Here is a 104,674-nt window from a genome sequence, read left to right as displayed (position 1 = left end):
GAACGGGCGGAGATGCAGAAGGCACCATTTTAGCGAATATCGAAACCGTCATAGGTTCTGCCTTCAACGACGTGCTCTCCTCTGGCCCGTACACCGTAATCCCAACAGTACGGCTGGAAGGGGGGGCTGGCGATGACATCTACAACATCAATCTGGGGCTGACCCCCTACATCATCGAACAGGCCGGTGGCGGCAACGATGAAGTCCGCGTGTCGGTGATCAATGCCAGTGGCACGGTCCTGGCGGCAAACGTCGAGCGCCTGACCTACGTCGGCACTGGCGCATTCACCGGTTATGGCAACGACAGCGACAACATCATTACCGGCGGCTCGGGCAGCGACACACTGTACGGTGGCGCGGGCGCGGATCAGCTCATCGGCGGTTCGGGTAACGACACATTGTACGGAGGCGCGGGAGCGGATCAGTTTATCGGCGGTGTTGGCTATGACATAGCGAGCTATCTCGACAGCCAAGAAGCCATGACCTTCAACCTCAAGACGAGTGTGTATTCCGGGACCGCGGCAGGCGATACCTATACCGGTATCGAGGTGATCAGGGGATCGAATTTTAACGACGTTTTCTATGGTGGTAGTTCGTCCATGATGGAGGATGGAGCGGGTGGCGTGGATCTAGTCACTTATGAACAGTCTGACAGCGGGGTGACGATCGACCTGACCAACGGCACCGACATAGGGGAGGCTGCTGGCCACACCTACGCCAACATTGAGTTTTTTCAAGGCAGCAATTTTAACGATACGCTATCAGGCTCTGGTCTGAAGGAGATCTTCATTGGTGGAGCCGGGGCAGATGTAATCGATGGTCGCGCAGGTTTCGACAGTGCTTTTTACATTACAAGCACAACAGGCGTCTCGATCAACTTGCAGACTCAAACCAATCAAGGTGGCGATGCCGAAGGTGATGTATTGCTTAACATCGAACATGTGTTGGGCAGTCATTTCAACGATGTCCTGGTTGGAAACACGGGTGTTAATTATCTGGAGGGTGGATTGGGCAATGACGTCATCGACGGCGGGGACGGCGATGATTTCCTCTATGGTGGGCTGACTTCGTGGATAGAACCTTTCAAAGTCGATAGCTCGGCGAATGGGCCGCAGGCAGACATCTTGTACGGTGGTGGCGGTAACGACACCATCGTCACGGCTGCCAGCGACGAGGGTACTCAGGCCTACGGTGAGGCCGGAAGTGACACGATCACTGTGATACATGGCATGGCTGATGGTGGGGAAGGCAACGACCTGCTGACCGGTAGAGGCGTGGGCTTTTCACTGTCAGGAGGTCAGGGGGATGACAGACTGATATTGCAGACCGGCGGTTTTGCTAACGGTGGTGAGGGTGACGATATCTACACCATCGATACTCCTAAGTTAGTGACGATTCAGGACAACGGCATCAGCGGCGGCGACAAATTGATTTTGTCCTATATCGGCAGCTCTGAACTCTTGGCTGATCGCATCGGTGATGACCTCTATCTGCACCGATCAAGTTTCACTCCAGGACAGACACCGCAAGAAGGTGTGCGCCTCAAGGATTGGTATGCAGGTTACGACACCATCGAACAGATCCAGACAGCTGATATGCAACTCGTCAGTCTGTCGGGCATCAAGGGGTTTGCCGATGATCTGTTTGCCTGAACAGTTGAGTCGGCGTTTCTTGCCGTTTCATACTGGTCACGGTAGGAAAATGCATTCAATGGCGAACACGCTTTCATAACGAGTCTTGAATGTGTCGCTTTTGCCCGGTATTGCTTGAGCCGGGCAAAAGTTTTCAACCCTCCACCCTGGAGAGAAACGTCGCCCGAATTGACTACAGCGGTGAAGACACACGTTTGAAGACAGGCTGCGGCAGGAAACCAGATGACCTTCCTGACCCCAATACCAAAGGCGATGGTCTAATAGTGGGGTAAGACACAAGCGGGCAAGCTCGCTCCCACAAAGGCTTCAGCGCCCTTGCTGCAATACCTTGAGAGCGGCAGAAGCGAGGAACCCTGACCGGCTTTTTTCTTCAGGGTGGTGCAACACATACTCATCAATGCGATTCAGCAAATAGCCAGGCAACGTGATGTTGAGCTTCTGGGCCTTGCCCAGGTACTTGGTGACATCAATGTCCACCAGCGCCCAAGTGCAGCCGGCATACTTTGGATTAGCCGCATGCAGGGTGACAGTGTTGGCTGGCGGAATTGCCGAACCGTCCTCGGCCAGAATCTCGAAGTGCCCCTCAATGGCCTCGCGGGCCATCGCCATGGCGTCGTCCAGATCGTCGCCTGCGGAGAAGCAACCGGGAATATCAGGCACTTCAACACCCCAGGCGTGCTTGTCATCGCCCATGGAAATCGCAATCGGGTAAAGCATATTCATCGTCCTCCGGGAACGCAGGGCAACGGGCCGGCTGGAGCAGCGCCTGTTGCAAGATACTGATGGCCGTTTTCTTGAGCAGGTCCTTCTTCGGATGAGGAACCGTGACCAATCCCGGTTTGGTCGGGTGCTTGAAGTGATGATGACTGCCCCGAACCCGCACCAGATACCAACCGTCTGCAATGATTTGGCTTATCAAGAATCGGCTATTCACAACACCTCCGTGTGGTGTGCTTGGTGGGTACTATACCTACTGAATTTTAATGATCAACACTATAACCACCAGGAGCGACACTGGTGGGTAGGTGAGCTGATTGGACAGAAGTGTAGAAGCCGCGCCCGGCAAGGGGAGCGGCTAGGTGAGTGGGGTTATTTCGGGATGTGAGGAAGGGTAAAAAATATGACCGTGGAGAGGGGGGCTTGCTCCCGCTGGGCTGCGTAGCAGCCCAAGTTTCAGCCCAGTTCGCTTCGCTCCAGGTCCCGTCCGACCAGCTTATCCACAGGCACTAGGCCTGCTGCACAAACGTCAGTCGCACCGCAAATCCAATCAAAAGACTCCCAAACAACCATTGCTGAACACGCTGGGCCGAAGGCGAGCGTTGAAGCCAGCGCCCAAGCGCGACACCTACCAGCGCGTAGGCGCTATCAAACAACAAACCCACGCTGACCAACACCACGCCCAGGGTCGCAAACTGCTCCAGCACCGGTCCGCCCTGTGGATCGATGAACTGCGGCAACAACACCGAGCAAAACAGCAATGCCTTCGGGTTGAGCAAATTGGTCAGCAGCCCACGCCGAATCGCCTGATACCAACGCCGCTTTCCGGCCTCGATACCGGCTCCTTCAAAACTCGGCAACAACGTGGTCCTCAGGCATTGAAACCCGATCCATAACAGATAGGCAGCCCCGGCCAGGCGTACCGCGTCAAAGGTCCAGGGCGCAGTCTTGAACAATGCCGAAAGCCCCAATGCGGCCAGCGCGACATGACATCCCCGGGCGACGCCCAGGCCCACCGCCGTCGCCAGTGCCGTGCCCTTGCCCTGACGGGCACCGGTTTGCAGCAGCAGGATCATGTCCGGCCCAGGCAGCACATACACCACCATCAAGGCCATCAGGAACAACCAGAGCTCTGCCATGCCACATCCCCCTTCATCGACGATTCGGTAGCGTCAGTCTAGGGCCGAGGGGCAGGGCAGGTGGTTGCGAAGTCAGCTTCTAAAGCTTTGGAAATTGGCATAACCTGCCATGTAATCGCGTCATTCCATCGGGAAATGCCAATTCATGAAACTGGATGCCTTCGACCGCAAAATCCTCGCCGCGCTGCAGCGCGATGGTCGCCTGAGCAACGTGCAACTGGCCGAAGAAATCGGCCTGTCCGCCTCCCCATGCCTGCGCCGCGTGCGGATGCTTGAAGAAGCCGGAGTGATTCGCGGCTATCAAGCCGTCCTCGACCGCGACGAAGTGGGCCTTGGGCTGACGATTTTTGTCGGGGTCAAGGTTGAACGGCATAACGACGAACAAGCCGAAGCGTTTCGCCAGGCGGTCACGGCATTGCCGGAGGTGATCTCGGCGTTCCTGGTCTCAGGCGAATCGGATTTCCTGTTGCAAGTGGTGGTGCCGGATCTGCGGGCCTACGACCGATTCCTCACCGGGCGCTTGCTGAAGTTGCCGGGGGTGAGTGACATCCGGAGCAACTTTGCGATTCATACGGTGAAGACGCCGGGGGCGTTGCCGTTGGGGCATTTGCCTGGCGGCTGAGCAATGAACGACACAAGTAGGTAGCCAAGATACAAAAAGCCCCGCTGCGAAAAACGCCGGGGCTTTTTGGTTTGTCGTTAGGTGGGAGTCTGCGGCTCCCATTCTCAAACGTACGGTCTATCTATTGTTTCTCGGCTTTTTTTCTAACTTCAACTTCCGATCTAGGCGTAATGACTTTCACAACGTCATCGATCACCGCCTTGCTCATCTCCAACAAAAAATGCGCAGCCCAGGCGTAGCGGTCGGTGCTCTTCTCAAACGCCGCGTCTTCGGCAAGCCGGTGAGCGAGATGCAAAAGATCCGACGCCCGTTCCAATGCCTCTTGGATAGGGACGCCGCCGTTGACTCGGAACAGTGCTCGATCAGCGGAATAGTTGAAGGGGGTGTAGCCGATGGTTTTTAGCTCAGTGTTTTCGTTCATGGTCTGCCTCCGAAGATCGGAAGGTCGTTGGCCCGAAGCTGAAGCTTGGTTTGGTAAGTATGGAAATAGGATGGAATTACGTTTCGCATAGTTTCACTCCTTGACTTGAGAAACCGCCGCCATCCTTTCCTAGATTCGGGTGGCGGCCGTACGTGGGCTAGGAACCGGGAATCAAGGCACCCGGCACACCCGAGGGTGTCCCACGCACAGCCGCCATAAAACATCATCGCAAACACAAAAAGCGCCTGCAATTTTCATGGGGCGCTGTGCGCCTTGAATTCAACGGGTTCCTAGGCCCGGTCGCTGAATTTGCAGCGACGTCTGGAGAGTAGCCATCGAAGAACAAGGGCAACAAGGCGAAAACTCGCCGAAAAGCAAAGTAAGCGCACCCCCTACGCAGTTTTCGGATTCTGCCTACAAATCTTCCGGGCCATGCGATATGTGGCGAGGGAGCTTGCTCCCGCTGGGCTGCGCAGCAGCCCCCCTCTCATGAGCGCTTCGCACTCAAGCGGGAGCAAGCTCCCTCGCCACGGGACTCATTTTTCTCATTACTATGTCCGTGGAAATGGGGACGTATTTATTTTTGACGTATGACGTAGACGGGAAGCCATCTATCTACGCTCGGAGATCACCTCACACTTTCCCGAATATCAGCCATAAAAAAACCGGCCACCATGGGCCGGTTTTTTAATCCCCCCGTCAAAAAACATACGACAGGGGGACCAGAATTCGATTGGAGCGGGTGAAGGGAATCGAACCCTCGTTATCAGCTTGGGAAGCTGGAGTAATGCCATTATACGACACCCGCTCAGAGCGGCTGACTTTGTACCAGATGTGGCCACGGATTTGAAGTTTTTCTTTACGTACGGCGAGGTCACTCGTCTATGCAAGGCTCAAACCAGAGCGGTCGTTGGCGGGCAAGCCCCTGTGCTGATGGGGGAAGGGGCTTGCTCGCCAGGACTCGGTTTCAGATAGCCAGTGCATGGTAGTCCTGCACGTAGCTGTAGCGCGGTCGGCTTTCGTGGTGTTCCGGTGTGAGGAAACCCAGCAAGGCGTTGCGGCTGTCGCGGCAGGCGGCTTTGTGTTCCATGTCCAGGAAGTGCCCGGTGGCTTGCAGCGTGCTGAAGGTGCTGTGCTCGACGTGGTTGGCGAACAGCCTGGCGTCGACGGCCGAGGTGTACTCGTCCCATTCGCCGTTCAGGAACAGCACCGGCACGTTGATTTTCCTGGCCGCGTTGACGTAGCACTGCTGGTCGCTGTGGAGCACGTCGGTGATGTGGAAGTGCATCTGCCCGTACTCATGCTCGGCCAGGCTGCTGACGTGGCGATAGTTGAAGCGCTTGAACAGCGGCGGCAAGTGCTTGCCGATGGTGCTGTTGACCAAGTGCCCGACACGGTCGCCGTCCAGGCTGCCGAGGTAATCCACACCGCGTTCCAGGTAGTCACGCATCGGCGCATTGAGCACCGGTGAGAACGAGCTGATCACTGCTTTTTCGATGCGCCGTGGGCGCTGGGCCAGGGCGCTCAGCGTGGCGGCGCCGCCCCAGGAAAACGACAGCACGTGCTCGGCGGCGAAGTGGTCGATCAGCTCCAGGAGGATCTGCCCTTCGATCTCCTTCGTCAGCATTTTCTCGTGGCGATTGTGGGCCTTGGACTTGCCCGCATAGGGCTGGTCGTACAGCACGACATTGAATTGCGGGTAGAGGTTTTTGGCGGTCTGTGCAAACGACGCAGTGGTGGCCATTGAGCCGTTGACCAGAATGATGGTCTTTTGTGCGGCGTCTGCGCGATAGAACTCCGTGTAAACCCGATACTGACCCTGTATATCCAGCACAGCGATTTCTGGCCTCATGTCATAAGACTCCTGGCAAGCGGGTATGCGCGCAATGAGATTGCACGGGCAATGTGACAGGTAGGCATACGCCTGGAATATAAGGCCCATGTCGATCCAAGGAAGACGGTCGACGGGTGTTGTTATAGGCGGGCAGTTTGCCGGGCGGACAAGGCGGAACCTGAGGGTTCCCGCCGGCAAAAAGTTTCTTGGAAGTATGTGGTGACTCATCGGTCACATTTCGGCCGACGGTTTGATTCAAGCAGGGGGGCGACCGTTGCGCAAGTACCTGTCGGAAAATTGTTCGACACTTCTGCCCGACGGTCATCGACTCAGATCAGGCTGACCTCCTCAGGCGTCAAGGCGCGGTACTGACCGGGCTCAAGGTTGGCGTCCAGCAGCAGTGGCCCCATGCATTCACGGTGCAGGCGCAGCACCTTGTTGTCGAAGTGGCCGAACATGCGTTTGACCTGGTGGTAGCGCCCTTCAACGATGCTCAAGCGCGCCGATTTTTCCCCCAGCAGCGTCAGTTCTGCCGGCTGGGTGGTGAGGTCTTCGAAGGCGAAATACAGGCCTCGGGCGAAGGTGTCGGCATATTCGGCCGTGATGGTTCGCTCGGTTTCGACGTAGTAGACCTTGGGCAGCTTGGTCTGCGGTTGGGTCAGGCGCCGCGACCAGCTGCCGTCATTGGTGATCAGCATCAGCCCGGTGGTGTTGAAATCCAGGCGCCCGGCGATGTGCAGGTCGTCCTTGTCCGGTTCGTCCAGCCAGTCGAGGACGGTGGGGTGTTGCGGATCGCGAGTGGCACTGACGCAGCCGGGCGGCTTGTGCAGCATGAAGTAGCGCGCCGGTCGGCCGGTTTGCAGCACTTCGTCGTCGACTTCGACGCGACTGAATTCTCGTACCGGTGCATGGGGATCGTTGACGGTCTGGCCGTCGATTCGCACCCGACGCTCTACCAGCAACAGGCGCACTTGTTGGCGATTGAATCGCGGCAGATTACTGAGGAAACGGTCGACGCGCATGGGCAGTTCAGGCAGGGCAGCGGAGGGTGGGTATCTTACGCGATCGGTTGGGGCTTGGCGCGCAACTGGGCTTGGACCTGGGCGCAGCGTGGGCACAGGCAGGACTGATCACGCAGTTCGGCCGGCAATGCTTCAAGCACGGCCGGGTCGATGCTCACGCCATAACACCAGCAGGCCCGGTCGGCGGTTCGTGGGTCGGCCAGGGTGCAGTCGTTGGTGCCGCCGCAGGCCGGGCAAAGGTCGGGTTTATTCATAACTGGAGTGAGGCATGTCCACGCAGGTTCGGTTGCCCCCGGTCTGCCGGGCGCGTTGCAACGCATGATCGGTCCGCGACAGCAAGCTGTGCAAGGTATCTTCGTCCTGCAAGGTGGTGAGGCCGAGGCTGACGGTGACCAGCAATTGTTTACCGCTGCAGAAATAGCGCTGCTTTTCGATGTGCTGACGAATTTTCTCCGCGATTTTCAGACCGGTCTGGCCGTCGGTGTCCTTGAGCAGGACGACAAAGGCTTCGGCGCTCCAGCGACAGACGATGTCCGAATGCCGCAGGCTCTCAGTCAGGCTGCGGGCGAACCCGGTCAACAGTTGATCGGTGGCGATATGACCGTGGGTGGTGTCCAGCCGCTTGAAGTCGTCCAGTTCCACCAGCAGCGCCGTCAAGGGTCTGGGCTCGCGCTGGGCTTCGTGAAGGGCTTGCACGGCCAGCAGGTCGAAGCCACGGCGGTTCGGCAATTCGGTCAGGCTGTCGAGGGTGGCCTGGGCGTCGATGCGTTGCTGGTAGTTGTTGATCAGCCGACAAAGAATGGCCAGGACCGCCAGCGTCACGAGCAGGCCGACCAGCAGGTTCACGTACAGCGTCTTGAGAATGTGATCGCGTATCGAGGTATGGGCGGCGTAATAGCCCAACAATGAAATGATCAGGAAGCTTGTACCAAGCAACGCCACCACGACCAGCAGCGGCTTGCGCTGGGAATACAACGGCGAACGAAGCGACATGGCGATTCCCTTGGCTAGGACCCAATGGAGTCAGTTTAGTGGCCTTGTGGGAAAAGACAGTCGAATTTGCAGGTTTGCAAGATTGTGGCGAGGGGATTTATCCCCGTTGGGCCGCGAAGCGGCCCCAATGCACTCTGCCTGATACACCACGCTGACAGGTTTTGGGGCTGCTGCGCAGCCCAGCGGGGATAAATCCCCTCGCCACAGGTACTGTTTACTCAAGGGTAATTAGATAAGCCCGCCATCCCCCCAGATGGCTGATGTCCTGAGCGCCCTCCAAACCATACGAATCACAGATGAATCCGCTCTCCCAGCGCCCATCGGCCAGTTGCACCTTGCCCAGCCCCAACGGTGCTGGAATGCCCGTCAGGAATGAGCCCAGTTCACTGCTCGGCAGCTCCCAGACTTCGACCTCGATCGCCACGCCGCCTTCACGAACCCGAACCATGCCGGGACGCAAGGGTGGGCCGCCGGCCAAGGCATGGAGGCGGTAGTCCGGCGAGCTTTGGGTGGCCTCGATCAGCCGGGCGCCGCGTTGCTTGAGCTGCCAGTTCAGTGCCAACCCGTCCAGGTGTGCGCCGCACACGACCAGCCGCGCCCGGTCGTGGCGCGCCGGGTGGGCGGGCACGGGCAAGGTCTTGTCCTGTTGACGCTGCAAGGCATCGGCCAGGCTCAAGAGGTATTGATCGGTGAAGGCTCGACCGAACAGCGTCACGCCCCAGGGCAAGCCGTTGGTCATGAGCGCGCTGGGAACGGCGACGGCGGCGTAGTCCAGCAGGTTCATGAAATTGGTGTAGTAACCCAGTTCCGAGTTGCGTAGCACCGGTTCGGCGGCCAGTTCGGCGAGGGTCACTGGCCGGCCGATGGTCGGTGTGAGTACGCAGTCAAGCGCGTCCATGGCCCGGTCGCATTGAGCTTTGAGCGCTTGCAAACGGTAGCGGGCGCGGAAGGTTTGTACGCCATCTACCGTAGGCGCTTTCGCCAATACGGCGCGGATGACGGGCAGTACGGCGTCGGGCTCGCGCTCCATCAATGGGCCGGCAACGCTGTAGCGTTCGGCCACCCACGGGCCTTCATAAAGCAGCCGTGCGGCTTCCAGGAACGGCGACAGGTCCAGTTCCACGGCTTCGCCGCCCAGACGTTCGAGTCGCTCGATGGCATCCAGAAACAGGTGCGGACCTTCAGGGCAGCCGAAAAACGCCAGGTCCTGCTGGCGCGGTACGCCGAAGCGAAAGCGCCGAGGCGCGCCGAACGCAGAGCCGTCGTTCCACTGCGGGTTGTGGCGGCTGTAGTCGTCACGAGGGTCTGGACGGGCCGTCAGCGCCAATAGCTGGCTGGCTTCCTTGGCCGTTGCCGTGAAGGTCGTGACGCAGTCCAGCGTGCGACAGGCCGGGACCACGCCTGCCGTGGAGATCAACCCCAGGGTGGCCTTCATGCCCACCATATTATTCAGTGCAGCGGGCACCCGGCCGGATCCGGCGGTATCGGTGCCCAAGGCAAAACTCGCCACGCCCAAGGCCACGGCCAGCGACGAGCCGGCGCTCGAACCGCCTGCCGGATAGTCCGGCAACACGCTGTTGCGGCAGGCGCCGTAGGGCGAGCGAGTGCCATTGAGCCCGGTGGCGAACTGGTCGAGGTTGGTCTTGCCCAGGGGGATCGCGCCCAGTGCCAGCAACTGCTCGACGATGGTCGCCGAGCGTGGCGGCACATAGGCAAACGCCGGGCAGGCTGCAGTGGTCGGAATGCCGGCCAGGTCGATGTTGTCCTTGATGGCGAAAGGTACGCCGTACAAGGGGAGGCTCTCCAGGTCGCGGCCTTCCAACGCGGCCAGGTAGGGCTCCAGTTCCTCGACCGTCAGCAGGTGGATGAACAGGTGATAGTCCGGGTTCAGCGCCGCGGCTTTTTCCCGCAGCTCCAACAGCAATGTCCGAGGCGTCAGTTCGCCGCTGCGGTAGGCATTGCGCAGGTCGTCCAAGCGAAGCGAAAGGTTCATGGTGTTAATCCTTTGATTGAGTTCAGTCACGTTCCAGCACCACGACGCGTTGTCCGGCGCGCACCGCCGAACCGGCCTGGACGCGCACCTCGCGCACCACGCCGGCCACGGGTGCCAGCAGCGGAATTTCCATCTTCATCGACTCCAGGATGACCAGCACATCACCGGCGGCCACCCGCGTGCCAACGTCGACCTGGACTTGCCAGAGGTTGCCAGCGATGTGGCTGTCGACGCTCAGTTGACCTTCGGTCAGCAGCGAATCTTCGCTCGGCGCGATGGCCGGTTCTTCACTGTCGAAATGTGCCTGGCCACTGGCGATCCAACGCTCGCGCTCGGCCTCGAAGGCACTTTGTTGCTGGCGGCGGAACGCGGCGATGCTGTTCGCTTCCTGCACCAGGAAACGCTGGTAGTCAGCGAGGTTGAGCTGGCTATGCTCGATCTCCAGGTCGAAGCGGCCCAGGGGGAATTCGCGGCGGATGTGCAGCAACTCATCGGCGCTGACCGGGTAGAAGCGGATCTGATCGAAGAACCGCAGCAACCAGGGTTTGCCGTCGAATGCGGCGACCTCCCGATAACGGTTCCACATCTGCAATGTGCGCCCGACGAACTGATAGCCGCCAGGCCCTTCCATGCCGTACACGCACATGTAGGCGCCGCCGATGCCCACCGAGTTTTCCGCGGTCCAGGTCCGGGCCGGGTTGTATTTGGTGGTCACCAGTCGATGGCGAGGGTCGAGCGGTGTGGCGACCGGCGCGCCGAGGTAGACGTCCCCCAGGCCCATGACCAGGTAGCTGGCGTCAAACACCGTGCGTTGCACCTCGTCGAGGTTGGGCAGGTCGTTGATGCGTCGAATGAACTCCAGGTTGCTCGGGCACCAGGGCGCGTCCTTGCGCACGGTGGTCATGTATTTTTCAATGGCCAGCTGACAGGCCGGGTCATCCCAGGACAGCGGCAGGTGGACGATGCGCGACGGTACTTGCAGGTCCTGGGCGGCGCACACGGCGTCCCACTCGCCGGCGACGATGCTCAGTAGATCGGCCAGGGGCAGTTGTTCGGGTTGATAGTGCACTTGCAGCGAGCGAATGCCCGGCGTCAGGTCGATCACACCGTGCAATTGTTTGTGTTCCAAAGCCTGCATCAAGGCATGGGCGCGAAAGCGCAGCACCAAGTCCAGTTCGGGGGCGCCGATTTCCAGCAGCAGGTGGGTGTCGCCGGCTAATCTCGCCACCATCCGGGTATCGTCCTGGCCGATATCCAATACCACAGGCGACACCATCCCCTGTGGGAGCGGGCTTGCTCGCGAAAGCGATGGCACATTCAGCATTGATGTATCAGACAGACCGCTTTCGCGAGCAAGCCCGCTCCCACAGTTAGCGTATTCCAAGGCAAGTGAGCGGGCTGTCTTCAGGTCCACCGGCACAAACCGCACCTTGTCCCCAGCCTTGAGTTGCCCCAACTGCCAGAGATCCGCTTCGATCACCGTCACCGGGCAGACGAAACCGCCCAGGCTCGGGCCGTCGGGGCCGAGGATGACGGGCATGTCGCCGGTGAAGTCCACGGCGCCGATGGCGTAGGGGTTGTCATGGATGTTGGAAGGATGCAGCCCGGCCTCGCCACCGTCGGCGCGAACCCATTCAGGTTTCGGCCCGATCAGTCGGACGCCGGTGCGGCTGGAGTTGAAGTGCACTTCCCAGGCGGTGTCGAAGAACGTCTGGATGTAGCGCTCGGTGAAGTATTCGGGCGCGCCGTGGGGGCCGTAGATCACGCGGATCAGGCGCACGCTCGGCAGTTCCAGGATCGGTGCGCTCGTTGGCGGCAGCGTCGTGTGCTCATCCAGCGGCACCAGATGCAACACGTCGCCGGTACACAATGCCCGTCCGCCATGGCCGCCGAACTGACCGAGGGTAAACGTGCTTTTGCTGCCCAGGTAATCCGGTACTTGTACGCCACCCTGCAGGCACAGGTAGCTGCGCGCCCCGGCACCGGAAATATTGCCGATGGCGAGGGTGGCGCCGGCAGCGATCGACAACGGGGTGTTCATCGGTACGGCTTCACCGTCGAGCGTGAGGGCAATCACCGCACCGGTCACCGCCACCCGGGCATCGCAGTTGAAACGCAGCAGCGGCCCGTTCATGGTGATCTCCAATGCCGCCGCACCTTCTTCATTGCCCAGCAGGCGATTGCCCAGGCGCAACGAACGGCTGTCCATCGGTCCTGACGGCGGCACCCCCACCGCCCAATAACCGAGGCGGCCGGGATAGTCCTGGACACTGGTCTGGGTGCCGGGGCTGAGCACTTCAACGGTGTGGGCACGGTAGACCAACGCGTCCAGGCAGCGGGTCCAGGGCTGGCCGTTGGCAAACGGTGCATCGAGGAGAATCTGTTGCAGGTAGTCGCGATTGGTTTCGACGCCGTACAGCAGGCTTTCGTCCAGCGCTTGGTGCAAGCCCAGGCGGGCCTGCTCGCGGGTTGGCGCCCAGCGAATGACCTTGGCGATCATCGGGTCGAAGTAGGGCGGGATCTGGCAACCGGCCTCGACCCAGGTGTCGATGCGCAACTGTTTGCCGTCGGCCTCGGGGAATTTCACGGCGGTCAAAAGCCCAGGGCTTGGCTGGAAGTCCCGGCCTGGATCCTCGGCATACAAGCGGGCCTGGATCGCGTGCCCCTCGGCTTTTAAACCCTCGCTCAATTCGTTCAGTGGCGGCAGTTCTCCTGCGGCCAGTTGCACCATCCAGCGCACCAGGTCCACGCCCCACACCTGTTCGGTGACACCGTGCTCCACTTGCAGGCGGGTGTTCACTTCCAGGAAATAGAAGCGCCCGGCGTCGCTGTCGAACACGAATTCCACGGTGCCGGCGCTGCGGTAGTTCACCGCCCGGGCCAGTTGGATCGCCGCTGCGCAGAGTTCGTCGGCCATGCCCTCGGGCAGGTTGGGGGCCGGCGTTTCCTCGATGACTTTCTGGTTGCGCCGTTGCACCGAGCAGTCGCGCACGCCCAGGGCGATCACCTGGCCCTGGCCATCGCCGAACACCTGCACCTCCAGATGCCGCGCGCGTTCGATGTACTTCTCGATGAATACGCCGGCGTCGCTGAAGTTGTTCTGACCCAGGCGCTTGACCGCTTCGAAGGATTCGCTCAGCTCGGCGGCGCTGCGACACACACGCATGCCGATGCCGCCACCGCCGGCTGTGCTTTTGAGCATCACCGGATAGCCAATCCGGGCTCCGGCCAACAGTGCGGTGTCGAGGCTGTCGAGCAGTTCGGTGCCTTCGAGCAGGGGCACGCCGTGCCGGCGCGCCAAGTCTCGGGCGGTGTGCTTGAGACCGAACACGCGCAGTTGTTGTGGCGTCGGACCAATGAAGGCGATCCCGGCCGCTTCGCAGGCTTCGGCGAAGGCTGCGTTTTCCGAGAGAAAACCGTAGCCGGGATGAATCGCCGTCGCGCCGCTGCTTTTGGCAATCGCCAGGAGCTTGTCCACCGCCAGATACGTATTGGCCGCCGCGCCTTCGCCCAGGCTGTGGGCTTCGTCGGCCTGCAGGATATGCAGGCTGGCGGCGTCGGCTTGGGAATACACCGCCACGCCGTGGACCTTCAGTTCGCCCAAGGTCCGCAGGATGCGGCAAGCGATGGCGCCACGGTTGGCGATGAGGATTTTTTCGAACATGGCATTGCCCCCTCAGGCATGAGTGCTGCCTGAACTGGGATGCGGGCCGTCCCGCAGTTTTCGATGGCCGCCGGGGTCGTCCCAGGCGGCGAAATAATCAAGTTCAAAAGCACCATTGATACCTGTGGGAGCGGGCTTGCTCGCGAAGACATCGGCACATCCGACATCGCCGCCAACTGACCCACCGCTTTCGCGAGCAAGCCCGCTCCCACAGGGCATTGAGGGTGTTCATGAATCTGTGTTTATTTGATGCACTGCCCCGACCGGCTCTGGCACAACGCAAACAGCCAGCGACGCAAGCGGATGAGTTTCAGTTCCATATCAAAAGCTCCGCAGGCGTGGGGTTATAGGCGTTGCAGGGGTTATTCAGTTGCGGGCAGTTGGAGATCAGCACGATCACGTCCATCTCGGCCCGCAGGTCGACGTATTTGCCTGGCGCCGAGATCCCGTCTTCGAAGGTCAGGCCGCCGTCGGCGGTGACCGGCACGTTCATGAAGAAGTTGATGTTCGGCCCGATATCGCCCTTGCCCAGGCGACCATCGTGGGCGCAGGCCCGCAGGTAATTGTCACGGCAGCTGTGCATGTAGCGTTTTTCCAGGGCGTAGCGCACGGTGTTGCTTTCCTGGGCGCAGGCGCCGCCGAGGGTGTCGTGGCGTCCACAGGTGTCTTCGACGATGGTCAGCATCGGGTGGCCGAGGTTCGAATAGAGCACGCTGCCGGTGCTCAAATAAACGCTGTTTTGCCGACGCAGTGTGCGCTGTACGTCGTAGCGTTCCTTGGGGTTGGCCAGGCTGTAGAACAGCGTATCGACCGCCTGGTTGCCTTCCAGGTCGAGGATGCGCAAGGTCTGGCCCGCCTTGACCTCCACCAGCCAGGGTTCCCCGGCGGGAATCGTGGCACGGTAGACGGCGGTATCGGGTTGCTTGTGTGCGGTGGCGATGGCGAGTGACATGGCAGCGATCCTCAGGCGAACAGGCGGTCGGTGTTGATGAAGCCGCGCTGGTTTTCCGGGCGCGAAAGGCGGCAGTGCTCGGCGACGCTGGCGTCGGCATTCATCCAGCTGAGCTTGATCGGTTGCGGGGCGTATTGCGGGTTCGGGTCCATCGGGTGTTGCAGCGCGGTCAGCACCACCAGGGTGTCCATCGGCGCGTACAGCTCGATGTAGTCGCCGGTCAGGGAATTGCCCTCCACGAAGTGAAAGCTTCCCGCCTCATCGACATCGACCCGGCTGAACAGGTTGAGGGTCATCAGCAGGTCGGACAGGCCCAGGCCCCATTTGCCCAGTTCCACCAACAGGTTGTCGGTGCCGTTGCGAAAGAAGCCGTTGCGCAGTTCCTGGTAGCGGCCCTGACCGTATTTTTGCGCGACTTCCTCGGCGCAGAGCACGCCGCCCAGGCTGTCGCTCCAGCCACAGGTGTCGGCGGTGATGGCCGCCAGCACCCGGCCCATGTCCGAGTAGAGGCAGTGGCCGGCGGTGAGCTTGGCGGTGTGTTGGCATTTGAGGCTATCAGGCAGGTTCAGGCGTTCGGTTTTCTCGTTGGCATTGAGTAGCGTCAGGCTCACGTTGGCCCCGCCGCGCAGATCGGTCAGGCGCAGCAGCTGGCCGCGCTTGAGCACGAACGAGCGGTGGCCGCCGCCGGGCAGCAGTTCTTCGGCGAAGGGCGTAAACAAGCGGGTCGAGTCGGGCATGGAAAAACTCCTTTCAAGCGATACGCAATGTGCCGGCCAGTTCGGCGGGCAGGGCGTCGACGGCGGCACGGACGGTGCGGCGGTCGCTGTTCAATGGAATGTCGTAGGTGATGCGTGCGCCATAGGCGCCAGGGGCGTGGGGATCGACACGGACTTTGTCGAACACCAGCAGGCGCGTGCCGAGGCTGAAACCTTCGGACAGGTCATGGGTGACCATGAACACCGTCAGGCGGGTTTCGCGCCACAACGCCAGCAACAAGGCGTGCATGTCTTTGCGAATGCCCGGGTCGAGGGCGCCGAAGGGTTCGTCCAGCAGCAGGACCCGCGGCTTCATGATCAGTGCCTGGGCGATGGCCAGTCGCTGCTGCATACCCCCGGACAGTTGCGCCGGGTATTTATCCAGCGCATGGCCCAGGCCGACCTTGTCCAGCAGTTGCGCGGCTTCTTCCCGGGCCTGGCGCTTGGCGCCGCCGAACAGGCGGCCCAGCAGCGGCGAGCGCGGCAGTTCCAGGCCCAGGGCCACGTTGTCCAGCACGGTCAGGTGCGGGAACACCGAGTAACGCTGGAACACCACGCCCCGGCTGGCATCCGGCTCGCCGGCCAAGGGTTCGCCGTCCAGGAGAATCTGTCCGCGACTGGCGCGCTCCTGGCCCAGCAGCAAGCGCAGGAAGGTCGACTTGCCGCAACCCGACGCCCCCACCAGGGTGCAGAACTCACCCTCGGCGACCTCCAGGTTCAAGCGCTCAAGCACCACCTGATCGGCGTACTGCTGCCAGACGTTGTTCACAGTAATGAAGCTCATGCCTTCGCTCCCTCATACCAGGGGAACGCTTGCCGGGTCAGGCGCTTGAGGCCCCAGTCCATCAGCCAGGCGAGCAGGGTGATCCACACCACGTACGGCAAGATCACGTCCATCGCCAGGTAACGGCGCACCAGGAAAATCCGATAGCCCAGCCCATCGGTGGAGGCGATGGCTTCGGCGGCGATCAGAAACAGCCAGGCCGAACCGAGCATCAGCCGCAGGGAAATCAACAGGCGCGGCAGCAATTGCGGCAGCACCACCCGCAGCATCAGGGTCCAGGTCGAAGCACCAAGGGTTTGGGCCTTGATCAGCAGCTCGGGCGGAATTTCCCGGGCGCGCTGTTCCAGGTCCCGGGCCAGGCACGGTGTGATGCCGATGACGATCAGCATCACTTTCGACAACTCTCCCAGGCCGAAGACAATGAACAGGATCGGCAGGATAGCCAGCGGTGGCACCATCGACACCACGGTGAGCAGCGGCGATAACGGCGCACCCAACAGCGGCAACGTGCCGGCGGCAATGCCCAGGCACAGTCCGGCCAGGGCGCTGATGCCCAGGCCGATGGCCAACCGGCGCAGGCTTGAGGCGGTGTCCTGCCAGAGCAGGTATTCACCGCTGCGGGCGTCAGCGGTGAAGGCCAGGCGCTTGACCGCATCGGCCATCTGCACGGCGCTGGGCAGCAGCTTGTCGTTGGGGTTGTCCGTCAACCGTTCGGCCGAGCCCATGAAGTAGGCGAACAACACCAGCGCGAAGGGCAGGATCACCAGCAACAAGCGGCTGGGACGATCCGGGTAGCGGTTGATCAGGCGCATGCCAGGTCCTCCGGTTTACAGCTTGGCGTCGGCGGCCAGCTGTACGTAGGTCGGGTCAAAGCGCAGCTTGAGATTGGCCTTGTCGCCGCGGGTCACGCCATTGGCGAACGCCATGCCGACTGCGTTGGCGTCCTTGGCGCCTTCGCCCAGCAAGCCGTGCTGGAACGAGAATTCGGCCACCTTGCCCATGGTGGCGGGCAGTTGTTCGCTGGTGGCGAAGCCGAGGGCTTCTTTGGGCGTGGCGAACAGCTTGGTGGTGTCCAGTTGCGACTGGAAACCTTTGAGGTCGGTGCCCGAGGCTTTGGCCATGTGTTCCAACGCGGCCTGGCTGGCTGGGTTTTTCGCATTCATCAGCGCCACCACTTCGAACCAGGCGCCGGTCAACGCTTTGCCCAGGGCCGGGTTGTCCTGCAGGGTCTGGGTGTTGACCACCATCATGTCCATGATCTCGCCAGGGACCTGGCTGGAGTTGAACACTTCGCTCACGCCGGGCTGGGCCTTGATGTCCGAGAGCATCGGGTTCCAGGTGGTGACGGCCTTGACCTGATCGGTGTTGAACGCGGCGGAGATGTCGGCGTCGGAGGTGTTGACGACTTTCAGGTCTTTTTCGGCGAGGCCTACCGAATCCAGGGCGCGGGCCAGCAGGTAATGGGACACCGACAGTTCCACCAGATTGACGTCCATGCCCTTGAGGTCGGCCACTTTCTTGCCTTCACCCTTGAGGACGATGCCGTCGTTGCCGTTGGAGAAATCGCTGACGATCAGCGCGGTGCTGTCCACGCCACCGGCGGCGGGAATGGTCAGGGCGTCCATGTTGGTCATGGTGCAGCCGTCGAACTGACCGGCGGTGTACTGGTTGATGGATTCGACGTAATCGTTGAGCTGCACGACATCGATCTTGATGCCGTATTTTTTCGCCCATTTGTCGACGATGCCTTGGCTGCCGGCGTATTCCCAGGGCATCCAGCCGGCGTAAATGGTCCAGCAGACGCTGAAGTGGTCTTTCTGTGCGGCGGCGGATGAAAAGCTCACGAGGGTCGAGAGGACGGCGAGGATCAGGGCGGACAGACGAAGCTTGAGCATGGTGTTTCTCCAGTTGATCAAGGGCGGACAGGAGCAACGCGGCACCGCGAACGGTGGCTTGTCTCCCGGGCTTTTGTCCCGCCGTGTAACCTCAACTGGAGGTCGCCAACTCTCGGACCAGCCACTCGCCAGAAGCGAGCCGGAACCCTAGTCAGCCATTGCAAATTGTGGTGCCGCGAACCTGTGATGACTCCTGCACGGAGTTTGTTAAAGCGAGAGCCGTGCCAAGTCCGCTGAAGGCCCGGGCCAGAGAGGGCGGGGGGTGGAAAGGGATGAGAGAGTACGGATTTATGCCAGGTTGTGGTGCCGCGGCGCACTGTAAGGGGGCAAAGCGCTACATGTTTCTAGTTATTGCTAGGTCGCACCAGATTCCGATTTCGCTGTCAGATTAATCGTCAGTCACCCAATAGATGACTGCCGCCCCTCAGCGTCGCTGATGTGGCTCATTCGCGGTCCAGGAGGCCGCCATGTATCGACGACTGCTCCTCATTGCGTTTCTCGGTTTGACTCTTTCGGCATGCGTGCCTTATTACGACGGAGACTCGAGCTACTACCGTTCCGAGGTCTACACCTCACCGGCACCGGTCTACTACGGTGGCGGGAGCTACTATTCGGCACCGCGTGGTTATTACGCCCCGCGGTATTACCAACCGGCGCCACGCTATTACTCGCCGCCGCGCTACTACCAGCAAGGCCCACGCTATTACTCGCCACCACGAGCGGCGTATCGGCCTTATCCACATCGGGGTGGCTGGGACGGCCGTGACCGGGGCGGTTGGAATGATGACCGACGGGGTCGAGGCGGGCGTGACCATCGGGGACGCGGTGGTCATGACGGAAGGGGCGGCCACCGCTGATTCCAGGCAACAGAAAGCGGCGCATAAAGCGCCGCTTTTTTGTGCCTGCCATAAAACGACCTGTGGGAGCGGGCTTGCCCGCGAAGGCGGCGGCACATTCAACATTGATGCAAGCTGCTCCATTGCTTTCGCGAGCAAGCCCGCTCCCACAGGAGATCATTCAGGCCATTCACTCGTTGGACAAATCCGCCAACGGATGCCGCCCTTCCCACGCCTTGTGAAAGTGCGCCTCGACCGCCGCTTCAGGCACATGGTTGATATCCGGCCAATGCCAGCGCGGCTTGTGATCCTTGTCGATCAATCGCGCCCGCACGCCTTCGCTGAATTCCGGATGACGGCAGCAATTGAGGCTCAGGGTGTATTCCATCCGGAATACACCGGCCAGGGACAGATGCCGCGCCCGGGCGATCTGCTCCCAGACCAGGTGAGCGGTCAGCGGCGAGCCTTCGGTCATGGTCTTGGCGGCCCGGGCGATCAACGGGTCCGGGTGGTCCACCAACAGGCTGAGGGCTTTCCAGGCGCAGCGCACATCGCTGACATCCAACCACTCGTCGATTTTCGGCCGTCGCGGCAGCCATTGGGCCTCGGGCAGTTGGGCGATGGCTTCCTGTTGCAAGGCCTTGAGCAGGCTGTTGAGCTGCATCTCGGTCTGCTCCTGCCAGTTGAGTTGCAGCAGGCCTTCAATCAGATCGTCCTGTTGTTCATCCAGCAAGAAGCGGTCGGCCAGGCCCAGGTCGATGGCGTCCCGGGCATTCATGTGGGCGCCGGTCAGGCCGAGAAACAGCCCGAGCTTGCCGGGCAAGCGTGACAAGAACCAACTGGCGCCGACATCCGGGTACAGGCCGATGCTGATTTCCGGCATGGCCAGGCGGCTGCTTGGCGTGACGATGCGGGTACTGGCGCCTTGCAGCAGCCCCATGCCGCCACCCAGTACATAACCGTGGCCCCAGCACAGCAAGGGTTTTGGGTAGGTGTGCAGGTTGAAGTCCAAGCGGTATTCCGCCGCGAAGAATTGTGCCGCCAACGGCGGTACTTCGCCGGGATGAGCGCGGCAGGCCTCCACCAGGCTGCGCACTTCACCGCCAGCGCAGAAGGCCTTGGCGCCATTGCCACGCAACAGCACACAAACGACCTGCGGTTCCCGAGCCCAGGCATCGAGGCGATCACGCAACGCGTTGATCATCGGCAAGGACAGGGCGTTCAGGGATTTTTCGGCATCCAGGGTGGCGATGCCGATGCGGGCACCGTCGATGCCGGTGAGCTCTTCGAAGTGCAAATTCATCGTGACCTCGATCAGAAATTTGAATGTTCAGTATGACCGCTATGTAGGAAAGTGCCGGTTCTGCGTCAGATCAATTGACAAGCCCTGTAGGCTTTCCTAGGGTGCGCCCATTGTTTTTACCGGATGCAACCATGACTGCTGACGACCGTATCAAACTCGAACCGAGCTGGAAGCAGGCACTGCGTGCCGAGTTCGACCAGCCCTACATGGCGGAGTTGCGTGAGTTCCTACGCAGTGAATACGCCGCTGGCAAGGAGATCTATCCGCCGGCCCCACTGATTTTCAACGCCCTCAATTCCACGCCGCTGGATAAGGTCAAGGTGGTGATTCTCGGCCAGGATCCTTACCACGGTCCAGGCCAGGCCCATGGCTTGTGCTTCTCGGTTCAGCCGGGCGTGCCGACACCGCCGTCCCTGGTGAACATCTACAAGGAATTGAAGCGCGACCTGAACATCGACATCCCGAATCACGGCTACCTGCAAAGCTGGGCCGACCAGGGCGTATTGCTGCTCAACACGACCCTGACCGTGGAGCGCGCCAACGCCAACGCCCACGCCAAAAAAGGTTGGCAGCACTTTACCGACAGGATCATTGAAGTCGTCAGCGAACACCAGCCGCACTTGGTGTTCCTGTTGTGGGGGGCTCATGCCCAGAGCAAGCAGAAGCTGATCGATGCGACCAAGCATTTGGTGCTGACTTCGGTCCACCCGTCACCGCTGTCTGCCCACCGAGGTTTCATCGGCTGCGGGCACTTCAGCCGGACCAACAAGTTTCTCCAGCAGCAGGGCGAGACGCCGATCGATTGGCGGTTGCCGCCGCTTTAAGTGGGCGGCAGTCAGGGCCCCATCGCGAGCAAGCTCGCTCCCACAGGGTTAAGGGCAACACAAACCCTGTGGGAGCGAGCTTGCTCGCGATGAAGGCGCTGCGGACGATCAGGCCGAATTCGTCTGGCGCGCCCAATACCTGAACAACGGCTCCGCCAGAAACAGCACGAACAGCAACCGCATCACCTGCAACGCTGTCACCAATGGCACCGACAGTTGCAATGTCTCCGCCGTCAGGCTCATTTCCGCGATGCCGCCGGGCATCATGCCCAGCGTCAACGAACGCAGATCCAGATGGGTCAAGGTGCTCAAGCCTAGGGCTGCAAGCGTGGCGATCAGCATCGTCAACACCGTGCCAACCAACGTTCGGCCCATGAACGACGGTGCTCGACGAAAGAACTGCCGGTTGAAATGACAACCCAGCCCGCTGCCGATCAGCCATTGGCCGACCTGGCTGGCGCCGTTGGGCAGGCCGATGTGCAGGTCCCAACCGACGCTCACCGCCGCGCTCACCAGTAACGGCCCGAACAACCAGGGATTGGGTTGGCGCAAGCGCTCCCAGACCCAGGCGAGCAGGGCGCCCGCCGGAAACAGGAGCGCCAGCCACAGCCAGTCCACCGTGGTGGCATGCTGCGCCGGGGGGGCTTCGCCCAGCAGATACTTGAAGGCCGCCGGCACGCACAGCACCACCACCAGCACCCGCAAGCTCTGGCCCGCGGCGACACGGCTCAGGTCCGCGCCGTTGCGGGCACCGAGGTTGACCATTTCACCGGAGCCGCCGGGCATGCTCGAGAAAAACGCGGTAGCACGGTCCTCGCCGGTGCGACGCATCAGCCAGACACTTACCACGCTGGACACGCTGGTGATCAGCGCGCCGAAGAAAATCAGTCCGAAGTGGCTCAGGACCTGTTCCATCACCACAGGGGTGAAGTGCAGGCCGATTCCGATGCCCACCACCCATTGGCCGCATTTGCGGCCGCCGGGGATTTCCGCCAATTGCCACGGCGTCAGGCAGCGCACCAGGATGATCGCCAGCAACGAGCCGACCATCCAGGGCAAAGGCCAGCCGATCAGGCTGGCCAGGTAACCGCCGGCCAGACCGACCAGCGGTGTTCCCCACCATTGTTTGAAAGTCGCTTCAGACATTGGCCAGGGCGCGACGTTGTGCGGCGCGGCGACGCCAGATCCGCAGCAATGGCATGAACAGCATGATCGCCGTCAGGATCCAGCAGCCGAAGGTGATCGGGCTCGACCAGAGGATTTCCAGCGCACCGTTGGAGATCGACAGCGCACGACGCAGGTTCTGCTCCATCAGGCCGCCGAGGATGAAGCCCAGCAGGACCGGCGACAGCGGGAAATCCAGCTTGCGCAGGATGTAGCCGAAGATACCAATGCCGATCATCAGGAACAGGTCGAACGTCGTCGCATGCACCGCATAGACGCCGATGCCGGTGATGATCGCGATGACCGGTACCAATGCCCAGTTCGGCACGGCCAGGATGCGGGTGAAGATGCGGATCATCGGGATATTGAGGATCACCAACATGATATTGGCGACGAACAACGAGGCGATCAGGCCCCAGACAATGTCCGGCTGTTGCTGGAACAGCAGCGGCCCCGGCGTGATGTTGTACAGCGACAGTGCGCCGATCATCACCGCCGTGGTGCCCGAGCCGGGAACACCGAGGGTCAGCATCGGCACCAGCGCCCCGCAGGCTGCGCCGCCAATGGCGGTTTCCGGAGCAGCGAGGCCGCGTTTGTCACCCTGGCCGAACTTGCCACTGGCACCGGCGATGCGCTTCTCGGTCATGTAGGCCACGGCACTGGCCAGGGTCGCCCCGGCACCCGGCAACACGCCCATGATGAAGCCGAGCACGCCGCAACGCAGGTTCACGACGAAGACCGACGCCGCTTCCTTGAAGTTGAACATCATCCGCCCAGTGGCTTCCACCGCTTCCTGGCCGCGATGGGTTTTCTCCAGCAGCAACAGGATTTCGCTGATGGAGAACAACCCCAGCACCAGCACGACGAACTGGATGCCGTCGGTCAGGTGGATGTTGTCACCGGTGAAGCGGTAGACGCCGCTGTTGGCATCGATCCCGACACTGGACAGGAACAGACCGATCAGCGCCGCAATGAACGTCTTGAGCGGTCGGTCGCCGGCCATGCCGCCGAGGCAGACAATGGCGAACACCATCAGGACGAAATATTCCGCCGGTCCGAACGCAATTGCCCATTTGGCCAGTAGCGGCGCGAACAGCACCATGCCGCAGGTGGCGATGAACGCGCCGATGAACGAACTCCACGCCGACAGCGATAACGCCACCCCGGCCAGGCCCTGGCGAGCCATCGGGTAGCCGTCGAGGGTGGTCATCACGGTGGAGGCTTCCCCCGGGATGTTGAGCAGGATCGAGCTGATGCGCCCGCCGTATTCGCAACCCAGGTACACCGCCGCCAACAGGATCAGCGCCGACTCCGGCGGCAGGCCCAGGGCGAAGGCGATCGGGATCAGCAGCGCTACACCGTTGATCGGGCCCAGGCCCGGCAGCAGGCCGACCACCGTGCCGATCAGCGTACCGGTCAAGGCGGTGACGAGGTTGTAGGGGGTCAGTGCAACGCCAAAACCCTGGCCGAGATAATTCAGGGTATCCATATCAATTCTCCAGGACGTCGAGCAGGCCCAGGGGCAGCGGCACGTCCATCAGCTTGTCGAACAACAGATAAAGACCGATGGCCATCAGGCTGATGATCACCACGCTCGGCACCCAGCGCCCGCCATACAGGCGCGCCATCGGCACGCCGATCAGGATGCTGGCGACAATGAAGCCCAGGGGTTCGAAGGTCCCGGCGAATACCAGCAACAGCGCCACACAGATGCCGATCTTCTGCAGGGTTTCACGGTCCAGTTGCGGGTCTTCATCGCTGTGCACGATGGGGGTCGGACGAAACAGCATGTACAACAGCGCCAGGCCCATCAGCCCCAGCATCAGCAAGGGAAAGGCGCGCGGACCGACCGGTTCGTAGGAAAAGGCGGCCTGATAAGGCCAGGCCATCAGCGCGAGGCCGATGCAAACCAGCAGCAGCACCGCGGCAAAAATACGTTGGATGGTGAGCATGACTAACTCCTGGGCGGCGCCGGTGATGCCAGCGCCGCCACGCGAACAGAGACGGTTACTGGATCAGGCCGAACTCTTTGGCCAGCACCTTGTAATCAGCCACTTGCTTCTTGACGTAGGTGTCCAGCTCCGGGCCGGTCATGGCAAACGGGAACAGCTCACGCTGGTCGCGCAGCTTGGCGAACTCTTCGGAAGCCAGCAGCTTGTCGAATGCATCTTTCCACCAGGCGTAGTCTTCATCGCTGACTTTTGGTCCGAGGTAGAAGCCGCGGACCACCGGCCAGACAATGTCATAGCCTTGCTCGCGGGCGGTGGGGATGTTTTTCATCTCCGGCTCGTCGATGCGCTTCTCGGCAAACACCGCCAGCAGGCGCATGTCGCCGCTCTGGATGTGGGGCATGGAGTCGGAAATGTCGGTACTGCCGACCTGGATGTGGCCGCCGAGCAGCGCGGTGGCGATCTCGCCGCCGCCTTCGAGGGCTACGTAACGCAGGTCGCGGGGGTTGATGCCGGCGGCCTTGGCGATCAGGGCGGTCTGCATCCAGTCCTGGCTGCCGACGGTGCCGCCGGAACCGATGACCACCGAGCCCGGATCTTTCTTCAGAGCCTGTACCAGATCGTCGAGGTTCTTGTAGGGCGAATCGCTTTTCACCGCGATGGCGCCATAGCTGGTGCCGACGGCGGCCAACCAACGCACGGCGCTTTCATCGAAACGACCGAACTTGCCCTGGGCCAGGTTCAGCAACGAGCCGCTGGACCAGGCCACTAATGTGCCGGCGTCGGCCGGACGCTGGGCGACCACTGCGTTGTAGGCTACCGCGCCGACGCCGCCGGGCATGTAGGTGACGCGCATTGGCTTGGTCAGCAGTTTCTGGTTGACCAACGCGCTTTGCACCAGCTTGCACGTCAGGTCGAAGCCGCCGCCAGGGGAAGCCGGGGCGATGCATTCGGGGCGCTTGGGTTCTTTGGACGGATCAGCGGCGAGCAACTGCCCGGCGAACATCAGGCATCCGGCGGCCAAGGCTACTTTACGCAGTGATAGGTTCATCGTTATCTCCACAGGAGTTGTTGTTGTGTGTGGTGCAAATTTGGTGTCGATGGGTTCCCGGCCTGGTCGTCGCTGATAGCGGACGCAGGTTGTTGCCAGGGAGTTCGGGATTGAAGGCGTAGGAAGACGCTGGACCGAAGAGCGGCGGCATCGGCCACGCAGGTCTGATTGAAGCGGGAAGGGCGAGCAGGCATTGTGGCCTGGAGCTGTAGGGACAGCATGGTGAATACTCCGCTTTTATTGTTCTTATTTGGCGAAAACGCTTCGAGGCGTTTTTCGTTCGCGATGTGCGTCGCGACGGTCAGTCGAAACCATCCGTGGGAGGACTCTAGCGGCCCAACCTTTCGCTAACCTTTCAAAAGCTTTCAACGTGTTTTTGGCTTCACAGTGGCGGATGCGGCTGTAAACTCCGCGCCAAAGAATGGCGTCGACCATCCCTGAATCGAGGAATAACCCATGCGTGTTCTGCTCGTCGAAGACCATCTGCAGCTCGCCGAAAGCGTTGCCCAGGCGCTCAAGAGCACCGGTTTGACCGTGGACGTGCTGCACGACGGCGTCGCGGCCGACCTGGCCTTGAGCAGTGAGGAATACGCCGTGGCGGTGCTCGATGTCGGGCTGCCGCGCATGGACGGTTTCGAGGTGCTGGCGCGCCTGCGGGCTCGCGGCAAGACTTTGCCAGTGCTGATGTTGACCGCCCGCAGCGACGTCAAGGACCGCGTCCACGGCCTCAACCTCGGTGCCGACGACTACCTGGCCAAGCCATTCGAGCTCACTGAACTGGAGGCCCGGGTCAAGGCCCTGTTGCGCCGCAGCGTACTGGGCGGCGAACGCCAGCAGCGCTGCGGCGGGCTGGTCTATGACCTGGACACCCGCCGTTTTACCCTCGACGATGAATTGCTGACCCTGACATCCCGTGAGCAAGCGGTGCTGGAAGCGTTGATTGCCCGGCCGGGGCGGGTGATGAGCAAGGAGCAACTGGCGTCCCAGGTGTTCGGCCTGGACGAAGAAGCCAGCCCGGACGCCATCGAAATCTACGTCCATCGCCTGCGCAAGAAACTCGACGGCCATGCGGTCGCGATCGTAACGTTCCGCGGCTTGGGCTACCTGCTGGAAAACCGCAATGCATAAGCCCGACAGCCTGCGCTGGCGGCTGCTCTGGAACCTGGCGTTGCTGTTGGTGGTGCTGATGCTCGCCAGCGGCCTGAGCGCCTACTGGAACGGCCGCGAAGCGGCGGACACCGCCTATGACCGGACTCTTCTGGCCTCGGCCCGGACCATCGCCGCGGGCCTGTCCCAGCGCGACGGCAGCCTCAGCGCGGATGTGCCCTACGTGGCCCTGGACACCTTTGCCTACGACAGTGCCGGGCGCATTTATTACCAAGTCAATGACATCGACAAGAAGTTGATCTCCGGCTACGAAAACCTTCCCGGTCCGCCGCCCGGAACACCCCGCACGGACGATTACCCGGCCCTGGCGCGCTTCTATAACGCCCAATACCAGGGGCAGAGCGTGCGGGTGGTGAGCCTGCTCAAGGCGGTGAGCGAGCCGAACATGAATGGCATGGCGGAAATTCGTGTGGCCGAGACCGAAGAGGCGCGGGTCAGTATGGCCCGTGGCCTGATGGCCGACACGCTGTTGCGCCTGGGCATGCTGGCCGTGGGCGCGCTGCTGTTGGTGTGGTTTGCGGTCAGTGCGGCGTTGCGCCCATTGGAGCGCTTGCGCACGGCAGTGGAGGAGCGCCAGCCGGACGATCTGCGGCCGTTGCCGTTGGTGGAGGTGCAGCACGAATTATGGCCGCTGGTGCGGGCCCTCAACCATTTCACCGAACGCCTGCGCGGACAGTTCGAACGTCAGGCTCAGTTCATCGCCGATGCCGCCCATGAACTGCGTACGCCGCTGGCCGCGCTCAAGGCGCGCCTGGAGCTGGGGTTGCGCGCCAGTGAGCCGGCGACCTGGCGTGAAACCCTGGAGACCGCGGCTCAGGGGACCGATCGATTGACCCACCTGGCCAACCAGTTGCTGTCCCTGGCGCGAGTGGAAAATGGCGCCCGGGCCATTGCCGAGGGCGGCGCACAGTTGCTCGATCTCAGCCAGTTGGCCCGTGAGCTGGGCATGGCCATGGCCCCGCTGGCCCATGCCCGAGGCGTGGCGTTGGCCCTGGAAGCCGACGAGCCGGTATGGCTGCGGGGCGAGCCGACCTTGTTGAACGAGCTGTTGAGCAATCTGGTGGACAACGCCTTGGCCCACACGCCGTCCGGCGGCAACGTGATCCTGCGGGTCACCGCACCGGCGGTCCTGGAAGTCGAGGACGATGGGCCAGGTATTCCCCTGCATGAGCGGGACCGGGTGTTCGAGCGCTTCTATCGGCGCAACCAGCAAGTGGCCGGCTCGGGACTTGGGTTGGCGATCGTCGGCGAAATCTGCCGTGCGCATCTGGCGCAGATCACCTTGCATGACGGGCAGGAACGCGGGCTGAAGGTGCGGGTGAGCTTTATTCCAGGTTCAGATTAAGTCATTGGCGGGCGCTGTTGTGGCGAGAGGATTTATCCCCGCTGGGGCGCGAAGCGACCCTCGCAGTCTGTTTGAATAGGCCGCAATCGTCAGTTGGGGTCGCTTCGCCGCCCAGCGGGGATAAATCCCCTCGCCACAGGTCAGCGTCAGATCCAGGTTTCGTGGTTGTCAGCCTGGGACTTAATAGAACATCGACCGCGCTTCTTCGATATCCGCACACCGGGCCTTGTTCTCCGGGTCGATGCCCAGTTTCTTGAAGGCTGGGACGCCGAATACATCAATCTTGCTCAGGGGATGGTTGGTGTCCTTGTAGCAATACAGCGCAGCGACCTGCACCAGGTCGACATAATCGATTTGCTTGGAGTCGCGGTTGAAATCCAGGTACAGCCCCGGCAGCTTCACCAACCGCTCCGGAAATTCCCAGACACTGAGCAATTTGTCCCCCAGCACCGGGTGAATCGTTTCGATGACATGGTTGAGGCTGACCGGGTCCGACAGCAGTTCATTATTGTCCTGTGCATAGGTAAGGATCGGCAGCACGCCGATCTGATGCACCAGCCCACCCAATGCGGCCTGGTCGGGCTTGAGTTGGGTGTAGCCGCGACACAACGCATAGCTGACGCCGGCGATCTCCAGGCTTTTGCGCCAGACTTCGCGCATCTTCAGTTCCACCACCTCGGAACGGGCGTGGAAAATCTGCTCCATCACCAGGCCAATGGCCAAGTTGCTGCTGTAGTTGACGCCCAGTCGAGTGATGGCCGTGTGCAGGTCAGTGACTTCCTGGGTGGCGCGCAACAGCGGGCTGTTGACCACTTTTATCAGGCGTGCCGAAAGGGCCGTGTCGCGGCCGATCACTTTGCTCAGGTTGCTGACGCTGATTTCCGGGTCTTCGGCGGCCCGGCGAATCTGCATGGCCACTTCCGGTAATGTTGGCAGAACCAGGTCATCGTTATCGATGGCCTGCACCAAATCCCGTTGGACCTTATCCGCCAAATCGCTCATTTCGGTTCTCTAGGGTATTGCGACACAAATGCTGCGATCAGCGCTGGATTTCGCGGTCGCGGTCCAGTTCGTAAGGCAGGTCCAACAATTGAAGGCGAGGGCCTTCCAAGGCACCGAGGTGCAGATTGTCATCTTCTGCAGCTTCGGCCTGTAATACCGCCAGCAGTTCAATGTTTCCTTCGCCGCGGGCGGCAATCACCACTTCGCCGACGGAACTGCCGTGAGTGGGGGAGAACAGCGCCGTGCCGGGTTCCGGCAGTTCGCTGGCGTCCAGTTGCAGGCGATACAGGCGCCGCTTGAGCTTGCCCAGGTATTGCATGCGGGCGACGATTTCCTGGCCGGTGTAGCAGCCTTTCTTGAAGCTGACACCGCCGACGGCTTGCAGGTTGAGCATCTGTGGGATGAACAGTTCGCGGGTGGTCGGCATGACCTGGCCGATCCCGGCACGTACCTGGCCCAGCAGCCAGGGGTTCAGGTCCGCCTCGGCCAGTTCTGCGCCCAGTCGGGTTCGCAGTGCCTGTGCCTGTCCGGCGGGCGCCCACAACTCGGCGCGGCCGGGAGAAACGCGGATGGCGATCAAGGCTTCATGGCGCACCACGCTGTCGGTGTCGCTCGGCAGTTTGAGTCCCAGGCCAGCCAGGGCATTGTCGGCATTTTCCAGGCCGAAGCGAACCCAGGCGGCGCTTTCGTCGGTGAGCTTGGATTTGGAGAACACGGCGTATTTTTTCAGGTCCGCCAATTGCGGTTCGAGCAGTTCGGTGGCCATGGCCATCAACACACCGTCGCCTTCGAGCAGGATGCGGAAGCTCGATTGCATCCGGCCTTTCTGCGTGCAGCGGGCACCGAGGCTGGCCCGGTTGTCGCTGAGGTAATTGAGGTTGCAGGTCAATTGGCCTTGCAGGAATTTGCTGGCATCCACGCCGCGGACCGCAAGGACGCCTTCGTGGGACAGGGTGCAGAAAAAAGCGAAATCAGCCATGGGTCATCGCAGGGTAAAAAGTCTGGTGGACATCATAAGGGGACGCCCTTGAAATGGGTAGTTCACAAAGGATCGGTGGTGCCTGACCAAAGCCGTCTGTTGCGCTGTGGCGAGGCCTGTATACTTGCGGTCTATTTGAGGAGCGCTCCATGGTCGAAGATGTTGAACTGAATCGCCTCTACTGGCACAGCCGCCGCGGCATGCTTGAGCTGGACGTGTTGCTGGTGCCGTTCGTGAAAGAGGTTTACCCCCATCTCAATGAAGTGGACCGTGCGTGTTACGTCCGCCTGCTCGAATGCGAGGATCAGGACATGTTCGGCTGGTTCATGGAGCGTAGCGAATCCGAAGACCCCGAGTTGCAGCGCATGGTCCGGATGATCCTGGACCGTGTCCAACCCAAGTAATGACTTCGAATGCCGCTGGCAGGCCTCTGGGCAACTGCTGGCGGCCTATCTGCTGGCCCAGGTGTTCGCCCTGGGTTCGTTATTGCTGTTGTCCATCGCGTCCTGGTGCGCCGCGCTTGGCGTTATCGTGTGCCTGGCCCATGGCGCCTGGGTGATCCCTCGACATGTCGTGCTGACCCATCGCCAGTCCTTTTGCGGGCTGCGTCGCAATGCCGCTGGCTGGCAGCTCTGGAGCCGGGCCGATGGCTGGCGGGCTGTGCAGTTGCGCCCCGATAGCCTGGCGCTGCCGCTGATCATCGTGCTGCGTTTCCGATTGCAGGGTGAACGGCGTATCCGGTCGCTGTGCGTGCTCCGCGACGCGCTGGCGCCGGATGTCCATCGGCGCCTGCGGGTGCGGCTCAGGTTCAGTCGGCGTAGGTGGGCGGCACCAGGATAGTGTCCAGCGCCTCGGGCAGCAGGTTCGGGTAGTCGAGGGTGTAATGCAGCCCCCGGCTTTCCTTGCGCTCCATGGCCGAGCGAATCATCAGTTCCGCCACCTGGGCCAGGTTGCGCAGCTCGATCAGGTCGCGGCTGACTTTGTAGTTGCTGTAGAACTCGTCGATCTCATCCAGCAGCAAGCGCACCCGGTGCTGTGCCCGTTGCAGGCGCTTGTTGGTGCGCACGATGCCCACGTAGTCCCACATGAAGCGCCGCAGTTCATCCCAGTTGTGGGCAATGATCACGTCTTCGTCCGAGTCGGTGACCTGGCTGGCGTCCCATGAGGGCAGGGCGGTTGGAATGGCGATCTGCGGCAATTGCTCGAGAATGTCAGCCGCCGCCGAGCGGGCGTAGACGAAACATTCCAGCAGCGAATTGCTGGCCATGCGATTGGCGCCGTGCAGGCCGGTGAAGCTGGTTTCGCCAATGGCATACAGGCCCGGCACGTCGGTGCGGCCGTGTTGGTCGACCATCACGCCACCGCAGGTATAGTGCGCCGCCGGCACCACCGGGATCGGTTGTTTGGTGATGTCTATGGAAAATTCCAGGCAGCGCTCGTACACCGTCGGGAAGTGGCTTTTGATGAACGCTTCGGGCTTGTGGCTGATGTCCAGGTAGACGCAATCGATACCCAGGCGCTTCATTTCGTGGTCGATGGCTCGGGCGACGATGTCACGGGGTGCCAGTTCGGCACGCGGATCGAAGCGTTGCATGAAGCGTTCGCCGTTGGGGAGCTTCAAATGGGCTCCTTCGCCACGCAGGGCCTCGGTCACCAGGAAGCTCTTGGCCTGTGGGTGATAGAGACAGGTAGGGTGGAACTGGTTGAACTCCAGGTTCGCCACCCGGCAACCCGAACGCCAGGCCATGGCGATGCCGTCGCCGCAGGCGCCGTCGGGGTTGCTGGTATACAGGTAGACTTTCGCCGCGCCACCGGACGCCAGGACGATGAAGCGCGCGCCGTAGGTGTCGACTTCGCCGGTGCCGCGATTGAGCACGTAGGCGCCGAGGCAGCGGTCACCGTCCAGGCCCAGGCGTTTTTCGGTGATCAGGTCGACCGCGACGCGCTGTTCCAGCAATTCGATGTTCGGCCGTAATCGCGCCTGGGCGAGCAGGGTCTTGAAGATCGCCGCGCCCGTGGCGTCGGCCGCGTGGATGATGCGCCGATGGCTATGGCCGCCTTCGCGGGTCAGATGGAACTCGAAACCGCCGTCTTCGGTGCCCGATTGTTCGTCACGGGTAAACGGCACGCCCTGGTCGATCAGCCACTGGATGGCTTCCCGGCTGTGCTCGACGGTGAAGCGCACCGCTTGCGGATCGCAAAGGCCACCGCCGGCGTTGAGGGTGTCGTCGACATGGGATTCAATGGTGTCGGTATCGTCCAGCACGGCGGCGACACCGCCCTGGGCCCAGAAGGTCGAACCGTTGGCCAGGTCGCCCTTGCTCAGCACTGCGATGCGCAAATGCGCAGGCAAGGTCAGCGCCAGGCTCAATCCGGCGGCTCCGCTGCCGATTACCAGAACATCGTGTTGAAACTGTTGGCTCATTCGAATGGTTTCCGCTCAAGGCGACCCGGGTCGGGGTTGGCGCCAGACACCGCTTCAACGGGTCGGGCAGCCACGCAGCCCACTAGTATATAGAGGGGGGGATCGGCACAATAGCCGGGCATTCATGGCAATGTGAAACCAGCGTGACAGAAAAGCGACACGCTTCGTCGGATCATCCGCTTGGCTTTGAGTCGACAAAGGCGTCCGTTTCGAGGACAGAACGCTGTTTATCACGTCATGGTTGCCTGATATTCAGTTGATGGCGATGTAAATAGCGGGAACTTTTGCCAAGCGCCTACGTTCAATAGACGGTTGTCTGCAAAAGGGAGCAGCGTCGGGTTGGTGCCAGATTTCGATTGAAATCGCTGCCGACAGACCCGATGACAGATTATTCGCGCAGCCGGGGCATCTCCTGCTGCGTTTTTCGTGCGTGCCGAGATCAGAGCGCGCCGGAAACTTGCTTGGAAGGGGGAGAACTTTTGCGAAAAGCCCGAGTCTATGTTTGCAAGCCCGGTCAATTAGTAATGCAAGCCTCCTTCGAGCTTATCGAGGAGTGTTCATGCTAACCCAGGAAGAGGATCAGCAGCTGGTCGAGCGGGTCCAACGCGGCGACAAGCGAGCTTTCGATCTGCTAGTGCTGAAATACCAGCACAAAATTCTCGGGTTGATCGTGCGTTTCGTGCACGACACCCATGAAGCGCAGGATGTCGCTCAGGAAGCCTTCATCAAGGCCTACCGCGCACTTGGTAATTTCCGCGGGGACAGCGCGTTTTATACGTGGCTTTACCGCATCGCCATCAACACGGCGAAAAACTATCTGGTTTCACGCGGCCGCCGGCCGCCGGATAGTGATGTAAGTTCTGAGGATGCCGAGTTCTATGATGGCGATCATGGCCTCAAGGATCTCGAATCACCGGAACGTGCGTTGCTGCGGGATGAGATTGAAGGCACCGTCCATCGAACCATCCAGCAACTGCCTGAAGATTTGCGTACGGCTTTAACTTTACGTGAGTTCGACGGTCTGAGTTACGAAGACATTGCGAGCGTCATGCAATGTCCTGTGGGCACCGTGCGCTCCCGGATTTTCCGCGCTCGGGAGGCCATCGATAAAGCCCTGCAACCTTTGTTGCAGGAAAACTAGAGACAGCGGCGACAGCCAAGAGAGGAACGCCATGAGTCGTGAAGCCCTGCAGGAATCGCTGTCCGCAGTTATGGACAACGAAGCGGACGAACTTGAATTGCGTCGGGTATTGAATGCCTTCGACGATGTTGAAACACGTGAGACCTGGGCTCGTTACCAGATCGCCCGGGCTGTCATGCACAAGGATTTGCTGCTTCCACGCCTGGACATCGCCGCGGCCGTTTCTGCTGCATTGGCTGACGAAGCCGTACCGGCAAAAGCTTCACGCGGACCATGGCGCAGCCTGGGTCGCCTGGCGGTAGCCGCGTCGGTCACCGTTGCCGTACTGGCCGGTGTGCGCCTGTACAACCAGGATGAGATTGCCGGCGTGCAAATGGCGCAGCAGTCCAACCAGCCTGGCTTGGCCGCTCCACAGGTCAAGGGCCCAGCGGTATTGGCCGGTTACAGCGAAGGTTCGGAAACCGCAGGCCCCATGGTCAACGGTGTTCTGCAAGGCCAGCCCGGCTGGCATGATCAGCGTCTGCCCAACTACCTGCGTCAGCATGCCCAGCAAGCTGCGCTCAAAGGTACCGAAAGCGCGCTGCCTTACGCCCGTGCCGCCAGCCTGGAAAACCGTTAATAAGGAAAACCATTGCGCGCCATACCTCTATTCACGCTTCTGCTTGGTGGCTGGTGTGCGATTCCAGCCCATGCCGATGAGGCTCAGGACTGGTTGAACCGCCTGAGTCAAGCCGAGCAACAGCAGAGCTTCCAGGGCACTTTCGTTTACGAGCGCAACGGTAGTTTTTCTACCCATAACATCTGGCATCGCGTCCAGGATGGCAAAGTCCGCGAGCGGTTACTTCAGCTCGATGGCTCGGCACAGGAAGTCCTGCGCATTGATGGGCATACTCAATGCGTCAGCGGCTCCTTGATCGCGGGGTTGGGCAATACGCCGGACGGCACTTCACGTGCGCTTGATCCGCAAAAACTCAAGAATTGGTATGACCTTGCTGTCATAGGCAAGTCGCGCGTGGCCGGCCGTCAAGCGGTCATCGTGGCGTTGACGCCCAAGGACCAGCATCGTTATGGCTTCGAGCTGCACCTGGACAAAGAGACCGGCCTGCCGCTCAAGTCCTTGTTGCTCAATGACAAGGGCCAGTTGCTCGAACGTTTCCAGTTCACCCGCTTGAACGTCGCCGCTCCCACGGACGGCGACCTGCAAGCCAGCGCCGAATGCAAGGCTGTCGCGCAGGATCCCGGCAAGGCCGTTGCGGTGAAAGCCGCCTGGCACTCGGATTGGTTACCGCCCGGCTTTGAACTGACCAGCAGTGTCATGCGCAAGGACCCGGACACCCAGGTCCAGGTCAGCAGCTTGATGTACGACGATGGCCTGGCGCGCTTCTCGGTGTTCCTGGAGCCGTTGAACGGTGCCAACGCCACCGATACCCGTACTCAACTCGGTCCGACGGCTGCCGTCTCTCGCAGGCTCACGACGCCCCAGGGCGAAATGATGGTCACGGTGGTCGGTGAGATTCCTATCGGTACGGCGGAACGGATCGCGCTTTCCATGCGCTCCGACGTCACCGCGACTCAATAGCCGGCTGACGGCGCGGGTGGTTCGATTGCGCGAGAGGCTGATGATGCCAGGGCTTGATCGAAATGCCGAAACTTCCTGTCAGCATTTTCATTTGCAAAAAATCAGCTTTTTTTCTATAGGTCAGAGCCGCTCGGCTCTGGCCTTGTCTGTTCCCGGAACAAAAATACCGGCGTATCTTTCCCTGGTATTCCTTGCTCCATATCGCTTAACCATGCTCGTCGTAACGGGAGCCGTATGTCGATACCACGCTTGAAAACCTATCTCTCCATTTTTGCCACCGTGCTTGTGCTCGGCCAGGCCGTTCCTGCCGTGGCGGTCGAATTGCCTGATTTCACGCAACTGGTCGAGCAGGCTTCACCCGCCGTGGTGAACATCAGCACGACCCAGAAGCTGCCGGATCGCCGTGTATCGGACCAGCAGATGCCGGACCTGGAAGGCCTGCCGCCGATGCTGCGGGAGTTCTTTGAACGTGGCATGCCACAACAGCCCCGTTCGCCCGGCGGTGGCCGTCAGCGTGAAGCCCAATCCCTGGGGTCGGGCTTCATCATTTCACCTGATGGCTACATCCTGACCAACAACCATGTGATCGCCGATGCCGACGAAATCCTGGTACGCCTGGCCGACCGCAGCGAGCTCAAGGCCAAGCTGATCGGCACCGACCCACGTTCCGACGTGGCGCTGTTGAAAATCGAAGGCAAGGACCTGCCGGTGCTCAAGCTGGGCAAATCCCAGGACCTGAAAGCCGGCCAATGGGTCGTGGCTATCGGTTCGCCGTTCGGCTTCGACCACACCGTGACCCAGGGTATTGTCAGCGCCATCGGTCGCAGCCTGCCGAACGAAAACTACGTGCCGTTCATCCAGACCGACGTGCCGATCAACCCGGGTAACTCCGGTGGCCCGTTGTTCAACCTCAACGGTGAAGTGGTTGGCATCAATTCCCAGATCTACACCCGTTCGGGCGGCTTCATGGGCGTGTCATTCGCGATTCCGATCGACGTTGCCATGGACGTCTCCAACCAACTGAAGAGCGAAGGCAAGGTCAGCCGTGGCTGGTTGGGCGTGGTGATCCAGGAAGTGAACAAGGACCTGGCCGAGTCGTTCGGGCTGGATAAACCCGCCGGTGCGCTGGTGGCGCAGATCCAGGAAGGTGGCCCGGCTGCCAAGGGCGGTCTGCAAGTGGGTGACGTGATCCTGAGCATGAATGGTCAGCCGATCGTCATGTCCGCCGACCTGCCACACTTGGTGGGGGCCCTCAAGGCTGGCGCCAAGGCCAATCTGGAAGTGATTCGCGAGGGCAAGCGCAAGAATGTCGAGTTGACCGTCGGGGCCATTCCTGAAGAGGGCAAGGAGCTGGATTCGCTGCCCAAGTCCGGCGTCGAGCGCAGCAGCAACCGCCTGGGCGTGGCCGTGGCCGAGCTGACCGAAGAGCAGAAGCGCACCCTGGAGCTCCAGGGCGGTGTGGTGATCAAGGAAGTGCAGGACGGTCCTGCCGCGTTGATCGGTCTGCAGCCGGGCGACATCATCACGCACCTGAACAACCAGGCCATCGGTTCGGCCAAGGAATTCACCGACATTGCCAAGGCATTGCCGAAGAATCGTTCGGTGTCGATGCGGGTCCTGCGTCAGGGGCGTGCGAGCTTCATCACCTTCAAGCTGGCCGAATGATCGGTTAGCCGCTGAAAAAAACCGCCTCGAAAGAGGCGGTTTTTTTATGCCTGGCGAATGCTCAGCCCATCATGTCCTTGACCATGCGTTCCTGCTCCATGAGTTCCCGCTGGCGGGCATCGATGCGCGACGACAGGGGGAAATTGGTGCCGGCGCGCCGTTTGGCGAAGTCCAGTTGCTGGATGGCCTGACGGTAGTCGCCTACCAGGGCGAAGTACTCGGCACGGGCCTGATGCAGGCCAATGATGTTGCCTGATAGCCCGCGGGTCTCGGCCACCATGTACCAGACGTCCGGATCGTCCGGGCGCGACTTGAGCAAGGTTTCCAGGGCTTTCTCGGCATCGGCGGGGCGGTTCTGCTTGAGCAGCAGGTCGACGCGTACCTGGTTCAGCGGATAGTTGCCCGGGTACTGGCTCAGCATCCGGTCGACGCGGGATTGAGCGTCGGCCAGTTTGTTGCTGGTGATGTCCAGGTCCACCTGGGCGAGGTTGTAGATGATCTCGTTGGGCGATTTGGCCAGCAACGGCTTGAGATTCTCCCGTGCGTCATTCAACTGACCGCCCTTGATCTGCGCGATCGCCAGGCCATAGCGGGCCACGTCGTTCTTCGGATTCTCATCCAGCTGCGCCCGGAAGCGTTTGGCGCCCAGGCCCGGGGTTTCTTCGTAGATCAACTGGACTCGCGCGCGAATCAATTGATAGCGAACGCTGTCTTCGATGCCGCCGGGCTTGGCCTGTTCGGCGCGGTTGCGGGTGTCGGCGATCCGCGATTCGGTCACCGGGTGAGTCAGCAGGAATTCCGGCGGCCTGGCGTCGAACCGATACTGGCGCATCAGGCGCTCGAACATGGTCGGCATGGACCGCGGGTCGTAGCCGGCCTTCTCGAGGTTCTGGATGCCGATGCGATCGGCTTCCTGTTCGTTCTGGCGCGAGAAGCGCCGTTGTTCCTGGATGGCGGCAGCCTGGGTCCCGGCGATGGCCGCGATCCCGGCGTCACCGCCACCGGCGGCGGCAATCACGATGCCAGCCAGCAGCGCCGCCATCATCGGTACCTGCATGCGTTGCTGGGCTTCGACGCCGCGGGCGAAGTGGCGCTGCGACAAGTGCGCCAGTTCGTGGGCCATGACGGAGGCGTATTCGCCTTCGGTCTGTGCGTTGAGGAACAGGCCGCCGTTGACCCCGACGATCCCGCCCGGTGCGGCGAAGGCGTTGAGCTGCGGGCTGTTGATCAGGATGAACTCCAGGCGCCGGTCGTTGACCTGGCTGGTTTCCACCAGCTTGTAGACGCTGGTTTCGACGTAGTCCTTGAGCTGTGGATCGTTGAGCTGTGAAACCTGGCTGCGCAGCAGGGCCAGCCAGGCGCGGCCCAGTTGGTGCTCCTGTTCTGGCGAGACGATGGCAGAACTGGCATCGCCAAGTGACGGCAAGTCGTCGGCGAAGCCCGGTGAGGCAAGCAGGCAAGCGAGCGTCAGCAGGGTGGGGCGCAGAAATGTCATGCACGAAGCCTTAGTTGACAAAGACCCTACTGTAGCCGGACACCAGGCCCGGGACCAGATATTCTAGGCCGCTCAACGATCTGCCGCGGAGCGAACCCATGACTGATGCTGTAGCCCACGATGCCGAACTGGACGCCAGCGGCCTGAATTGTCCGTTGCCGTTGCTCAAGGCCAAGCTGGAACTCAATCGCCTGGCCAGCGGCAGTGTGCTCAAGGTGATCGCCACGGATGCGGGCTCGCAACGTGACTTTCGCACCTTCGCCCGATTGGCCGGTCATACGCTGCTGCGTGAAGAAGACGAAAATGGCGTCTACCGTTACTGGCTGAAAAAGGCCTGAAAAAACCGATAGCGTCTCTTAAGGATTTTTAATGTTCAAAGTGTTACGCGATTGGATTCAGCGCTACTTCTCCGATGAAGAGGCAGTGGTTCTGGCAGTGCTGTTGTTCCTGGCGTTTACCGCCGTGCTGACCCTGGGCGGCATGCTGGCGCCGGTGCTGGCGGGCATGGTGCTGGCGTATCTCATGCAGGGGCTGGTCACGACGCTGGAGCGCTTGCGGCTGCCCGGCACTGCGGCAGTCGGGCTGGTGTTTGCCCTGTTCATGGGCGTGCTGGTGGTGTTTATCGTGGTAATCGTGCCGTTGCTCTGGCACCAGTTAGTGACCTTGTTCAACGAGTTGCCGGGGATGCTCGCCAAGTGGCAGTCCCTGCTATTGCTGCTGCCTGAGCGTTATCCACACCTGGTGTCCGATGAGCAGGTGTTGCAGACCATCGAAGTGGTGCGCGGCGAGATTGGCAAGTTCGGTCAATGGGCGCTGACGTTCTCGCTGTCCAGCCTGCCGCTTCTGGTCAACATCATGATCTACCTGGTATTGGTACCGATCCTGGTGTTCTTCTTCCTCAAGGACCGGGAAATGATCGGGCGTTGGGTGCGTGGCTACCTGCCTCGTGAGCGGGCGCTGATCACCCGAGTGGCCCAGGAGATGAATCGGCAGATCGCCAATTACATTCGCGGAAAAGTCATTGAGATTTTCATCTGCGGCGGCGTGACCTATATCGGTTTCGTGACCATGGGGCTCAATTACGCCGCCCTGCTGGCGCTGCTGGTGGGCATTTCGGTGGTGGTGCCTTACGTCGGTACCGTGGTGGTGACCGTGCCGGTGGCCTTGATTGCGCTGTTCCAGTGGGGCTGGAGCGATCAGTTCATTTACCTGATGGCGGTCTACGGGATCATCCAGACCCTGGACGGCAACGTGCTGGTGCCGCTGCTGTTCTCCGAGGCGGTGAACCTGCATCCGGTGGCGATCATCTGTGCGGTGTTGCTGTTTGGCGGGCTGTGGGGATTCTGGGGGGTGTTCTTTGCGATTCCGCTGGCGACGCTGTTCAAGGCGGTGCTGGATGCGTGGCCGAGCAAGGAGCCGGTTGTCGCGCCGTTGTTGTAGCTTTGACCGATGGGGTGAGGCCGATGGCCTCATCGCGAGCAAGCTCGCTCCCACACGGGATTGATTAACACCACCAATCCGCTGTGGGAGCGAGCTTGCTCGCGATAGCGCCAGTAAAGGCAGCGAAAGTTTCAGCCCTTGTTGAGGGCCTGGGCCGCCGCCAACACCGCATCCACATGCCCCGGCACCTTCACGCCACGCCATTCCTGGCGCAGCACGCCGTTCTTGTCGATCAGGAAGGTGCTGCGGTCAACGCCCAGGTATTCCTTGCCGTAGAGCTTTTTCAGCTTGATCACGTCGAACAGCTGGCAGACCGCCTCGTCCTTATCGCTGATCAGTTCGAACGGGAACTCCTGCTTGCACTTGAAATTCTCGTGGGACTTGAGGCTGTCCCGGGAGACGCCGAACACTTCGGTGTTGGCGGCCTGGAATTGCGCGTACTGATCGCGAAAGCCCTGGCCTTCGGTGGTGCAGCCGGGCGTGCTGTCCTTGGGGTAGAAATAGATCACCACCTGCTTGCCCTTGAGGGCGGCGAGGCTGATGGTCTGTCCGCTGGTGGCGGGCGCCTGGAAATCGGTAACCGGCTGGTCGACGGCAACGGCCATGAATGCTTCCTTACATTGGGTTTTGTGGGCGCCACGGTTCGATCAGCGCATCCAGGTTCATCGCATCGGCGAAGTCCAGGAACTGATCGCGCAGCCAACTGATCTGGGTGCCGGCGGGCAGGGTCACGGTGAACGTGGCGTTGAGCATGGTGCCGCCGGTCTGTGGGGCCTGATAGGTGTCGCAGGTCAGGTTCTCCAGCTCGACGTGGTGGTCCATGAAGAACTGGCACAGCTCATTGATGATGTCCGGACGGTAGGCCGAGCTCACGTAGGCCACATAGGGCAGGGCCTGGGGACGGTTCTCCAGGGCGGCGCTGCGCACGACGTTGACGGTAAAGGCATGCTTCTTGGCCAGTACCGGCAGGCTGCCTTCCAGGCGCGCCAGGGCGTCCCAGCTGCCGGAGATCTCGAGCACGAGTGCACTGCATTCGCCATGGCGGGTCAGGCGTGAGGTTGCGACGGCGCAGCGATTTTCATGGCTGGCGCGGCACAGGACGTTAGTCAGCTCCATGGGGTTGGCGCCAAGGGCACTGATAACAAGGAATTGTTCGCGGACTGTGGGGGTGGACATGCAGCATTCCTAAAGCGATGAGCGGTCGGTACCTTTGCCGCTCGACACAGCGCCCGGCCCGGGAAAACGAACGGCTCAAGCCTTGTGCCCAGGGTTGCGCTGCATTCCGCGACAGCGCGAATGCACCAGGACAAACCCGGGATCGGGGCTTGTGGCGTCGAAAACGGAGGCTGGAAACCGGCGTATGAGCTTGTCGGTACCGATCAAAGCCTGAAGGGTAGCGAAAACCATCGCCCAGGGGAATGGTAGTTCGCTTGTACAAGCATCTTGGCGCCAGTACCATTACCGCTCTCTTTTTCCGGCAGGAGCGGTTTCATGATTGCGGGCAGTATGGTGGCACTGGTCACACCCATGGATGCACAAGGGCATCTTGACTGGGCCAGCCTCAGCAAACTCGTGGACTTCCACCTTGAGAACGGCACCCATGCCATTGTCGCCGTCGGTACCACCGGCGAGTCGGCAACCCTCGACGTCAATGAACACATCGAAGTCATCCGTGCCGTGGTCAAGCAGGTCAACGGTCGCATCCCCGTCATCGCCGGTACTGGCGCCAACTCGACTCGCGAAGCCGTCGAGCTGACCCGCAACGCCAAGGAAGCCGGTGCCGACGCCTGCCTGCTGGTCGTCCCGTACTACAACAAGCCAACCCAGGAAGGCTTGTACCAGCACTTCAAGCACATCGCCGAAGCCGTCGACATCCCGCAGATTCTCTATAACGTTCCCGGCCGCACCTCCTGCGACATGCAGGCCGAGACCGTGATCCGCCTGTCCACCGTGCCGAACATCATCGGCATCAAGGAAGCCACCGGCGACATGAAGCGCGCCAAGGCCATCCTCGATGGCGTGAGCAAGGACTTCATCGTGCTGTCCGGGGATGATCCGACAGCGGTCGAGCTGATCCTGCTGGGTGGCAAGGGCAACATCTCCGTCACCGCCAACGTTGCCCCGCGCGAAATGGCCGACCTGTGCGAGGCCGCGCTCAAGGGCGACGCCGAGACCGCTCGGGCCATCAACGAAAAACTGATGCCGCTGCACAAGGACCTGTTCATCGAGGCCAACCCGATTCCGGTGAAATGGGCCTTGGTCGAAATGGGCCTGATGCACGAAGGTATCCGCCTGCCACTGACCTGGCTGAGCACTCCCTGTCACGAACCGCTGCGGCAGGCCCTGCGCCAGTCCGGCGTCCTGGTTTAATTGAGGAAGTACAACGCATGAAGCGAATGGCCGGACTTTCCGCACTTGCCTTGATTATCTCCAGCACCAGCGGCTGCGGATGGATCTGGGGGCCGGAAGGTTACTTCCGCGATCGTGGTAGCGATTACCTGCAAGCGCAACAGACTGCACCGATGCAACTGCCGCAAGACGTCAACGTCGCCAAGCGCCTGGATCCGCTGCTGCCGATTCCGCGCAACGTCGCGGACGACAGCGTCAAGGGCGAATACGTCGTCCCTCGTCCACAGCCGCTGTCGGCCGTGGCCGACGCCAGCGACTACACCCTGCAGAAGAGTGGCGATTCCAGCTGGGTCATGGGCCAGCATCCGCCAGCCGAAGTCTGGCCGGTGGCGATCCAGTTCTTCCAGGACAACGGTTTCCGCCTGGACGAACAGCGCCCGCAGACCGGCGAGTTCACCACCACCTGGCAGCGTTCCGATGAACTGTCTGCCGCCATGGCCAAGCGCTTGAGCGCCGCCGGTGTCGCGGCTGACAGCGAAACCCGCGTGCGGGTGCGTATCGAGCCGGGCGTGCAGCGCAACACCAGTGAAATCTATGTGGTCAGCGCCGAGCGTCCTGCCGGCAGCACCGCCGACGTGGCCTTCACCAACCGTTCGGTCAACACCGGCCTCGACGCTGCGCTGGTGGACGACATGCTCGCCAGCATGAGCCGTACGGCAGAGCAGGGTGGTTCGGTCTCGATGCTGGCGTCCAAGGAATTCGATGCGCCGAGCCGCGTCAGCCTGAGCGAAGACGGCAGCGGCAACCCGGTGCTCAACGTCGGCTCCGACCTGGACCGTGCCTGGTCGAGTGTTGGTCGTGCGTTGGAACAGGGTGAGTGGCGCGTTGAGGACATCAACCGCAGCCTGGGCCTGTACTACATCAACCTCGCCGAGAAGGCCGAGAAGAAAGACGACAAGCCTGGCTTCTTCAGCGGCCTGTTCGGCAGCAAGCCGGACAAGGAAGAGATCGAAGCCCGCGCCGAGCGTTACCAGGTTCGCCTGAGCAAGGTCGGCGAAAGCGTCCAGGTCACCGTCGAGAAGAACATCAACACCGTGGCGCCGGCCGATGTGGCCCGCAAGGTATTGAGCGTGATTCAGGATAACCTGGGCTGATCCGATGCGTTTCGCCGTTCTCGGCAGCGGTAGCCAGGGCAACGGCACGCTGGTCGCCAGCGCTGGCACGTACGTGTTGGTCGATTGTGGTTTCTCCCTGCGGGAAACCGAGAAGCGCCTGTTGCGCCTGGGTGTGCACCCGGCGCAACTGAGCGCGATACTCGTAACCCACGAACATGCCGATCACGTGCATGGCGTGGGTTTGCTGTCTCGGCGCTACAATCTGCCGGTGTACCTGAGTCGTGGGACACTGGCTGGCCTGCGCAAACCCATCGAGCCAGCCGGCTTCGTGGTCGGTGGCGAGCCACTGCGTATCGGTAGCCTGGACATCAGTGTGGTCAGCGTGGCGCACGATGCCCGGGAACCGACGCAATATGTGTTCAGCGACGGCGAGCGGCGCTTCGGGCTGCTCACCGACCTGGGGTCGTATTGCGACAGGGTGATGGACAGTTACCGGGACCTCGATGCGTTGATGATCGAGTCCAACCACTGCCGTGACATGCTGGCCCGTGGTTACTACCCGTACTTCCTCAAGCAGCGGGTTGGCGGGGAACACGGACATTTGAACAACCACCAGGCAGCGTTCCTGGTGGCCGAGTTGGGCTGGCAAGGCCTGCAACATCTGGTCCTGGCCCATCTGAGCAGCAAGAACAACCTGCCGCAGCTGGCCCGGCAATGTTTCGTCGACACCCTCGGGTGCGACCCGGACTGGCTGCAACTGGCCGATCAAGATTCAGGGCTCGACTGGCGACATATCGCCTAGCCCACTACTTAGCAAGCGGAGCCCATCATGGAAAAACGTGAAGAACTCTACCGCGGCAAAGCCAAATCGGTTTACAAGACCGACGACGCTGACCGCTTGATCCTGCTGTTTCGCAACGACACTTCGGCGTTCGACGGCAAGCGCATCGAACAGCTGGACCGCAAGGGCATGGTGAACAACAAGTTCAACGCCTTCATCATGCAAAAACTCGAAGCCGCCGGCGTGCCGACCCAGTTCGACAAGCTGCTGGGCGACAACGAATGCCTGGTCAAGAAGCTGGACATGATCCCGGTCGAATGCGTCGTGCGTAACTACGCCGCCGGCAGCCTGGTCAAGCGCCTGGGCGTGGAAGAGGGCATGAAGCTCAACCCCTACACCTTCGAGCTGTTCCTGAAGGATGACGCCAAGGGCGACCCGTTCATCAACGAATCCCACGTCGTGGCATTCGGTTGGGGCACCGCCGAGCAACTGGCCCGCATGAAGGAATTGTCCCTCAAGGTCAATGACGTGCTGACCAAGCTGTTCGACGACGCCGGCCTGTTGCTGGTGGACTTCAAGCTTGAGTTCGGCGTGTTCAGCGACGGCTCCATCGTCCTGGGCGACGAATTCAGCCCGGACGGCTGCCGCCTGTGGGACAAGGACACCAAGAAGAAGATGGACAAGGACCGCTTCCGCCAGGGCCTCGGTGACGTCATCGAAGCCTACGAAGAAGTCGCTCAGCGCCTGGGTGTACCGCTGTAATCGACGCAAGCATCTGATAGCACGGAAAAAATTTCGCTCGGGGGTTCGCTTCCGGCAAATGTGCTGGTATGATGCGCGCCACTGGAGAGATGCCGGAGTGGCCGAACGGGACGGATTCGAAATCCGTTGTACTGGCGACAGTACCTAGGGTTCAAATCCCTATCTCTCCGCCATTATTGAATACGACTAAGCCCCTGAAATGGTTGAACATTTCAGGGGCTTTTTCGTTTTTGGCGTTTTGTCGCGTGGCGAACGCGGCGACATGGATTGTGTGGCCTTACTGCGAGCGTGAACGTCGGGGCGCGGATCGCCTGACCTATGATTTGCGCCGCGATTTAAAGACTGGGACAGGCCACAGTTTTGAGTTCACTCATCATCAGATCGTGATCTGTTCCCATTTCTTCCCCCTCCCTCGTATTGAGAATACAGAGGGATGAACGGCATCAGTAACTTGACTTCTAGTATCCAGATGGATACGGTTTGCCCATGAATTATCTCATTCAGCAAACGCAGACGTTTACTGCTTGGCACTCATCGGTTCGTGATCTGCGAGCAAAAATCGCTATCGCCCGCCGCATTGATCGCGCCGCAGCAGGTAACCTGGGCGATGTGAAACCTGTCGGTGATGGTGTTTCAGAGTTGCGTGTGGATGTAGGCGCTGGCTACCGGGTCTATTCACCATGCGCGGTGGAGTGGTCATCGTGCTACTGGCTGGGGGCGACAAGTCTTCACAGAGTGCTGATATCCGGCGAGCGAAGAAATTGGCAAAGGAGATTTGAGCATGAGCCAACACCTGACGACATTTGACATGGCCGCACTACTCGATAGCGACGAAGCGATCAGTGAATACCTTTCCCAGGTGTTGGCTGATGGTGATAGCGAGGAGTTTCTCCGAGCGATCGGCTATGTAGCCAAGGCCCGAGGCATGGCGCAGATCGCTAAAGACTCCGGCATGGGACGAGAAAGCTTGTACAAGGCGTTCGCCCCCGGATCAAAACCGAGATTCGATACCGTACTCAAGGTCATTCATGCGCTAGGCATCGATCTTCATGCGCAGCCTGGGCATGCGGCTAATCATTCACCTGTCTGAAGAGTGGATTAGAGCGGAGACTGGGAACAGGCCACGATTGTGAGTTCATCTGTATTCAGCCTGCCTCTAATCGTGGTCTGTCCCCGCTTTCTCCCAATCGTGGTCTGTCCCCGCTTTCTCCTTTCGTCACCCTGACTGGTTTTGGGGGATTTTATCAAAGACCTTGAAAGGGCTGGCTCTTAGAACGACGTTTGGACTATAGGGCCTCGCTGGAGAAATCATCAATCAGATGATGCGTAAGAAGATTTCCTGAATTATGTGGGCGGGAAATGTCGGAAAATTCCCTTCTGCAATTTGCGTTCAAGCCAGTCATCTGCTTGGCTTGCCCATGGCCACCGGGGCAAGGCGGGCAGTCTCATCGACAACGCCCTCTCTTAACGGACAAGCGCCAGGCAAGGTGTTTTCGACGGTCTAAAAGGATTTTCCTGGAGGCTTGACGATGATTTATGGAGTTTTGGCCTACGTGCAGCAGTTCTATAACTGGCTGACGACGGGCAACAACATGACCCCTCCAGAAAATGCCGGTGGCGCTGCGCCCGTACGTGCCCAAGTGGTCCAAGGTGGGGGCCATCCAAATGTCCAGCAGCAAGCCCCGGGTGTTCAGCAAAATGCGGTCATACCACCGCAGAATGCGGGGTTCAATGGTGTTCCGTTTCCGCCTCCGCCGCCCATGAACGGGCTTAACGTCATGAACATGAACGTGGTTCCTGCTGCTCTCAGCTTGCAGGAGGCCCTTGTCAGTCGAGAGGTCAGGGCGTTGCGCGTGCGTGCCAACGTGCGGGCTCGACAGGGCGAGAGCGGTCATGTCCTGGCCCGGCATCATCCCTCCCTGACGGACCAGCAACTGATGGACAGGTTGTTGACTGGCCTCGATCCGGAAGGTGAGCCGGCTCCGACCAGTGGTGTCAGTTCGCGTTTTGCCTCCGAGGATGTGTTTTTCGAGTCGTTGCGGATGGTCCATATCACAATGACCAACGCGCTCGTCAAGACGCGTCGCTTGCTCAAGCCTAACCTCGATGCCTGTGCCCAGGCCGAAGCGCTGTTCCTTAATGCCGTGGGCGTTCAGCGGGGGCTTGCGCAAACGCAGCGGACAGAGGCCTACAGCGATTTGCGCTTGGCGATTCAGTCACTGACAACCTTGCCTGATCATCTTCCGGTGGAGTGGGATAACGTTCGACGCTGTGTCGTCCTGTATCCCAAATATGTCATCAACCTGCATCAGCGCGTGCAGGCTGGAACGGGGTTCTATGGCACCGGCCCGTTACCCAATACGGTCGTCAATGGTCGACTGCCCAAGGGGCTCGGCAAGCAAAGAACGATGCAAATCTATGCGCGTGTACAGCCTTTCAATGGCCCCGCCGACAACACACTCACCGTCTTCGTCACGCCCGATTCGCCGATGAATGCGTTTGGCCGCAAACACAGCGTGGAAAGTTGGGGATTGATTACTCATTACCCCCAATATCATGAGGAAGGTAACGTTCGCATCACGGGTAGCAATTGAATTTAAATGTGGTGCGGGCGATGTCAGAAAAGTCCCCTAAGCGCCTGCGTTCAGTCCCCTTTTTATCCCGCCCAACCCGCTCCGCAACCTGCATGATCACAGCCCAAAGCTTTGTAACAATTGGACTAATGGTCTATAGCTCAAGGCATGGCTGCCGATAGGTAAGTTAATCCCCATGAAAGGAGTGACACCCCATGTTGCGGTTTTTCGCCGATCTGGGCTTTCGCTGGAAAATCACCCTTCCGATCGCATTCCTGGCTGTGTTGCTGGTGCTGATGGGGTGGGCGGGCATGCGCGGTATTGGTCAGGTGACTGAATCCAGTACGCAATTGACCAAACGTTATCTGCCGGCGATCAGCCTGCTGCTCAACGCTGATCGTGATCTTTATCAGGCTTTCGTTGCCGAGCGCAGCCTGCTGGATGGCCATGCCGACGAGCATATTCAAGCGCTGGGCACCAGTCACAGCGAGAATGCGAAGCAGGCTTATGACCGCGTGCAGAAATATGCCGCGATGCAACCCGGTGCCGAGGCGCAGGCCTTGGTCAGTCAGTTCAATGACAGCTTCGGGAAATGGATGCAGGTTTCGCGGCGGGTCGTCGAACAGTCTGTAAGGGATCCGCAGGGCGCTAGTGCCCTGAGCTTCGGTGACAGTGAACGCCTGTTCGAAACCATGCGCGACTCCATCGACAAGCTCGGTGAGCTGGAAGATGCGGCGTCCCATCGCGAAGGTGACGCAGCGATTGAAAACGGTGAGACGGTCGGCGTGCATCAAGGCGTGATTCTGCTGGTCGGCCTGCTTGGTTGCATCCTGGTGCTTGTCGTTCTGCCACTTGTGGTGCTGAGCCCTATGCGTCGACTGCTGCACCGCGTCGAGCAGATTGCCGAGGGTGGTGGCGATCTGAAAGGCCGTCTGGAGGTCCGTTCGGCCGATGAGTTGGGCCAGCTGGGCAGTGCCTTCAACCGTTTTCTCGACAAGTTGCAGCCATTGATCGCCGAGGTTGGACGGGTGACCGGGGAGGTCGATTCCGCAGCGCGTGCCATGGCCGATATGGCCGCGACGAATGACCGCTTGATCAGCAGCGAACATGCGGCGCTCGATCAGGTCAGCACCGCCGCCACCCAGATGAGCGCGGCGGTGCATGAAGTGGCGCATAACGCGGTGAGCGCCTCGGATGCCGCGCAACAGGCGAGCAGTCAGTCTCGGGACGGTGCCGAGGTGGTCAGCAGCACCATCGAGTCGATCCGCCAGTTGGCCCAGGAAGTGGAGAGCGCTTCGGGCACGATCGAGGCACTGGCCCAGGAAACCTCCAGCATCGGCGCCGTGCTCGAAGTGATCCGGGGCATTGCCGAACAGACCAACCTGCTTGCGCTGAACGCAGCCATCGAGGCGGCACGGGCGGGTGAGCAAGGCCGTGGTTTCGCTGTCGTGGCCGACGAAGTCAGGGCCCTGGCGGCACGCACCCAGGACTCGACCAAAGACATTCAGGTGCGCATCGAGCGCTTGCAAAGCGGTGTCGCCAAGGCCGTGCAAGCCATGCAGGTCGGCAGCAGCAAGGCCCGGGACAGCGTCGAGCGCGCCGCGGGGGTCGATGAGGTGCTCAGCGGTACCAGTGGCTCTATCCAGCGGATCAACGACATGGCCGCGCAGATCGCCAACGCGTGTGAAGAGCAGAGCAGTGTCACCGAAGAGATTGCCCGCAACATCTCCGACATTCGCGACTTGTCCAACGAAGCGGCATCCAATTCCGCCCAGAGCATGCAGGCCAGTCAGCAGCTTTCGAGCCTGTCGAGAAACCTGGCGGAACTGACCGGCCGCTTCCGTACCTGAAGCCGGTGGTGTGGTGCCTACTGGCGACCTCCTGCGAGCCCTGCATCAGCAGGGCTTCGTCCTGATGCCCGGTGTGTTGGATGCCGGGCAGATCGCAGTCCTGTGTTGGTCGATCCGGCTTTTGACCTGCCGATACAGGTGTGTTGGGCGACCACCAGGAAGCCGAATACGATTGAGCCTGGCTCAGTCAGATCCAGACATCGTTCACCGCCGTTCGCTCATTGGTTTCTTCGCCGGTATTGATCACACCGCGGGGCTCGATCAACAGCAGTTTCACTTCCTGGGCGGCGCTGGGCTTATGCTCCACACCTTTTTTGACCACGTACATCTCGCCCGGGCCAATCGTCACCGCGCCGTCGCGAAAATCGATACGCAGCTCGCCCTCCAGCACGATGAAGGTTTCATCGGTATCGGCGTGGGCGTGCCAGATGAAGTCGCCTTCGAGCCGGGCGATCTTGAATTGGTAGTCGTTCATTTCGGCCACGACTTTCGGCGTCCACTGTTCCTGGAACAGGGTGTATTTCTGAGCGAAGTTGATGGGGGCGTAACGGGTCATCGAGGCATCTCCTTGGTGGGGTGGTGCGTCCTACTTTAGGGTTCGAGCCAGCGTGCGTATTGGATGATCGTGCAGCTTTTTGCGCCGCGCAGTCGCTGTCCTAGCGTCGCATGTTCAGCCAGCGTGCCGGTGAAATACCGAAGGCCTGGGTATGCAATCGGGTCATGTGGCTCTGATCGAAAAAGCCACAGGCCAGGGCCACTTCGCTCAATGGCGTACCGTGGAATGCCAGGCGTCGGGCTTCGCTCAAGCGGCGCTGGGTGATATAGCGATAGGGGCTGGTGCCGTACAGCGCCCGGAAGTCCCGGGACAGACTCCATCGGTCCCTGCCGCTTGCCTGCACCAGATCGTCCAGGGTGATCACCTGGTCGAGGGCATCGTGGATGAACAGGCGGGCACGCTCTGCCGCCGGGTAGTCGATCAGCCGCCGTCCACGCCTGCTGCCCGCCGCAATGTCGAGGGCCTGGGCCACATCGTAGATGGCGTCCTCTTCCTCCAGCGGGTCGAGGGGATGATCCAGGCTGTTCAACAATCGACGGGTCGCGATGTTGAGGCGCGGATCGCTGGACAATCCACCTTCGATGAAAGGCAGCGGCCTGCCCCCCAACACCTGCTGGATCACCGACGGTTCTATGTAGAACATCCGGTAGCGAAAGCCATCGCGGGTCCCTGCTTCGCCATCGTGCACCTCGTCCGGGTGCAGGACGATGGTGCCGCCGGGCTGGCTGTGACGCTTGCTGTGGCGATAGTTGAAGCTCTGGACGCCCGAAAGCGTGATCCCGATGGCGTAGGTGTCATGGCGATGAGTGGTGTAGCCGTGCCCACTGAAATAAGCCTCGATGCGTTCCATTTTCCTCGATTCAGGCGCCCGCACCAGCCAATCGCGGTTGTGGATGGATCGAGTCATTTGCACCAGCCTCCTGTCTTCGTCCGCATTACCCTACCTGCCTGGAAACCATCGTCACAGCAAAAAAGCGGAACCGATGTAGGAGCTGTCGAGTGCAACGAGGCTGCGATCTTTCCCCTGACACTTGAATCTCAAGCGAAAGATCAAGATCAAGATCAAAAGATCGCAGGCTTCGCCAGCGCCTACAGACCCCGCTTGGCGCTGTTCAGATCTCTTTCACGGGCGTCTCGTCATGAACATTCTTGATCAACCTGACGGCATGAAGGCAGTCACTCTTGTTCACATAGGCTTCGCCACTGGCGATCGTTTCGTGGTTGCCGGCTCTCAAGCGCCAGCGCCATTGGCCTTTTCCGGTGTTCGGGGTGCCTCGGGTCTGTCGATAGATTTCAAAATACATCGGTTCGCTCCCTGCGATTCATTTACTCAAGACATGCGTTGAACATGTGGCTGCAAGCCTAGCCAAGTGGTTGGTTTTGGCTATGGGAAATTCGTTTCCATTGGTTATCAGATATTGCTGGGCATGAGCCCTGGTTGGGAATTTGACCGTAGCCATATAAAAAGTCATGTTGCGAACATGTGGTCGACTGAAGTTCTGGCTGGATCCTTGCGTTGCCCTGCCTGGTCCTGCTTAATACGGTTCGACGCCTAGGGCCGGAAGCCCGATGGGACTGAAAACACTATAAGAAAAAGAGCCATCAAGTGACTGAATATCCAGGAGCGGATCTGCAAGGTCGTCTAGCGCTTTCGCTTGTCATTCCGGTCTATAACGAAGCCCAGTCCATCGATTTGTTCATGGCCAGGATCGATCAGGTCTTTGCCCATGAATCGCTGGTGAGCCTGGAGCTGGTGTTCGTCAACGACGGCAGCGTGGACGATACGTTGGCGCTGCTGCTGGACAGGCAGAAGGCCGACCCGCGTATCCGCATCGTCGACCTGAGTCGCAACTTCGGCAAGGAGGCCGCGTTGAGCGCGGGCCTGCAAGCCGCCCGTGGCCAGGCGATGGTGCCGATCGACGTCGATTTGCAGGACCCTCCCGAAGTGATCCTGGACATGATCGCCCATTGGCGCAACGGCGCCGAAGTGGTGCTGGGGCATCGGATCAATCGCGACTCCGACTCATGGGCCAAACAGGTTTCCGCCAACGGGTTCTACCGGCTGCACAATAAAATCGCCGACCACAAGTTGCCGGAGAATGTCGGCGATTTCCGCTTGATGGATCGCTGTGTGGTCGATGCCCTTCTAACCCTGCCCGAATCGCGCCGCTTCATGAAAGGGCTGTTTGCCTGGGTGGGGTTCCGGACCACCCACGTGGACTATGTCAGGCCTGAGCGGTCCGCCGGTGAAAGCAAGTTCAATGGCTGGCGCCTGTGGAATTTTGCCCTGGAAGGCATCACCAGCTTCAGCACCGAACCGCTGCGTATCTGGACGTACCTGGGGCTTTGCGTCTCGCTGGTGTCCTTTGCGTTCGCCATGTTCATCGTGTTGCGGACCCTGATTTCCGGGGTCGACCTGCCGGGCTATGCCTCGCTGATGGTTGCGGTCACGTTCCTGGGCGGACTGCAACTGATCGGTATCGGCGTGCTGGGGGAATACCTGGGCCGCACCTATATCGAATCCAAGCGTCGGCCGGTTTTCCTGGTGCGGCGCATTTATGACCCCAAGGACTGACCATGGATCTCAAGGAAACCGACATCCTCGGTCCCGATATCGAGCAGCATTGGTACTACCGATCGAAAGCGCGGGCCATGCTCCACATGCTCAAGGGCACCTCGGCCAGTACGTTGCTGGACGTGGGCGCCGGGTCGGGCTTTTTTTCCCATCACCTGCTGACCCATACCCCAACGGCCCAGGCCTGGTGCGTGGACATCAGCTATCCGGCCGACTCCGACGCCAGCACCGCCGGTAAACCGGTCCGCTACCGACGCGCCATCGACACCTTGGACGCCGACCTGGTGTTGCTGATGGATGTGTTGGAGCACGTGGATGATGACGTGGGCCTGCTCAAGGCCTACGTCGCCAAAGTGCCGTCCGGCAGCCGCTTCCTGATCACTGTGCCGGCGTTCCAGTTTCTCTGGAGCGGACATGACGATTTCCTCGAGCACAAGCGCCGCTATACCCTCAAACAACTGGAAAGCGTCGTGGCGCAGGCCGGTTTGCAGGTCCAGCAAGGGGCGTATTACTTCGGCCTGGTATTCCCCATTGCCGCCGGCCTGCGCCTGTTGCAGCGCAAAGCTTCCGGGGCACCGGCCAAGTCGCAGCTTGCGCGGCATCATCCGCTGGTCAATGGCGTGTTGAGGACCCTGTGCAGCCTGGAGCGTCCATTCATGGGGGCCAATCGTATCGCCGGCCTGACGGTGTTCTGCCTGGCGCAGAAGCCGTGACCTGGACGCACTCGCCGCTGCTGCGACGTGCCTTGCGCTTTGCCATGACCGGCCTGTTCGTCACCGCGGTCCATGTGGTGGCTGCCGTGCTGTTTGTGCACCTGATCCTGGCCAACCCGCCACTGGCCAACGGTTTTGCCTTTGTCGTCGCGACGGTGGTGTCATACCTGATCAACACCCTCTGGAGCTTTTCCAGCCGCTTGCATGGTCGCACCCTTGGCCGTTTCGTCGTGGTATCGATCGGCGGGTTCTGGCTGGCGATGCTGGTGGCCTGGGTAGCCCAACGTGTCGGCCTGGATTACCTGGCGGGCATCGCGGCCGTGGCGCTGATCATCCCTGCGTTCACCTTCATCCTGCATAATTTCTGGACGTATCGATGACCGTTCGCGGCAAGCATTACCTGGTTTCCTTGTTGCCCATACTGCTGGGGACGCTGGCGTTCCTGCTGGTGATCGGCCCGCGGGTGCTGGACCCGACGAACATCGCCTGGTTGGGGGAGGGCGATGCGGCGACCCATTACATGGGCTGGGCGTTTTTCCGCAGTTCGCCCTGGACCTTTCCGTTAGGCATGAACCCTTCCTATGGGTTGGAGTTGGGCAACGGCATCATTTTTTCCGACTCCAATCCGCTGCTGGCATTTGTGTTCAAACCCTTCAGCGCCTGGCTTCCCGAGACGTTCCAGTATTTTGGCCTGTGGTTGCTGGCCTGTTTCATCCTGCAAGCCTGGTTCGGCTGGAAACTGGTCGGCCTGCTGACGCCGTCGCTGTGGATCAGGTTGTTGGGTACCGGGTTGCTTGTGTTTTCGCCGCCGATGTTTCTGCGCATGGGCGGGCATCTGTCGCTGTCCGGGCATTTCCTGATCCTGGCGGCCTTGTACCTGGCGCTGATGCCCGGTTTGCAAAAACGCCGGCTGGCCTGGGGCGGGCTGTTGGCCGCCACAGCGCTGGTACACGCTTACCTGTTGGCCATGGTGGCGTTGATCTGGCTGGCCGACCTTGCCAGCCAGGCCTGCAAGGGCCGGGTGTCCCGGCGCGATACCTGGATCGAGCTGGTTGGCTTGTTTTTGCTGGTTGCGTTCTGCTGCTGGCAGGCGGGTTATTTCAGCGTGGGTGGCGGGACCGTGGCGGGGGGTTATGGGCTGTATCGCCTGAACGTGATGTCGCTGGTCAACCCCAGCGGCTGGTCACACACCTTGCGCGACATGCCCCAGGGCCCCGGGGACTACGAAGGTTTCAACTACCTGGGATTGGGTGTCCTCATGCTGGCGATCTGCGCTGGCGTGGCATTGCTGCAAGGCAACACCGGTTTGGCGAATGCCGTGCGCCACAGGCGACTGTTGCTGTTGGCATTGATCGGGCTGACGCTGTTTTCGCTGACCAACCACGTCGGTATTGGCATGCTGAATATGCACTACTGGCTGCCCAAACCCCTTGAACTCCTGGCAAACGTCTTTCGCGCGGCCGGCCGAATGTTCTGGCCCGTGTTCTACGCCATCGTATTTGTCGTCATCTTCGCGGTGATCCGCGGTAACAAGCCACGGGCAGCGGCGTGCCTGCTGGCCATCGCCCTGGTGGTGCAAGTGCTGGATACCCGCGCGGGATGGGCCGGCCTGCGCCAGAGCCGGATGGTGCCGGCGGCCTCGAGTTGGCCCACGGCCATGACCGATCCGTTCTGGGCCAGCGCGGCCCGTCAGTATTCGAAAGTCCGGACGCTGTTGCCGCAGAACCAGCCGGACAACTGGCTGATGACCAGCCAATACGCCCTGGCGCATGGCTTGGAAACCGATGGCGTGTACCTGGGACGCATGAGCGACCGGGCGATCGAGCGAGCCCAGGGACACGCCGATCAGATGCTTGCCAGCGGCCAGTACGCAGCCGATTCGCTGTACATCCTCGACCCTCGCGCCGCGCTCCAGGCGGCGAAAACCGTCAATCGCCCAACCGACCTGTTGACCCGTATCGACGGCCTCGTGGTGTTGGCGCCGGGCTGGAAAACCTGCGCCCAATGCCCGCCGTTTGCCGGCGAGACGCTGGACATGCAGGTCAAGCTCGGTGAGCGCCAGGTGTTCAGCCGAATCAACGCCATGTTGGCCGAGGGCTGGGGGCGCGTCGAGGAGTGGGGGACCTGGTCGGAAGGGCCCGAGGCTGAGATTGTTTTGCGCATACCGCCAGAAGCGCGGGCCATTTCGATCGAAGCGGCGGCGTTCGTGCAGCCCTCGCACACGCGCCAGCGGGTAGAGGTCTTGATTAACGGTGTTGAAGCGCTGTCGACGCAGTTCACGCGCCTGCAGGACAACACCCTTGAACTGCCCCTGACACCGGCCATTCGTGAAACGATTGGCGCGGATGGGCGGTTGCGCGTGCATTTCCATTTGCCTGATGCCATCAGTCCCAAGGTGCTGGGGTTGGGGAGCGACGAGCGAGTCATGGCGCTGGGACTGAAATCATTGACCGTAAGGTAGGTCTTCTTCACTTGGGTCAGCGATTGCTTCACTGGACCGCGCCCGTAGGAGCTGTCGAGTGCAACGAGGCTGCGATCTTTCCCAAGACGCTTGCGTTTCAAGCAAAAGATCGCAGCCTTCGGCAGCTCCTACAGCCCCGCGTGGAATCAAGGACCAACTCTTTGGCGGTATTACCCAGGTGCTTCGCCTTTTTGCGCATAGACGCGCAGCCCCCGGCGTTTCTACACTGCAGCCAGTGAAGGAATCGGGGGCAGTGGATGAACCGCAACGAATTGCGCAAGGCCGACATCAACCTGATGGTGGTTTTCGAAACGTTGATGCTTGAGCGCAACGTGACGCGGGTGGCGGAAAAATTGTTCCTGGGCCAGCCGACCATCAGCTCGGCCCTCAATCGCTTGCGCAAGATGTTCAACGACCCGCTGTTCATTCGCGTCGGCCATCGCATGGAGCCGACGGCCCGGGCCGAGGAGATCATCCAGCATCTCTCGCCGGCGCTCGATTCGCTGTCGGTGGCTTTGAGCCTGACCCACGATTTCGATCCCGCCAACAGCACCATGACGTTTCGCATCGGCCTGTCGGACGACGTCGAGTTCGGCTTGTTGCCGCCGCTGTTGAGCAGCCTGCGGCAAGAGGCGCCGCAAATCGTGTTCGTGGTCCAGCATGTCGATTACTGGCGCATCCCCGATTTGCTGGCGTCAGGCGACATCACCGTGGGCATCAGCCAGACGCGCGGCCTGCCGGCCAATGCCAAGCGCAAACTGTTGCGACACATTCAACCGCGCGTATTGCGTGCCGATGCATCGGACACGCCGCTGACCCTGGACGAGTACTGCTCGCGACCTCATGTGCTGGTGTCCCATACCGCCAACGTCGCCGGGTTCGCTGATGAATGGCTGGCCGAGATCGGACGCACGCGCCAGGTCGTGCTGTCGGTGCCGCAATACAGCGCATTGCCAGCGTTGCTGGCCGGCACCGACTTGATCGCCAGCCTGCCGGACTATACCGCCGTCGCCATGGCCGCTTCTGGGCACCTGTTCAACGAACCCTTTCCTTTCAAGACCCCGACCCTGGATTTGTCCATGGTCTGGCTGAGCCATGTCGACAGTGACCCGGCCGAACGCTGGTTGCGGTCGCGGCTGGAGGCCTTCATGGGCGAACGCACGCCCCTGGCAGAGTCCTGATACCGGCCCGAGGCGAAACAAAACCTGCCTGAACGAATAAAGTCGAGGTAAGGTTATGACGGCTGAACCCCCCTCGTCATATTTTCGAATCGGAGTCGAACACATGCCTCACCTGCACATGGAGTACACCGCCAACCTGCCCGAGCTGAAGGCCGAGGTCGCACTGCTGCGCCTGAACAATGCACTGGTGGCCTCCGGTCAATTTTCCGCCGAGCACGACATCAAGAGCCGGGCCGTGAAGCACGAGACTTTTCGAGTGGGTACAGGGATCGGTGAGCAGGGTTTCGTGCACGTGAAACTGGCCTTGCTCAGCGGACGCTCGCCGGAAATCAAGAAGCAATTGGCCGATAGCCTGCTGGCGGTGATCCAGGACCTGGGGCCATGGCCGACCGGGGTCAGCGTGCAGCTGTGCGTGGAGATCCTCGACATCGATCGGGACTCGTATGCCAAGGCCTTGATCGGTCAATGACGATCAGGCGTCGTTTGGGCGCAGGCCTTGATGATTTGTTCGCGTAGCCAGGCGTTGGCACTGTCCTGATCGAGGGCCAGGCTCCACTGCATGTTCAAGGTAAACCCTGGCAGCCCCCTGGGCGCTTCGTGGTGATTGAAAATCGCCTCGTTGGCCAGCAGTTTCTGGATGCGGCGGGGCAGGGTCAGGATGAAGTCGGTGCCGGTGATCATCTTCAGTGCGGCACTGTAGCTGTTGGCGCGAGCGGCGATTTGCCGGTGATGCGCCTGCTGCGACAGCCAGCCATCCACCATGTTGGTCGCTGACGCCCAGGGTGTCGGAAACACGTGTCGGCGCTGTACGAACGATTGAAGGCTCAGTTGCGCCTCAAGTGGCGTCGCCCGTTTATCCACGACGCAGACCAGGTCTTCCTGCAACAGCTGCCGGGATTTGAAATCGGTATGGTTGCTGTGGAAGTTCGGGCCGAAGCAGATCACCAGGTCCAGGCTGCCGTCCCGTAGCTCTTCGGCGGGTATGTCGGCTTCGAGCTTGTGCACGTTCACCACCACAGGCAGATTGGCGTAATCGAAGCCTTGCAGCAGTTGCGGCAGGATCAGGTGTTCGAAATATTCCGGTGCGCAGATATTGAAGGTAATGGCTTGCCGGGCCGGATCAAAGGTTGGCCTACCGGCATGGCACAGGTTGATGCTTTGCAAAATGCCGCGCACATGATCGTACATGCCCTCGGCCCTGTAGGTGGGGCGCATGCCGGTGCGGGTGTTGATAAACAGTTCGTCTTCGAAACAGGTTCGCAGTTTCTTGAGGCAATAACTGACGGTTGACTGGCTGACGCACAATGCCTCGGACACGCCGGTGACACTGCTTTGCTCGTACACGGCGCTAAACACCATGAGGTCCTGCATGTCGAGCTTTCTGAGGGAGTTACTGTTCAGCATCCGTTCTGTCTCTCGCTGTGCTCCTTGCGCGGATCTTGCGCAAACCAGGCTGACGATCCTAACGGAACGATGGTGCCAAGAGAATGCCGGGCAGGCGCTTTCATGGTCGGGAACGGGACAGATAATGTAGGGAACACGACGTGTCGATCAACGACCGATTCGTTTGCCTATGTTTAGTTTGCGGCGATCCAAGCTCCATCAAATCCAGGTTTAACCGTCCAGGGTGCCGTGGGACGCTTGCCTGATCTGTTTCCTGTGATGTGCTCATGGACGGTTCGCCCCTGGCATTCCAATACCCTTCATACGCCGCAGTCGACCCGGTCGGCCGGTTCACGCCTGCCATGGCTCCAGTCCTTAGCGCGTTGCCTTCCGAGCTGGCCTTTTGGGCGCTCTGGCATTGCCGGCATGCGCGTCCTCCAGATACTCGTATTTCCTGTTGAGCACTCACCGTGATCGCACAACGGCGAGCACGTATTGACGGCGCTTTGTCGCCCGTCCGACATGGAAATACGAGTCTTCTCATGAGCCTTGCCAAAATTTCTTTTGCACCCGTGCAAGACGCCCAGGCGTTCCTTGCACAGAACCCCGATATCGAGCTGTTCGAATTGTTCATTCTCGATAACAACGGCGTGCCTCGGGGCAAGTTGTTGCATCGGGACGAGTTGCTGGCGGTCTACGAAAGTGGCCGGCCACTGCCCAGTACGATTCTCGGGCTGACCATCAATGGCGACGATGTGGAAAACTCCGGGCTGGTGTGGGACGTCGGTGACATCGATTGCCGTGCCTATCCCATCAGCGGCAGCTTGCAACGCATGCCGTGGCGGTTGATTCCCACGGCCGCAGTGCAGGTCAGCATGCATCCCCTGGAAGGTCGGCCGGCGACCATCGCCGATCCGCGTTATTTGCTTAGCCAGGTGACCGAGGCCCTGCAGGCCGATGGTTATTACCCGGTGATGGCGGCGGAACTGGAGTTTTATCTGCTGGATGCGCACCGCGACAACCAAGGCCGGCCGCAGCCAGCACGGGACGCCGACGGTGGACGACCGCATGCCACCCAGGTTTATGGTTTGCGCGAGCTTGAGCAGATCGAGCCGTTCCTGGCCGACCTGTACGCCGCCTGCAAACTGCAAGGCATCCCGGCCCGGACCGCCATTTCCGAATACGCACCCGGGCAAGTGGAGATCACCCTCGAACATCGCAGCGATGCCTTGCAAGCCATGGATGAAGCGGTGCGCTACAAACGACTGGTCAAGGGCGTAGCTCACAAGCACGGTATGCAGGCGTGTTTCATGGCCAAGCCGTTCGATCACTTGGCGGGCTCCGGCATGCACATGCATGTCAGTCTGGCGGACCGCGATGGCCACAACCTGTTTGCCAGTGAAGCCGGCGACGGCACGCCGCTGCTGCGCCATGCAGTGGGCGGGATGCTCGACACCCTGCTCGATTCGCTGCTGATGTTTTGCCCGAACGCCAACTCCTACCGGCGATTCCAAAGCAACAGCTACGCGCCGCTGGCGGCGACCTGGGGCGTGGACAACCGCACCGTGAGCCTGAGGGTGCCGGGTGGCCCGGCATTCTCGCGGCACATCGAGCATCGTATCTGCGGCGCCGATGCCAACCCTTACCTGGCCGCGGCGGCGATATTGGGCGGCATTCATCACGGCATACGTGAACAGTGCGATCCCGGGAAACCTGTGGAAGGCAACGGCTATGCCCAGGTGATCGAACCGCTGCCCACGGACTGGCTCACCACCCTGCGTGCGCTCGAGGCTTCGACCTGGGCGCGGCAAGCGTTTGGCGAGGCGTTCCTGGATGTTTATCTGGCGGTCAAGCGCGCCGAATACCGTCAGTTCATGGGGGAGGTCGGGGAGCAGGATTGGCGCTGGTATCTGCATCAGGCCTGAAACAGGTGCCTGGCGGGTTCCTTAAATAATTATTTAATAGCAACTTTTTCACGAAAAATTGATGGTGGGCTACCTAAAGTTTGTGTTGCCGTAGGAAACGATTTTTTCATGTTTACTGCGGCACTTCTTTTTCAAAGAGCAACTTCAGGAAACCGTCAACCATCATGCTGACTATTAAAGCCGTGCGCCCCGAGTGGGTGACGCTGGCCGCCAGTGCCTTTTTGTTAGTGGGCTTCAACATCGTGCTCTGGCAACACTTGCTGGCGATCACCACGGCTGACGCTCGGGGCCTGCTGATGTGCGCGGCGTTTGGCCTGATGATTTTCTGCGCGTTCAACCTGGTGTTGACGCTCGTGGCCTTCCGTCCGCTGCTCAAGCCCGTGTTGATGCTGCTATTCCTGATCAGCGCTGGCGTGGCATATTTCATGGCCCAATACGGCGTACTGATCGACGCCGGCATGTTGCGCAACTTTGCTGAAACCAATGCCACGGAAGTCCGTGATCTGTTGTCGCTGAAGTTGTTTGCCTATATCGGCTTATTGGGTGTCTTGCCAGGCTGGTTGTTGTTCAAGACCCCGATCAACTACCGTAGTTGGCCCAGAGAATTATTAAGTAAGTTGCTGGTCGGCGTGGCCTCGGCCGCCGTGATCGGCCTGGTCGCCCTGGCCAACTACCAAGGCCTGTCTTCATTGTTTCGTAACCACCACGAATTGCGCTTGATGGTTGTGCCGAGCAACTACATCGGTGCTTCATTCGGGTACTTGCGTGAGCAGGTCGCGTCGGTCAAGCAGCCGTTCATCACCGTGGGCGAAGACGCGAGCCGCAACCCGGCCTGGCAAACCCACGGTCGCAAATCCCTGACCGTCCTGGTGGTGGGCGAGAGTGCCCGGGCCGAGAACTTCGGCATCCTCGGTTATAACCGCGACACCACGCCGACACTGGACAAAGAGGCCGGCCTGATCGCCTTCACCGACGTGCATTCCTGCGGCACCGAAACCGCCGTGTCGGTGCCCTGCATGTTTTCCAACATGGGACGCAAGAACTACGACGCCAGCAAGGCCAGGAATGAAGAGGGCTTGCTGGATGTGCTCAAGCGCGCCGGGCTGGAGGTGATCTGGCGGGACAACCAGTCCGGCTGCAAGGGCACCTGCGATCGGGTCACGTTGCAGGATGTCAGCAATCTCAAGGACCCGGCCTTGTGCGCCAACAGTGAATGCCGCGACGAGATCCTGCTCCAGGGCCTGCAACACTTCATCGACACGCTCGACAAGGACACGGTATTGGTGCTGCACCAGATGGGCAGCCACGGGCCGGAGTACTTCAAGCGCTATCCCAAGGAGTACGAGCATTTCACCCCGGTGTGCGAAAGCAACGCGCTGAACAATTGCAGCCGCGAGAGCATCGTCAATGGCTACGACAACACGCTGGTGTACACCGATCATGTGCTGTCGACCCTGATCGACCTGCTGCGGGCCAACCAGGACAAGGTCGACACGGCCATGCTGTACCTGTCGGACCATGGCGAGTCCCTGGGCGAATACAACCTGTTTCTCCATGGCACGCCCTACATGCTGGCCCCGGAGCAACAGAAACACGTGGCGATGCTGGCCTGGTTTTCCGACAGCTACCAGAAGTCTTTTTCGGTCGACACCCATTGCCTGCAACTGAGCCGGGAAAAGCCCTTGAGCCAGGACAACCTGTTTCACTCGATGCTCGGGCTGCTGGAAGTCAACAGCCAGGTCTACAACCGGGACCTGGACCTGTTCGCCAACTGCCGCGGTGCGGTGATCGACGGTGTCCTGGCGCGGGAGTGAGCGCCTGGACCTTTTTTTCACGCGGGGTTGGTTAACCTGTCATCCAAATCTTTTCCAAGAGCCGTTTGTATGTCCGGGTTACCCCCATCCACCGTCGAACTTGAGTTCGCCCGGCAGCATGACCAGGAACATGCCCAGGTTTGCCGTCGGCCGACACCGCGCCGCTTGCGCCTGGCGTTCTGGCGCGACGAGCACATGGTGCGCAATGCGCTGAAGGTGGCGGGCGAGCCGGGGCTGGTGCTGGATGTGGCCTGTGGGGCGGGGCGGTTCTGGCCGGTGCTGGCCGAGCATGCCAACCGAGTGATCCTGGCGGCGGACCCGTCGCCGGACATGCTCGAACATGCGCTCACTCACCATGGCGGCGCGTTGCTCCAGCGGGTCAGGACCTTCCCGAGTTCGGCGTTCACCCTCGGGCTGTCGGCCAACGCGGTGGATTGTATTCTCTGTCTGCAACTGTTTCGCCACGTCACTGCCAGCGAGCATCGCCTGGCGCTGTTGCGCGAGTTTCATCGGGTCAGTCGCGACACGGTGATCGTTTCGGTGCAAATCGAAGGACGCTTCAAGATCGGCCTGGCCCCGCAACGGAGCCTGGTCGACAAGGCTGATGTGGGAGCCGAGTTCCGCCAGGCCGGTTTCCGCGTGCTTTGGTACCAGGATTTCCTGCCCGGTTTTGCCCTGACGCGTGTTTATGTGTTGCGTAAGACCGGTTAACTCTTGATGTAGGACTATTCTTGCTTTTTCGCAGGCGATTTCTCTCAGGCGGCTGCTCTATGGATGCTCGCAATCGCCGGCGGCGATATATACTGCGCGCCATTCTTCAAGGGAGAGCCGTGTGGCCATCGATATTCACTGGATTCGCGACAACGATAGCCTCGGTCAGTTTTGCGCCGAGTGGCAGCAATTGCCATTCGTCGCCCTCGACACCGAATTCATGCGGGTCGACACCTTTTATCCCATTGCCGGTTTGCTGCAGATCGGCGACGGCAAGCGTGCCTACCTGATCGACCCCTTGACCATCGACAATTGGCAGCCCTTGGCCGCCCTGCTGGAAAACTCGGCGGTGCTCAAGGTGCTGCACGCCTGTAGCGAAGACCTTGAAGTGCTGCTGCGCCTCACTGGCAGCCTGCCCGCGCCCCTGTTCGATACTCAACTGGCCGCCGCCTACCTGAACCTGGGCTTCTCCATGGGCTATTCGCGGCTGGTGCAGGAAGTGCTGGGCATCGAGTTGCCCAAGGGCGAGACCCGTTCCGACTGGTTGCAACGGCCCTTGTCCGAGACGCAGATCAGCTACGCGGCAGAGGATGCCGTGCATCTGGCAGAGGTTTTCGTACAACTGCGCCCGAAACTTTCCGACGAAAAATACCGCTGGGTCCTGGAGGATGGCGCCGAACTGGTGGCCAACCTGCGTCGCGAAGTCGACCCGTACGAGGTCTACCGCGAGGCCAAGCTGGCCTGGAAACTGTCCCGGGCTCAGTTGGCCGTGCTGCGCGAGTTGTGCGCCTGGCGCGAACGCGAGGCGCGGGCCCGTGACCTGCCGCGTAACCGCATCATCCGCGAGCATTCGCTGTGGCCCCTGGCCCGCACTCAGCCGGATAACCTCGGTGCGCTGGCGAAGATCGAAGACATGCACCCGCGTACCGTGCGCCAGGACGGCCAGTTTTTGCTGGACTTGATCCAGCGCGCCGCCAGCATTCCGCCCGAGCAATGGCCGCCGGCCGTGGCCGAGCCGTTGCCCATCGAGGCTTCCGCCCTGGTCAAGCGCCTGCGGGCGTTGGGGCAGGCTGAAGCCGAGCGCCTGGAGATTGCCCCGGAGCTGATGCTGCGCAAGAAAACCCTCGAAGCCCTGATCAAGAGTGGCTTCCCCGAGGGCCCTTACCAATTGCCCGATTCGCTGCGTGGCTGGCGCCGCGAATTGATGGGCCAGACGCTGCTCGACAGCCTGGCCACTGCCGGAGAACAGCCTTGAAACGTATCTGCTCCATCTACCGCAGCTCGAAGAAAAACGAGATGTACCTGTATGTGCTCAAGAGCGATGCCTTGAAGCGTGTGCCCGAGCCCCTGATGGCCGCCTTTGGCAAGGCGATCCATGCCTTCGACCTGGTGCTGAGCCCCGAGCGGGAACTGTCCCGGGAAGACATCAACAAGGTGCTGGAAAACCTCGACACCCAGGGCTATCACTTGCAGATGCCGCCGGCCGAAGACGAGTACATCGAGCATTTGCCCGAAGAGTTGCTGCGCCGCAACGACCCGGTCTGACGGTAGTGGGGGCGCCTGTCCTGGGTGCCTTTTGCAACACTGGAATGGTTTATTGACGACGATCGCAGGGATGGAGCGACACTCTGTCGGCACTCGTCTGCATTGTTTTTGAAAGGTTTGATTCATGCGCGTTCTGATTGCCGAACACGATCACGCGGTGTATGCCCAGCTTTTGCGTCAGGCTGCACCCGATATTGAAGTCCTGACCAGCGGCGATTCCGCCGAACTGTCGCGACTGGCCGCCGATTGCCCGGTCTGGCTCGGCCAGCCTGATCTGCTGGCCACCCTGTTGCGTCAAGGCCACCAGCCCCGTTGGCTGCAATCGACCTGGGCAGGCATCACGCCGTTGCTGGCCGATGGCTTGAGCCGCGATTACCGCCTGACCCGTGCGGTGGGCATTTTTGGCCAGGTGATGGCTGAGTACGTGCTCACCTACATGCTCGGCCATGAGCGCGAGGTGCTGGCCCGGTTGGTCAGCCAGGTCGAGCGCAAGTGGGACAACCGCCAGGGCCAAGGCCTGGCCGGGCGCAAGGTGTTGATCGTCGGGACGGGGGACATCGGCCAGCGTGTGGCGCAGTTCCTGGTGCCGTTCGGGGTGCAGTTGTATGGCATCGCCAGCGAAGCCAGGACGTTGGCACCGTTTATCGAAGTCGGGGCGCTGAAGGACTTGCCTCGTCTGGTGGGCGAAATGGATTACGTGATCAATTTGCTGCCCAATACGCCGGATACCCATGACATCTACGACGCGGCGCTGTTCAAGCAATTCAAGCCGAGCGGGTTGTTCATCAACGTCGGCCGCGGCGTGGCAGTGGTGGATGCGGACCTGGTGCAAGCCCTGAAGGATGGGCACCTGGCCGGTGCGGTGATCGACGTCTGCCGCCAGGAGCCATTGCCACAGCGCCATCCGTTCTGGACTGCCTGGGGGCTGCTGCTGACCGGCCACAGCTCGGCCCCGACCTCGCCACCGATGATGGTGCAATTGTTCCTGGAAAACCTGCGGGCCTACCAGGCGGGCGAAGCGCTGCGCGGAGAAGTGGATTTCAGCCGGGGTTACTGAAGCCCATTTTCAGTGGTCACAAAAAATGTGTTCGCCACAGAGCAAAATGTGGGAGCGAGCTTGCTCGCGATAGCGGTGCTTCAGTCAACATCAAAGCGGCTGACCTGACGCCATCGCGAGCGAGCTCGCTCCCACAGTGGGCTTTCAGCGGTCACAGAATAGGGTTACAGGGTGAAGTCGCCTTCGGCCACCAGTTCACTCAATGGCCGGCGCGGGCTTGGAACTTCGCGGGCCTGGAGGTATTCGGCCAGGGTCGACTTGTCCCCCAGCTTGCCAATCGCCACGGCGGCGTGCAGGGCGTAGCCTTCCGGAATCTTCAGTTCGGTGCGAGTCAGTTCCTGGTCGAAGCCGGCCATGCCATGGGTGTGCCAGCCGCTGAGGCTGGCTTGCAACGCCAGGTGGCCCCAGGCCGCGCCGGTGTCGAAGGTGTGGGTCTGCGCCGGGGTTTCCTCGGTGGCACCGGGTACCGCGAAGGTGGTTTTCGAGACGATGATCACCAGTGCCGAGGCGTGTTGGGCCCAGCCGCGGTTGAACTCGTTGAGCAATCCCAGGAAACGCTCCCAATTCGGCGTGTCGCGCCGTGCATACAGGAAACGCCATGGCTGTGAGTTGTAGGCCGAGGGGGCCCAGCGCGCGGCTTCGAAGAAGCTCAGCAAGGTTTCTTCGGCAATGCTTTCGCCGGTAAACGCGCGGGGCGACCAGCGTTCGATGAACTGAGGGTGGATCGCGTAATCGGCAATGCGGGAATTGGCGCTCATGGGCTCACCTGGCTCGAGTTTGGAAAGACAATGCAGCAACCTACGTCCCGGCGCCCGGCCTGACAAGTCCCTGCCTACCGACAGTCGCCAATGCTTGGCCTGAGGAGGTCCCGGCACTAGACTGTCGGCCTTTCACTACCTGATGTTGATGCTTGAGCCATGGCCGCCAAAGTCGAACCGTTCTGGATACGCAAAACCCTCGATCAGCTCGATCCACAGGAGTGGGAATCGCTGTGCGACGGCTGTGGCCTGTGCTGCCTGCAAAAGCTCGAAGACGAAGACGACAACAGCGTCTACTACACACGCATCGCCTGCAAACTGCTGGACCTGAAAACCTGCCAGTGCACCGACTACCCTAATCGCCGTGAGTTCGTGCCCGATTGCATCCAGCTCACGCCGGGCAAGGCCGATGAGTTCAAATGGCTGCCGCCCACCTGCGGTTATCGGCTGGTCAGCGAAGGCAAGGACTTGCCGTTGTGGCACCACCTGGTCTGCGGTGATCGAGAGGCCGTGCACCACGAACGCATTTCCCAGTCCGGGCGCATGTTGGCCGAAGGCAGCGTGCCGGAAGATGATTGGGAAGATCATCTGATTTTCCGCGCAGGCTGAACCACCGGGCGGCGCACCACCAGGGAGACCCCATGGCTGCAGGATTGAAACGGATGCTGGCGGCCGGGCTGTTGGCGGTGTGCGGACCGCTGTGGGCGGCGCAGAAAGTCGACCTGGATTATCACGTGCACCTGTTGCCACAGAGCGATCAGGCCGAGGTGCGCCTGACCCTGGCCCGGGGTTCGGCGGTGCGCAGCCTGGATTTCGACCTCGGCGATGGCACCCGCTACAGCGATTTCAAGGCCGACGGCCAATGGCAGCTCACCCCCGGCAAGGAGGCGCGTGGCCTTTGGCGTCCGGCCGCCGACAAGGCCAGCCTGAGCTACCGTGTGCGCATCAGCCATGCCCGCAAGAACGCTACCTTCGAAACCCGCATGACCCCGATGTGGGCGTTGCTGCGTGGTGACGATCTGGTGCCGTCGGCCAAGCTCGACCAGCAGGATGGCGTCGAACTGGTGGCCCGTCTTGAGGTGGAATTGCCCGACGGCTGGAAAAGCATCGAGACCCCCTGGCCGCGTATCGGCAAACAACGCTTTCGCATCGACAATCCCTCGCGCCTGTTCGACCGTCCCACCGGCTGGATGCTCGCCGGCAAACTGGGCAGCCGCCGCACGCGCCTGGGCGAAACCGAAGTGACGGTGGCCTCGCCCCAGGGCCAGGGCATGCGCCGGATGGATGTGCTGACGCTGCTGACGTTCGTCTGGCCGCAAGTGCAAGCGTTGGTGCCGCGTCATCCGGCCAAGTTGCTGATCGTCGGTGCCGGCGATCCGCTGTGGCGTGGTGCCCAGGCCGGCCATGACTCGATTTACCTGCACAGTCGTCCGCCGCTGGTCAGCGAGCGGGGCAGCAGCCCGTTGTTGCGGGAGTTGGTGCAGGCGCTGGCCCGGGTCAATGATCAGGATCGTAGCGACTGGATCAGTGAGGGGCTGACCGAGTACTACGCCATTGAACTGCTACGCCGCGCCGGCGGCCTGAGTGATGAGCGCTACCAGACCTTGAACGAGCGGCTCGCCCGCGAGAGCAAGGGCGTCACCACCTTGCGCGGCGAGCAGATCGGCCCGGCGGCGGTGGCCAAGGCGGTGTTGCTGTTGCAGGAACTGGACCGCGAGATTCGCCTGACAACCCGCAACAAGCGTTCGCTGGATGATGTGTTGCAGGGGGCGATGCGCTTGGAAACGGTCGATACCAAGGAGTTTGTGCAGCTCAGTGAGAGCGTTCTGGGTGGGGCCTCTACTGTGCTGGATACCCGGTTACTTCAGTGACACCGCTTTCGCGAGCAAGCTCGCTCCCACATTGGATTTTCGGCGTTCACAAAACCTGTGGGAGCGAGCTTGCTCGCGAAGGGGCCATCAGCGGCGCTGCAAAAATCAGAGCCCAACCTTTGGCGAAACCAGCGAATCATTCCCGGTCACCGTCGCCGTGCCAGTCGCCGCCTCGGCATTGGCCTTCAGGCGACTCAGTTCCTCACCGGCCTCCTCGATACGGGCGCGGGCGCTGTGCAGATTCTGGCGATTCTTCTCCAGCAGGCTCTTGGCCGAGCAATGCCCGGTGATCCCTCGCGCCAGCGCCAGGCCACCGATCGCCAGTTGCGCCAGGCCGATCACCCCGCCACGCCGCAAGCCCTTGCCCATCATCAGCACACCGCCGGCCAGCGAGCCAATGCGTTCCCAGCCGTGCACGTTTTGTGGCGGATGGGATTGGAAAGGGGTGCTCTCGATGGGCTCGAACGGATTGTTATCGCTCATGATCTGTCTCCAGTATGGGGTTGGTATAAAACTGACTGCCCGCGCGATTGCGTTGTTCAATCGAGTTTTGCACCGATCAGCGGAATTGTGGCCCCGAACGGGTGTTGTTGCCTTTGGCCATGCGGTCGTACAGCACGACGTTGACGGTGGCGGCCAGGTTCATGCAACCGGTGGTGGGGATGTACACCACGTCCTCGCACCAGTCGCGGATGTCCTTGTCCAGCGAGCCGTCCTCCGGTCCGAAGATGTACAGCGCCCGGTCCGGGTGGGTGTATTCGGGCAGGGGGCGAGCGCCTTCCACCAGTTCCACTGCCACTGGCACGCAGCCCAGGGGCAGGATTTTCTTCAGGTCGTCGATACCGATCAGCGGGATGTCGTAGTGGACTTTCTTGGTGTCGGTGATGAAGTCGGCGGCGCGCTCATAGCGCTTGCCGGTGTAGAACACCGACGCCACGCCGTAGCAGCCGGCGGCACGCATGACCGAACCGACGTTTTCCGGTGACTTGGGGTTGAACAGACCGATGCAGCTATAGCGTTTGTTGGCCACGGGCGGGGTGCCTTTGGGGAAAAGGCGCGATTATACGGGGAATGGGGGAGGGTGGTCAGGTTCGAGATGTGTGGTGTTTATTTGATCACCTTCGCGAGCAAGCTCGCTCCCACATTGGATTTTCGGCGTTCACAAAACCTGTGGGAGCGAGCTTGCTCGCGATGGCGGCCTGACAGGCTGTAATTACTCGTCTTTCTTCATCAACCCGGCCAGCGCGGCGAAGGGGTTGTGGGTCGCCTTGGCGATTTTCGGGGTGCTCAGGGAGCCGTCGCCGAAGTATTGCTGGTCGGTGTAGCGCGAGTGCTCGTTATCGTGGCAGTACAGGCACAGCAGTTCCCAGTTGGAACCGTCCTGGGGGTTGTTGTCGTGGTTGTGGTCGCGGTGGTGAACGGTCAACTCGCTCAGGCGCTTGCCGGAAAACTCACGGGCGCAGCGGCCACAGACATGGGGGTACATTTTCAGGGCTTTGTCGCGGTAGCCCATCTCCCGGTCGCGCTGAGCATCGGCGAGGATGCGGTCCAGCTTGGCGGTGTTGGACGGTGGCGTTGACGAACTCATGGGTTCACCTTTGTAAATAAAGACTGATGACGGTTGGGCACAGTTTAGCTTAGCCCTTGAGTTTCTCGGCAATCCAGATGGTGTGGCGGGTGCCTTTGTTGCCGTGGGCGAAGACTTGCACTTCTTCGGCCTTGAAGCCGGCTTTCTTCAGCTTGTCGGAAAACTGCCGGTCAGCGCTGGCCGACCACACTGCCAATACGCCCTTGGGCCGCAAGGCCTTGGCGCAGGCGGCCAGGCCACCGGCCGAATACAGCCAGCTGTTGGCTTTCTGGGTCAGGCCTTCCGGGCCGTTGTCGACGTCCAGCATGATCGCGTCGAAACCCTGGGGCTCGGCCTGCAGCACCTTGGCCACGTCTTCCATGCGGATCACCGTGCGCGGGTCTGCCAGCGGTCGTCCGGCTTTTTCACCCAAGGGGCCACGGTTCCACTCCACCACCCCGGGAACCAGTTCGGCCACCACCACTTCGGCGGTCTTGCCCAGGTGCTTGAGGGCCGAGGCGAGGGTGAAGCCCATGCCGAGACCGCCGATCAGTACGCGTGAGCCAGGACGACCGGCGACCTTGCGGCAAGGAATCTCTGCCAGGGCGTCTTCGGAACCGTGCATGCGCGTGTTCATCAACTGCCCGCCGTCGCCGCCCTGGATCTTGATGACGAAGTCTTCGCCGTACTCGAACAGGCACAGGGCACCGCCGTTATCAGGGATGGGTGTGGTGTCGAGCAGAACGAAACGTTTCATGGAGATCTCGTAGGAGGGCAAACCGCGCGGTAACGACTAGCCTTAAAGCAGACAATAGCCACGGAGCCATTGATGAAGTGCATCATTCTAACGGCCATTGCCCTGGCGGCGCTCTCAATAAGTTGCGCCCAGGCTCAACAACCGACGATTCCGGTCAACCCGCCGAGCATCCCCGGCTCGCCGGGCACCGCCACCCCGATGCCGTATCCGCCGGTCACGCCCAACGGTGTGCCCAAGGCGGGCACCGGAAGCGGTGGGCCGCCCTTGCTGCCGCCCATTGAAATGCCCAAGCCGCCCAAGGACCAGCCGATACCGGGCCTGGAGCCGAAGCCGGTGAAGGCCAAGTCGCCGGGGGGGTAAATCGACAAGACGACGCAATAACCTGTGGGAGCGAGCAAGCTCGCTCCCACAGGGTTTATGTGTTGTTGTCAGACCTGCTGCGACAACAACTGCCCGTCGGCCATGCGCAGGCGCTTGGACAGGGAGACGGCGAGGGCGCGGATGATCTTGGCGGCGATCTTGGGGGCGTCGTTGAGCATTTTTTCCAGGGAGTCCTTGCCCAGGTTCAGCAACTGGCAATCGCTGGCGGCGATGCAACTGGCCGAGCGCCGTTCGCCGTCGAGCACGGCCATTTCACCGAAGGCCCGACCGCTGCGCAGTGTGGCAATGGTCACGGGTTGGCCGTCGGGACCGGTTTTCTGCACGGCCACCTGGCCGGTGTGGATGATGCACATGAAGCTGCCTGCATCGCCCTCATGGAAAATCGCTTCGCCCTCGGCGATGGCGCTGATGCTGAAATAGCCCGACGCGGCGGCGAAGTCGACGGGCAGTAACTGGTCGAACAGACCGCAGTCCATCAGCCAGTCGCGGATTTCTTTATTCAGTAAGGTCGGTTCTGACATGTTGGCACGGTCTTTTTCTTGTGTCTGCTACGGGGTTGGATTGAAGAAGAACCCTTGTTATTTGATCTGGGATGCCCAGCGCATGGAGCTAAGACCCGGCCATCCCACAGAGTTCCTCAACCCAACCCCAAAACCTTCAAGACAAATGCATATTCGAGCGCTACGTCACGCAATCCCTGGTAGCGCCCGCTCATTCCGCCGTGGCCGGCGCCCAGTTCGGTCTTGAGCAGCAGGGGGTTGTCGTCGGTCTTGGTGGCGCGCAATTTCGCCACCCACTTGGCCGCTTCCCAGTACTGCACGCGACTGTCGTTGTAACCGGCGATCACCAGCAACGCCGGGTACGCCTGGGCGCGGACGTTTTCGTACGGGGCGTAGGCCCGGATCCGATCATAAACGTCCGGCTCATCTGGATTGCCCCATTCGTCGTATTCGGTGACGGTCAGCGGCAGGTCCGGGTCGAGCATGGTGTTGAGCACATCGACGAACGGCACCTCGGCAATCGCGACCTTGAACAGCTCCGGGCGTTGGTTGAGCACTGCGCCGATCAGCAGGCCACCGGCGCTGCCGCCGCTGATCGCCAGTTGTTCGGCGGTGGTGAAGCCGTTGGCGATCAAATGCTCGGCACAGGCGATGAAATCGCCGAACGTGTTGTGCTTGTGTTCCTGTTTACCGGCGCGATACCAGGCTTCCCCCAGCTCGCCGCCGCCCCGCACATGGGCAATGGCAAACGCCACGCCGCGGTCGAGCAGGCTCAGCCGCGCATGGGAAAACCACGGGTCGAGGCTTTCACCGTAAGCACCGTAGCCGTACAGGTACAGCGGCACCGGCCGGCCGAGGGCTTCGCGTTTGACCACCAGGCTGATGGGCACTTGTGTGCCGTCTGGCGCCGTCGCCCACAGCCGCTGGCTGACGTAGGCATCGGCATCGAACGGGCCCAGCACCGGGGTCTGCTTGAGTACGACCTGTTCGCCGCTGGCCAGGTCCAACTGACGGATCTGTGCCGGACGGTTCAGGGCCTCGTAGCGCAGGCGAATGCGATCGCTGACGAATTCCAGGCTGTTCTGCACATGCAGGCTGTAGGCCGCGTCCGGCAGCCGCACCCGATATGCCGGCAAGTCCTGGGGATGCACCTCGATGATCGGCAGGCCGCCCTCACGCAGGCTCAAGGTCATGGCACCGGCGTTCAGGCTCAGGCCGTCGATCATCACCGTATCGCTGTGGGGGATCAGGTTCTGCCAGTCGGCTTCGGTCGGCGCCACGCCGGTGTCGGCGGCCTGGTACAGGGCGAAGTTGATTCCGTCGCGGTTGCTGCGGATCAACCAGGTCCATTGGCCATCGAGCAGGCCGTGGTCGACGTCGTATTCGTGGTTTTCCAGGCGTGGCGCCAGGCAGGTGAAGGGCTGTTGCGGTTGCGCGGCGTCCAGTACCCAGACTTCGCTGGTGGTCTTGCTGCCCAGGGACAGGATCAGTTGCTTTTCCGAGCTCGAACGATAGCAATGCAGGAAGAAACGCCCGTCCGGCTCATGGAACACTTCTTCGGCGGCAGTGCCGTCCAGTCGATAGCGCCAGAGTTTGTGGGGGCGATGGGTGTCGTCCAGTTCACCAAAAAACAGCGTCAGGCTGTCGTTGGCCCAGGTCATGCTGCCGTCGCAATTGTCGAAGGACAGTTCACTGACCTTGTCGTTGGACAATTCCTTCACGAACAAGGTGTAGATCTCGTCGCCCGTGGTATCCAGGCTGTAGGCCAGGCGCTGGTGGTCGGGGCTGATGCTGAAGGCGCCCAGGGCAAAGAATTCGCCGCCGGCCAGCGCGTTCGGGTCCAGCAGCAGTTGTTCGTGGCTTTCGTCCACGCTCAGGCTGTCGTCGGCCGGACGTGGGCAGCGGTAGTGGCGCGGGTATTCGTCGCCGGCCGTGGTGCGGGTGTAATACAGGTAGGGGCCCCAGGGTGAGGGCAGTGACAGGTCGGTCTCGAGAATCCGGCCCTTGATTTCCTGGAACAGGGTTTCGCGCAATTCGGCCTGATCGGCGAGTTGCGCCTCCTGATAGCTGTTTTCCGCCTTGAGGTAGTCGAGCACGGCGTCGGTGTCGCGCTCCTGCAGCCAGGCGTACGGGTCAACACCGGCGTCCCTGCGGGCAATCGGGGCGTTGGAAACGTGGGCAGATAGGGACATGAAAGGCTCTCGAACGTTGTACGAAAAGGGACACGCGGCCTGGACAGAAGCCACCACACAGGCCATTCGCCAGACGCCGGGGCAGCCTGACGCGCGAAAAGCCGTTACTATAAGCGTCTCTTTGCCTGCCTTGCCATGGACACCATGACCGAGAATGACTATCTGATCGCCTGGGGCCTCTACGCCTTCGCTGCCCTGGGCTGCCTGCTGGTGTGGATGCGCATGACCCGCTGGATGTGGCGCTGGTTGCGCGAGCCGCTGCGCTTGCTGATGGCGGTGTTGCTGTTCAGCCCCACCGTCGTCGACCCGGTGAAGGACAAAGTTGCCCCGGCCTTGGCCATTGTCGCCCTGGACATCTTGTTCAAGGTCGGCAACAACGTCTGGCGGGCGGCGTCCGATCTGCTCATGTACGGCATGATTGCCTTCGGCCTCTACCTGGTGATCGTGCTGATCCGCTTCCCCATCGAGCGCGCCGCCAACGCCCGCAAGGAACGGGCGGCCGCCGCCAAAGCCGCCGCCGCGGCCGATGAGCCAGAGGACGAACCACCGTTCGGCGTGGCCGGTGATGACCGCTACGGTCGCCCGCCCGTGCCGAGCAACCCCCAGCGTTCGCGTATCGAACCGCGCCTGTAAGCAGGCCTGCCCCTTGAAGCGAGAGTTCGAGCATGTGTGAGTTACTGGGCATGAGCGCCAATGTGCCGACCGACATCGTGTTCAGCTTCACCGGGCTGATGCAGCGCGGCGGCAAGACCGGGCCGCACCGGGACGGGTGGGGGATCGCCTTCTATGAAGGTCGTGGCCTGCGCCTGTTCCAGGACCCGGCCGCCAGCAGCGAATCGGAGGTGGCGAATCTGGTGCAGCGCTATCCGATCAAGAGCGAAGTGGTGATCGGGCATATTCGCCAGGCCAATGTCGGCAAAGTCTGCCTGTCCAACACCCACCCCTTCGTGCGTGAGTTGTGGGGCCGCAACTGGTGTTTTGCCCACAACGGCCAGCTGGCCGATTTCCAACCGGGCGTGAGCTTCTACCGCCCGGTGGGCGACACCGACAGCGAAGCGGCATTCTGCGATTTGCTCAACCGCGTGCGCCAGGCCTTCCCGGAGCCGGTGGAGGTAGAGCAGCTGCTGCCGTCGTTGATCGAGGCCTGCACCGAATACCGCAGCAAAGGCGTGTTCAACTGCCTGCTCAGCGATGGCGACTGGCTGTTCTGCTATTGCTCGACCAAACTGGCCCAGATCACCCGCCGTGCGCCGTTCGGCCCGGCGCGGCTCAAGGACGTGGATGTGATTGTCGATTTCCAGGCGGAAACCACGCCCAACGACGTGGTCACGGTGATCGCCACCGAGCCCTTGACCGAAAACGAAACCTGGACCCGCTACGAACCGGGCCAATGGAGCCTGTGGCGACGCGGCGAATGCGTCAGCCACGGCCGGACCGAATAAGGACGTCACGCTATGTTGCTCAGTTATCTACGGCTGGTGTTGTTCGCAGTGGGCCTGTTGGTTGGGGTCCAGGTGCCGGGCTTCATCAATGATTACGCCAAGCGGGTCGAGGCTCACCTGATCGAGGCGCAGACCGGCCTGCAAGGTTTCCAGGGCACCGCCAACCAGTTCTTCAAGGGCGACATGCAGGCCTTGGTGGCCCATTACCGCGCCAGCGAAGACCCGATCTTTCGCAGCGATGCCGACAGCCTGAACACCTTGCTCGTGCGCCAACAGGCCCTGGACAAACAATTCCAGGCCATGCAGGGCCCGTGGTACATCCGCCTGCTGCAAGTGGCCCTGGCCGCCGATCCGGACATCCGCAAGGAGACCTGGAACGGCTACAGCTATCAGATCCTGCTGACCCCCGAAGCCATGATCTGGGGCATCAGCGGCGCGATGTTGCTGTCGTTCGGCCTGGAATGCCTGTTCCGCCTGATCGATTGGGTGGTGTTGGGCGGCAAGCGCCTGCGCCAGGGCCGGCCGATTGAAGAGCGGGATTTGCGGGGGTTGTAGCCAACAGTGGCCTTGCTGTTGTGGCGAGGGGATTTATCCCCGCTGGGCTGCGAAGCAGCCCCCCAATGCAGCAATAGAAATGATCCGCCTGACATATGTGGTGGCCTTGTAAGGGGGCGCTTCGCGCCCCAGCGGGGCGGTGCGACGTTTCGCTAAATCCCCTCGCCACAACGGTGTTCAGGCCCTGCGTGTTACCCAATCAAATTTTTCTTATGACCCAGCCAAGGTTTTATTCGTTGGACGGGATCGGCCGCGCGCTCAAGAATCGGAGCAACGGTCTCCACGTCAGCGTCGTCGAGACTCACAACAATAAAACCGTGGAGAACCCCCATGAGTGCACCCGACACGCTCGGCGTCCCCCAACCCCAGGCCCGTTCTGGCCCGTTCGATTGGTATCGCAACATCAACCAGCAGGAACGTCGCACCTTCTGGAGCTGCAAGATCGGCTACGCCCTGGACGGCATGGACACCCAGATGCTCAGTTTCGTGGTGCCGACCCTGATCGCGATGTGGGGCATCACCACCGGCCAGGCAGGCCTGATCCACACCAGTACCTTGATCGCCTCGGCCATTGGCGGCTGGGTGGCGGGCATTCTCTCCGACCGGATCGGTCGGGTGCGCACCCTGCAACTGACGGTGCTGTGGTTTGCCTTCTTCACTTTCCTGTGCGGCTTTGCCCAGAACTACGAACAACTGTTGATCGCTCGCACATTGATGGGGTTCGGTTTCGGCGGCGAATGGACTGCCGGTGCGGTGTTGATGGGCGAGGTGATCCGTGCCAAGGACCGTGGCAAGGCGGTGGGCATGGTGCAGTCGGGCTGGGCGCTGGGCTGGGGCATGACGGCGATCCTGTATGCGCTGCTGTTCTCGGTGCTGCCGCCGGAAGACGCCTGGCGCGCACTGTTCATCCTCGGCATCGTACCGGCAGTGTTCGTGATTTTCGTCCGCCGACTGGTCAAGGATCCGGAAGTCTATAACCAGACCAAGGCCCGGCTGACGCCGGAAAACCCAGCGAAGTTCTACGAGATTTTTGCCCCCGGCATTCTCTTCACCACCCTTCGCGCCTCGCTGCTGACCACCGGTGCCCTGGGCGGTTACTACGCCATCACCTCCTGGCTGCCGACGTTCCTGAAAAATGAGCGCGGCCTGAGTGTATTGAGCACCGGCGGCTACCTGGCGATGGTGATCGTCGGCTCCTACGTGGGCTATGTCATCAGTGCGTACCTGTCGGACATCCTGGGGCGCAAAAAGAACTTCGTCCTGTACGCCGTCGGCTCCTTCACCATCGTCCTGCTGTATACCCAGGTGCCGGTGAGCAATAACGTGATGCTCTGGCTGGGCTTCCCCTTGGGGTTCTTCGCGTCGGGCATGTTCAGCGGCATGGGCTCGTTCCTCACCGAACTGTTTCCTACGCGCATTCGTGGTTCGGGCCAAGGCTTCTGCTACAACATTGGCCGGGCGGTGGCGGCATTGTTCCCGCTGTTGATCGGTATTTTGAGCCAGAAGGTGCCGCTGAGCGTGGGTATCGGGGCGTTCGCGGCGGTGTCCTATGGCGTGGTGATCCTGGCGGCCCTGAGCCTGCCGGAAACCCAAGGCAAGCAGTTGGAAGCCGAGTAACTGATAACCTGTGGGGTACGTGCCCCACAGTTAAACAAAGAAAGAACCTACAGGAGCGTTCACCGTGAACCGCCTGCTATTGAACTGCGACATCGGCGAAAGCTTCGGCAGCTGGACCATGGGTCTGGACGCCGAGGTGATGCCCTTCATCGATTGCGCCAACATCGCCTGCGGCTTCCACGCCGGCGACCCGAGCATCATGCGCAAGACCGTCAGCCTGGCCCTGAGCCACGGCGTGCGGATCGGCGCACACCCGGCCTATCAAGACCTGGCGGGCTTTGGCCGCCGTTCCATGGCCTATGGCGCCCAGGAGTTGCAGGACTTGCTGCATTACCAGATCGGCGCCCTCGACGGCATCTGCCGGGCCCAGGGCGGGCGGGTCAGCTACGTCAAACCCCATGGGGCGATGTACAACGACATGATGGCCAACCCGGCGCAACTGCGCGCGGTGATCCAGGCTGTCGCGGCCTATGATCGGCAACTGCCGCTGATGCTCATGGCGACCCGGGACAACAGCGCCGCCCAGGCCTTGGGCGATGAGTACGGCCTGACCCTGTGGTTCGAAGCCTTTGCCGATCGCGCCTACGACAGCGCCGGCCGCCTGGTTTCGCGGCAAGCACCGGGCGCGGTGCACCACGATCCCGAGGTCATTATCGGGCAGGCCCTGACCATTGCCCGCGGCGATGCGTTGACCGCCAGTGATGGCAGCGCCTTGCACCTGAAGGCCAATACTTTGTGCGTGCACGGTGACAACGCCAGTTCCGTGGCGGCCGTGCAACGCATCCGCGAAGCCCTGGACCGGCAGCGTGCGCCATGAAACCACGCTTGGAAGTGGTGGCGGTGGACTGCCTGATGGTGCGGCTGTTCGACGAGATCGCCGAGGCCAACATGCCCTGGATGCTCGCCGCCAGCGAGCGCCTGCGAGCGGTGTTTGCCGGACATCTGATCGATCTGGTGCCGTCCTATACCACCTTGATGGTGCATTACGACTTGCTCGCCCTGGGCCCGGCCCAGGCCCGCGACTTGATCGACGAGGCGCTGCATCACCTTTCCCCGGATGCCCGGTCCGCCGGTCAATGCCACGTGTTGCCGGTGTGGTACGACCTTAGCGTCGGGCCGGAACTGGCGCTGCTGGCGAGCCGCAGTGGCTTGACGGTCGCCCAGGTGATCCGTCGCCACAGTGAACGCGAGTACCAGGTGTTTGCCCTGGGCTTCGCCCCCGGTTTCGCCTTCATGGGGTTGGTGGACGAAGCATTGGCTGCACCGCGCCTCGACACGCCGCGCAAGCGCGTGGCCGCAGGCAGTGTCGGCATCGCCGAGCGCCAGACCGCGGCGTATCCGGTGGTGTCGCCCGGCGGCTGGAACCTGATCGGTCGCACCCCGGCCAAACTGTTTGATCGTGAGCGCGACGGCTACAGCCTGATGCAGCCGGGGGACACGGTGCGTTTTGCCCCCGTGGACCATACCGAATTCATCGCGCTGGGTGGCGACGATACACCGCTGGAGGCCCAGGCATGAGCCGGTTGTTGATCGAGGCCAGCACACCGCTGTGCCTGTTGCAGGACACCGGCCGCTTCGGCGTGAGGCACCTGGGCGTGACCCAGGGCGGGGCGGCGGACTGGCTGTCGATGGCCTGGGCCAATTGGATGCTCGGCAATGGCCTGGACGCGGCGGTGGTAGAGATTACCCTCGGCGGTTTTACCGTGGTGGCCGAAGAGGATTGCGTGCTGGCGCTGGCCGGGGCGGACCTGGGCGCGCGAATAGACGGTCAGGGTGTGGCGTCGTGGCGCTTCTTCAGCCTGCGCAAGGGCCAGGTGCTGGCGCTCACCCAGCCCGTGCTCGGTGCCCGGGCCTACCTGGCGGCCCCTGGCGGTTTCAATGCGCCTGCGGTGCTGGGCAGCCGGGCGACGGTGGTGCGCGAGGAACTGGGTGGCCTGGATGGACGGGGGCGGGCGCTGAGTCGCGGCGAGCACTTGAGCTATTCAGGCACGGCGACGCCGCGGCCCATGCCGCACACGCGGATTCCGGATTTCCAGCAAGCGCAACCGCTGGACCTGATCCTGGGGGCGCAAAATGGCGCGTTTAGCGGGCAGAGTCTGTTCGACGCGTTCAACACCCCGTGGACGCTGGACAGTCGCGCCGACCGCATGGGCATGCGCTTGCTGGGCACGGCGCTGGAGTATCAGGGGGCGGCGATGATTTCCGAAGGCATCCCCCTGGGCGCTGTGCAGGTGCCGCCGGATGGCCAGCCGATCGTGCTGCTCAATGACCGGCAAACCATCGGTGGTTATCCACGCCTGGGCGCCTTGACCCCACTGGCCCTGGCCCGCCTGGCGCAATGCCTGCCGGGGGCGCAGGTGCGGTTGCGGCCGGTGGTGCAGGAGGTTGCGCATCGGCAGCAGGTGGAGTGTCTGCGTAGTTTTCTCGACCGCTAAAAGCATCGCGAGCAAGCTCGCTCCCACCGTGGATCTTCGTCACACTGAGATCCCCTGTGGGAGCGAGCTCGCTCGCGATGAGGCCTGAACAGGCAACCAAAATCTTACTTGGACAGAAACCGCATCCCTTCCTCCAGCCCCCGCAAGGTCAGCGGATACATCCGGTCTTCCACCAACTCGCGCACGATGTTGGTCGAGGCGGTGTAACCCCAGGTGTCCTTGGGGTACGGATTGATCCAGATGAGCTTCTTGTACTTCTCCATGAAGCGCTGCATCCACACATAACCGGCTTCTTCGTTCCAGTGTTCGACGCTGCCGCCGGCCTGGGTGATTTCATAGGGGGCCATGGCGGCGTCGCCGATGAAGATCACTTTGTAGTCGGCGCCGTACTTGTGCAGCAAATCCTGGGTCGAGGTGCGCTCGGAAGTGCGGCGCAGGTTGTTCTTCCACACCGATTCGTAGACGAAGTTGTGGAAGTAGAAGTACTCCAGGTGCTTGAACTCGGTCTTGCAGGCCGAGAACAGTTCTTCGCAGATCTTCACGTGGGCATCCATCGAACCACCGATGTCGAACAGCAGCAACAACTTCACGGTGTTGCGTCGCTCCGGGCGCATCTGGATGTTCAACAGGCCAGCGTCCCGGGCGGTGTGGTCGATGGTGCCGTCGATGTCCAGCTCTTCGGCCGCACCCTGGCGGGCAAACTTGCGCAGCCGGCGCAGGGCGATCTTGATGTTGCGGGTGCCCAGTTCCACCTGGTCGTCGAGGTTCTTGTACTCGCGCTGGTCCCAGACCTTCACGGCCTTGCCCTGGCGTTTGCCGGCGTCGCCGACCCGGATGCCCTCGGGATTGAAACCACCGGAGCCGAACGGGCTGGTGCCGCCGGTGCCGATCCACTTGTTGCCACCGGCATGGCGTTCCTTCTGTTCTTCCAGGCGTTTCTTGAATTCTTCGATCAGCTTGTCCAGGCCGCCCAGGGACTGGATCTGTGCCCGTTCCTCATCGGTCAGCGAGCGCTCGAATTCCTTGCGCAGCCAGTCCTCGGGAATCAGCGCCTGGAGGTGGTCGTCGAGTTTCTCCAGGCCGTTGAAGTAGGCGGCGAACGCCCGGTCGAACTTGTCGAAATGCCGTTCGTCCTTCACCAGGATCGCCCGGGACAGGTAATAGAACTCGTCCATGTCGGCGAAGATCACCCGCTGTTTCAGCGCGTTGATCAGGTCCAGCAGTTCACGCACCGACACGGGCACCTTGGCGGCGCGCATCTCGTTGAACAGGTTAAGCAGCATGGCAATCGCCCTCGCTCTTGTGGGACGAAGAGGATCAGCGGGTGCCGCGACGGCTCATGAACGCCAGGCGCTCGAGCAGTTGCACGTCCTGCTCGTTCTTGACCAGTGCGCCGGCCAGCGGCGGGATGGCCTTGGTCGGATCACGCTCGCGCAGCACCGCTTCGCCGATGTTGTCGGCCATCAGCAGCTTGAGCCAGTCCACCAGTTCGGAAGTGGAGGGCTTTTTCTTCAGGCCCGGCACCTTGCGCACGTCGAAGAACACGTCCAGCGCTTCGCTGACCAGGTCCTTCTTGATATCCGGGTAATGCACATCGACGATTTTCTGCAGGGTGACGCGGTCGGGGAAGGCGATGTAGTGGAAGAAGCAGCGGCGCAGGAACGCATCCGGCAGCTCTTTTTCGTTGTTGGAGGTAATGATGATGATCGGGCGCTGCTTGGCCTTGATGGTTTCGTCGGTCTCGTAGACGTAGAACTCCATCTTGTCGAGTTCCTGCAGCAGGTCGTTGGGGAACTCGATGTCGGCCTTGTCGATTTCGTCGATCAGCAGGATCACCCGCTCTTCGGACTCGAACGCTTCCCAGAGCTTGCCCTTCTTCAGGTAGTTGCGCACGTCGTGGACCTTGTCCACGCCCAGTTGCGAGTCCCGCAGGCGGCTGACCGCGTCGTACTCGTACAGGCCCTGGTGAGCCTTGGTGGTGGACTTGATGTGCCAGGTGATCAGGCGCGCGCCGAAGGACTCGGCCAGTTGCTCGGCGAGCATGGTCTTGCCGGTGCCCGGTTCGCCCTTGACCAACAGCGGCCGCTCCAGGGTGATGGCGGCGTTGACGGCCAGTTTCAGGTCATCGGTAGCCACGTAGGCGCTGGTGCCTTCGAACTTCATCTGCAATTCCTCGAACGGTGTCGCCGGCCTGGTGAGGCGGGGCGCGCGAAATAGATATCGTGCCCGACTATAACGCGAGGCCCCGCCGACTGTGAACGCAGACGCTGTATTCAGTCTCTGAATGGAGCGTCACATGTTGACTCAGTCTCGGCGTATTCGATGGGGACTACCCACTCTTGTGGCGAGGGGATTTATCCCCGCTGGGCTGCGAAGCAGCCCTAAAACAGTGAATTCAATCTTCCTGGCATACCGAGTTGCCTTGTTGGGGCTGCTGCGCAGCCCAGCGGGGATAAATCCCCTCGCCACAGGCCTAGTCGGTCGAAGGCGGTGGCTGTTCATAACGGGCGTTGAACGCCTGGACGAAACCGTTGCGCAGGATCTGCAGGAAGGCTTCGAAGGCGCTGATGTCCTGCTGGTGAACATTGCCGCTGAGTTCCACTCGGGTGGCGAACTGGTTCTTGCGCTGGTTCTTGAGGGCTGTTTCGCCCGTGCCGACCAACGCTTCCCAGACCGAACGGAAGATGTTCTTGTTCTGGTTTTCCACATCCTGCTGCCAATCGAACACATCGACATCACGCAGCAGAGGCTTGATGTAGCCGCTGAGCCGGGCATTGTCGGCTTCGGCCTCGACCACCAGGTCGCCGTGGCCGGCGTTGAAATCGAACTTGCCATAGGCGGCGGCAAAGTCGTTCAGGCGTTTGAGTTCGATGTTCGTGGCCCGCAGGCGGAAATCGAAATCTTCGAAATTGCTCAAGGGGTCGAAGGTGGCTTGCATTTCCAGGGGCGCATGTTCGGCTACCAAGGCTTTACCCTCGAAACGGGCGTCGCGCTTGCCTTCGGTGTCGACCACGTTGGTCAGGTTGTAGAAGCTGGCGTTGACGTCGGTGGCCCGCAGGTTGACTGGTGGCTTGGAGTTGAAGTTGCGAAAGGTGACCTTGCCGTCCCGGATGCGCACTTCGTTGAAGGTGATGGGCAGCAGTTTGCCCAGTTGTTCGCGCCAATTGGTGCCCCGGCCGGTCTGGGAGTTCTGTCGGTTGGCTCCGCCGTCGACGAAGTTTACTTCGGGGCGGGCGAATTCCACCTCGGCCACCACCGCGTGGTCGTACCACAGCGAGTGCCAGCTCACCGACAGGTCCACCAGCGGTGCGGTGACGAACGGCACCGGGACCTTGCCGTCGACCTTGACGATTTCCAGGCCGTTGATCCGATAGGCACCGCGCCACAGGGCCAGGTCCACGTCGGTGATCTGGCCGCGATAATCGCCCATATTGGCCAGTTTATCGTTCAGGTAGTCGCGTACCAGGTAAGGCAGGGCGAAATGCAGGGCCACCAGCACCGCGACGAGGGTGGCGAACACCCACAGTGGCCAGCGATATCGACGCTTCATGTCAGTCATTCTCCAGCGTTTGTTGGGGGGGCGCCTCCTAATGCCATTGACTGTCGCAACAACGGGAACGTTCGGTGCAACTGGACGCCTGTGGGCAACAGGCATACCTTTAAAGGCTTAAATTCTCGCCGCATCAAGGACCCAGCCATGAGCCGTATATTCGCTGACAACGCCCATTCCATCGGCAATACGCCACTGGTACAGATCAACCGCATTGCGCCGCGCGGTGTGACCATCCTGGCCAAGATCGAGGGGCGCAACCCAGGGTATTCGGTCAAGTGCCGGATCGGCGCGAACATGATCTGGGACGCTGAAAGCTCGGGCAAACTCAAGTCGGGCATGACCATTGTCGAACCGACTTCGGGTAATACCGGCATTGGCCTGGCGTTCGTGGCCGCCGCCCGTGGCTACAAGCTGATGCTGACCATGCCGGCCTCCATGAGCATCGAGCGCCGCAAGGTGCTCAAGGCCTTGGGGGCGGAACTGGTGCTCACCGAACCGGCCAAGGGCATGAAGGGGGCCATCGAGAAGGCCGCCGAGATCCTGGCCAGCGATCCTTCCAAATACTTCATGCCGCAGCAGTTCGATAACCCGGCGAACCCGGCGATCCACGAAAAAACCACCGGCCCGGAAATCTGGAACGACACCGACGGCGCGGTGGATGTGCTGGTGGCGGGCGTGGGCACCGGCGGAACCATTACCGGGGTTTCGCGGTATATCAAGAACACCTGTGGCAAACCGATCTTGTCGGTGGCGGTCGAACCTGAGGTTTCGCCGGTGATTACCCAGGCGATGGCGGGCCATGAGATCAAGCCCAGCCCCCACAAGATCCAGGGAATCGGTGCCGGGTTCGTGCCGAAGAACCTCGACCTGTCGATCGTCGACCTGGTCGAGCGGGTCACTGACGACGAGTCCAAGGCCATGGCCCTGCGCTTGATGCAGGAAGAGGGCATCCTCTGTGGGATCTCCTGTGGTGCGGCGATGGCGGTGGCTGTGCGCCTGGCGGAAAAACCGGAAATGCAGGGCAAGACCATCGTCGTGATCCTGCCGGATTCGGGCGAGCGGTACTTGTCGAGCATGTTGTTCAGTGATTTGTTTACCGAGCAGGAGACTCAGCAGTAACGGTGAATGGACTTCGAGGGTGGAGGGACCTTTGTTGTGGCGAGGGGATTTATCCCCGCTGGACTGCGCAGCAGTCCCCCAGCAACTCAGCCGGCTCGATAGCTGGGCCGTCAGGTTTCAGGGTCGCTTCGCAACCCAACGGGGATAAATCCCCTCGCCACAGGGTGGTGAGCAGGAAGTTGATCAGCGTCAGCCAAGGTTCAGGCCGTGCATGTTAAGAAGGACATTGTTGCGTAATCCTCAACAGTGAATGTTTGTGCCGGGCGGTTCCCTGGCCTGGCCACGATCTATAACATGGCCGGCCGCTGCGTCGGGCTGATGGCGTTGCGTAGTTGTTTTGGACAAGGAGTTATAAATGACCGTTTCGTTTGTCGCCAAGGCCTCGCTGTTGCTGCTGTTTTTGGGCAGTACGCTTTATGTGCATTTGCGTGGCAAGGCGCGTTTGCCGGTACTGCGGCAATTCGTCAACCACTCGGCGCTGTTCGCCCCCTATAACGCCCTGATGTACCTGTTCTCCGGCGTGCCCTCGAAGCCTTACCTGGATCGCAGCAAATTTCCCGAACTGGATGTGCTCAAGGACAACTGGCAAGTCATTCGCGACGAGGCCATGCACCTGTTCGACGAGGGTTACATTCGTGCCGCCGAGAAGAACAACGACGCCGGTTTCGGCTCGTTCTTCAAGAAGGGGTGGAAGCGCTTCTACCTCAAGTGGTACGACAAACCGCTGCCGTCGGCGGAGATGCTGTGTCCGCGCACCGTCGAGCTGGTCAACCAGATCCCGAATGTGCGCGGTGCGATGTTTGCCCTGCTGCCCGGTGGCAGCCATCTGAATCCACATCGAGACCCCTTCGCCGGTTCGTTGCGTTATCACTTGGGGCTGTCCACGCCCAATTCCGATGACTGCCGGATCTTCGTCGACGGTCAGATCTACGCCTGGCGCGACGGCGAAGACGTCATGTTCGATGAAACCTATGTGCACTGGGTCAAGAACGAAACCCCACAGACCCGCGTAATTCTGTTCTGCGATGTCGAGCGCCCCCTGAAAAGCCGGCTGATGACCCGCCTCAACCGCAGCATCAGCGCGTTCCTCGGCCGCGCCACCGCGCCGCAGAACCTGGAGGAAGAACACGTCGGTGGCATCAACCGGGCCTATGCCTGGAGCAAGTCGTTCAGTGACGGCATCAGCGGCCGGGTCAAGCAGTTCAAGCGCAAGCATCCCAAGGCCTACCGGGTGATGCGGCCAGTGTTGGCGGTGGCGGTGCTGACGGCGCTTGGCTACTGGTTGTTCGTTTAAATATTGCGTAGTCCATCGAGCGCTGGTTATAGTCGACGCTCTTCGGGTTTTCGAACCCACCCTTCAAGAGATCGGCTCATGCCTGCATCCCCTGTCATCGCGGTCGTGGTTCCAGCGTTCAACGCTGGTGTCGTGCCGTGTGGGAGTCAGCAGCCTGCGCAGATCGGTCAATACCCTCCACCTGTCAGTAGCCCACCGGTGTACGCCGTCGTATCACCGCCGGGTGTTGGCATTCAGGGCTGATCGGCAACGGTTGCCATCCCCTGTGCCCGCCCGGAAAAAACTACTGGACTTCAGCTTCGGCTGAGTTGGCTTTTTGCCTGACTACAGGTGGTATCCATGTTTTCCCTTTCCAAAAACGCCTTATTGGCGGCGGCTTCCACGAGCCTGTTCGTTTTGCTGTGGAGCAGTGGGGCGATCTTTTCCAAGCTGGGCCTGGCCCACGCTTCCCCCTTCGCCTTTTTGCTGATCCGTTTTGCCATCGCGCTGTTCGCCTTGGTGCTGTTGATCCCCATGCTCAAGTTCAAGCTGCCCAAGACCGGCAAGCCGATGCTGTACGCGGTGACCACCGGGTTGGTGCTGCTGGGCGCCTATCAGATTTTTTATCTGCTGGCGCTGCAAATGAATGTCACGCCCGGGGTCATGGCCACCCTGATGGGCGTGCAACCGATCCTGACCGTGGTGCTCATGGAACGTCAGCGTTCCTGGTCGCGGATGTTCGGCCTGGTGCTGGGCTTGGTCGGGTTGGTCATGGTGGTGTACCAGGGCATCGGCCTGGCCGGCATGTCCCTGGCGGGGATGGTGTGCGGGTTGCTGGCACTGGTGAGCATGACGGCCGGTTCCATCATGCAGAAGCGCATCACCGATAACCCACTGGGCACGCTGCCGGTGCAGTACCTGGCCGGGTTGGTGTTGTGCGCGGTGTTCGTGCCGTTCCAGCCGTTTCACTTCGAATACAGCACGGGGTTCTTCGTGCCGGTGCTGTGGATGGCGCTGGTGGTGTCGGTGCTGGCAACGTTGCTGCTGTACCGTTTGATTGCTCGGGGCAACCTGGTGAATGTCACCAGCCTGTTCTACCTGGTGCCGGCGGTGACGGCGATCATGGACTACCTGGTGTTCGGCAACCGGCTGGCGTTGTTGAGCTGGCTGGGGATGGTGCTGATCATCGTGGGGTTGGTGTTTGTGTTTCGTAAGAGCCGCTAGCCCTTAGTCATCGCTGGGTGTACCACCGCCATCGCGAGCGAGCTCGCTCCCACAGGGTTATGCGCAGCCCTTTTGTGGGAGCGAGCTTGCTCGCGATGGCCTATTAAGCCACACCGATGGATTACCGGGCAGACGCTTCAGCCGGTTTCACCACCCCAGGCTTCAACACCAACCACAACGCCGCCGCAATCAACACCCCGCCATACAAATGCGCCATCCCCAACGGCTCATCCAGCAGCAACGCCCCCCACAACACGCCGAATGGCGGGATCAGGAACGTCACGGTCATGGATTTGACCGGGCCGATGGAGCTGAGCAGGCGGAAGTAAAGAATGTACGCCAGCGCAGTGCACACCAGGCCCAGCCCCAGCAGGGACAACCAGACGCTCCAGCCGCCCCAACTGGCCGGCGGCTGGCTGATGACGCTGTAACCAAACAGCGGCAGCAAGAACACCGTGGCACCGAACATGCTGCCCAGGGCCGAGAGGCGGCTGTCCAGGCCTCCCTGGTGATCGAGCCAGCGCCGGGTGAGGAAGCCGGCAAAGCCGTAGCAGGTCGTGGCCAGCAGGCAGGCGAGGGCGCCCATCAACAGTTGCAGGTCGAAGGCCACCGGGCCGGCGCGGGTCAGGATGGCAACGCCGAGCAGCCCCAGGAAGACACCGCTGACCTTGGCCGGGGTCAGTTGTTCGCTGAAGAACAAGCCGCCGATCAACACCCCCATCAATGGCGTGGTGGCATTGAAAATCGCTGAATAACCGGCCGGCAGCACCTGGGCCGCCAGCGAATAAAACGTGGCCGGAATGCCCGAGTTGATCAGGCCCAGCACCATCACGACTTTGAGCTTGCCGCGAAAATTCCAGTCGACGCGCATCAGGGCCAGGATCACCAGCAGCCCGACGAAGGCGATGGACACGCGAAAGAATGCAGTGGGGAGGGTGCCAATGACGGGGGCGATGATGCGCATGAACAGGAAGCTGGCCCCCCAGATGGCGGCCAATGACAGTAAACGCAGGATATCGACGAGGTTCACGAGCCACTCCTTCCTTGATGGGGTGGCAAGTGTCGCCGCCCTGCATAGCGATGGCAATGGTTGCGTTGGCGCGTGATTGGCCTCTAAGCTCAGTCGCCAATAACAAGCATGACCCGCCGAGGTTTACCCTATGACGCAGCCATGGCCCGCCCTCGAAATCGCCCGTTCGATCCTCGACGGCTTCGACGATTATCGTGAGCATTTCCGGCAGATCACCGACGGCGCCCGCGCCCGGTTCGAGCAGGCCCTGTGGCTGGAGGCCCAAGCGGCGTCGGCGGCGCGGATCAATTTGTATGAAGAAAAAGTCTTCGAAACCGTCGCCAGGCTGCACAAGGCCTTCGATGACGAAACACTGATGGATGTGGGCTGCTGGCCGCTGGTCAAAAGCGCCTACATCAGCCTGATCGACCTGCGTTTCGACGATGAACTGTCGGAAACCTGGTACAACTCGATCTTCTGCGGGTTGTTCAGCCACGACCTGATCAGCGACGGCACCATGTTCATCCACACCACCCGGCCCAGCCTGCGCCGGGCCCGCGCCGCCCAGACCCGCACCTACAAGCCCCAGGGGCAGTTGGACCGGATGCTGGCGAGCGTGTTCGCCGATTACCGGTTCAGCGAGGACTACGGCGACTTGCCAGGCGACCTGCTGCGCCTCGAAGCGCAGTTGCGCGAGAACCTGCCGGACTGGGTCTGCAAGGATCCGGAACTGACGGTGGAGTTGTTTTCCTCGGTGCTCTACCGCAACAAGGGCGCCTACCTGGTGGGCCGGATCTTTACTCGCGACGATCAATGGCCGCTGGTGATCCCGCTGCTGCACCGTGAGGGCCGGGGTATCCAGATCGATGCGCTGATCACCGACGAGGCGCAGGTGTCGATCATCTTCTCGTTCACCCGCTCGTACTTCATGGTGGACGTGCCGGTGCCGGCGGAATTCATCGGCTTTCTCAAGCGCATCCTGCCGGGCAAGCACATCGCCGAGTTGTACACCTCCATCGGTTTCTACAAGCACGGCAAGTCCGAGTTCTACCGGGCGCTGATCAACCACCTGGCGAACACCGACGACCAGTTCATCATGGCGCCCGGTGTGCGCGGCATGGTCATGAGCGTGTTCACCCTGCCGGGCTTCAACACGGTGTTCAAGATCATCAAGGACCGCTTCTCGCCGTCGAAAAACGTCGACCGGGCCACGGTGATCGAGAAGTACCGACTGGTGAAAAGTGTCGACCGGGTCGGGCGCATGGCCGATACCCAGGAGTTCGCCGATTTCCGCTTTCCCCTGAGCAAATTCGAGCCGGCCTGCCTGGAGGAACTGTTGGAAGTAGCACCTTCCACGGTGTCGGTGGAAGGCGAGACGGTGCTGATCCGGCACTGCTGGACCGAACGCCGGATGACGCCCCTGAACCTCTACCTGGAAAACGCCAACCCCGACCAGGTGCGCGAGGCGCTGGAAGACTACGGTCTGGCGATCAAGCAACTGGCGGCGGCCAATATCTTCCCCGGCGACATGCTGCTCAAGAACTTCGGCGTGACCCGCCACGGTCGCGTGGTGTTCTATGACTACGATGAAATCTGCTTCCTCACCGAAGCCAATTTCCGCCACATCCCCGAGCCCCGTACCCCGGAAGACGAAATGGCTTCCGAGCCCTGGTATTCCATCGGGCCGCTGGACGTGTTTCCCGAGGAATTCCCACCGTTCCTGTTCGCCGACGCCGGGCAGCGCAAGCTGTTCGACCAGTTGCACGGCGAGCTGTACAACGCCGACTACTGGAAAAGCCTGCAAGAGGCAATCCGGGCGGGGAAGGTGATCGATGTGTTCCCGTATCGGCGTAAGGGTTAGAAGCAGCTTCAAGCTTCAAGCTTCAAGCGGCAAGTTTTGAGTTTCAGGGCAGTGCCGCTTGCAACTTGCAGCTTGCAGCTTGAAACTTGCCGCTGCTCCTATTCCCCTTGCGTACCTGATGACTGACCAAGCCCCCGCTATCGACAAGCTGCTGAAAAACCTCGACCACGCCATGCTCGCCGACCGTCACCGGTTGCGGCGCCAGTTGCTCGAGCTGCGCAAGAAGCCCGACGAGGCCAAGCTGGCCCAGTGGGTGGCGCGCATGCAGGCGTCGTGCGACCAGGTGCTGGCGCGCAAGGCGAGCCTGCCGGTGATCCGCTATGACGACAATCTGCCGATCGCCGCCAAGCGCGACGAAATCAAGGAGGCGCTGCTCAAGCATCAGGTGCTGATCATCGCCGGCGAAACCGGCTCGGGCAAAACCACACAGTTGCCGAAGATCTGCCTGGAAATCGGTCGCGGCCAGCACGGCTTGATCGGCCACACCCAGCCGCGCCGGATCGCCGCCCGCAGTGTCGCAAGCCGTGTCGCCGAAGAGCTGGCCACGCCGTTGGGGGCGTTGGTGGGGTATCAGGTGCGATTCGAGGACCAGAGCGACGCCAACACCCTGATCAAGCTGATGACCGACGGCATCCTGCTGGCCGAGACCCAGAACGACCGCTACCTCGAGCGCTACGACACGATCATCGTCGACGAAGCTCACGAACGCAGCCTGAACATCGATTTCCTGCTCGGCTACCTCAAGACCCTGTTGCCGCGCCGCCCGGACCTTAAAGTCATCATCACCTCGGCGACCATCGACCTGGAGCGCTTTTCCAAGCACTTCGACGACGCGCCCATCGTGGAAGTTTCGGGCCGCACCTTCCCGGTGGACACCTGGTATCGCCCGCTGACCCTGGAGCAGGACGAGGAGGGCAACCGGGTCGAGGACGACTTGACCGTCGACCAGGCGATCCTCGCCACCCTCGATGAAATCGCCGCCTACGAGCGCAGCGAGCGCCGCAGTCCCGGGGACGTGCTGGTGTTCCTGCCGGGTGAGCGGGAGATTCGCGACGCCGCGGAGATGCTGCGCAAGGCCCAGCTCAAGCACACCGAGATCCTGCCGCTGTATGCGCGTTTATCGCCGGCCGAACAGCAGCGGATCTTCCAGTCCCACCCGGGCCGTCGCGTGGTGCTGGCGACCAACGTCGCCGAAACCTCGCTGACCGTGCCGGGCATTCGCTACGTGATCGACAGCGGTACCGCGCGCATCAGCCGCTACAGCTACCGGGCCAAGGTCCAGCGCTTGCCCATCGAGGCCATTTCCCAGGCCAGCGCCAACCAGCGCAAAGGCCGTTGCGGGCGGGTCGAGCCGGGCATTTGCGTGCGGTTGTACAGCGAGGAAGATTTTCTTGGGCGGCCGGAGTTCACCGATCCCGAGATCCTGCGCACCAACCTGGCGGCGGTGATTCTGCAGATGCTGCACCTGCGCCTCGGCGAGATCACCGACTTCCCGTTCATCGAGCCGCCGGACGGCAAGGCCATCAGCGACGGTTTCAACCTGCTGCAAGAACTCTCGGCGGTGGACCGCAACAGTCAGTTGACCCCGCTCGGTCGGCAGTTGGCCCGCCTGCCGGTGGACCCACGCATGGGACGCATGCTGCTGGAAGCGGCGAAGCTGGGCAGCCTGCAGGAAGTGTTGATCGTCGCCAGCGCCATGTCGATCCAGGACCCGCGCGAGCGTCCGCCGGAGCGCCAACAGGCGGCCGACCAGGCCCACGCCCAGTGGAAGGATCCGGATTCGGACTTCGCCGGGCTGGTCAACCTGTGGCGCGGTTTCGAAGAACAGCGCCAGGCCCTGACTGCCAGCCCGCTGCGCAACTGGTGCCGCAAGAATTTCCTCAATTACCTGCGTCTGCGCGAATGGCGCGATTCCCATCGCCAGTTGAGCCTGATCTGCCGCGACATGCAGTTGAGCCTCAACAAGGAGTCGGCGGATTACCCGAAGCTGCACAAGGCGGTGCTCTCGGGCCTGTTGAGCCAGATCGGCCAGAAAACCGAAGACGGTGATTACCTCGGTGCTCGCCAGCGGCGGTTCTGGGTCCATCCGTCGTCGGGCCTGGGCAAGAAGCGGCCGCAGTGGCTGATGACCGCCGAGTTGGTGGAAACCACCAAGTTGTACGCGCGCATGGTGGCCAAGATCGAGCCGGACTGGATCGAACCGCTGGCCGGGCACCTGATCAAGAAAAACCACTTCGAACCCCATTGGGAGAAGAAGCGCGGACAAGTGGTGGCCTATGAGCAGATCACCTTGTTCGGGCTCATCGTCGTCGGTCGGCGGCCGGTGCACTACGGTCCGGTGGACCCGGTGGTGTCCCGTGAGCTGTTCATCCGCGAGGCGCTGGTGCGCGGCGAGATCCAGTCCAAGGCCAAGTGCCTGGGGGCCAATACCCGCCTGCTGGAGCAACTCGACGAACTGGAAGCCAAGGCCCGTCGCCGCGACATCCTGGCGGACGAGGAAACCCTGTTTGCGTTCTACGACGCCCGTTTGCCGGCCGAGATCCACCAGACCGCGACGTTCGACAGCTGGTACCGGATCAACAGCCAGAAAGACCCGCAATTGCTGATCATGCGCGAGGAAGACGTGTTGGCCCGCGAGGCCAGCGAGGTCACCGCCACGCAGTACCCCGACACCTTGCGTGTCGGTGACCTGACCTTACCGCTGAGCTATCACTTCGAGCCCAACCATCCCCGCGACGGCGTGACCTTGCGCGTGCCGGCACCGTTGTTGCCGATGCTGCCGCCGGAACGCCTGGAATGGCTGGTGCCGGGGATGATCGAGGCCAAGTGCATCGCCCTGGTGCGCAACCTGCCCAAGGCCTTGCGCAAGAACTTCGTGCCGGTACCGGACTTCGTCAAGGCGGCGCTGCAACGTATCACCTTCGCCGAGGGCTCGTTGCCGCAGTCCCTGGGCCGTGAGCTGCTGCGCATGACCGGTGCGCGGGTCAGCGACGAAGCCTGGGCCGAAGCGGCCCAGCAGGTGGAAAGCCACTTGCGCATGAACCTGGAAATCGTCGACGGCCAGGGCAAGTTCCTCGGCGAGGGCCGCGACCTGGCCGAGCTGACAGCACGCTTTGCCGAGGCCAGCCAGGCGGCCTTGGCCGTGCCGCAAACGGCAAAAAGCCAGGCACCGGTGGAGGCGAAGGTCTTCGCGCCGGTGGCCGAGAAAACCCAGCAGAAGATCGCCGGGCTGTCGATGACGGTCTATCCGGCGCTGGTGGAAGAGGGCGGCGTGGTCAAGGAAGGGCGTTTCCCGACTCCGGCCGAAGCCGAATTCCAGCATCGCCGCGCTTTGCAGCGCTTGCTCATGCAGCAATTGGCCGAATCGGCCAAGTTCCTGCGGGGCAAGCTGCCGGGGCTGACGGAGCTGGGCCTGCTGTACCGCGACTTGGGTCGCATCGACGGCCTGGTGGAAGACATCCTGCTCGCCAGCCTCGACAGCTGTGTGCTCGAAGGTGAAGCGAGCCTGCCCCGCGACGGCGCCGCCCTGGCTGCCCTGGCCGAGCGCAAGCGCGGCGGCTGGACCGAACACGCCGAACGCCTGGCCAAGCTGACCCTGGACATCCTCAAGCTCTGGCATGGCCTGCAAAAACGCTTCAAGGGCAAGATCGACCTGGCCCAGGCCGTGGCGCTGAACGACATCAAGCAGCAACTCAGTCACCTGGTGTACCCGGGCTTCGTGCGGGAAACCCCGCATCAGTGGCTCAAGGAGCTGCCGCGCTACCTCAAGGCCATCGAGCAACGCTTCGAGAAGTTGGGCAGCCAAGTGCAGAAAGACCGGGTCTGGAGCGGCGAACTGTCGAACCTCTGGGCCCAATACCAGGCCCGCGCCAGCAAACACGCCCAGGAAGGCAAGCGCGACCCGCAACTGGAATTGTACCGCTGGTGGCTGGAGGAATACCGGGTGTCGTTGTTCGCCCAGCAACTGGGCACCAAGGTGCCGATTTCCGACAAGCGCCTGGGCAAGCAGTGGGGGCTGGTGGAGGGGTGATGGCAGAAGTCAGATGATACTCATACCCCCTGTGGGAGCGGGCTTGCTCGCGAATGCAATTGCACATTCAACATTGATGCAAGCTGATCCACCGCTTTCGCGAGCAAGCCCGCTCCCACAGGGTTTTGTGTGGTGAAGAAGGGAGAATGGGCCAAACCCCCGCGTTTATGGCAAACTTCGCGCCTATAAATGCCGGTCCCGTGGTTTTGAGCTTCAAGGCCACGGGCGGATCCGGAATAAAGCGATGCCAGGGCTGCTTCCCCGGATGGGAAAAGTCCCTTTGTGTATTGGTACGTCGGTGCCAATACTTTCTGCCTGAACAGATCAGAGACACGACCCATGCATAACGTCGTCATCAGCGGCACCGGCCTGTACACCCCGGCCAACAGCATCTCCAACGAAGAGCTGGTGCAATCTTTCAATACCTATGTCGCGCAATTCAACGCCGACAACGCCGATGCCATCGAGCGGGGGGAAGTCGAGGCGTTGACTGAATCCAACGCCGCGTTCATCGAAAAGGCCTCGGGCATCAAGAGCCGCTTTGTCATGGACAAGGACGGCATTCTCGATCCGCAACGCATGACCCCACGCCTGCCCGAGCGCTCCAACGACGAGTGGTCGGTGCTCTGCGAAATGGCCATCGGCGCTGCGAAACAGGCCCTGGAGCGGGCCGGCCGCACGGTCGCGGACATCGACGGGGTCATCGTCGCCTGTTCCAACCTGCAGCGTGCCTACCCGGCCATCGCCATCGAAGTCCAGGAAGCCCTGGGCATCGAAGGTTTCGGTTTCGACATGAACGTGGCCTGTTCCTCGGCGACCTTCGGTATCCAGGCCGCGGCCAACAGTGTGCAACTGGGTCAGGCCCGGGCGATCCTGATGGTCAACCCGGAGGTGTGCACCGGCCACTTGAACTTCCGCGACCGCGATAGCCACTTCATCTTCGGCGACGCGGCCACTGCCGTGATCATCGAGCGGGCGGACCTGGCGACCTCGCCGTACCAGTTCGACGTGGTCAGCACCAAGCTGCTCACCAAGTTCTCCAACAACATCCGCAACAACTTCGGTTTCCTCAACCGCGCCGCGGGAGAGGGCATCGGCAGCCGCGACAAACTGTTCGTCCAGGAAGGCCGCAAGGTGTTCCGCGACGTTTGCCCGATGGTGGCCGAACTGATCGGTACCCACCTGGAAGAAAACCAACTGAACGTTGGCGACGTGAAACGCTTCTGGCTGCACCAGGCCAACTTGAGCATGAACCACCTGATCGTGCGCAAACTGCTGGGACGCGAAGCCACCGAAGCGGAAGCCCCCGTGATTCTCGACCGGTACGCCAACACCAGTTCGGCCGGTTCGGTGATCGCGTTCCACAAATACCAGGATGACTTGCCCAGCGGCTCGGTCGCCGTCCTCAGTTCCTTCGGTGCCGGTTATTCGATTGGCAGCGTGATTTTGCGTAAGCATTGATGACTGGCAATGGGATGTATTGTGGCGAGGGGATTTATCCCCGCTGGGCTGCGTAGCAGCCCCAAAGCAGGCAATGAATACATCCTGATGTACCGCAATGGCAGATATCAGGGTCGCTTCGCAACCCAGCGGGGATAAATCCCCTCGCCACAAAAACATAGTCAGTCTTGCAAGGCAGTGGGGCATTGAATGACGGTCACCGATGACACCTTCCTGCTCCAACGCCTCCTGGCCGGTGAGCAGCAGGCCTACAGGGAACTGGTCAGCGCCTACCAGAGCCCGATGCGTGCCGTGGCCTATGCCATCGTCGGCAGTCGCCATGTCGACGAAGTGGTGCAGGACGCCTGGCTGTCCGTGGTGCGCAATCTCAGTGGTTTCCAGGGGCGTTCCAGCCTCAAGACCTGGCTGTTGACCATCACGGCCAACGCCGCCAAGGGGCGCTACAAGCAGAACCGGCGGGAAGTGCTGCTCGATGACCTCCCGGCTCCCCACGGTATCCTCGGCGATGACCGTTTCGCCGCGGACGGCCATTGGCTGCTGGCGCCGTTCGCCTGGCACCAGGACACGCCCGAAGCGCTGCTCACGATGAGTGAATTGCGTGATTGCCTGGAGCACACGTTGCTCAGCCTGTCGGAGCTGCAAGGCAGCGTACTGACCCTGCGGGAACAGCAAGACCTGGAGTTGGACGAAATCTGTAATCTGTTGGGTATCTCGCTCTCCAATGTCCGTGTGCTGTTGCATCGTGCCCGACTGAAGATCTTCGCGACTGTTGAACATTTCGAGGAAACCGGCGAATGCTGACCTGCAAGGAACAAGTGGCGCGCTCCAGCGATTATCTCGATGGACAATTGAGCTTTCGTGAACGCCTGATGGTGCGTCATCACTTGATGTTCTGCCCCAATTGCCGACGCTTCATCCGTCAGATGCGCCTGATGCAGGCGACCCTCAAAAAACTGCCGCAACCCCCGATTCCCGACCTGGATCACCTCGCCGAGAAACTCGCCGCCGAGCGTCGCAAAGACATCCGTTAAACCCGTAGGGGCTGACGAGTGCAACGAGGCTGCGATCTTTCCCCTATCGATTGAATCTCAAGGGAAGAGTCAAAAGATCGCAGGCTTCGCCAGCTCCTACAGTTATTCCTATTCGAAGTAAAAAGTTCCGCTGTCATAAAATCTTTATGTGATAGCAACTCGCCTGACACAACCGGCCGCCAACATCCCCTCCCAACACCAGCGGGCCCAGTTCCGCGTGTTTTCTAACGCATAGACTACCAACAGGGGAATTCTTCGATGATCCGTAAGCACTTCGCAGGTGTTGCCGCCAGCGCACTGGCAATGGCAGTAACCGCCCAGGCTTTCGCCGGCACCGTCACTACCGATGGCGCCGATATCGTGGTCAAAACCAAGGGCGGCCTCGAGGTCGCTACCACTGACAAAGAGTTCAGCTTCAAGCTCGGCGGTCGTTTGCAGGCTGACTACAGCCAGTTCGATGGCATCTACACCGACAACGGCAAGTCGGCCGATGCCGCTTATATCCGCCGCGCGTTCCTGGAACTGTCCGGCGTGCTGTACACGGATTGGGCCTACACCATCAACTACGACATGTCCCACAACAGTGGCGACTCCGATAACGGCTACTTCGACGAAGCGTCCCTGGCCTACAACGGCTTCAAGCCGGTGTCGATCAAGGTCGGTCGTTTTGACCCCGACTTCGGCCTGGAAAAAGCCACCAGCTCCAAGTGGGTGACCGCGCCCGAGCGTAACGCTGCCTACGACCTGATCGACTGGGCCAACAGCCACCAGAACGGCCTGGGTATCCAGGCCTCCAGCACCTTCGCTGATTCGTTCTATGCTTCGGCCGGCGTGTTCAGCAAGGACACCGACGACACTGACGGCGACAGCGTCAAGCAGGTCAACGGTCGCTTCGTCTTCGCTCCGATGCACGAAGCTGGCAACGTGCTGCACTTCGGTCTGAACGTAGCCTCCCGTGACGTTTCGGACACCGCGTTCGATGCACGTTATCGCTCCCGCCTGGGCATGCGTGGCGTTGAAACCCTGGGTGGCAACGATGCCGGCCCTAACGGTAACCGTCCGGTCCTGGGCGGCGCCAACAACTCGCCGGCCGGTTCGTACGACACTGACACCGCCTTCGGCCTGGAAGCCGCTTTCGCCATGGGTCCAGCGTCGATCCAGGGTGAATACATCTCCCGCAAGACCAAGGCTGACAGCGACGCCTTCGAAGACCTCAAAGGCCACGGCTTCTACGTCCAGGGTGCCTACACCATCACCGGTGAGTCCCGTGGCTATAAGGTCGGCAAATTTGACGCGATCAAGCCTCAGAACAAATCCATCGGCGCCTGGGAAGTGTTCTACCGCTTCGACAGCATGACCGTCGAAGACGACAACATCACCACTGCCTCGGCGACCCGTGAAGTGGGCGATGCCGAAGCCAAGGTGCACAACCTGGGCGTGAACTGGTACGCCAACGAAGCGGTGAAAATCACCGGTGCCTACGTCAAGGCCAAGACCGACAAAGTCACCAACGCCAATGGCGATGACGATGGCGACGGTTTCGTCGTCCGTGCCCAGTACGTGTTCTGAATCGCGCTGACTTGATACAGAGCGTTTTCTTCATCCGTTAATGCTCCTTTTCAACCCCGCCCCTGGCGGGGTTTTTTTATGTGCGCTCGGTCAGGATCGGCGATACTCGTTCCATCCGTCGTCTGGCTCTCGAGGAATCGCATGCCGCTTCACGTCTTGGACAGCCTGTCCGCCATCGCGCCGCACGAGTGGGACGCGTTGGTGCCCGCCAACCAGCCTTTCCTGCGCCACGCCTTCCTTGGCACCCTGGAAGACAGCGCCAGCCTGGGGCCGCAATCCGGTTGGCAAGCCGAGCATTTGTTGCACATTGAAAACGGTCAGCTGTTGGCGGCCTTGCCCAGTTACCGCAAGTGGCATTCCTACGGTGAATACGTGTTCGACCACGGCTGGGCCGACGCTTGCGCCCGCGCCGGCATCGATTACTACCCCAAGCTGTTGACGGCGGTACCGTTCAGCCCGGTCAGTGGGCCGCGACTGTTGGCGGCGCGGGTGGAGGACGGTCTGGCGTTGCTGGGCAGCGTGCCCGGATACCTGGAAATCGAAGGGCTTTCCAGTGCCCACATCAACTTCACCGATGCCTTCACCGACGCGGCACTTGCCGGGCAAGAAGGCTGGCTGCAGCGGATCGGCTGCCAGTATCACTGGCAAAATCGCGGTTATCGCGACTTCCAGGACTTTCTCGATGCCCTCAGTTCCCGCAAGCGCAAGCAGATGCGCAAGGAACGCGAACAAGTGGCGGGACAGGGCATCGCGTTCGAATGGCTCGAAGGTCATCAGTTGGACGAGGCACAGTGGGATTTTGTCTACGCCTGTTACGCCAACACCTACGCGATACGACGGCAGGCGCCCTACTTGACCCGGACATTCTTCAGCCTGTTGGCCGAACGCATGCCCGAGGCCATCCGTGTGGTGCTGGCCAAGCAAGGTTCACGGCCGGTGGCGATGGCGTTCAGCCTGGTGGGCGGCGACAGTTTCTATGGACGGTACTGGGGCTGCCTGGCGGAGTTCGACCGGTTGCACTTCGAGACCTGTTTCTATCAAGGCATGGATTATGCGATTGCCCATGGCTTGCAGCGCTTCGATGCCGGCGCCCAGGGTGAGCACAAGTTGATTCGCGGGTTCGAGCCAGCGATTACCCGCTCATGGCATTACTTGCGTCATCCGGGGTTGAAAGCGGCAGTGGCGGATTTTCTCGTACGCGAGCAGGAGGGGGTGCTGGCGTACGCCGAAGAGGCCAGGACGGCCCTGCCGTATCGGCAGGGCTGATATCTCCTGACTGGCACCGACCCCTGTGGCGAGGGGATTTATCCCCGCTGGGCTGCGAAGCAGCCCCAATACAGTTAACTCATTCGAGCCTGACACTACCGAGTGATCTGGTTCTAGGACTGCTTCGCAGTCCAGCGGGGATAAATCCCCTCGCCACAGTAAGGTAGCAAGTCAGGTCCTTATCCATAGGGCCTGATGACCCATCCCCTCAGTTCAGTCGATCCCTACAAACCCCCCGGTCTGATGCTGCCACAACCGCGCATACAATCCGCCATGGGCCAGCAGCTCGGCATGGCTGCCGGTTTCGGCGATGCGGCCATTCTCCAGTACCACTAACCGGTCCATCCGGGCGATGGTGGAGAGGCGGTGGGCGATGGCGATCACCGTCTTGCCTTGCATCAGGGTCTCGAGGCTTTCCTGGATCGCCGCTTCGACTTCCGAGTCCAGTGCCGAGGTCGCTTCGTCCATGATCAGAATCGGCGCGTCCTTGAGCAGCACTCGCGCGATAGCGATGCGCTGGCGCTGGCCGCCGGACAGTTTCACTCCGCGCTCACCCACATGGGCATCGAAGCCGGTGCGGCCTTCTGCGTCCGACAGCAACGGGATGAATTCATCGGCCCGGGCCTTGTGCACGGCTTCCCAGAGTTGCGCATCGGTGGCGTCGGGTTTGCCGTAGAGCAGGTTGTCGCGAATCGAACGATGCAGCAGCGAGGTGTCCTGGGTGATCATGCCGATGCGCTCGCGCAGGCTTTCCTGGCCGACTTCGGCGATGTCCTGGCCGTCGATGAGGATGCGCCCGCCTTGCACGTCATAGAGGCGCAGCAGCAGGTTCACCAAGGTGGATTTGCCCGCGCCGGACGGGCCGATCAGGCCGATTTTCTCGCCAGGCTTGATGGTCAGGTTGAGGTCGCCGATGACCCCGCTTTTCTTGCCATAGTGGAAATCCACATGCTCGAAACGCACCTCGCCCCGGGCCACCGCCAGGGGCTTGGCCTGGTCGCGGTCGGTGACGCTGACCGGTTGGGCGATGGTCTGCAGGCCGTCCTGGACCATGCCGATGTTTTCGAAAATGCCGTTGACCACCCACATGATCCAGCCGGACATGTTGACGATGCGGATCACCAGCCCGGTCGCCAAGGCAATGGCGCCCACGCTGATCAGCGACTGGGTCCAGAGCCACAGGGCCAGCGCGGTGGTGCCGACGATCAGCAGTCCGTTCATGCTGGTGATGACCACGTCCATGCTGGTCACCACGCGGCCGGCCAACTGGGCTTTTTCGGTCTGCTCCTGGATGGCTTCGCGGGCGTATTGCTGTTCGAAATTGGTATGGGCGAACAGCTTCAGGGTGGTGATGTTGGTGTAGCCGTCGACGATCCGCCCCATGAGTTTGGAGCGGGCATCGGACGACACCACCGAGCGCTCCTTGACCCGTGGCACGAAATAGCAGAGTGCGCCGATGTAGGCGGCAATCCACATCAGCAGCGGGATCATCAGGCGCCAGTCGGCTTCGGCGAACAGCACCAGGGAACTGACGGCGTAGATCAGCACGTGCCACAGGGCATCCACTGCCTGGACCGCCGAGTCGCGCAGGGAGTTGCCGGTTTGCATGATGCGCTGGGCGATGCGCCCGGCGAAATCGTTCTGGAAGAAATTCAGGCTCTGCTTGAGCACGTAGCTGTGGTTCTGCCAGCGGATCAGGCTGGTCATGCCGGGGCTCAGGGTCTGGTGCACCAGCAGGTCATGCAGGGCCACGAAGATCGGCCGGAAGACCAGCGCCACCACGGCCATCCAGGCCAGCTCCAGGCCATGGACCTTGAAGAAGTCCACATTGGGCGTGCCTTGGGTCAGGTCGATGATGCGGCTCAGGTAGCTGAACAGCGCCACTTCGATCAGCGCGCCGATCAGGCCAACCACCAGCAGCACGACGAAGCTGGGCCAGACCTGTTTCAGGTAATAGGTGTAGAAGGGCAGGACGCGGTTCGGCGGGGCCGAGCTCGGGGCGTCGCGGAAGATATCGATCAGTGTTTCGAAGCGGCGAAAAACCATCTGTAAATGCCCTGGCAGGGGCTCTCCTTTTTGCTAATGGGCGGTGCGGGATGACCGCGCCGCCCAGGCTTGCCGTGTGCCGCTTCAGTCGATGCGCTTGGCCGACTTGATGAGCACAGGGTCGATCGGCACGTTTTGCATGCCTTGCTTGGTGGTGGTCTGGGAGTTGACGATGATGTCCACCACGTCCATGCCCTTGACCACTTTGGCGAACACCGCGTAACCGGCGTCACGGCCCGGGTCGAGGAAGGCGTTGTCGGCTACGTTGATGAAGAATTGGCTGGTGGCCGAGTCCGGGTTGGACGTGCGCGCCATCGACAAGGTGCCGCGAACGTTGTGCAGGCCATTGCTGGCTTCGTTCTTGATCGGTGCCTTGGTGTCTTTCTGTTGCATCTGTGCGGTGAAGCCCCCGCCCTGGGCCATGAAGCCCGGGATCACACGGTGGAAAATCGTGTTGTTGTAGAAACCACTGTCCACGTACTCGAGGAAGTTCTTGGTACTGATGGGGGCCTTGACCGGGTCCAGTTCGATTTCGATCAGGCCGTTGGTGGTGTCCAGCAATACATGGGGGGCCTTGGCGGGAGTCGCAGCCATCAGGTTGGCGGCAAACAATACGGTGCCGGCGGCAAGGGCGATTTTTTTCAGCATGGGGTCAGAGATCCTGAGTGGTGGAATCGGTTGCGGTCAAAAAGTCGAGCAGGGTTTGGTTGAAGCGTTCGGGTTGATCCAGCGGGGTAGCGTGCCGTGAATCGGCGATGACCACCAGATGCGCATTGGGCAGCCGCTTTACATAGGCTTCTTTCAGCGCCACCGGGGTGTAGTCGTGGTCGGCGCAGATGACGAGGGTTGGACAGGCAACCTGTGAAAGTCGTTCCTGCACACCCCACCCCACGATTGCATCGAAGCTGGCGAGATAAGCACGTTTGTCGTTCTTTGCCCAGCGCCGGGCCATTTCCAGGCGTAACTCGGTTTGCTCGGGCTTGGGAAACAGCTTGGCGCCCAGGGCCTTGCCGATGGTTTCCAGGCTGAGCAGGCGCATCAGGCTCCAGCGCTTGAACCATTGCCAGCAATCGTCGGGCGTGCGGACCTTGACCTGCGGCGCGCTGTTGACGATGCACAGGCTCCTGATCCGTTCCGGCTCATCCACCGCCAATTGGAAACAGATCATGCCGCCCATGGACCAGCCCACCAAATGCACCGGACCCAGCTCCAGGTGATCGATCAGGGCGCTCAGGTCGGCGCTGAAACCTTTGATGCTGTAGCGTTCGCGGGGTTTGTCGGAGCGGCCGTGACCGCGCACATCCATCACGATCAGGCGGTAGCGGGCGGACAATGCCGGGATCTGCTTTTCCCAGTCGCGGGTGCTGGAGCCCAGCCCATGGACCAGCACCAAGGGCGCGCCGTGGCCGTATTCCTCGTAGTGCAGGTCGCATCCTTCGTGTGCAAAATAGGCCATCGGCAAAATCCTTGTCAGGCTTGTTCAGGAGCGGCGAACGGCGCATCCAGCGGCGCGGTGTCGAAGGTGCGCAGCAATTCGATCAGGATTTGCGTGGCCGGGCCCAGGGGTTTTTCCTTGTTCGAGAAAAGATAGAAGGTCGAGTTGCGGCTGCCTCCCTGTTCCAAGGGTAGACGCTTGAGCACGCCTTCCTTGAGTTCTCGTTCGATCATGTGCCGGGGCAGCCAGGCGAAGCCCAGGCCGCTGCCGACAAAACTCGCGGCGGTGGCCAGGCTGCCCACGGTCCAGCGCTGTTCGGCGCCGAGCCAGCCGACGTCGCGAGGCTGCTGGCGGCCGGAGTCGCGGATGACCACTTGCAACTGGCTTTCCAGGTCCTGGAAGTTCAGCTCGCGATTGAGGCGGTGCAGGGCATGCTCGGGATGGGCCACCGCGATGAACTCCACGTCGCTCAACTCCGCCCCCAGGTAACCGGGAATGCTGAAGCCGCTGATGGCCAGGTCGGCCACGCCTTCGAGCAGCACTTCTTCGACACCCGACAACACTTCTTCGCGCAGCCGCACCCGGCAGCCACGGCTTTGCGGCATGAACGCGGTCAAGGCGCGAACGAGGCGGGCGTTGGGGTAGGCCGCGTCGACCACCAGGCGCACTTCCGCTTCCCAGCCCTGCTCCATGTGGTGGGCCAGGTCTTCCAATTGGCTGGCCTGTTTCACCAGTTGCCGCGAGCGGCGCAGCAGCACCCCGCCGGCTTCGGTCAAAACGGCCTTGCGTCCATCGATGCGCAGCAACGGCACGCCGAGCTGATCCTGCATGCGGGCCACGGTGTAGCTCACGGATGACTGGGAGCGATGCAGCACGTCGGCGGCCTGGGCGAAACCGCCGTGGTCGACCACTGCCTGCAAGGTGCGCCATTGATCCAGGGTCACGCGGGGCGCTTTCATATCGGGCTCCTCTTGTCCTAAGCTGGCGGTCCCTTGGTGGAGACTGCCGAATGAAGAAAATCTGTTGTGTGGTGCTGGCCTTGCTGCCCCTGACTGCGTTTGCCTACCCGATCGATGTGGAAAAACACCTCAACGGCCTGAGCATCGACTACACCGCCTATGACACCGATGCCGACATCGGCTCTATCCAGGTCAACAACTACGGCAGCACCGACGCGGCCTGCACCGTGGTGTTCAACAACGGCCCCGAGGCGCCGCGCACCCGCAAGATCGAAGTCGCCGCCGGCAAGTTCAAGAACGCCACGGCCAAGTTCAACCGCAACATCATCAAGCTGCGCATCAAGCTGACCTGTCAGCCGAAATAGTCCGGCAGCGGGGCAGGTGTTCGTACCTGCTCCGCTTATAAACGAAAATATCGATGCATTACAGCAGTTATTTGCGCTTTTTCATCGATATGGTCACGTTTAACCTTCACTCCATCGACTGACAACATTCTCAGATGGAGCCTACAAGCCATGTCCCGCGTTCTGATCATCGAAAGCAGTGCCCGCCAGCAAGACTCGGTTTCCCGTCAACTGACCCAGACTTTCATCAGCCAGTGGAAAGCTGCGCACCCGGCCGACGAAATCAGCGTCCGCGACCTGGCCATCAACCCGGTGCCGCACCTGGATGCCAATCTGCTGGGCGGCTGGATGAAGCCTGTCGAGCAGCGCAACGACATTGAAAACGCCTCGCTGGAACGCTCGAACCAACTGACCGATGAGCTGCTGGCCGCCGACGTCCTGGTGATGGCTGCACCGATGTACAACTTCGCCATTCCCAGCACTTTGAAGGCGTGGCTCGACCATGTGCTGCGTGCCGGCGTGACGTTCAAATACACCCCTACCGGTCCCCAAGGCCTGCTGGCCGACAAGCGCGCCTTCGTGCTCACCGCCCGGGGCGGCATTCACGCCGGTGGCAGCACCGACCATCAGGAACCCTACCTGCGCCAAGTCATGGGCTTCATCGGCATCCACGATGTGACCTTCATCCATGCCGAGGGCATGAACCTGGGTGGTGAGTTCCAGGAAAAGGGTTTGAATCAGGCCAACGCCAAATTGTCCCAGGTCGCCTGATCCGTTAATCCTCGGGTAATCGCCAGGTGGTCTATTGACCTGGCGCTTCCCTTCAAACCGTTTTGCGCATCGAACCTCCCTTTGCACTTATTGCTCCTGAGTGCATCAGCCCGATTGAACGCTTTAGCGAGATCGGGCTTTTTTTTGGTTCTTCACGGAATCCCGGGAAACACAGAAACAAGAACGCCGATTTGATTGATGATGTTCGTGCGAGCAAACACATCTAACAAACCGGCGTTCTTATGCGCGATATTAATACTTTCCTTCCTTTTTGGGAGGGCTTTTCTGTCGTTACGATCAAGCCTGATGGCGACGCGCTTCAGATCGACCTGATTCCCCATCCCACCCGATTCCCATCCTGCGGCGGGTGCCAGAAAACCTGTTCAAGCACTCATGAGTATTGCGAGCGTACCGTTCGTGACTTGCCGATTCTCGGTCGTGCGGTACGCCTCCGCGTTTTGCTCAGGCGTGTTGGCTGTCGTGACTGCG

Annotated in this window: 99 protein-coding genes, 2 tRNA genes, 3 pseudogenes and 1 riboswitch; of the genes and pseudogenes, 58 read left to right on the top strand and 46 right to left on the bottom strand. The window is 61.3% G+C overall.

The annotated features are described in order from the left end of the window. The coding region (locus BM317_RS21230) for a calcium-binding protein (protein WP_139236053.1) at positions 1-1,652 on the top strand (1,652 nt) is incomplete at its 5' end. Between the two features lie 306 nt (positions 1,653-1,958). On the opposite strand, the gene BM317_RS21225 is transcribed toward BM317_RS21230, so the two are convergent. The 3 genes and pseudogenes from BM317_RS21225 to BM317_RS21215 form a co-directional block, all read right to left on the bottom strand. Then, a complete protein-coding gene (locus BM317_RS21225) occupies positions 1,959-2,369 on the bottom strand; it encodes a type II toxin-antitoxin system HicB family antitoxin (RefSeq protein ID WP_025212335.1) in 411 nt (136 codons plus the stop codon). Positions 2,370-2,409: 40 nt separating this feature from the next. Further along, positions 2,410-2,586: pseudogene (locus BM317_RS21220) on the bottom strand (type II toxin-antitoxin system HicA family toxin); the annotation flags it as partial. Between the two features lie 292 nt (positions 2,587-2,878). Next, a complete protein-coding gene (locus tag BM317_RS21215) occupies positions 2,879-3,508 on the bottom strand; it encodes a LysE family translocator (protein ID WP_092172591.1) in 630 nt (209 codons plus the stop codon). 145 nt (positions 3,509-3,653) lie between these two features. Between BM317_RS21215 and BM317_RS21210 the strand changes: the two genes are divergently transcribed. Continuing rightward, positions 3,654-4,130: an Lrp/AsnC family transcriptional regulator gene (locus tag BM317_RS21210; protein WP_092172588.1), complete on the top strand. Its 477-nt coding sequence runs from the start codon at positions 3,654-3,656 to the stop codon at positions 4,128-4,130. Positions 4,131-4,251: 121 nt separating this feature from the next. Here the strand turns inward: BM317_RS21210 and BM317_RS21205 are convergent, their stop codons facing one another. The 13 genes and pseudogenes from BM317_RS21205 to BM317_RS21140 form a co-directional block, all read right to left on the bottom strand. Next, positions 4,252-4,551 (bottom strand): DUF3077 domain-containing protein, encoded by a 300-nt coding sequence (locus tag BM317_RS21205; RefSeq protein ID WP_092148664.1) that lies wholly within the window; start codon positions 4,549-4,551, stop codon positions 4,252-4,254. 734 nt (positions 4,552-5,285) lie between these two features. Next, a tRNA-Gly gene (locus tag BM317_RS21200) sits at positions 5,286-5,359 on the bottom strand. 159 nt (positions 5,360-5,518) lie between these two features. Beyond that, positions 5,519-6,403, bottom strand: a complete 885-nt coding sequence (locus tag BM317_RS21195; protein WP_092476078.1) for an alpha/beta fold hydrolase — start codon at positions 6,401-6,403, stop codon at positions 5,519-5,521. Between the two features lie 311 nt (positions 6,404-6,714). Continuing rightward, positions 6,715-7,407 (bottom strand): pseudouridine synthase, encoded by a 693-nt coding sequence (locus tag BM317_RS21190; RefSeq protein ID WP_092172579.1) that lies wholly within the window; start codon positions 7,405-7,407, stop codon positions 6,715-6,717. Between the two features lie 35 nt (positions 7,408-7,442). Then, entirely contained in the window at positions 7,443-7,661 is a 219-nt protein-coding gene (locus tag BM317_RS21185) for a cysteine-rich CWC family protein (RefSeq protein WP_060738783.1), read from the bottom strand. Then, positions 7,654-8,271: pseudogene (locus BM317_RS21180) on the bottom strand (GGDEF domain-containing protein); the annotation flags it as partial. The gene BM317_RS21185 and the pseudogene BM317_RS21180, both read right to left, overlap by 8 nt. Positions 8,272-8,614: 343 nt before the next feature. Continuing rightward, positions 8,615-10,393 (bottom strand): allophanate hydrolase, encoded by a 1,779-nt coding sequence (gene atzF / locus BM317_RS21175; protein ID WP_092476075.1) that lies wholly within the window; start codon positions 10,391-10,393, stop codon positions 8,615-8,617. 22 nt (positions 10,394-10,415) lie between these two features. After that, complete coding sequence (gene uca, locus BM317_RS21170; protein WP_092172570.1) at positions 10,416-14,057, bottom strand: urea carboxylase; 3,642 nt, start codon at positions 14,055-14,057, stop codon at positions 10,416-10,418. A gap of 310 nt (positions 14,058-14,367) precedes the next feature. Continuing rightward, positions 14,368-15,009 (bottom strand): urea amidolyase associated protein UAAP2, encoded by a 642-nt coding sequence (locus BM317_RS21160; RefSeq protein ID WP_042732480.1) that lies wholly within the window; start codon positions 15,007-15,009, stop codon positions 14,368-14,370. A gap of 11 nt (positions 15,010-15,020) precedes the next feature. Further along, entirely contained in the window at positions 15,021-15,746 is a 726-nt protein-coding gene (locus BM317_RS21155) for an urea amidolyase associated protein UAAP1 (protein WP_092476072.1), read from the bottom strand. 13 nt (positions 15,747-15,759) lie between these two features. Next, on the bottom strand, positions 15,760-16,548 hold the full coding sequence (locus tag BM317_RS21150; protein ID WP_092172561.1) for an ABC transporter ATP-binding protein: 789 nt from the start codon (positions 16,546-16,548) through the stop codon (positions 15,760-15,762). Next, complete coding sequence (locus tag BM317_RS21145; protein WP_060738777.1) at positions 16,545-17,360, bottom strand: ABC transporter permease; 816 nt, start codon at positions 17,358-17,360, stop codon at positions 16,545-16,547. The genes BM317_RS21150 and BM317_RS21145 overlap by 4 nt, the downstream gene beginning before the upstream one ends. Positions 17,361-17,375: 15 nt before the next feature. Further along, complete coding sequence (locus BM317_RS21140) at positions 17,376-18,443, bottom strand: putative urea ABC transporter substrate-binding protein (protein ID WP_092476069.1); 1,068 nt, start codon at positions 18,441-18,443, stop codon at positions 17,376-17,378. 60 nt (positions 18,444-18,503) lie between these two features. Beyond that, positions 18,504-18,605, bottom strand: a riboswitch (guanidine-I (ykkC/yxkD leader). A 305-nt stretch (positions 18,606-18,910) separates the two neighbouring features. Here BM317_RS21140 and BM317_RS21130 point away from each other — a divergent pair. Then, positions 18,911-19,300, top strand: coding sequence for a hypothetical protein (locus BM317_RS21130; protein ID WP_092172555.1), 390 nt, complete (start codon positions 18,911-18,913; stop codon positions 19,298-19,300). Positions 19,301-19,469: 169 nt separating this feature from the next. On the opposite strand, the gene BM317_RS21125 is transcribed toward BM317_RS21130, so the two are convergent. Further along, the gene (locus BM317_RS21125; RefSeq protein WP_072409938.1) at positions 19,470-20,582 is read right to left on the bottom strand and encodes an enoyl-CoA hydratase/isomerase family protein; all 1,113 of its coding nucleotides are present in this window, start codon (positions 20,580-20,582) and stop codon (positions 19,470-19,472) included. A gap of 131 nt (positions 20,583-20,713) precedes the next feature. On the opposite strand from BM317_RS21125, the gene ung reads away from it, so the two are divergent. After that, positions 20,714-21,406 (top strand): uracil-DNA glycosylase, encoded by a 693-nt coding sequence (gene ung / locus BM317_RS21120; protein ID WP_092172549.1) that lies wholly within the window; start codon positions 20,714-20,716, stop codon positions 21,404-21,406. 108 nt (positions 21,407-21,514) lie between these two features. On the opposite strand, the gene BM317_RS21115 is transcribed toward ung, so the two are convergent. From BM317_RS21115 to BM317_RS21100, 4 genes are read right to left on the bottom strand one after another with little or no spacing between them, the layout of a single operon-like run. Next, a complete protein-coding gene (locus BM317_RS21115) occupies positions 21,515-22,552 on the bottom strand; it encodes an AbrB family transcriptional regulator (RefSeq protein WP_092476066.1) in 1,038 nt (345 codons plus the stop codon). Beyond that, complete coding sequence (locus BM317_RS21110) at positions 22,545-24,059, bottom strand: tripartite tricarboxylate transporter permease (protein WP_060738772.1); 1,515 nt, start codon at positions 24,057-24,059, stop codon at positions 22,545-22,547. The genes BM317_RS21115 and BM317_RS21110 overlap by 8 nt, the downstream gene beginning before the upstream one ends. A gap of 1 nt (position 24,060) precedes the next feature. Next, a complete protein-coding gene (locus BM317_RS21105; protein ID WP_060738771.1) occupies positions 24,061-24,522 on the bottom strand; it encodes a tripartite tricarboxylate transporter TctB family protein in 462 nt (153 codons plus the stop codon). Between the two features lie 55 nt (positions 24,523-24,577). Then, positions 24,578-25,576 (bottom strand): Bug family tripartite tricarboxylate transporter substrate binding protein, encoded by a 999-nt coding sequence (locus tag BM317_RS21100; RefSeq protein WP_170842357.1) that lies wholly within the window; start codon positions 25,574-25,576, stop codon positions 24,578-24,580. A 450-nt stretch (positions 25,577-26,026) separates the two neighbouring features. On the opposite strand from BM317_RS21100, the gene BM317_RS21095 reads away from it, so the two are divergent. Further along, positions 26,027-26,698: a response regulator gene (locus BM317_RS21095; protein WP_092172540.1), complete on the top strand. Its 672-nt coding sequence runs from the start codon at positions 26,027-26,029 to the stop codon at positions 26,696-26,698. Next, positions 26,691-28,082: a sensor histidine kinase gene (locus BM317_RS21090; RefSeq protein WP_092172537.1), complete on the top strand. Its 1,392-nt coding sequence runs from the start codon at positions 26,691-26,693 to the stop codon at positions 28,080-28,082. Before BM317_RS21095 ends, BM317_RS21090 begins: the two co-directional genes overlap by 8 nt. Before the next feature lie 180 nt (positions 28,083-28,262). Here BM317_RS21090 and BM317_RS21085 read toward each other — a convergent pair whose 3' ends face one another. Beyond that, complete coding sequence (locus BM317_RS21085) at positions 28,263-29,084, bottom strand: HDOD domain-containing protein (protein ID WP_092172534.1); 822 nt, start codon at positions 29,082-29,084, stop codon at positions 28,263-28,265. 37 nt (positions 29,085-29,121) lie between these two features. Then, the gene (locus BM317_RS21080; RefSeq protein WP_092476063.1) at positions 29,122-30,063 is read right to left on the bottom strand and encodes a CAF17-like 4Fe-4S cluster assembly/insertion protein YgfZ; all 942 of its coding nucleotides are present in this window, start codon (positions 30,061-30,063) and stop codon (positions 29,122-29,124) included. A gap of 149 nt (positions 30,064-30,212) precedes the next feature. On the opposite strand from BM317_RS21080, the gene BM317_RS21075 reads away from it, so the two are divergent. Together BM317_RS21075 and BM317_RS21070 are read left to right on the top strand one after the other, a co-directional pair. Further along, the gene (locus BM317_RS21075) at positions 30,213-30,467 is read left to right on the top strand and encodes an FAD assembly factor SdhE (protein WP_003184348.1); all 255 of its coding nucleotides are present in this window, start codon (positions 30,213-30,215) and stop codon (positions 30,465-30,467) included. After that, positions 30,451-30,903 (top strand): protein YgfX, encoded by a 453-nt coding sequence (locus BM317_RS21070; protein ID WP_092476060.1) that lies wholly within the window; start codon positions 30,451-30,453, stop codon positions 30,901-30,903. Before BM317_RS21075 ends, BM317_RS21070 begins: the two co-directional genes overlap by 17 nt. Here the strand turns inward: BM317_RS21070 and nadB are convergent. Next, positions 30,872-32,488, bottom strand: a complete 1,617-nt coding sequence (nadB, locus tag BM317_RS21065; protein ID WP_092172527.1) for an L-aspartate oxidase — start codon at positions 32,486-32,488, stop codon at positions 30,872-30,874. The two genes, BM317_RS21070 and nadB, sit on opposite strands and share 32 nt — an antisense overlap. A gap of 559 nt (positions 32,489-33,047) precedes the next feature. Here nadB and rpoE point away from each other — a divergent pair. The 4 genes from rpoE to BM317_RS21045 all read left to right on the top strand — a co-directional run bounded on the left by rpoE (position 33,048) and on the right by BM317_RS21045 (position 36,873). Next, positions 33,048-33,629 (top strand): RNA polymerase sigma factor RpoE/AlgU, encoded by a 582-nt coding sequence (rpoE, locus tag BM317_RS21060; RefSeq protein WP_003172477.1) that lies wholly within the window; start codon positions 33,048-33,050, stop codon positions 33,627-33,629. 31 nt (positions 33,630-33,660) lie between these two features. Next, a complete protein-coding gene (locus tag BM317_RS21055) occupies positions 33,661-34,248 on the top strand; it encodes a sigma-E factor negative regulatory protein (RefSeq protein WP_014337028.1) in 588 nt (195 codons plus the stop codon). A 12-nt stretch (positions 34,249-34,260) separates the two neighbouring features. Next, entirely contained in the window at positions 34,261-35,208 is a 948-nt protein-coding gene (locus BM317_RS21050) for a MucB/RseB C-terminal domain-containing protein (protein WP_092172524.1), read from the top strand. Between the two features lie 234 nt (positions 35,209-35,442). After that, complete coding sequence (locus BM317_RS21045; RefSeq protein WP_060738763.1) at positions 35,443-36,873, top strand: DegQ family serine endoprotease; 1,431 nt, start codon at positions 35,443-35,445, stop codon at positions 36,871-36,873. Positions 36,874-36,934: 61 nt separating this feature from the next. Here BM317_RS21045 and BM317_RS21040 read toward each other — a convergent pair whose 3' ends face one another. Beyond that, positions 36,935-38,368, bottom strand: coding sequence for a M48 family metalloprotease (locus BM317_RS21040; RefSeq protein WP_092476057.1), 1,434 nt, complete (start codon positions 38,366-38,368; stop codon positions 36,935-36,937). Between the two features lie 98 nt (positions 38,369-38,466). Here BM317_RS21040 and BM317_RS21035 point away from each other — a divergent pair, with 98 nt between their 5' ends. Beyond that, a complete protein-coding gene (locus BM317_RS21035) occupies positions 38,467-38,706 on the top strand; it encodes a sulfurtransferase TusA family protein (RefSeq protein WP_053120054.1) in 240 nt (79 codons plus the stop codon). 31 nt (positions 38,707-38,737) lie between these two features. Beyond that, positions 38,738-39,808 (top strand): AI-2E family transporter, encoded by a 1,071-nt coding sequence (locus BM317_RS21030; protein ID WP_060738761.1) that lies wholly within the window; start codon positions 38,738-38,740, stop codon positions 39,806-39,808. Positions 39,809-39,939: 131 nt separating this feature from the next. Here BM317_RS21030 and BM317_RS21025 read toward each other — a convergent pair whose 3' ends face one another. After that, positions 39,940-40,413: a peroxiredoxin gene (locus BM317_RS21025; RefSeq protein WP_024616115.1), complete on the bottom strand. Its 474-nt coding sequence runs from the start codon at positions 40,411-40,413 to the stop codon at positions 39,940-39,942. A 10-nt stretch (positions 40,414-40,423) separates the two neighbouring features. Continuing rightward, positions 40,424-40,984 carry a glycine cleavage system transcriptional repressor gene (locus BM317_RS21020; protein WP_092476054.1) on the bottom strand — a complete coding sequence of 187 codons (561 nt, stop codon included), beginning with the start codon at positions 40,982-40,984 and terminating at the stop codon, positions 40,424-40,426. Positions 40,985-41,299: 315 nt separating this feature from the next. Between BM317_RS21020 and dapA the strand changes: the two genes are divergently transcribed. From dapA to BM317_RS20975, 9 genes and pseudogenes are all read left to right on the top strand, one after another. After that, the gene (dapA, locus tag BM317_RS21015) at positions 41,300-42,178 is read left to right on the top strand and encodes a 4-hydroxy-tetrahydrodipicolinate synthase (protein ID WP_060738759.1); all 879 of its coding nucleotides are present in this window, start codon (positions 41,300-41,302) and stop codon (positions 42,176-42,178) included. A gap of 17 nt (positions 42,179-42,195) precedes the next feature. Next, complete coding sequence (gene bamC, locus BM317_RS21010) at positions 42,196-43,311, top strand: outer membrane protein assembly factor BamC (protein ID WP_092172518.1); 1,116 nt, start codon at positions 42,196-42,198, stop codon at positions 43,309-43,311. 4 nt (positions 43,312-43,315) lie between these two features. Continuing rightward, positions 43,316-44,074 carry an MBL fold metallo-hydrolase gene (locus BM317_RS21005; RefSeq protein ID WP_072409899.1) on the top strand — a complete coding sequence of 253 codons (759 nt, stop codon included), beginning with the start codon at positions 43,316-43,318 and terminating at the stop codon, positions 44,072-44,074. A gap of 27 nt (positions 44,075-44,101) precedes the next feature. Further along, positions 44,102-44,815: a phosphoribosylaminoimidazolesuccinocarboxamide synthase gene (gene purC / locus BM317_RS21000; protein WP_030141208.1), complete on the top strand. Its 714-nt coding sequence runs from the start codon at positions 44,102-44,104 to the stop codon at positions 44,813-44,815. Between the two features lie 83 nt (positions 44,816-44,898). After that, positions 44,899-44,988: transfer RNA gene (locus BM317_RS20995), tRNA-Ser, on the top strand. Between the two features lie 313 nt (positions 44,989-45,301). Beyond that, positions 45,302-45,594: pseudogene (locus BM317_RS20990) on the top strand (type II toxin-antitoxin system RelE/ParE family toxin). Positions 45,595-45,596: 2 nt separating this feature from the next. Next, positions 45,597-45,905 carry an addiction module antidote protein gene (locus BM317_RS20985; RefSeq protein WP_072409893.1) on the top strand — a complete coding sequence of 103 codons (309 nt, stop codon included), beginning with the start codon at positions 45,597-45,599 and terminating at the stop codon, positions 45,903-45,905. A gap of 439 nt (positions 45,906-46,344) precedes the next feature. Beyond that, positions 46,345-47,409 carry a hypothetical protein gene (locus tag BM317_RS20980; protein WP_092173170.1) on the top strand — a complete coding sequence of 355 codons (1,065 nt, stop codon included), beginning with the start codon at positions 46,345-46,347 and terminating at the stop codon, positions 47,407-47,409. A gap of 194 nt (positions 47,410-47,603) precedes the next feature. Continuing rightward, positions 47,604-49,238 (top strand): methyl-accepting chemotaxis protein, encoded by a 1,635-nt coding sequence (locus tag BM317_RS20975; RefSeq protein WP_092173167.1) that lies wholly within the window; start codon positions 47,604-47,606, stop codon positions 49,236-49,238. Between the two features lie 187 nt (positions 49,239-49,425). Here the strand turns inward: BM317_RS20975 and BM317_RS20970 are convergent, their stop codons facing one another. From BM317_RS20970 to BM317_RS20960, 3 genes are all read right to left on the bottom strand, one after another. Continuing rightward, positions 49,426-49,794 (bottom strand): cupin domain-containing protein, encoded by a 369-nt coding sequence (locus tag BM317_RS20970; protein WP_060738754.1) that lies wholly within the window; start codon positions 49,792-49,794, stop codon positions 49,426-49,428. Between the two features lie 100 nt (positions 49,795-49,894). After that, the gene (locus BM317_RS20965) at positions 49,895-50,701 is read right to left on the bottom strand and encodes an AraC family transcriptional regulator (protein ID WP_092476051.1); all 807 of its coding nucleotides are present in this window, start codon (positions 50,699-50,701) and stop codon (positions 49,895-49,897) included. Between the two features lie 205 nt (positions 50,702-50,906). Further along, entirely contained in the window at positions 50,907-51,098 is a 192-nt protein-coding gene (locus BM317_RS20960) for a YegP family protein (RefSeq protein WP_092173161.1), read from the bottom strand. 302 nt (positions 51,099-51,400) lie between these two features. Between BM317_RS20960 and BM317_RS20955 the strand changes: the two genes are divergently transcribed. The 6 genes from BM317_RS20955 (at position 51,401) to BM317_RS20930 (ending at position 57,193) form a co-directional block, all read left to right on the top strand. Then, complete coding sequence (locus BM317_RS20955) at positions 51,401-52,369, top strand: glycosyltransferase family 2 protein (RefSeq protein WP_092173158.1); 969 nt, start codon at positions 51,401-51,403, stop codon at positions 52,367-52,369. Between the two features lie 2 nt (positions 52,370-52,371). Next, complete coding sequence (locus BM317_RS20950; protein ID WP_092476048.1) at positions 52,372-53,082, top strand: class I SAM-dependent methyltransferase; 711 nt, start codon at positions 52,372-52,374, stop codon at positions 53,080-53,082. A gap of 44 nt (positions 53,083-53,126) precedes the next feature. After that, positions 53,127-53,462, top strand: a complete 336-nt coding sequence (locus BM317_RS20945; protein ID WP_092476081.1) for a GtrA family protein — start codon at positions 53,127-53,129, stop codon at positions 53,460-53,462. Then, on the top strand, positions 53,459-55,543 hold the full coding sequence (locus BM317_RS20940) for a DUF6311 domain-containing protein (protein ID WP_092476045.1): 2,085 nt from the start codon (positions 53,459-53,461) through the stop codon (positions 55,541-55,543). The genes BM317_RS20945 and BM317_RS20940 overlap by 4 nt, the downstream gene beginning before the upstream one ends. 257 nt (positions 55,544-55,800) lie before the next feature. Further along, positions 55,801-56,724, top strand: coding sequence for a LysR family transcriptional regulator (locus BM317_RS20935; RefSeq protein WP_092173149.1), 924 nt, complete (start codon positions 55,801-55,803; stop codon positions 56,722-56,724). A 103-nt stretch (positions 56,725-56,827) separates the two neighbouring features. Next, positions 56,828-57,193 carry a 5-carboxymethyl-2-hydroxymuconate Delta-isomerase gene (locus tag BM317_RS20930; protein ID WP_092173146.1) on the top strand — a complete coding sequence of 122 codons (366 nt, stop codon included), beginning with the start codon at positions 56,828-56,830 and terminating at the stop codon, positions 57,191-57,193. On the opposite strand, the gene BM317_RS20925 is transcribed toward BM317_RS20930, so the two are convergent. Next, a complete protein-coding gene (locus tag BM317_RS20925) occupies positions 57,187-58,128 on the bottom strand; it encodes a LysR family transcriptional regulator (RefSeq protein ID WP_092173143.1) in 942 nt (313 codons plus the stop codon). The two genes, BM317_RS20930 and BM317_RS20925, sit on opposite strands and share 7 nt — an antisense overlap. 536 nt (positions 58,129-58,664) lie before the next feature. On the opposite strand from BM317_RS20925, the gene BM317_RS20920 reads away from it, so the two are divergent. From BM317_RS20920 to BM317_RS20895, 6 genes are all read left to right on the top strand, one after another. Next, positions 58,665-60,032, top strand: a complete 1,368-nt coding sequence (locus BM317_RS20920) for a glutamine synthetase family protein (RefSeq protein ID WP_170866273.1) — start codon at positions 58,665-58,667, stop codon at positions 60,030-60,032. Positions 60,033-60,196: 164 nt separating this feature from the next. Beyond that, positions 60,197-61,846, top strand: coding sequence for a phosphoethanolamine transferase (locus tag BM317_RS20915; protein ID WP_092173137.1), 1,650 nt, complete (start codon positions 60,197-60,199; stop codon positions 61,844-61,846). A 69-nt stretch (positions 61,847-61,915) separates the two neighbouring features. Next, complete coding sequence (locus BM317_RS20910; protein ID WP_092173134.1) at positions 61,916-62,557, top strand: class I SAM-dependent methyltransferase; 642 nt, start codon at positions 61,916-61,918, stop codon at positions 62,555-62,557. A gap of 121 nt (positions 62,558-62,678) precedes the next feature. Further along, positions 62,679-63,812, top strand: a complete 1,134-nt coding sequence (gene rnd / locus BM317_RS20905; protein ID WP_092173131.1) for a ribonuclease D — start codon at positions 62,679-62,681, stop codon at positions 63,810-63,812. Next, a complete protein-coding gene (locus BM317_RS20900; RefSeq protein ID WP_053120094.1) occupies positions 63,809-64,102 on the top strand; it encodes a YcgL domain-containing protein in 294 nt (97 codons plus the stop codon). The genes rnd and BM317_RS20900 overlap by 4 nt, the downstream gene beginning before the upstream one ends. Before the next feature lie 124 nt (positions 64,103-64,226). Continuing rightward, on the top strand, positions 64,227-65,159 hold the full coding sequence (locus BM317_RS20895; RefSeq protein ID WP_092173128.1) for a D-2-hydroxyacid dehydrogenase: 933 nt from the start codon (positions 64,227-64,229) through the stop codon (positions 65,157-65,159). 164 nt (positions 65,160-65,323) lie between these two features. Here BM317_RS20895 and BM317_RS20890 read toward each other — a convergent pair whose 3' ends face one another. Further along, positions 65,324-65,917, bottom strand: coding sequence for a nitroreductase family protein (locus BM317_RS20890; RefSeq protein ID WP_092173125.1), 594 nt, complete (start codon positions 65,915-65,917; stop codon positions 65,324-65,326). Between the two features lie 159 nt (positions 65,918-66,076). On the opposite strand from BM317_RS20890, the gene BM317_RS20885 reads away from it, so the two are divergent. Further along, the gene (locus tag BM317_RS20885; protein WP_092173122.1) at positions 66,077-66,526 is read left to right on the top strand and encodes a YcgN family cysteine cluster protein; all 450 of its coding nucleotides are present in this window, start codon (positions 66,077-66,079) and stop codon (positions 66,524-66,526) included. A 32-nt stretch (positions 66,527-66,558) separates the two neighbouring features. Then, positions 66,559-67,788, top strand: a complete 1,230-nt coding sequence (locus tag BM317_RS20880; protein WP_092476038.1) for a hypothetical protein — start codon at positions 66,559-66,561, stop codon at positions 67,786-67,788. A 105-nt stretch (positions 67,789-67,893) separates the two neighbouring features. Here BM317_RS20880 and BM317_RS20875 read toward each other — a convergent pair whose 3' ends face one another. From BM317_RS20875 to BM317_RS20860, 4 genes are all read right to left on the bottom strand, one after another. Then, entirely contained in the window at positions 67,894-68,271 is a 378-nt protein-coding gene (locus BM317_RS20875; RefSeq protein ID WP_092476035.1) for a YgaP family membrane protein, read from the bottom strand. A gap of 76 nt (positions 68,272-68,347) precedes the next feature. Then, entirely contained in the window at positions 68,348-68,818 is a 471-nt protein-coding gene (locus tag BM317_RS20870; protein WP_060738736.1) for an RNA methyltransferase, read from the bottom strand. Between the two features lie 183 nt (positions 68,819-69,001). Continuing rightward, positions 69,002-69,376 carry a YajD family HNH nuclease gene (locus BM317_RS20865; RefSeq protein ID WP_003184246.1) on the bottom strand — a complete coding sequence of 125 codons (375 nt, stop codon included), beginning with the start codon at positions 69,374-69,376 and terminating at the stop codon, positions 69,002-69,004. Between the two features lie 49 nt (positions 69,377-69,425). Continuing rightward, positions 69,426-70,112 (bottom strand): spermidine synthase, encoded by a 687-nt coding sequence (locus BM317_RS20860; RefSeq protein WP_018607541.1) that lies wholly within the window; start codon positions 70,110-70,112, stop codon positions 69,426-69,428. A gap of 72 nt (positions 70,113-70,184) precedes the next feature. Here BM317_RS20860 and BM317_RS20855 point away from each other — a divergent pair, with 72 nt between their 5' ends. Next, entirely contained in the window at positions 70,185-70,472 is a 288-nt protein-coding gene (locus BM317_RS20855; RefSeq protein WP_092173112.1) for a hypothetical protein, read from the top strand. 68 nt (positions 70,473-70,540) lie between these two features. Here the strand turns inward: BM317_RS20855 and BM317_RS20850 are convergent, their stop codons facing one another. Continuing rightward, entirely contained in the window at positions 70,541-71,014 is a 474-nt protein-coding gene (locus tag BM317_RS20850) for a cyclic nucleotide-binding domain-containing protein (protein ID WP_057449793.1), read from the bottom strand. A 116-nt stretch (positions 71,015-71,130) separates the two neighbouring features. Beyond that, complete coding sequence (locus BM317_RS20845) at positions 71,131-73,185, bottom strand: S9 family peptidase (protein ID WP_092476032.1); 2,055 nt, start codon at positions 73,183-73,185, stop codon at positions 71,131-71,133. 135 nt (positions 73,186-73,320) lie between these two features. On the opposite strand from BM317_RS20845, the gene BM317_RS20840 reads away from it, so the two are divergent. The 7 genes from BM317_RS20840 (at position 73,321) to BM317_RS20810 (ending at position 79,234) form a co-directional block, all read left to right on the top strand. Next, the gene (locus BM317_RS20840; protein WP_053120114.1) at positions 73,321-73,818 is read left to right on the top strand and encodes a hypothetical protein; all 498 of its coding nucleotides are present in this window, start codon (positions 73,321-73,323) and stop codon (positions 73,816-73,818) included. A gap of 32 nt (positions 73,819-73,850) precedes the next feature. Beyond that, positions 73,851-74,627 (top strand): class II glutamine amidotransferase, encoded by a 777-nt coding sequence (locus BM317_RS20835; RefSeq protein ID WP_053120116.1) that lies wholly within the window; start codon positions 73,851-73,853, stop codon positions 74,625-74,627. 12 nt (positions 74,628-74,639) lie between these two features. Continuing rightward, positions 74,640-75,182 (top strand): DUF2937 family protein, encoded by a 543-nt coding sequence (locus tag BM317_RS20830; RefSeq protein ID WP_039593345.1) that lies wholly within the window; start codon positions 74,640-74,642, stop codon positions 75,180-75,182. A gap of 330 nt (positions 75,183-75,512) precedes the next feature. Then, positions 75,513-76,799 carry an MFS transporter gene (locus BM317_RS20825; protein ID WP_060738732.1) on the top strand — a complete coding sequence of 429 codons (1,287 nt, stop codon included), beginning with the start codon at positions 75,513-75,515 and terminating at the stop codon, positions 76,797-76,799. Between the two features lie 64 nt (positions 76,800-76,863). Then, positions 76,864-77,616, top strand: a complete 753-nt coding sequence (locus tag BM317_RS20820; protein WP_092476028.1) for a 5-oxoprolinase subunit PxpA — start codon at positions 76,864-76,866, stop codon at positions 77,614-77,616. Next, the gene (gene pxpB, locus BM317_RS20815; RefSeq protein ID WP_092173103.1) at positions 77,613-78,317 is read left to right on the top strand and encodes a 5-oxoprolinase subunit PxpB; all 705 of its coding nucleotides are present in this window, start codon (positions 77,613-77,615) and stop codon (positions 78,315-78,317) included. Before BM317_RS20820 ends, pxpB begins: the two co-directional genes overlap by 4 nt. Then, entirely contained in the window at positions 78,314-79,234 is a 921-nt protein-coding gene (locus BM317_RS20810; protein ID WP_092173100.1) for a 5-oxoprolinase subunit C family protein, read from the top strand. Before pxpB ends, BM317_RS20810 begins: the two co-directional genes overlap by 4 nt. A 104-nt stretch (positions 79,235-79,338) precedes the next feature. Here BM317_RS20810 and BM317_RS20805 read toward each other — a convergent pair whose 3' ends face one another. The 3 genes from BM317_RS20805 to BM317_RS20795 all read right to left on the bottom strand — a co-directional run bounded on the left by BM317_RS20805 (position 79,339) and on the right by BM317_RS20795 (position 82,784). After that, positions 79,339-80,517 carry a vWA domain-containing protein gene (locus BM317_RS20805; protein ID WP_003198888.1) on the bottom strand — a complete coding sequence of 393 codons (1,179 nt, stop codon included), beginning with the start codon at positions 80,515-80,517 and terminating at the stop codon, positions 79,339-79,341. Between the two features lie 34 nt (positions 80,518-80,551). Next, a complete protein-coding gene (locus BM317_RS20800; protein ID WP_003184225.1) occupies positions 80,552-81,397 on the bottom strand; it encodes an AAA family ATPase in 846 nt (281 codons plus the stop codon). A gap of 310 nt (positions 81,398-81,707) precedes the next feature. Next, entirely contained in the window at positions 81,708-82,784 is a 1,077-nt protein-coding gene (locus tag BM317_RS20795; RefSeq protein WP_092173090.1) for a DUF748 domain-containing protein, read from the bottom strand. A gap of 147 nt (positions 82,785-82,931) precedes the next feature. Here BM317_RS20795 and cysK point away from each other — a divergent pair, with 147 nt between their 5' ends. From cysK to BM317_RS20780, 3 genes are all read left to right on the top strand, one after another. Further along, positions 82,932-83,906 carry a cysteine synthase A gene (cysK, locus tag BM317_RS20790; RefSeq protein WP_092173087.1) on the top strand — a complete coding sequence of 325 codons (975 nt, stop codon included), beginning with the start codon at positions 82,932-82,934 and terminating at the stop codon, positions 83,904-83,906. 355 nt (positions 83,907-84,261) lie between these two features. Then, a complete protein-coding gene (locus BM317_RS20785; protein WP_092173084.1) occupies positions 84,262-85,200 on the top strand; it encodes an aspartyl/asparaginyl beta-hydroxylase domain-containing protein in 939 nt (312 codons plus the stop codon). 339 nt (positions 85,201-85,539) lie between these two features. After that, complete coding sequence (locus tag BM317_RS20780) at positions 85,540-86,403, top strand: DMT family transporter (RefSeq protein WP_092476025.1); 864 nt, start codon at positions 85,540-85,542, stop codon at positions 86,401-86,403. Between the two features lie 121 nt (positions 86,404-86,524). Here the strand turns inward: BM317_RS20780 and BM317_RS20775 are convergent, their stop codons facing one another. Continuing rightward, the gene (locus BM317_RS20775; protein ID WP_092173078.1) at positions 86,525-87,433 is read right to left on the bottom strand and encodes a DMT family transporter; all 909 of its coding nucleotides are present in this window, start codon (positions 87,431-87,433) and stop codon (positions 86,525-86,527) included. A gap of 130 nt (positions 87,434-87,563) precedes the next feature. Between BM317_RS20775 and aceK the strand changes: the two genes are divergently transcribed. The 7 genes from aceK (at position 87,564) to BM317_RS20740 (ending at position 98,630) form a co-directional block, all read left to right on the top strand. Continuing rightward, positions 87,564-89,273: a bifunctional isocitrate dehydrogenase kinase/phosphatase gene (gene aceK / locus BM317_RS20770; protein ID WP_092173075.1), complete on the top strand. Its 1,710-nt coding sequence runs from the start codon at positions 87,564-87,566 to the stop codon at positions 89,271-89,273. Positions 89,274-89,391: 118 nt separating this feature from the next. After that, positions 89,392-93,303, top strand: coding sequence for an ATP-dependent RNA helicase HrpA (hrpA, locus tag BM317_RS20765; RefSeq protein WP_092476021.1), 3,912 nt, complete (start codon positions 89,392-89,394; stop codon positions 93,301-93,303). A 339-nt stretch (positions 93,304-93,642) separates the two neighbouring features. Then, a complete protein-coding gene (locus BM317_RS20760; protein WP_092173070.1) occupies positions 93,643-94,764 on the top strand; it encodes a beta-ketoacyl-ACP synthase III in 1,122 nt (373 codons plus the stop codon). Positions 94,765-94,953: 189 nt separating this feature from the next. Then, positions 94,954-95,565 carry an RNA polymerase sigma factor gene (locus tag BM317_RS20755; protein ID WP_092476018.1) on the top strand — a complete coding sequence of 204 codons (612 nt, stop codon included), beginning with the start codon at positions 94,954-94,956 and terminating at the stop codon, positions 95,563-95,565. Beyond that, the gene (locus BM317_RS20750; RefSeq protein ID WP_092173064.1) at positions 95,559-95,795 is read left to right on the top strand and encodes an anti-sigma factor family protein; all 237 of its coding nucleotides are present in this window, start codon (positions 95,559-95,561) and stop codon (positions 95,793-95,795) included. The genes BM317_RS20755 and BM317_RS20750 overlap by 7 nt, the downstream gene beginning before the upstream one ends. A gap of 258 nt (positions 95,796-96,053) precedes the next feature. Next, positions 96,054-97,364, top strand: coding sequence for an OprO/OprP family phosphate-selective porin (locus BM317_RS20745; RefSeq protein WP_060738718.1), 1,311 nt, complete (start codon positions 96,054-96,056; stop codon positions 97,362-97,364). Between the two features lie 141 nt (positions 97,365-97,505). Then, the gene (locus BM317_RS20740; protein ID WP_092476015.1) at positions 97,506-98,630 is read left to right on the top strand and encodes a GNAT family N-acetyltransferase; all 1,125 of its coding nucleotides are present in this window, start codon (positions 97,506-97,508) and stop codon (positions 98,628-98,630) included. Positions 98,631-98,843: 213 nt separating this feature from the next. Here BM317_RS20740 and BM317_RS20735 read toward each other — a convergent pair whose 3' ends face one another. The 4 genes from BM317_RS20735 to BM317_RS20720 form a co-directional block, all read right to left on the bottom strand. Further along, positions 98,844-100,676 (bottom strand): ABC transporter ATP-binding protein, encoded by a 1,833-nt coding sequence (locus BM317_RS20735; protein WP_092476012.1) that lies wholly within the window; start codon positions 100,674-100,676, stop codon positions 98,844-98,846. 84 nt (positions 100,677-100,760) lie between these two features. Continuing rightward, positions 100,761-101,324: a peptidylprolyl isomerase gene (locus tag BM317_RS20730; RefSeq protein WP_092173055.1), complete on the bottom strand. Its 564-nt coding sequence runs from the start codon at positions 101,322-101,324 to the stop codon at positions 100,761-100,763. 4 nt (positions 101,325-101,328) lie between these two features. After that, the gene (locus BM317_RS20725) at positions 101,329-102,132 is read right to left on the bottom strand and encodes an alpha/beta fold hydrolase (protein ID WP_092173052.1); all 804 of its coding nucleotides are present in this window, start codon (positions 102,130-102,132) and stop codon (positions 101,329-101,331) included. A 14-nt stretch (positions 102,133-102,146) separates the two neighbouring features. Then, a complete protein-coding gene (locus tag BM317_RS20720; protein WP_053120154.1) occupies positions 102,147-103,070 on the bottom strand; it encodes a PA3225 family LysR-type transcriptional regulator in 924 nt (307 codons plus the stop codon). Between the two features lie 50 nt (positions 103,071-103,120). Here BM317_RS20720 and BM317_RS20715 point away from each other — a divergent pair, with 50 nt between their 5' ends. The 3 genes from BM317_RS20715 to BM317_RS20705 all read left to right on the top strand — a co-directional run. Then, a complete protein-coding gene (locus BM317_RS20715; RefSeq protein ID WP_060738712.1) occupies positions 103,121-103,435 on the top strand; it encodes a hypothetical protein in 315 nt (104 codons plus the stop codon). Positions 103,436-103,585: 150 nt separating this feature from the next. Continuing rightward, complete coding sequence (locus tag BM317_RS20710; RefSeq protein WP_053120158.1) at positions 103,586-104,185, top strand: FMN-dependent NADH-azoreductase; 600 nt, start codon at positions 103,586-103,588, stop codon at positions 104,183-104,185. 242 nt (positions 104,186-104,427) lie between these two features. After that, the coding region (locus BM317_RS20705) for a transposase family protein (protein ID WP_170866272.1) at positions 104,428-104,674 on the top strand (247 nt) is incomplete at its 3' end.

Origin of the sequence: Pseudomonas sp. NFACC24-1 (genome assembly GCF_900115235.1) — a bacterium.
In the GTDB taxonomy this organism is placed as follows: Bacteria; Pseudomonadota; Gammaproteobacteria; order Pseudomonadales; family Pseudomonadaceae; genus Aquipseudomonas; species Aquipseudomonas fluorescens_AA.
The sequence above is the reverse complement of the archived record's forward strand: the minus strand, read 5'-3'. Positions and strand labels throughout refer to the sequence as shown.

What these genes read in the sequence shown, in the direction of transcription:
- BM317_RS21225 (WP_025212335.1), bottom strand. Translation starts at nt 2,369, where the DNA reads ATGCTTTACCCGATTGCGATTTCCATGGGCGATGACAAGCACGCCTGG.
- BM317_RS21215 (WP_092172591.1), bottom strand. Translation starts at nt 3,508, where the DNA reads ATGGCAGAGCTCTGGTTGTTCCTGATGGCCTTGATGGTGGTGTATGTG.
- BM317_RS21210 (WP_092172588.1), top strand. Translation starts at nt 3,654, where the DNA reads ATGAAACTGGATGCCTTCGACCGCAAAATCCTCGCCGCGCTGCAGCGC.
- BM317_RS21205 (WP_092148664.1), bottom strand. Translation starts at nt 4,551, where the DNA reads ATGAACGAAAACACTGAGCTAAAAACCATCGGCTACACCCCCTTCAAC.
- BM317_RS21195 (WP_092476078.1), bottom strand. Translation starts at nt 6,403, where the DNA reads ATGAGGCCAGAAATCGCTGTGCTGGATATACAGGGTCAGTATCGGGTT.
- BM317_RS21190 (WP_092172579.1), bottom strand. Translation starts at nt 7,407, where the DNA reads ATGCGCGTCGACCGTTTCCTCAGTAATCTGCCGCGATTCAATCGCCAA.
- BM317_RS21185 (WP_060738783.1), bottom strand. Translation starts at nt 7,661, where the DNA reads ATGAATAAACCCGACCTTTGCCCGGCCTGCGGCGGCACCAACGACTGC.
- atzF (WP_092476075.1), bottom strand. Translation starts at nt 10,393, where the DNA reads ATGAACCTTTCGCTTCGCTTGGACGACCTGCGCAATGCCTACCGCAGC.
- uca (WP_092172570.1), bottom strand. Translation starts at nt 14,057, where the DNA reads ATGTTCGAAAAAATCCTCATCGCCAACCGTGGCGCCATCGCTTGCCGC.
- BM317_RS21160 (WP_042732480.1), bottom strand. Translation starts at nt 15,009, where the DNA reads ATGTCACTCGCCATCGCCACCGCACACAAGCAACCCGATACCGCCGTC.
- BM317_RS21155 (WP_092476072.1), bottom strand. Translation starts at nt 15,746, where the DNA reads ATGCCCGACTCGACCCGCTTGTTTACGCCCTTCGCCGAAGAACTGCTG.
- BM317_RS21150 (WP_092172561.1), bottom strand. Translation starts at nt 16,548, where the DNA reads ATGAGCTTCATTACTGTGAACAACGTCTGGCAGCAGTACGCCGATCAG.
- BM317_RS21145 (WP_060738777.1), bottom strand. Translation starts at nt 17,360, where the DNA reads ATGCGCCTGATCAACCGCTACCCGGATCGTCCCAGCCGCTTGTTGCTG.
- BM317_RS21140 (WP_092476069.1), bottom strand. Translation starts at nt 18,443, where the DNA reads ATGCTCAAGCTTCGTCTGTCCGCCCTGATCCTCGCCGTCCTCTCGACC.
- BM317_RS21130 (WP_092172555.1), top strand. Translation starts at nt 18,911, where the DNA reads ATGTATCGACGACTGCTCCTCATTGCGTTTCTCGGTTTGACTCTTTCG.
- BM317_RS21125 (WP_072409938.1), bottom strand. Translation starts at nt 20,582, where the DNA reads ATGAATTTGCACTTCGAAGAGCTCACCGGCATCGACGGTGCCCGCATC.
- ung (WP_092172549.1), top strand. Translation starts at nt 20,714, where the DNA reads ATGACTGCTGACGACCGTATCAAACTCGAACCGAGCTGGAAGCAGGCA.
- BM317_RS21115 (WP_092476066.1), bottom strand. Translation starts at nt 22,552, where the DNA reads ATGTCTGAAGCGACTTTCAAACAATGGTGGGGAACACCGCTGGTCGGT.
- BM317_RS21110 (WP_060738772.1), bottom strand. Translation starts at nt 24,059, where the DNA reads ATGGATACCCTGAATTATCTCGGCCAGGGTTTTGGCGTTGCACTGACC.
- BM317_RS21105 (WP_060738771.1), bottom strand. Translation starts at nt 24,522, where the DNA reads ATGCTCACCATCCAACGTATTTTTGCCGCGGTGCTGCTGCTGGTTTGC.
- BM317_RS21095 (WP_092172540.1), top strand. Translation starts at nt 26,027, where the DNA reads ATGCGTGTTCTGCTCGTCGAAGACCATCTGCAGCTCGCCGAAAGCGTT.
- BM317_RS21090 (WP_092172537.1), top strand. Translation starts at nt 26,691, where the DNA reads ATGCATAAGCCCGACAGCCTGCGCTGGCGGCTGCTCTGGAACCTGGCG.
- BM317_RS21085 (WP_092172534.1), bottom strand. Translation starts at nt 29,084, where the DNA reads ATGAGCGATTTGGCGGATAAGGTCCAACGGGATTTGGTGCAGGCCATC.
- BM317_RS21080 (WP_092476063.1), bottom strand. Translation starts at nt 30,063, where the DNA reads ATGGCTGATTTCGCTTTTTTCTGCACCCTGTCCCACGAAGGCGTCCTT.
- BM317_RS21075 (WP_003184348.1), top strand. Translation starts at nt 30,213, where the DNA reads ATGGTCGAAGATGTTGAACTGAATCGCCTCTACTGGCACAGCCGCCGC.
- nadB (WP_092172527.1), bottom strand. Translation starts at nt 32,488, where the DNA reads ATGAGCCAACAGTTTCAACACGATGTTCTGGTAATCGGCAGCGGAGCC.
- rpoE (WP_003172477.1), top strand. Translation starts at nt 33,048, where the DNA reads ATGCTAACCCAGGAAGAGGATCAGCAGCTGGTCGAGCGGGTCCAACGC.
- BM317_RS21055 (WP_014337028.1), top strand. Translation starts at nt 33,661, where the DNA reads ATGAGTCGTGAAGCCCTGCAGGAATCGCTGTCCGCAGTTATGGACAAC.
- BM317_RS21045 (WP_060738763.1), top strand. Translation starts at nt 35,443, where the DNA reads ATGTCGATACCACGCTTGAAAACCTATCTCTCCATTTTTGCCACCGTG.
- BM317_RS21040 (WP_092476057.1), bottom strand. Translation starts at nt 38,368, where the DNA reads ATGACATTTCTGCGCCCCACCCTGCTGACGCTCGCTTGCCTGCTTGCC.
- BM317_RS21035 (WP_053120054.1), top strand. Translation starts at nt 38,467, where the DNA reads ATGACTGATGCTGTAGCCCACGATGCCGAACTGGACGCCAGCGGCCTG.
- BM317_RS21030 (WP_060738761.1), top strand. Translation starts at nt 38,738, where the DNA reads ATGTTCAAAGTGTTACGCGATTGGATTCAGCGCTACTTCTCCGATGAA.
- BM317_RS21025 (WP_024616115.1), bottom strand. Translation starts at nt 40,413, where the DNA reads ATGGCCGTTGCCGTCGACCAGCCGGTTACCGATTTCCAGGCGCCCGCC.
- BM317_RS21020 (WP_092476054.1), bottom strand. Translation starts at nt 40,984, where the DNA reads ATGTCCACCCCCACAGTCCGCGAACAATTCCTTGTTATCAGTGCCCTT.
- dapA (WP_060738759.1), top strand. Translation starts at nt 41,300, where the DNA reads ATGATTGCGGGCAGTATGGTGGCACTGGTCACACCCATGGATGCACAA.
- bamC (WP_092172518.1), top strand. Translation starts at nt 42,196, where the DNA reads ATGAAGCGAATGGCCGGACTTTCCGCACTTGCCTTGATTATCTCCAGC.
- BM317_RS21005 (WP_072409899.1), top strand. Translation starts at nt 43,316, where the DNA reads ATGCGTTTCGCCGTTCTCGGCAGCGGTAGCCAGGGCAACGGCACGCTG.
- purC (WP_030141208.1), top strand. Translation starts at nt 44,102, where the DNA reads ATGGAAAAACGTGAAGAACTCTACCGCGGCAAAGCCAAATCGGTTTAC.
- BM317_RS20985 (WP_072409893.1), top strand. Translation starts at nt 45,597, where the DNA reads ATGAGCCAACACCTGACGACATTTGACATGGCCGCACTACTCGATAGC.
- BM317_RS20980 (WP_092173170.1), top strand. Translation starts at nt 46,345, where the DNA reads ATGATTTATGGAGTTTTGGCCTACGTGCAGCAGTTCTATAACTGGCTG.
- BM317_RS20975 (WP_092173167.1), top strand. Translation starts at nt 47,604, where the DNA reads ATGTTGCGGTTTTTCGCCGATCTGGGCTTTCGCTGGAAAATCACCCTT.
- BM317_RS20970 (WP_060738754.1), bottom strand. Translation starts at nt 49,794, where the DNA reads ATGACCCGTTACGCCCCCATCAACTTCGCTCAGAAATACACCCTGTTC.
- BM317_RS20965 (WP_092476051.1), bottom strand. Translation starts at nt 50,701, where the DNA reads ATGACTCGATCCATCCACAACCGCGATTGGCTGGTGCGGGCGCCTGAA.
- BM317_RS20960 (WP_092173161.1), bottom strand. Translation starts at nt 51,098, where the DNA reads ATGTATTTTGAAATCTATCGACAGACCCGAGGCACCCCGAACACCGGA.
- BM317_RS20950 (WP_092476048.1), top strand. Translation starts at nt 52,372, where the DNA reads ATGGATCTCAAGGAAACCGACATCCTCGGTCCCGATATCGAGCAGCAT.
- BM317_RS20945 (WP_092476081.1), top strand. Translation starts at nt 53,127, where the DNA reads ATGACCGGCCTGTTCGTCACCGCGGTCCATGTGGTGGCTGCCGTGCTG.
- BM317_RS20940 (WP_092476045.1), top strand. Translation starts at nt 53,459, where the DNA reads ATGACCGTTCGCGGCAAGCATTACCTGGTTTCCTTGTTGCCCATACTG.
- BM317_RS20935 (WP_092173149.1), top strand. Translation starts at nt 55,801, where the DNA reads ATGAACCGCAACGAATTGCGCAAGGCCGACATCAACCTGATGGTGGTT.
- BM317_RS20930 (WP_092173146.1), top strand. Translation starts at nt 56,828, where the DNA reads ATGCCTCACCTGCACATGGAGTACACCGCCAACCTGCCCGAGCTGAAG.
- BM317_RS20925 (WP_092173143.1), bottom strand. Translation starts at nt 58,128, where the DNA reads ATGCTGAACAGTAACTCCCTCAGAAAGCTCGACATGCAGGACCTCATG.
- BM317_RS20915 (WP_092173137.1), top strand. Translation starts at nt 60,197, where the DNA reads ATGCTGACTATTAAAGCCGTGCGCCCCGAGTGGGTGACGCTGGCCGCC.
- BM317_RS20910 (WP_092173134.1), top strand. Translation starts at nt 61,916, where the DNA reads ATGTCCGGGTTACCCCCATCCACCGTCGAACTTGAGTTCGCCCGGCAG.
- BM317_RS20895 (WP_092173128.1), top strand. Translation starts at nt 64,227, where the DNA reads ATGCGCGTTCTGATTGCCGAACACGATCACGCGGTGTATGCCCAGCTT.
- BM317_RS20890 (WP_092173125.1), bottom strand. Translation starts at nt 65,917, where the DNA reads ATGAGCGCCAATTCCCGCATTGCCGATTACGCGATCCACCCTCAGTTC.
- BM317_RS20885 (WP_092173122.1), top strand. Translation starts at nt 66,077, where the DNA reads ATGGCCGCCAAAGTCGAACCGTTCTGGATACGCAAAACCCTCGATCAG.
- BM317_RS20880 (WP_092476038.1), top strand. Translation starts at nt 66,559, where the DNA reads ATGGCTGCAGGATTGAAACGGATGCTGGCGGCCGGGCTGTTGGCGGTG.
- BM317_RS20875 (WP_092476035.1), bottom strand. Translation starts at nt 68,271, where the DNA reads ATGAGCGATAACAATCCGTTCGAGCCCATCGAGAGCACCCCTTTCCAA.
- BM317_RS20865 (WP_003184246.1), bottom strand. Translation starts at nt 69,376, where the DNA reads ATGAGTTCGTCAACGCCACCGTCCAACACCGCCAAGCTGGACCGCATC.
- BM317_RS20860 (WP_018607541.1), bottom strand. Translation starts at nt 70,112, where the DNA reads ATGAAACGTTTCGTTCTGCTCGACACCACACCCATCCCTGATAACGGC.
- BM317_RS20855 (WP_092173112.1), top strand. Translation starts at nt 70,185, where the DNA reads ATGAAGTGCATCATTCTAACGGCCATTGCCCTGGCGGCGCTCTCAATA.
- BM317_RS20850 (WP_057449793.1), bottom strand. Translation starts at nt 71,014, where the DNA reads ATGTCAGAACCGACCTTACTGAATAAAGAAATCCGCGACTGGCTGATG.
- BM317_RS20845 (WP_092476032.1), bottom strand. Translation starts at nt 73,185, where the DNA reads ATGTCCCTATCTGCCCACGTTTCCAACGCCCCGATTGCCCGCAGGGAC.
- BM317_RS20840 (WP_053120114.1), top strand. Translation starts at nt 73,321, where the DNA reads ATGGACACCATGACCGAGAATGACTATCTGATCGCCTGGGGCCTCTAC.
- BM317_RS20835 (WP_053120116.1), top strand. Translation starts at nt 73,851, where the DNA reads ATGTGTGAGTTACTGGGCATGAGCGCCAATGTGCCGACCGACATCGTG.
- BM317_RS20830 (WP_039593345.1), top strand. Translation starts at nt 74,640, where the DNA reads ATGTTGCTCAGTTATCTACGGCTGGTGTTGTTCGCAGTGGGCCTGTTG.
- BM317_RS20825 (WP_060738732.1), top strand. Translation starts at nt 75,513, where the DNA reads ATGAGTGCACCCGACACGCTCGGCGTCCCCCAACCCCAGGCCCGTTCT.
- pxpB (WP_092173103.1), top strand. Translation starts at nt 77,613, where the DNA reads ATGAAACCACGCTTGGAAGTGGTGGCGGTGGACTGCCTGATGGTGCGG.
- BM317_RS20810 (WP_092173100.1), top strand. Translation starts at nt 78,314, where the DNA reads ATGAGCCGGTTGTTGATCGAGGCCAGCACACCGCTGTGCCTGTTGCAG.
- BM317_RS20805 (WP_003198888.1), bottom strand. Translation starts at nt 80,517, where the DNA reads ATGCTGCTTAACCTGTTCAACGAGATGCGCGCCGCCAAGGTGCCCGTG.
- BM317_RS20800 (WP_003184225.1), bottom strand. Translation starts at nt 81,397, where the DNA reads ATGAAGTTCGAAGGCACCAGCGCCTACGTGGCTACCGATGACCTGAAA.
- BM317_RS20795 (WP_092173090.1), bottom strand. Translation starts at nt 82,784, where the DNA reads ATGAAGCGTCGATATCGCTGGCCACTGTGGGTGTTCGCCACCCTCGTC.
- cysK (WP_092173087.1), top strand. Translation starts at nt 82,932, where the DNA reads ATGAGCCGTATATTCGCTGACAACGCCCATTCCATCGGCAATACGCCA.
- BM317_RS20785 (WP_092173084.1), top strand. Translation starts at nt 84,262, where the DNA reads ATGACCGTTTCGTTTGTCGCCAAGGCCTCGCTGTTGCTGCTGTTTTTG.
- BM317_RS20780 (WP_092476025.1), top strand. Translation starts at nt 85,540, where the DNA reads ATGTTTTCCCTTTCCAAAAACGCCTTATTGGCGGCGGCTTCCACGAGC.
- aceK (WP_092173075.1), top strand. Translation starts at nt 87,564, where the DNA reads ATGACGCAGCCATGGCCCGCCCTCGAAATCGCCCGTTCGATCCTCGAC.
- hrpA (WP_092476021.1), top strand. Translation starts at nt 89,392, where the DNA reads ATGACTGACCAAGCCCCCGCTATCGACAAGCTGCTGAAAAACCTCGAC.
- BM317_RS20760 (WP_092173070.1), top strand. Translation starts at nt 93,643, where the DNA reads ATGCATAACGTCGTCATCAGCGGCACCGGCCTGTACACCCCGGCCAAC.
- BM317_RS20755 (WP_092476018.1), top strand. Translation starts at nt 94,954, where the DNA reads ATGACGGTCACCGATGACACCTTCCTGCTCCAACGCCTCCTGGCCGGT.
- BM317_RS20750 (WP_092173064.1), top strand. Translation starts at nt 95,559, where the DNA reads ATGCTGACCTGCAAGGAACAAGTGGCGCGCTCCAGCGATTATCTCGAT.
- BM317_RS20745 (WP_060738718.1), top strand. Translation starts at nt 96,054, where the DNA reads ATGATCCGTAAGCACTTCGCAGGTGTTGCCGCCAGCGCACTGGCAATG.
- BM317_RS20740 (WP_092476015.1), top strand. Translation starts at nt 97,506, where the DNA reads ATGCCGCTTCACGTCTTGGACAGCCTGTCCGCCATCGCGCCGCACGAG.
- BM317_RS20735 (WP_092476012.1), bottom strand. Translation starts at nt 100,676, where the DNA reads ATGGTTTTTCGCCGCTTCGAAACACTGATCGATATCTTCCGCGACGCC.
- BM317_RS20730 (WP_092173055.1), bottom strand. Translation starts at nt 101,324, where the DNA reads ATGCTGAAAAAAATCGCCCTTGCCGCCGGCACCGTATTGTTTGCCGCC.
- BM317_RS20725 (WP_092173052.1), bottom strand. Translation starts at nt 102,132, where the DNA reads ATGGCCTATTTTGCACACGAAGGATGCGACCTGCACTACGAGGAATAC.
- BM317_RS20720 (WP_053120154.1), bottom strand. Translation starts at nt 103,070, where the DNA reads ATGAAAGCGCCCCGCGTGACCCTGGATCAATGGCGCACCTTGCAGGCA.
- BM317_RS20715 (WP_060738712.1), top strand. Translation starts at nt 103,121, where the DNA reads ATGAAGAAAATCTGTTGTGTGGTGCTGGCCTTGCTGCCCCTGACTGCG.
- BM317_RS20710 (WP_053120158.1), top strand. Translation starts at nt 103,586, where the DNA reads ATGTCCCGCGTTCTGATCATCGAAAGCAGTGCCCGCCAGCAAGACTCG.